General features: G+C 71.3%; 112 protein-coding genes and 1 pseudogene. 58 read left to right on the forward strand and 55 right to left on the reverse strand.

Annotated features, from left to right (window positions below; all coding sequences use genetic code 11):
• Positions 1 to 329, reverse strand: a 329-nt coding sequence (locus tag IEZ03_RS33195; protein WP_189241265.1) for a hypothetical protein, incomplete at its 3' end; no start/stop codon positions are given.
• Here IEZ03_RS33195 and IEZ03_RS33200 point away from each other — a divergent pair.
• Positions 318 to 1,280 (forward strand): hypothetical protein, encoded by a 963-nt coding sequence (locus IEZ03_RS33200; RefSeq protein WP_184881284.1) that lies wholly within the window; start codon positions 318 to 320, stop codon positions 1,278 to 1,280. The genes IEZ03_RS33195 and IEZ03_RS33200 overlap by 12 nt on opposite strands.
• On the opposite strand, the gene IEZ03_RS33205 is transcribed toward IEZ03_RS33200, so the two are convergent.
• From IEZ03_RS33205 to IEZ03_RS33225, 5 genes are read right to left on the reverse strand one after another with little or no spacing between them, the layout of a single operon-like run.
• Complete coding sequence (locus IEZ03_RS33205; protein WP_184881286.1) at positions 1,184 to 1,933, reverse strand: 4Fe-4S single cluster domain-containing protein; 750 nt, start codon at positions 1,931 to 1,933, stop codon at positions 1,184 to 1,186. The genes IEZ03_RS33200 and IEZ03_RS33205 overlap by 97 nt on opposite strands.
• Positions 1,930 to 3,849: an AAA family ATPase gene (locus IEZ03_RS33210; RefSeq protein WP_184881287.1), complete on the reverse strand. Its 1,920-nt coding sequence runs from the start codon at positions 3,847 to 3,849 to the stop codon at positions 1,930 to 1,932. Before IEZ03_RS33210 ends, IEZ03_RS33205 begins: the two co-directional genes overlap by 4 nt.
• A 26-nt stretch (positions 3,850 to 3,875) precedes the next feature.
• Positions 3,876 to 5,003, reverse strand: a complete 1,128-nt coding sequence (locus IEZ03_RS33215) for a response regulator receiver protein (protein ID WP_184881289.1) — start codon at positions 5,001 to 5,003, stop codon at positions 3,876 to 3,878.
• The gene (locus IEZ03_RS33220; RefSeq protein ID WP_229808732.1) at positions 5,000 to 7,369 is read right to left on the reverse strand and encodes a protein kinase domain-containing protein; all 2,370 of its coding nucleotides are present in this window, start codon (positions 7,367 to 7,369) and stop codon (positions 5,000 to 5,002) included. The genes IEZ03_RS33215 and IEZ03_RS33220 overlap by 4 nt, the downstream gene beginning before the upstream one ends.
• 12 nt (positions 7,370 to 7,381) lie before the next feature.
• Positions 7,382 to 7,876 (reverse strand): DUF4282 domain-containing protein, encoded by a 495-nt coding sequence (locus IEZ03_RS33225; RefSeq protein WP_184881291.1) that lies wholly within the window; start codon positions 7,874 to 7,876, stop codon positions 7,382 to 7,384.
• A gap of 584 nt (positions 7,877 to 8,460) precedes the next feature.
• Between IEZ03_RS33225 and IEZ03_RS33230 the strand changes: the two genes are divergently transcribed.
• The 13 genes from IEZ03_RS33230 to IEZ03_RS33290 all read left to right on the forward strand — a co-directional run bounded on the left by IEZ03_RS33230 (position 8,461) and on the right by IEZ03_RS33290 (position 22,623).
• Positions 8,461 to 9,939, forward strand: coding sequence for a hypothetical protein (locus tag IEZ03_RS33230; protein ID WP_184881293.1), 1,479 nt, complete (start codon positions 8,461 to 8,463; stop codon positions 9,937 to 9,939).
• Positions 9,940 to 10,014: 75 nt separating this feature from the next.
• Complete coding sequence (cpaB, locus tag IEZ03_RS33235) at positions 10,015 to 10,689, forward strand: Flp pilus assembly protein CpaB (protein WP_184881295.1); 675 nt, start codon at positions 10,015 to 10,017, stop codon at positions 10,687 to 10,689.
• Between the two features lie 7 nt (positions 10,690 to 10,696).
• Positions 10,697 to 12,274 carry a CpaE/TadZ family protein gene (locus IEZ03_RS33240; protein ID WP_221480583.1) on the forward strand — a complete coding sequence of 526 codons (1,578 nt, stop codon included), beginning with the start codon at positions 10,697 to 10,699 and terminating at the stop codon, positions 12,272 to 12,274.
• Between the two features lie 47 nt (positions 12,275 to 12,321).
• Positions 12,322 to 12,660 (forward strand): TadE/TadG family type IV pilus assembly protein, encoded by a 339-nt coding sequence (locus tag IEZ03_RS33245; protein WP_184881299.1) that lies wholly within the window; start codon positions 12,322 to 12,324, stop codon positions 12,658 to 12,660.
• Between the two features lie 3 nt (positions 12,661 to 12,663).
• Positions 12,664 to 14,028, forward strand: a complete 1,365-nt coding sequence (locus tag IEZ03_RS33250; RefSeq protein ID WP_184881301.1) for a TadA family conjugal transfer-associated ATPase — start codon at positions 12,664 to 12,666, stop codon at positions 14,026 to 14,028.
• A gap of 34 nt (positions 14,029 to 14,062) precedes the next feature.
• Entirely contained in the window at positions 14,063 to 14,992 is a 930-nt protein-coding gene (locus IEZ03_RS33255; protein WP_184881303.1) for a type II secretion system F family protein, read from the forward strand.
• A 1-nt stretch (position 14,993) separates the two neighbouring features.
• Entirely contained in the window at positions 14,994 to 15,890 is an 897-nt protein-coding gene (locus IEZ03_RS33260; RefSeq protein ID WP_229808733.1) for a type II secretion system F family protein, read from the forward strand.
• Positions 15,871 to 17,079: a sensor histidine kinase gene (locus IEZ03_RS33265; RefSeq protein WP_184881305.1), complete on the forward strand. Its 1,209-nt coding sequence runs from the start codon at positions 15,871 to 15,873 to the stop codon at positions 17,077 to 17,079. The genes IEZ03_RS33260 and IEZ03_RS33265 overlap by 20 nt, the downstream gene beginning before the upstream one ends.
• Before the next feature lies 1 nt (position 17,080).
• Positions 17,081 to 17,857: a response regulator gene (locus IEZ03_RS33270; RefSeq protein ID WP_184881307.1), complete on the forward strand. Its 777-nt coding sequence runs from the start codon at positions 17,081 to 17,083 to the stop codon at positions 17,855 to 17,857.
• Positions 17,858 to 18,040: 183 nt separating this feature from the next.
• The gene (locus IEZ03_RS33275) at positions 18,041 to 18,274 is read left to right on the forward strand and encodes a DUF4244 domain-containing protein (RefSeq protein ID WP_184881309.1); all 234 of its coding nucleotides are present in this window, start codon (positions 18,041 to 18,043) and stop codon (positions 18,272 to 18,274) included.
• Positions 18,275 to 18,398: 124 nt separating this feature from the next.
• Positions 18,399 to 19,958 carry an OmpA family protein gene (locus IEZ03_RS33280; RefSeq protein WP_184881311.1) on the forward strand — a complete coding sequence of 520 codons (1,560 nt, stop codon included), beginning with the start codon at positions 18,399 to 18,401 and terminating at the stop codon, positions 19,956 to 19,958.
• A 5-nt stretch (positions 19,959 to 19,963) separates the two neighbouring features.
• Positions 19,964 to 21,427: a hypothetical protein gene (locus IEZ03_RS33285; RefSeq protein ID WP_184881313.1), complete on the forward strand. Its 1,464-nt coding sequence runs from the start codon at positions 19,964 to 19,966 to the stop codon at positions 21,425 to 21,427.
• 62 nt (positions 21,428 to 21,489) lie between these two features.
• Entirely contained in the window at positions 21,490 to 22,623 is a 1,134-nt protein-coding gene (locus IEZ03_RS33290) for a glycosyltransferase 87 family protein (RefSeq protein WP_184881315.1), read from the forward strand.
• Here IEZ03_RS33290 and IEZ03_RS33295 read toward each other — a convergent pair.
• Complete coding sequence (locus IEZ03_RS33295) at positions 22,604 to 24,295, reverse strand: serine/threonine-protein kinase (RefSeq protein ID WP_184881317.1); 1,692 nt, start codon at positions 24,293 to 24,295, stop codon at positions 22,604 to 22,606. The genes IEZ03_RS33290 and IEZ03_RS33295 overlap by 20 nt on opposite strands.
• A 78-nt stretch (positions 24,296 to 24,373) precedes the next feature.
• On the opposite strand from IEZ03_RS33295, the gene IEZ03_RS33300 reads away from it, so the two are divergent.
• The 6 genes from IEZ03_RS33300 (at position 24,374) to IEZ03_RS33325 (ending at position 28,227) form a co-directional block, all read left to right on the forward strand.
• Complete coding sequence (locus tag IEZ03_RS33300; protein WP_184881319.1) at positions 24,374 to 24,808, forward strand: hypothetical protein; 435 nt, start codon at positions 24,374 to 24,376, stop codon at positions 24,806 to 24,808.
• 389 nt (positions 24,809 to 25,197) lie between these two features.
• Entirely contained in the window at positions 25,198 to 25,626 is a 429-nt protein-coding gene (locus IEZ03_RS33305; protein ID WP_184881321.1) for a hypothetical protein, read from the forward strand.
• Positions 25,574 to 25,861, forward strand: coding sequence for a hypothetical protein (locus IEZ03_RS33310; protein ID WP_184881323.1), 288 nt, complete (start codon positions 25,574 to 25,576; stop codon positions 25,859 to 25,861). Before IEZ03_RS33305 ends, IEZ03_RS33310 begins: the two co-directional genes overlap by 53 nt.
• A 13-nt stretch (positions 25,862 to 25,874) precedes the next feature.
• Positions 25,875 to 26,480 (forward strand): hypothetical protein, encoded by a 606-nt coding sequence (locus tag IEZ03_RS33315; protein ID WP_184881325.1) that lies wholly within the window; start codon positions 25,875 to 25,877, stop codon positions 26,478 to 26,480.
• Entirely contained in the window at positions 26,477 to 26,911 is a 435-nt protein-coding gene (locus IEZ03_RS33320; protein ID WP_184881327.1) for a hypothetical protein, read from the forward strand. Before IEZ03_RS33315 ends, IEZ03_RS33320 begins: the two co-directional genes overlap by 4 nt.
• Before the next feature lie 104 nt (positions 26,912 to 27,015).
• Positions 27,016 to 28,227, forward strand: coding sequence for an NlpC/P60 family protein (locus tag IEZ03_RS33325; RefSeq protein WP_184881329.1), 1,212 nt, complete (start codon positions 27,016 to 27,018; stop codon positions 28,225 to 28,227).
• A gap of 115 nt (positions 28,228 to 28,342) precedes the next feature.
• Here IEZ03_RS33325 and IEZ03_RS33330 read toward each other — a convergent pair whose 3' ends face one another.
• From IEZ03_RS33330 to IEZ03_RS33360, 7 genes are all read right to left on the reverse strand, one after another.
• Positions 28,343 to 28,759, reverse strand: a complete 417-nt coding sequence (locus tag IEZ03_RS33330; protein WP_184881332.1) for a hypothetical protein — start codon at positions 28,757 to 28,759, stop codon at positions 28,343 to 28,345.
• Positions 28,760 to 28,782: 23 nt separating this feature from the next.
• Positions 28,783 to 29,409 (reverse strand): hypothetical protein, encoded by a 627-nt coding sequence (locus IEZ03_RS33335; protein ID WP_184881334.1) that lies wholly within the window; start codon positions 29,407 to 29,409, stop codon positions 28,783 to 28,785.
• 64 nt (positions 29,410 to 29,473) lie between these two features.
• Positions 29,474 to 29,872: a DUF3592 domain-containing protein gene (locus IEZ03_RS33340; RefSeq protein ID WP_184881336.1), complete on the reverse strand. Its 399-nt coding sequence runs from the start codon at positions 29,870 to 29,872 to the stop codon at positions 29,474 to 29,476.
• 42 nt (positions 29,873 to 29,914) lie between these two features.
• Positions 29,915 to 31,333: a hypothetical protein gene (locus tag IEZ03_RS33345; RefSeq protein WP_184881338.1), complete on the reverse strand. Its 1,419-nt coding sequence runs from the start codon at positions 31,331 to 31,333 to the stop codon at positions 29,915 to 29,917.
• A gap of 315 nt (positions 31,334 to 31,648) precedes the next feature.
• The gene (locus IEZ03_RS33350) at positions 31,649 to 32,050 is read right to left on the reverse strand and encodes a phosphoribosyltransferase family protein (protein ID WP_184881340.1); all 402 of its coding nucleotides are present in this window, start codon (positions 32,048 to 32,050) and stop codon (positions 31,649 to 31,651) included.
• 12 nt (positions 32,051 to 32,062) lie between these two features.
• Positions 32,063 to 33,652: a hypothetical protein gene (locus IEZ03_RS33355; RefSeq protein WP_184881342.1), complete on the reverse strand. Its 1,590-nt coding sequence runs from the start codon at positions 33,650 to 33,652 to the stop codon at positions 32,063 to 32,065.
• A gap of 147 nt (positions 33,653 to 33,799) precedes the next feature.
• Positions 33,800 to 34,174: a hypothetical protein gene (locus tag IEZ03_RS33360; protein WP_184881344.1), complete on the reverse strand. Its 375-nt coding sequence runs from the start codon at positions 34,172 to 34,174 to the stop codon at positions 33,800 to 33,802.
• Between the two features lie 288 nt (positions 34,175 to 34,462).
• Here IEZ03_RS33360 and IEZ03_RS33365 point away from each other — a divergent pair, with 288 nt between their 5' ends.
• Entirely contained in the window at positions 34,463 to 35,071 is a 609-nt protein-coding gene (locus tag IEZ03_RS33365) for a prepilin peptidase (protein ID WP_229808734.1), read from the forward strand.
• A 60-nt stretch (positions 35,072 to 35,131) separates the two neighbouring features.
• Here IEZ03_RS33365 and IEZ03_RS39030 read toward each other — a convergent pair whose 3' ends face one another.
• Positions 35,132 to 37,303, reverse strand: coding sequence for an LCP family protein (locus IEZ03_RS39030; protein WP_506269207.1), 2,172 nt, complete (start codon positions 37,301 to 37,303; stop codon positions 35,132 to 35,134).
• A gap of 178 nt (positions 37,304 to 37,481) precedes the next feature.
• On the opposite strand from IEZ03_RS39030, the gene IEZ03_RS33375 reads away from it, so the two are divergent.
• Complete coding sequence (locus IEZ03_RS33375) at positions 37,482 to 38,333, forward strand: serine/threonine-protein kinase (RefSeq protein WP_184881350.1); 852 nt, start codon at positions 37,482 to 37,484, stop codon at positions 38,331 to 38,333.
• Here IEZ03_RS33375 and IEZ03_RS33380 read toward each other — a convergent pair.
• The 3 genes from IEZ03_RS33380 to IEZ03_RS33390 are packed head-to-tail and all read right to left on the reverse strand — an operon-like array spanning position 38,330 to position 40,633.
• Positions 38,330 to 39,475: an OmpA family protein gene (locus tag IEZ03_RS33380; RefSeq protein ID WP_184881352.1), complete on the reverse strand. Its 1,146-nt coding sequence runs from the start codon at positions 39,473 to 39,475 to the stop codon at positions 38,330 to 38,332. The two genes, IEZ03_RS33375 and IEZ03_RS33380, sit on opposite strands and share 4 nt — an antisense overlap.
• A gap of 7 nt (positions 39,476 to 39,482) precedes the next feature.
• Positions 39,483 to 40,049, reverse strand: a complete 567-nt coding sequence (locus tag IEZ03_RS33385; RefSeq protein WP_184881354.1) for an OmpA family protein — start codon at positions 40,047 to 40,049, stop codon at positions 39,483 to 39,485.
• Between the two features lie 5 nt (positions 40,050 to 40,054).
• On the reverse strand, positions 40,055 to 40,633 hold the full coding sequence (locus IEZ03_RS33390; protein WP_184881356.1) for a hypothetical protein: 579 nt from the start codon (positions 40,631 to 40,633) through the stop codon (positions 40,055 to 40,057).
• 131 nt (positions 40,634 to 40,764) lie between these two features.
• Here IEZ03_RS33390 and IEZ03_RS33395 point away from each other — a divergent pair, with 131 nt between their 5' ends.
• The 6 genes from IEZ03_RS33395 to IEZ03_RS33420 all read left to right on the forward strand — a co-directional run bounded on the left by IEZ03_RS33395 (position 40,765) and on the right by IEZ03_RS33420 (position 47,509).
• Positions 40,765 to 41,358, forward strand: a complete 594-nt coding sequence (locus tag IEZ03_RS33395) for a helix-turn-helix domain-containing protein (protein ID WP_184890390.1) — start codon at positions 40,765 to 40,767, stop codon at positions 41,356 to 41,358.
• A 433-nt stretch (positions 41,359 to 41,791) separates the two neighbouring features.
• Positions 41,792 to 42,622: a succinate dehydrogenase subunit SdhC gene (gene sdhC / locus IEZ03_RS33400; protein ID WP_184881358.1), complete on the forward strand. Its 831-nt coding sequence runs from the start codon at positions 41,792 to 41,794 to the stop codon at positions 42,620 to 42,622.
• A gap of 12 nt (positions 42,623 to 42,634) precedes the next feature.
• Entirely contained in the window at positions 42,635 to 44,665 is a 2,031-nt protein-coding gene (locus tag IEZ03_RS33405) for a fumarate reductase/succinate dehydrogenase flavoprotein subunit (RefSeq protein ID WP_184881360.1), read from the forward strand.
• A complete protein-coding gene (locus IEZ03_RS33410) occupies positions 44,662 to 45,432 on the forward strand; it encodes a succinate dehydrogenase/fumarate reductase iron-sulfur subunit (RefSeq protein WP_184881362.1) in 771 nt (256 codons plus the stop codon). Before IEZ03_RS33405 ends, IEZ03_RS33410 begins: the two co-directional genes overlap by 4 nt.
• Positions 45,433 to 45,763: 331 nt before the next feature.
• Positions 45,764 to 46,456, forward strand: coding sequence for a Crp/Fnr family transcriptional regulator (locus tag IEZ03_RS33415; RefSeq protein ID WP_184881364.1), 693 nt, complete (start codon positions 45,764 to 45,766; stop codon positions 46,454 to 46,456).
• A 51-nt stretch (positions 46,457 to 46,507) separates the two neighbouring features.
• Positions 46,508 to 47,509, forward strand: coding sequence for a LysR family transcriptional regulator (locus IEZ03_RS33420; protein ID WP_184881366.1), 1,002 nt, complete (start codon positions 46,508 to 46,510; stop codon positions 47,507 to 47,509).
• On the opposite strand, the gene IEZ03_RS33425 is transcribed toward IEZ03_RS33420, so the two are convergent.
• The 6 genes from IEZ03_RS33425 to IEZ03_RS33450 form a co-directional block, all read right to left on the reverse strand.
• The gene (locus IEZ03_RS33425; protein WP_184881368.1) at positions 47,462 to 48,916 is read right to left on the reverse strand and encodes a nucleotidyl cyclase domain-containing protein; all 1,455 of its coding nucleotides are present in this window, start codon (positions 48,914 to 48,916) and stop codon (positions 47,462 to 47,464) included. The genes IEZ03_RS33420 and IEZ03_RS33425 overlap by 48 nt on opposite strands.
• Positions 48,917 to 48,999: 83 nt before the next feature.
• Positions 49,000 to 49,758, reverse strand: a complete 759-nt coding sequence (locus IEZ03_RS33430; protein ID WP_184881370.1) for an arginase family protein — start codon at positions 49,756 to 49,758, stop codon at positions 49,000 to 49,002.
• 94 nt (positions 49,759 to 49,852) lie between these two features.
• Positions 49,853 to 50,605 (reverse strand): succinate dehydrogenase/fumarate reductase iron-sulfur subunit, encoded by a 753-nt coding sequence (locus tag IEZ03_RS33435; RefSeq protein ID WP_184890391.1) that lies wholly within the window; start codon positions 50,603 to 50,605, stop codon positions 49,853 to 49,855.
• 2 nt (positions 50,606 to 50,607) lie between these two features.
• Positions 50,608 to 52,548 carry a fumarate reductase/succinate dehydrogenase flavoprotein subunit gene (locus IEZ03_RS33440; protein ID WP_184890392.1) on the reverse strand — a complete coding sequence of 647 codons (1,941 nt, stop codon included), beginning with the start codon at positions 52,546 to 52,548 and terminating at the stop codon, positions 50,608 to 50,610.
• A gap of 2 nt (positions 52,549 to 52,550) precedes the next feature.
• Positions 52,551 to 53,240 carry a succinate dehydrogenase cytochrome b subunit gene (locus IEZ03_RS33445; RefSeq protein ID WP_184881372.1) on the reverse strand — a complete coding sequence of 230 codons (690 nt, stop codon included), beginning with the start codon at positions 53,238 to 53,240 and terminating at the stop codon, positions 52,551 to 52,553.
• A gap of 200 nt (positions 53,241 to 53,440) precedes the next feature.
• Positions 53,441 to 54,688 carry a PP2C family protein-serine/threonine phosphatase gene (locus IEZ03_RS33450; RefSeq protein WP_308428014.1) on the reverse strand — a complete coding sequence of 416 codons (1,248 nt, stop codon included), beginning with the start codon at positions 54,686 to 54,688 and terminating at the stop codon, positions 53,441 to 53,443.
• Between the two features lie 292 nt (positions 54,689 to 54,980).
• Here IEZ03_RS33450 and IEZ03_RS33455 point away from each other — a divergent pair, with 292 nt between their 5' ends.
• Both IEZ03_RS33455 and IEZ03_RS33460 read left to right on the forward strand, forming a co-directional pair.
• On the forward strand, positions 54,981 to 56,840 hold the full coding sequence (locus IEZ03_RS33455; RefSeq protein WP_229808735.1) for an ABC transporter transmembrane domain-containing protein: 1,860 nt from the start codon (positions 54,981 to 54,983) through the stop codon (positions 56,838 to 56,840).
• Entirely contained in the window at positions 56,837 to 58,552 is a 1,716-nt protein-coding gene (locus tag IEZ03_RS33460) for an ABC transporter ATP-binding protein (RefSeq protein ID WP_184881374.1), read from the forward strand. Before IEZ03_RS33455 ends, IEZ03_RS33460 begins: the two co-directional genes overlap by 4 nt.
• Here IEZ03_RS33460 and IEZ03_RS33465 read toward each other — a convergent pair.
• Positions 58,549 to 60,633: a S9 family peptidase gene (locus IEZ03_RS33465; protein ID WP_184881376.1), complete on the reverse strand. Its 2,085-nt coding sequence runs from the start codon at positions 60,631 to 60,633 to the stop codon at positions 58,549 to 58,551. The genes IEZ03_RS33460 and IEZ03_RS33465 overlap by 4 nt on opposite strands.
• A 179-nt stretch (positions 60,634 to 60,812) precedes the next feature.
• Here IEZ03_RS33465 and IEZ03_RS33470 point away from each other — a divergent pair, with 179 nt between their 5' ends.
• The 3 genes from IEZ03_RS33470 (at position 60,813) to IEZ03_RS33480 (ending at position 63,829) form a co-directional block, all read left to right on the forward strand.
• Positions 60,813 to 62,267 (forward strand): serine/threonine-protein kinase, encoded by a 1,455-nt coding sequence (locus IEZ03_RS33470; RefSeq protein WP_184881378.1) that lies wholly within the window; start codon positions 60,813 to 60,815, stop codon positions 62,265 to 62,267.
• A gap of 50 nt (positions 62,268 to 62,317) precedes the next feature.
• Complete coding sequence (mshB, locus tag IEZ03_RS33475) at positions 62,318 to 63,208, forward strand: N-acetyl-1-D-myo-inositol-2-amino-2-deoxy-alpha-D-glucopyranoside deacetylase (RefSeq protein WP_184881380.1); 891 nt, start codon at positions 62,318 to 62,320, stop codon at positions 63,206 to 63,208.
• Positions 63,209 to 63,280: 72 nt separating this feature from the next.
• Positions 63,281 to 63,829, forward strand: coding sequence for a DUF6113 family protein (locus tag IEZ03_RS33480; RefSeq protein WP_184881382.1), 549 nt, complete (start codon positions 63,281 to 63,283; stop codon positions 63,827 to 63,829).
• A 7-nt stretch (positions 63,830 to 63,836) separates the two neighbouring features.
• Here IEZ03_RS33480 and IEZ03_RS33485 read toward each other — a convergent pair whose 3' ends face one another.
• Both IEZ03_RS33485 and rocD read right to left on the reverse strand, forming a co-directional pair.
• Positions 63,837 to 64,805: an LCP family protein gene (locus IEZ03_RS33485; RefSeq protein WP_184881384.1), complete on the reverse strand. Its 969-nt coding sequence runs from the start codon at positions 64,803 to 64,805 to the stop codon at positions 63,837 to 63,839.
• Positions 64,806 to 64,953: 148 nt separating this feature from the next.
• On the reverse strand, positions 64,954 to 66,147 hold the full coding sequence (rocD, locus tag IEZ03_RS33490; RefSeq protein ID WP_184881386.1) for an ornithine--oxo-acid transaminase: 1,194 nt from the start codon (positions 66,145 to 66,147) through the stop codon (positions 64,954 to 64,956).
• 176 nt (positions 66,148 to 66,323) lie between these two features.
• Here rocD and IEZ03_RS33495 point away from each other — a divergent pair, with 176 nt between their 5' ends.
• From IEZ03_RS33495 to IEZ03_RS33510, 4 genes are all read left to right on the forward strand, one after another.
• Positions 66,324 to 66,797, forward strand: coding sequence for an Lrp/AsnC family transcriptional regulator (locus IEZ03_RS33495; RefSeq protein WP_184881388.1), 474 nt, complete (start codon positions 66,324 to 66,326; stop codon positions 66,795 to 66,797).
• Between the two features lie 10 nt (positions 66,798 to 66,807).
• Positions 66,808 to 67,290, forward strand: coding sequence for a ribonuclease E activity regulator RraA (gene rraA, locus IEZ03_RS33500; protein WP_184881390.1), 483 nt, complete (start codon positions 66,808 to 66,810; stop codon positions 67,288 to 67,290).
• 116 nt (positions 67,291 to 67,406) lie between these two features.
• Positions 67,407 to 69,470 carry a M6 family metalloprotease domain-containing protein gene (locus IEZ03_RS33505; RefSeq protein WP_229808736.1) on the forward strand — a complete coding sequence of 688 codons (2,064 nt, stop codon included), beginning with the start codon at positions 67,407 to 67,409 and terminating at the stop codon, positions 69,468 to 69,470.
• Positions 69,471 to 69,588: 118 nt separating this feature from the next.
• Positions 69,589 to 70,788 carry a hypothetical protein gene (locus IEZ03_RS33510; protein ID WP_184881392.1) on the forward strand — a complete coding sequence of 400 codons (1,200 nt, stop codon included), beginning with the start codon at positions 69,589 to 69,591 and terminating at the stop codon, positions 70,786 to 70,788.
• A 6-nt stretch (positions 70,789 to 70,794) separates the two neighbouring features.
• Here IEZ03_RS33510 and IEZ03_RS33515 read toward each other — a convergent pair whose 3' ends face one another.
• The 4 genes from IEZ03_RS33515 to IEZ03_RS33530 are packed head-to-tail and all read right to left on the reverse strand — an operon-like array spanning position 70,795 to position 78,899.
• Positions 70,795 to 75,876, reverse strand: coding sequence for an SAV_2336 N-terminal domain-related protein (locus IEZ03_RS33515; protein ID WP_184881394.1), 5,082 nt, complete (start codon positions 75,874 to 75,876; stop codon positions 70,795 to 70,797).
• The gene (locus IEZ03_RS33520) at positions 75,866 to 76,891 is read right to left on the reverse strand and encodes an AAA family ATPase (RefSeq protein WP_184881396.1); all 1,026 of its coding nucleotides are present in this window, start codon (positions 76,889 to 76,891) and stop codon (positions 75,866 to 75,868) included. Before IEZ03_RS33520 ends, IEZ03_RS33515 begins: the two co-directional genes overlap by 11 nt.
• Positions 76,892 to 78,553 (reverse strand): VMAP-C domain-containing protein, encoded by a 1,662-nt coding sequence (locus tag IEZ03_RS33525; RefSeq protein ID WP_184881398.1) that lies wholly within the window; start codon positions 78,551 to 78,553, stop codon positions 76,892 to 76,894.
• A gap of 7 nt (positions 78,554 to 78,560) precedes the next feature.
• Entirely contained in the window at positions 78,561 to 78,899 is a 339-nt protein-coding gene (locus tag IEZ03_RS33530) for a CU044_2847 family protein (RefSeq protein WP_184881400.1), read from the reverse strand.
• An 85-nt stretch (positions 78,900 to 78,984) separates the two neighbouring features.
• Between IEZ03_RS33530 and IEZ03_RS33535 the strand changes: the two genes are divergently transcribed.
• Positions 78,985 to 79,329 carry an MmcQ/YjbR family DNA-binding protein gene (locus IEZ03_RS33535; protein WP_184881402.1) on the forward strand — a complete coding sequence of 115 codons (345 nt, stop codon included), beginning with the start codon at positions 78,985 to 78,987 and terminating at the stop codon, positions 79,327 to 79,329.
• A 1-nt stretch (position 79,330) separates the two neighbouring features.
• Here the strand turns inward: IEZ03_RS33535 and IEZ03_RS33540 are convergent, their stop codons facing one another.
• The 4 genes from IEZ03_RS33540 to IEZ03_RS33555 form a co-directional block, all read right to left on the reverse strand.
• A complete protein-coding gene (locus IEZ03_RS33540; RefSeq protein ID WP_189241266.1) occupies positions 79,331 to 80,788 on the reverse strand; it encodes a hypothetical protein in 1,458 nt (485 codons plus the stop codon).
• A 256-nt stretch (positions 80,789 to 81,044) separates the two neighbouring features.
• Positions 81,045 to 81,197, reverse strand: a complete 153-nt coding sequence (locus IEZ03_RS33545) for a DUF397 domain-containing protein (RefSeq protein ID WP_184881406.1) — start codon at positions 81,195 to 81,197, stop codon at positions 81,045 to 81,047.
• A gap of 63 nt (positions 81,198 to 81,260) precedes the next feature.
• The gene (locus IEZ03_RS33550; protein WP_184881408.1) at positions 81,261 to 81,440 is read right to left on the reverse strand and encodes a DUF397 domain-containing protein; all 180 of its coding nucleotides are present in this window, start codon (positions 81,438 to 81,440) and stop codon (positions 81,261 to 81,263) included.
• Positions 81,428 to 82,210, reverse strand: coding sequence for a helix-turn-helix domain-containing protein (locus tag IEZ03_RS33555; RefSeq protein WP_184881410.1), 783 nt, complete (start codon positions 82,208 to 82,210; stop codon positions 81,428 to 81,430). Before IEZ03_RS33555 ends, IEZ03_RS33550 begins: the two co-directional genes overlap by 13 nt.
• Positions 82,211 to 82,350: 140 nt before the next feature.
• On the opposite strand from IEZ03_RS33555, the gene IEZ03_RS33560 reads away from it, so the two are divergent.
• The gene (locus IEZ03_RS33560) at positions 82,351 to 82,731 is read left to right on the forward strand and encodes an ATP-binding protein (protein ID WP_184881412.1); all 381 of its coding nucleotides are present in this window, start codon (positions 82,351 to 82,353) and stop codon (positions 82,729 to 82,731) included.
• 330 nt (positions 82,732 to 83,061) lie between these two features.
• On the opposite strand, the pseudogene IEZ03_RS33565 reads toward IEZ03_RS33560, so the two are convergent.
• The 3 genes and pseudogenes from IEZ03_RS33565 to IEZ03_RS33575 all read right to left on the reverse strand — a co-directional run.
• Positions 83,062 to 83,166, reverse strand: a pseudogene (locus IEZ03_RS33565) (protein kinase domain-containing protein); the annotation flags it as partial.
• A gap of 88 nt (positions 83,167 to 83,254) precedes the next feature.
• A complete protein-coding gene (locus tag IEZ03_RS33570) occupies positions 83,255 to 83,698 on the reverse strand; it encodes a hypothetical protein (protein WP_184881414.1) in 444 nt (147 codons plus the stop codon).
• A gap of 341 nt (positions 83,699 to 84,039) precedes the next feature.
• Complete coding sequence (locus IEZ03_RS33575) at positions 84,040 to 84,630, reverse strand: hypothetical protein (protein WP_229808737.1); 591 nt, start codon at positions 84,628 to 84,630, stop codon at positions 84,040 to 84,042.
• 157 nt (positions 84,631 to 84,787) lie between these two features.
• Between IEZ03_RS33575 and IEZ03_RS33580 the strand changes: the two genes are divergently transcribed.
• Positions 84,788 to 85,726 carry a zinc-binding dehydrogenase gene (locus IEZ03_RS33580; RefSeq protein WP_184881418.1) on the forward strand — a complete coding sequence of 313 codons (939 nt, stop codon included), beginning with the start codon at positions 84,788 to 84,790 and terminating at the stop codon, positions 85,724 to 85,726.
• Here the strand turns inward: IEZ03_RS33580 and IEZ03_RS33585 are convergent.
• The 3 genes from IEZ03_RS33585 to IEZ03_RS33595 all read right to left on the reverse strand — a co-directional run bounded on the left by IEZ03_RS33585 (position 85,723) and on the right by IEZ03_RS33595 (position 88,539).
• On the reverse strand, positions 85,723 to 86,811 hold the full coding sequence (locus tag IEZ03_RS33585; RefSeq protein WP_189241267.1) for an alpha/beta hydrolase family protein: 1,089 nt from the start codon (positions 86,809 to 86,811) through the stop codon (positions 85,723 to 85,725). The two genes, IEZ03_RS33580 and IEZ03_RS33585, sit on opposite strands and share 4 nt — an antisense overlap.
• A 219-nt stretch (positions 86,812 to 87,030) precedes the next feature.
• Positions 87,031 to 87,690, reverse strand: a complete 660-nt coding sequence (locus IEZ03_RS33590; protein WP_184881422.1) for a hypothetical protein — start codon at positions 87,688 to 87,690, stop codon at positions 87,031 to 87,033.
• 42 nt (positions 87,691 to 87,732) lie between these two features.
• On the reverse strand, positions 87,733 to 88,539 hold the full coding sequence (locus IEZ03_RS33595; protein ID WP_229808738.1) for a class I SAM-dependent methyltransferase: 807 nt from the start codon (positions 88,537 to 88,539) through the stop codon (positions 87,733 to 87,735).
• 27 nt (positions 88,540 to 88,566) lie between these two features.
• On the opposite strand from IEZ03_RS33595, the gene IEZ03_RS33600 reads away from it, so the two are divergent.
• The 3 genes from IEZ03_RS33600 to IEZ03_RS33610 all read left to right on the forward strand — a co-directional run bounded on the left by IEZ03_RS33600 (position 88,567) and on the right by IEZ03_RS33610 (position 90,876).
• Positions 88,567 to 88,926, forward strand: coding sequence for a hypothetical protein (locus IEZ03_RS33600; RefSeq protein WP_229808739.1), 360 nt, complete (start codon positions 88,567 to 88,569; stop codon positions 88,924 to 88,926).
• A gap of 58 nt (positions 88,927 to 88,984) precedes the next feature.
• Positions 88,985 to 89,857 (forward strand): crotonase/enoyl-CoA hydratase family protein, encoded by an 873-nt coding sequence (locus tag IEZ03_RS33605; protein WP_184881426.1) that lies wholly within the window; start codon positions 88,985 to 88,987, stop codon positions 89,855 to 89,857.
• Between the two features lie 200 nt (positions 89,858 to 90,057).
• Positions 90,058 to 90,876 (forward strand): polysaccharide deacetylase family protein, encoded by an 819-nt coding sequence (locus IEZ03_RS33610; RefSeq protein WP_184881428.1) that lies wholly within the window; start codon positions 90,058 to 90,060, stop codon positions 90,874 to 90,876.
• Between the two features lie 27 nt (positions 90,877 to 90,903).
• Here the strand turns inward: IEZ03_RS33610 and IEZ03_RS33615 are convergent, their stop codons facing one another.
• On the reverse strand, positions 90,904 to 91,155 hold the full coding sequence (locus IEZ03_RS33615) for a putative acetyltransferase (protein ID WP_184881430.1): 252 nt from the start codon (positions 91,153 to 91,155) through the stop codon (positions 90,904 to 90,906).
• Positions 91,156 to 91,266: 111 nt separating this feature from the next.
• Here IEZ03_RS33615 and fdxA point away from each other — a divergent pair, with 111 nt between their 5' ends.
• The 7 genes from fdxA to IEZ03_RS33650 all read left to right on the forward strand — a co-directional run bounded on the left by fdxA (position 91,267) and on the right by IEZ03_RS33650 (position 96,689).
• Positions 91,267 to 91,593 carry a ferredoxin gene (gene fdxA / locus IEZ03_RS33620; protein WP_184881432.1) on the forward strand — a complete coding sequence of 109 codons (327 nt, stop codon included), beginning with the start codon at positions 91,267 to 91,269 and terminating at the stop codon, positions 91,591 to 91,593.
• Between the two features lie 158 nt (positions 91,594 to 91,751).
• Positions 91,752 to 92,837, forward strand: coding sequence for a succinyldiaminopimelate transaminase (gene dapC, locus IEZ03_RS33625; RefSeq protein WP_184881434.1), 1,086 nt, complete (start codon positions 91,752 to 91,754; stop codon positions 92,835 to 92,837).
• Positions 92,838 to 93,027: 190 nt separating this feature from the next.
• The gene (locus tag IEZ03_RS33630) at positions 93,028 to 93,645 is read left to right on the forward strand and encodes a DUF4178 domain-containing protein (RefSeq protein WP_229808740.1); all 618 of its coding nucleotides are present in this window, start codon (positions 93,028 to 93,030) and stop codon (positions 93,643 to 93,645) included.
• Positions 93,646 to 93,647: 2 nt separating this feature from the next.
• Entirely contained in the window at positions 93,648 to 94,154 is a 507-nt protein-coding gene (locus IEZ03_RS33635; protein ID WP_184881436.1) for a DUF2617 family protein, read from the forward strand.
• On the forward strand, positions 94,151 to 94,585 hold the full coding sequence (locus tag IEZ03_RS33640) for a DUF4247 domain-containing protein (RefSeq protein WP_229808741.1): 435 nt from the start codon (positions 94,151 to 94,153) through the stop codon (positions 94,583 to 94,585). Before IEZ03_RS33635 ends, IEZ03_RS33640 begins: the two co-directional genes overlap by 4 nt.
• A gap of 10 nt (positions 94,586 to 94,595) precedes the next feature.
• Complete coding sequence (locus IEZ03_RS33645) at positions 94,596 to 95,036, forward strand: DUF350 domain-containing protein (protein WP_184881437.1); 441 nt, start codon at positions 94,596 to 94,598, stop codon at positions 95,034 to 95,036.
• Between the two features lie 45 nt (positions 95,037 to 95,081).
• On the forward strand, positions 95,082 to 96,689 hold the full coding sequence (locus tag IEZ03_RS33650) for a polyamine aminopropyltransferase (protein ID WP_184881439.1): 1,608 nt from the start codon (positions 95,082 to 95,084) through the stop codon (positions 96,687 to 96,689).
• Between the two features lie 17 nt (positions 96,690 to 96,706).
• On the opposite strand, the gene IEZ03_RS33655 is transcribed toward IEZ03_RS33650, so the two are convergent.
• The gene (locus IEZ03_RS33655) at positions 96,707 to 97,408 is read right to left on the reverse strand and encodes a MerR family transcriptional regulator (RefSeq protein WP_184881441.1); all 702 of its coding nucleotides are present in this window, start codon (positions 97,406 to 97,408) and stop codon (positions 96,707 to 96,709) included.
• 77 nt (positions 97,409 to 97,485) lie between these two features.
• Here IEZ03_RS33655 and IEZ03_RS33660 point away from each other — a divergent pair, with 77 nt between their 5' ends.
• Positions 97,486 to 98,628: an acyl-CoA dehydrogenase family protein gene (locus tag IEZ03_RS33660; protein ID WP_184881443.1), complete on the forward strand. Its 1,143-nt coding sequence runs from the start codon at positions 97,486 to 97,488 to the stop codon at positions 98,626 to 98,628.
• Between the two features lie 37 nt (positions 98,629 to 98,665).
• On the opposite strand, the gene IEZ03_RS33665 is transcribed toward IEZ03_RS33660, so the two are convergent.
• The 7 genes from IEZ03_RS33665 to IEZ03_RS33695 form a co-directional block, all read right to left on the reverse strand.
• Complete coding sequence (locus IEZ03_RS33665) at positions 98,666 to 99,055, reverse strand: type II toxin-antitoxin system death-on-curing family toxin (protein ID WP_184881445.1); 390 nt, start codon at positions 99,053 to 99,055, stop codon at positions 98,666 to 98,668.
• The gene (locus IEZ03_RS33670) at positions 99,052 to 99,255 is read right to left on the reverse strand and encodes a ribbon-helix-helix domain-containing protein (protein ID WP_132159120.1); all 204 of its coding nucleotides are present in this window, start codon (positions 99,253 to 99,255) and stop codon (positions 99,052 to 99,054) included. The genes IEZ03_RS33665 and IEZ03_RS33670 overlap by 4 nt, the downstream gene beginning before the upstream one ends.
• 100 nt (positions 99,256 to 99,355) lie before the next feature.
• A complete protein-coding gene (locus IEZ03_RS33675; protein ID WP_229808742.1) occupies positions 99,356 to 100,012 on the reverse strand; it encodes a potassium channel family protein in 657 nt (218 codons plus the stop codon).
• Entirely contained in the window at positions 100,005 to 101,339 is a 1,335-nt protein-coding gene (locus tag IEZ03_RS33680) for a TrkH family potassium uptake protein (RefSeq protein ID WP_184881447.1), read from the reverse strand. The genes IEZ03_RS33675 and IEZ03_RS33680 overlap by 8 nt, the downstream gene beginning before the upstream one ends.
• A 140-nt stretch (positions 101,340 to 101,479) precedes the next feature.
• The gene (locus tag IEZ03_RS33685; RefSeq protein ID WP_184881449.1) at positions 101,480 to 101,860 is read right to left on the reverse strand and encodes a VOC family protein; all 381 of its coding nucleotides are present in this window, start codon (positions 101,858 to 101,860) and stop codon (positions 101,480 to 101,482) included.
• A 96-nt stretch (positions 101,861 to 101,956) separates the two neighbouring features.
• A complete protein-coding gene (locus tag IEZ03_RS38340; protein ID WP_221480585.1) occupies positions 101,957 to 102,220 on the reverse strand; it encodes a hypothetical protein in 264 nt (87 codons plus the stop codon).
• Between the two features lie 599 nt (positions 102,221 to 102,819).
• A complete protein-coding gene (locus tag IEZ03_RS33695; protein ID WP_184881451.1) occupies positions 102,820 to 103,380 on the reverse strand; it encodes a dihydrofolate reductase family protein in 561 nt (186 codons plus the stop codon).
• A 108-nt stretch (positions 103,381 to 103,488) separates the two neighbouring features.
• Between IEZ03_RS33695 and IEZ03_RS33700 the strand changes: the two genes are divergently transcribed.
• The gene (locus IEZ03_RS33700) at positions 103,489 to 104,100 is read left to right on the forward strand and encodes a TetR/AcrR family transcriptional regulator (protein WP_184881453.1); all 612 of its coding nucleotides are present in this window, start codon (positions 103,489 to 103,491) and stop codon (positions 104,098 to 104,100) included.
• A 90-nt stretch (positions 104,101 to 104,190) separates the two neighbouring features.
• Here IEZ03_RS33700 and IEZ03_RS33705 read toward each other — a convergent pair whose 3' ends face one another.
• Both IEZ03_RS33705 and IEZ03_RS33710 read right to left on the reverse strand, forming a co-directional pair.
• Positions 104,191 to 105,456: a serine/threonine-protein kinase gene (locus IEZ03_RS33705; RefSeq protein ID WP_184881455.1), complete on the reverse strand. Its 1,266-nt coding sequence runs from the start codon at positions 105,454 to 105,456 to the stop codon at positions 104,191 to 104,193.
• Positions 105,457 to 105,636: 180 nt separating this feature from the next.
• Positions 105,637 to 105,822 (reverse strand): hypothetical protein, encoded by a 186-nt coding sequence (locus IEZ03_RS33710; protein WP_184881457.1) that lies wholly within the window; start codon positions 105,820 to 105,822, stop codon positions 105,637 to 105,639.
• 92 nt (positions 105,823 to 105,914) lie between these two features.
• Between IEZ03_RS33710 and IEZ03_RS38670 the strand changes: the two genes are divergently transcribed.
• A complete protein-coding gene (locus tag IEZ03_RS38670) occupies positions 105,915 to 106,049 on the forward strand; it encodes a hypothetical protein (RefSeq protein ID WP_268248585.1) in 135 nt (44 codons plus the stop codon).
• Between the two features lie 134 nt (positions 106,050 to 106,183).
• On the opposite strand, the gene IEZ03_RS33715 is transcribed toward IEZ03_RS38670, so the two are convergent.
• Positions 106,184 to 106,555, reverse strand: a complete 372-nt coding sequence (locus IEZ03_RS33715) for a peptidase inhibitor family I36 protein (RefSeq protein WP_184881459.1) — start codon at positions 106,553 to 106,555, stop codon at positions 106,184 to 106,186.
• Between the two features lie 442 nt (positions 106,556 to 106,997).
• Between IEZ03_RS33715 and IEZ03_RS33720 the strand changes: the two genes are divergently transcribed.
• The 4 genes from IEZ03_RS33720 to IEZ03_RS33735 all read left to right on the forward strand — a co-directional run bounded on the left by IEZ03_RS33720 (position 106,998) and on the right by IEZ03_RS33735 (position 109,118).
• Entirely contained in the window at positions 106,998 to 107,138 is a 141-nt protein-coding gene (locus IEZ03_RS33720; protein WP_229808743.1) for a hypothetical protein, read from the forward strand.
• A gap of 65 nt (positions 107,139 to 107,203) precedes the next feature.
• The gene (locus IEZ03_RS33725) at positions 107,204 to 107,800 is read left to right on the forward strand and encodes a DUF6879 family protein (RefSeq protein ID WP_184881463.1); all 597 of its coding nucleotides are present in this window, start codon (positions 107,204 to 107,206) and stop codon (positions 107,798 to 107,800) included.
• Entirely contained in the window at positions 107,773 to 108,606 is an 834-nt protein-coding gene (locus tag IEZ03_RS33730) for a phytanoyl-CoA dioxygenase family protein (RefSeq protein ID WP_184881465.1), read from the forward strand. Before IEZ03_RS33725 ends, IEZ03_RS33730 begins: the two co-directional genes overlap by 28 nt.
• Positions 108,603 to 109,118: a GNAT family N-acetyltransferase gene (locus IEZ03_RS33735; protein WP_229808744.1), complete on the forward strand. Its 516-nt coding sequence runs from the start codon at positions 108,603 to 108,605 to the stop codon at positions 109,116 to 109,118. The genes IEZ03_RS33730 and IEZ03_RS33735 overlap by 4 nt, the downstream gene beginning before the upstream one ends.
• Here the strand turns inward: IEZ03_RS33735 and IEZ03_RS33740 are convergent.
• Positions 109,109 to 111,505, reverse strand: coding sequence for an ATP-binding protein (locus tag IEZ03_RS33740; RefSeq protein WP_184881469.1), 2,397 nt, complete (start codon positions 111,503 to 111,505; stop codon positions 109,109 to 109,111). The genes IEZ03_RS33735 and IEZ03_RS33740 overlap by 10 nt on opposite strands.
• Before the next feature lie 374 nt (positions 111,506 to 111,879).
• Positions 111,880 to 112,218 (reverse strand): TraR/DksA family transcriptional regulator, encoded by a 339-nt coding sequence (locus tag IEZ03_RS33745; protein WP_184881470.1) that lies wholly within the window; start codon positions 112,216 to 112,218, stop codon positions 111,880 to 111,882.
• A 334-nt stretch (positions 112,219 to 112,552) separates the two neighbouring features.
• Between IEZ03_RS33745 and IEZ03_RS33750 the strand changes: the two genes are divergently transcribed.
• Positions 112,553 to 112,738 (forward strand): hypothetical protein (locus tag IEZ03_RS33750; RefSeq protein ID WP_189241268.1); only part of this gene is annotated, 186 nt, incomplete at its 3' end.

Genomic DNA, 112,738 nt, shown 5'->3' on the forward strand with positions numbered 1-112,738 from the left:
TCGAGCCACACCGTGGAGTGGCGCCGCGACACGTTGTCGTACTGCGTGAACGTCGACGCCACGGGGGACTGGCCCGCGTCGCGGCCCAGCACCAGGTGCTGCCCGACGGAGACCTTCAGCTCGCCCGTGGGGAACTGCACGCGCAGGATCGGCGTGCCCTTCCCCGGGAGCGGCCGCAGGCACGACTCGCACTGCGCGGCGCCCGGGTTGGACAGCACCGCCTCGCAGTAGGGGCACATGAACGCCGTGCCGCCCGGGTCCGCGCCGGGGCGCGGGCCCTGGTTCTGGTCGGGGGGCAGCAGGGTCGCCTCGCGCCCGTGCGGCGGCATCGGCGGCTGGCCGCCGCCGTGCTGCGGGGGCGGCGCCCCGAAGCCGTGGTCCGCCGGACCGGGCTGCGGCATGCCGAACTGGTCCTGGGGGGCGTACTGGTCCTGCGGCTGGTACTGCGGCTCGCGCTGCTGGTACTGGTCCTGCGGCGGCGGGAACTGCTGCTCCTGCGGCTGGCCGTACTGCTGCTCGGGCTGGCCGTACTGCTGCTGCGGCTGGGGTGCGCCCCACTGGTCCTGCTGGGGCTGCTGCTGGGGCATGCCCCACGGGTCCCCGCCCGGCTGCTGATGCTGCATGGGCGGCTGGCCGCCGCCGTGCTGCGGCTGCCCGCCCTGCTGGTTCGGGGGCTGGCCGTACTGGGGCTGACCGTGCTGGGGCTGACCGTGTTGAGGCTGGCCGTGCTGCGGTTGCCCGTGCTGGGGCTGGCCGTGTTGGGGCTGACCATGCTGGGGTTGCCCGTGCTGGGGTTGCCCGTGCTGGGGCTGGCCGTGCTGGTCGGGCATGGGCGGTGCGCCCCACGCGTCCGGCTGCGCTGGCTGCTGCTGCGGCGGGCCCCACGGGTCCTGCGGCTGGCCGGGCGGGCCCGGCTGGTGCGGAGCCTGGTGCTGCGGCGCCTGCTGCTGCTGGTAGGGGTCGTGCTGAGGTGCCGGCTGGTACGGCTGGCCGTGCTGCCCCGGGGTCCCGTACTGCTGGCCGCCCTGGGGGCCCTGCGGCGGGTATCCCTGCCGCTGCTGGTCGTCGTACCCGCCCGGCCCCTGCTGCCGGTGGGCGCCGCCGCCGGCGCGCGCCAGGTTGGCCCCGCAGCTCATGCAGAGCAGGTCGCCCGGCTGGAACGGCTCGTCACAGACAGGACAGTTCAAGGTCGCCATGACACATCCCCCGAGCGCACGCCGGCGCGGTCGAGCATCGACGTGAGCTGCTCCATGTCACCTCTTCGCGGGATCCCGATGTAGTACACCCGCCTTCCCTCCGGCCCTTCGTCCACGGACACCTGTACTCGGGGCCCTGTAGCCTTCTCAGTCTTCCCGATGCCGGCCAGTGCTCCGTACCGCTCGTGCCCCAGCGGGGACAACGGAACGACACGCTGGTTGGCCGACCCCCTCCAGAGTAGAGAGCCGTCCTGGGCGTGTCCCCCCTCGGGGTTGAGCCGGTCGACGTACGGCCCCGTGACCACGGCGTCGCACATGTCCAGGATCTCGCGCGTCTCACCGCTACGGGCGAGCCGCGAGTAGACATATCCGCTGTAGACCAATATGTCCAACGCAATCGTCTCACGGTCGCGGTTCTCTCGCCACGCGCGTATGCCCTTCAGCAGGGCCGCCAGCGCGGCCGGCTGCTGGAAGGGCTCGCCCCCCGAAACGGTCACCCCGTCCACGGGTCCCGGCAGGGAGTCCAGCCAGCCCAGGACCGCTTCGACGGGGACGGCCTTACCCGGATCCGCGTCCCACGTGTCCCGCGAGAGGCAGCCGTGGCAGTGCAGCGTGCAGCCCTGCGTCCAGATGCCGGCGCGGGTGCCGGGGCCGAGTGTGGTCACCGGGTAGTGCGCCTTGGCGAGCAGCAGCGTCCCGGCCGGGTCGCCGCCGCCCGTCCGGCCCTCCGGGGTCACGTGAGATCCAGATGGACGATGCCGCCCTCGCGGCGTATGCCGGTCACGGTGACCTTCTCGTCGGGGCCGAGGTCCCGGTCGAACAGCGCGCGCGCCAGCGGGTTGACGAAGTGCGACTCCAGCGCCATGCCGATCCCGCGGCCGCCCTTGTCCAGCTCCTCGGTGCACCACTCGCGGAGCGTCGCCAGCGGCTCGCTCTTCACGGTGAGGACGAGCCGGTGCTCGTCGGTGACCCGCCGGCAGATGTTCGCGAACTGCAGATCGAAGATCTTGTGCGCCGCCTCGGCGGAGATGAAGTCGAACACCACGATGTTGTCCCCGAACCGGTTGAGCAGCTCCGGCCGGTTGAGGACCTCGGTGAAGTGGTCGGCGACCGCGCTCTTGATGCGGTGCTGGACCTCCTCGTACGACATCCCCGGTGTGATGTTCTGCACCCTGGTGCCCATGCCGGGGTCGTGCGACGCGTCGCGGAGCGCGAGGTCCCGGCCGGGGACGAACATCCCGAGGTTCGAGGTGAAGATCAGGATCGACTCGGAGAAGTGCACGGTGTTGCCGCGCCCGTCGGTGAGCCGGCCGTCCTCCAGGATCTGGAGGAACTTGTCGAGGATCCGCGGATGCGCCTTCTCGATCTCGTCGAACAGGATCACCCGGAACGGGTCCTCGCGGACGGCGTTGGTCAGCTCCCCGCCCGCCTCGTGCCCCACGTACCCGGGCGGCGACCCGATCAGCCGGTCGCCGGAGCCCTCGCCGGAGAACTCGCTCATGTCGAAGCGCAGGTAGGCGGACTCGTCCCCGAAGACCAGCTCGGTGATCGCCTTGGCCAGCTCGGTCTTGCCGGTGCCGGTCGGCCCCGCGAAGAACAGCACGCCGCGCGGCCGGCTGCCGGACCGGGTCGCCTGCGCGCCCGACAGGCCGAGCACCGCCCGCTTCAGTATGTCGAGGGTCTTGGTGACGGCCTGCGGCTGCCCGATCACCCGCTCCGGGACGCGCCGCTCCCCCTCCAGCACGCGGCGCCGCAGGTGGCCGCGGCTCCACGGGTTGTCGAGCACGCCGAGCTTGTAGGTGCGGACCGCGTCCGGCAGATCGGCCAGGTCGACGTTGCGCTCCTTGGCCAGCCGGGTCACCTCGATCATCGACTGGAGGGTGAGCCCGTCGGCCTGCTCGGCGAACGCGTCGCACGCCGCGGCGGCGACCTCGTCCTCCCCGACGTCGCTGATCCCGAACGCGCGGGCCAGCAGCCGCGCGGTCTCCTGCCGGTCCCCGAGGTGCGGGCGCGGGATCGTGATCTCGCGGATGGTCTCGTTGTCGGTCGTCAGCCACGGCGGGAGGTCGCCGGGCCGCTCCACCAGCCACACGATCGGGTTGTACAGCGGCTTCGGCCGCGCCCCCGGCACCCGGACGGGACGGGCGCTGCGCGACAGCTTCGCGCAGACCCGGAAGAAGTCGCGCTCGGCGGGCTCCAGGTCGGTCGGGGTCCGGGCGATCCGCGACGCCGAGTCGATCACGAACGCGGCGCGGACGTTCTCCTTCGGCCGGGCCATCGCGGCCAGCAGCCGGGTCAGCGCCTCCAGCGACGGCTTGTCGTCCGGCTTGAGCTTGCCGAGCAGCCGCTCGGCGGCCTGCGCCGCCTCGTCCCCGCCCGGGTCGCCGGGGCCGGGGATGACCTGCAGCCCGTCCACCGGGTCGTAGACGGCCATGAACGACGCGCCGCTCGACCGCAGCGTCTCCCACAGCAGGGCGCGCAGCGGCAGCAGCTGCCCGTGCCCGCCGCCGTCCGCGGCCGGGGTCAGGAAGCTGTCGTACAGGTTGCCCGACAGGACGTACTGGGAGTGCACGGAAAGGGTCGCGTCCAGCTCCCGGATGAACGGCGGCCATCCCTGCAGCCGCCCACCGAGCGTGGGCGATTCAATGCTCATACCTGCTCCCCCGGCAATCCCGCACCTCAGTTGTGACGCTCGCGGTGGCGCTCGCGTTGGCTCGCACGGCCCCTAGTCTGCCCCGGCCGGGCCGCCACCGGCAGTTCGCGGACACCGGGCTCCAGCCGCCACGCCACGTCCGAGCGGATCCCCGCGTCGCGCAGCCGGTCGCGGGCGGCCTCGAACGCCTCGCACCACTCCCGCTCGCGCTCCACGTCGACGCGCCGGTCGTCCTCGCTCTCGGCGGGCCGCTCGCGCACCATCGATGCCCGGACGTGCGCGGCGTCGTCGACCTTCATCTTCACGCTGTGGTCGGGCCAGGCGCCCTTCGTCAGCGTCAGGGTGCCGTCGTCGGCGGTCAGCGTCTCGAACCCGGCCTGGACCTCGTACCCCATGTCCTCGAACGCCGCGGTGATCGAGTCGAGGACGTAGCGGCGCTCGGCCGCGGCCTGCTCGGCGGCGTCCCGCTCGGCCGCACGCCGCCGCTCCTCGGCGCGGCGCTCCTCGACGCGGCGGTTGGCGTCCTGGATCCGCAGCCGGACCTCCTGCAGGACGTCCTCGGCCTCCTCCGCGGTCCCGGTCCCGGCGAGCAGCCCGGCCGCCTCCGCGACCGCCCGCCGCTCCTCCTCGGCCGCGTCCGGCAGCAGCCGCGCCATGATCCGTTCGAGGTTCCGCCGGACGTCGTCCCCGGTGGGCGGCGGCGGTGCGCTCTTGCCCGTGTCGGCCGTGAGCCCTTCGGCGGGGGCCGTGAAGATCTGCGTGGCGACCTGGGCGGCGAGGTGTTCCGACAGGCGGCGCTCGGCCTCGTCCAGCAGGGGGTCGGTGGCGGCGCACCAGGCGGTCAGCTCCGCCGCTGACCGCTCGCCGGGCTGGAGCCGCTCGGGCAGCGCCGCCTCCGCGCCGATCTTCGCCGCGGTCTCGGCGAGCGCCGCGATGCGGGCGTTGCGCTCCACGACCTCCCGCAGGGCCCGCTCGTGCGTCTCGACCTCGGCCAGGGCCGCCGCCCGCGCCTCCGCGCGCCCCTCGGCGAGCGCGGCGAGCGCCTCCGCGCCCCGGCCCGCCAATCCCGCGCCGTGCCCCAGGACCCGGTTCATGCCCAGGCTGAGGACGACCGCGGCGTCCAGGACGACCTCCGCCTCGATCCCGCTGCTCACGAGCTTCCTCCGATCGTGCGCGCTTGGCGCCACTGGTGCAGCCTGACGCCCGCCCCCACGGCGTGGGATGCGGGACCCACAATGAGGAGGATCAGCCAGAGCATGCTTGCGATGGACGTCAGCGCCCCCACCAACAGCATGAGAATCAGCAGCGGGATCGTAATGGCGAGGAGCAGGAACCCGCAGCCGCGCCGCCCGGTGCTGCGCGCCGCGCCCGTCATCGTCTGCGACGCCTTCGACAGGCCGCGCCCGCTCGCCCCCAGGAAACCGGAGAGCATCGACCACGGCCCGTGCGGCAGGTAGTCCTTGCCCTGCGCGCGCGCCACGAACAGTTCGCTGCCGCAGTGCACCGCCCAGGCGAGCACGGAGAAGACGGCCAGGACGCCGAACGGGATGCCTGAGGACGACCTCTGCAGCCCGACCGAGGAGGTCCCGTCGCCGTCGCCGCCGCCGAACAGCGAGCCCACGACCCAGCTTCCGAGGAGCCAGAAGGCGAGGAAGGGCAGCGTCCAGAGCGCGGCCCGGGTCATCGCCGAACCGCGCCCGGCGAGCCGCTCCCGTTCCCGCTCGTCCCAGTGCGCGCGGAGCGCCTCGTCGCGCTGCCGCGCCGCCGCCTGTTCCCGCGCCCGCGCCTCGGTCTCCACGACGGCCTCGGGCGCGGCGAGCGTCACCGCGAGCAGCCGCAGCGGGTCGTCGCCCGCGCCGTCCGCCAGCCAGGTGAACCACGGCACCGGCTCGGTCGTCGCCGCGCGGGCCCGCGCGGCGCCCTCGGCGATCAGCCGATGGGTCTCGGCGGGACGCGCCGCCAGGGCGAGCAGCGTGAGCAGGACGGCGGGCGGGTCCTCGGCGCCCGCGTCGGGCAGCCGCCGCGAGAGACCCGGCGGCATGCCGTCCTGGCCGCGCAGCCAGCGCGCGAGGTCGTTCCAGGCGGCCACGTGGGCGCGCCACTGGTCGTCGATCCGGCCCAGGTCCTCGCCGGTGTCGAACCCCGCCAGGACGTGCAGCAGGTGCTGCTCCCAGAGCGCCCGCCCGATGAGGCACGCGGTCCGGTGGTCGGCGTGGCGGTGGTCGTCGGCGAGGACGGCGAGGCCGGGCAGGTCGCCGGACGCCAGCCGCCGGCCGAGGAAGTGCGGGGGGAGCGCCGGGTCCAGCCAGCGGACCAGGTGCAGCAGCTTCACGTCGGGGGGCAGCGCCGTGGTGAGGTAGCCGTCGACGAGGCCGATGCGGCTGTCGTCCGGTATGCCGGCGAGCCATTCGCGCAGGCTCCGCCACGCCTCGCCCGTCTCCCCGCGCCCGAAGAAGTACCGCGCGGCGTGGTCCCAGTTCTCGACGAGCGCGCGCGCCAGTTCGTCCCGGCGGGTGTAGCGGTGCCCCCTGAACGGGAGTCCGGCGCCCGTCTCGGGCTCGGCGCTCTCCTCCGCGACGGCCGGGGAACCGCCGTCCAGCCACTCGGCGACCTGCTCGCCCGCCCACCTCTTCCGGGGGTCGCGGGCCAGCAGCCCACGGCACAGCAGCCGCAGCCGCGGGTCGGGGACGTCGTCCGCGCTCACCGGGCGCGTCGCCAGGTGGTCGACCACGACGGTCTCGCTCAGTCCCTCGAACGGCGGCCGGCCCGTGGCCAGCTCCCGGACGATCATGCCGAGCGACCACCAGTCGCGGGCGGGCGACACCTGGCCGGACAGCGACTCCGGCGCCGCGTAGGCCAGCGTCCGCGAGGACGACGCGAACACCACGCTCTGGTCGAGGACCTTGCTCAGCCCGAAGTCGGCGATCGCCAGCCGGACCGGGTCGGTGCCCCGCACCAGCACGTTCTCCGGCTTGAGGTCGCGGTGGACGATGCCCGCGCGGTGCAGGGCCGTCAGCCCGGCCGCGAGCTGCGCCGCGATCTCGCCCGCCGTCTCCGCGGGCAGCGGGCCGCCGTCCATCAGCGTGCGGAGGTTGCCGTCCGGCGCGTACGCGGCGACCTCGTAGTCGCGGCCGTCCGCGTGCCCGGTCTCCAGGATGCGCAGGACGTGCGGGGAGTCCAGCGCGGGCAGCTTCGCCCAGACCTCCCGGTCCGCGCGGTACCCGCGGCGGAAGATCTTGGCGACGTACTCGTCGCCGTGCGCGTCCCGCACGAGCAGCAGGTCGGACTCGGCGCCCTGCACGGGCAGCTCCGCCACCGCCCGGTACCGCTCGCCGAGCACCGCGGGGAGCCGCATCAGCGGGTCGGCGGCCGCCTCCCCGTCCCGCCGCGTCTCGGACGCCGGACGCGGCCCCGGGACGCGGTCGTCGCGCCTCGTCGCCCCGGCTTCGGACTCCGTGTCGCGCCGCGTGTCCCGTGGTTGGGGACCGGCACCGGGCCCGGTCCCGTCGAACTCGCCCACCGGCTGCTCCGCCTAGTCCTTGTCCTTGATGACCCGCAGGTACTCGCTGATCTTGAACTGGTTGATCACGAACTCCATGAGGACCCGGACCGCCAGCATCTGGAAGAGCCACAGGAACGGTGCGGTGACGAGCAGCAGGAGACCGAAGAACGTCGCGTCCCGGGCGAGCCAGTCGAGCCCGTACCCCACCATCAGCAGCGCCAGCAGCGTGATCGGGACCAGCGAGATCACGTAGATGAGCTTGACCAGGCGCACGGTGATCATGTGGTCGAAGTTCATGTCGAACAGCGCACCGAGGATGCCCTTGCCCGCCGGATCGCGCGGTGGCGGCGTCCAGCCCTGCTGCTGGTCCTGCGGACCGTACGCCGGGCCGGGTGGGCGGGGGCCGGGGACCGCGCCCGGTTGCGGGATCTGCGGGTGCTGCCGGGGCGGCGGGCCGTACGGACCTCCCGGCGGTCCGGGCGCCGGCGGGTGCTGAGGGTGACCGGGGTCCGAAGGGTTCGTCATCGCCGTCGTCTCCAGTTCGGGGCCGCCTACAGGAAGACTCTAGAGCCTGTGTCCGGCGGCCGTCTCACCTGGCACATTAAATAGTCCACTATTCAAGTAATCGTGCTTGGGGCGGGCGGCGCAATCGTGTCCAGGGCCCTGGGGCCCAATTTGTGGCCGGATGTGGACTCCGGCTTGATCGTTGATCATCTGCGCGCCTTCCGGGAGAATGGCGTGGGGCTGTGTCCTCTCCGGGAGGCCGAGTGAGCGTTCTGCATCTGCCGCGGGGATCGGCGAGGGCACATGATACGCCCGGCACCTGCGCGGACACTTTTCAGTACGGATTTTTCCCCGGCAGACGGCCGTGTCGACCTCCGGAACATGATCGCCCGGCGGATGGAACCGCGGCAATGCCGTCGGCATCGAAGAATGCGGCACCACGGTTCAATTACAGTTCTTCCGTTGCATGGGTAAATCGCCCGGTTGTGACGATCGTGGTGACCGACGCCGGCGCACCCGCTGCCGGACGAGAACGATGATCGATCGTCCGCCGTGGAGAACAGGAGGGGCGGCCCAGTGAGGCCCGACGACGAGCCGAGGCGCCCGTGACAGCGGTCGTACTCGCGGGTGACTTCCCCAGCACGGGCATCCTCCAGGCCACCCTGGCTTACCGGGTCGGCCTGGACGGGGGCGACGAGGCGTGCGCCGCCTTCATCGACCACGTGGCGTACGCCCTCGGTCAGCGCGGCGCCGTGCTGGTGGTCTACCCGTCGTGGAAGGGCGAGCGGGCCCGCAGGATGGTCCGGCTGGCCCGGTCCGCCCTGCTCACCGACCGCGTCGCCGGCGTGCCGCTCGACGTGCCGCCGCTCGCGCTGTCGCTGATCGCCGACCAGCTGGCCTTCGCGTCCGGCTACGCGCGGCCCGGGGTCCTCGCGAGCCTCGCCGGGCGGCTGTCCGAGAGCGTCTACGCCGGGGCCTGGGTGAACAGCGTCGCCCGTATGGAGCACATCAAGACCGGCCTCGGTGCGCACGTGTCGTCCTACCTCCCGGGCAACGCCTTCTCGGTGTCGGCGGGACCGCGGCCCGCGGTGCACCGCATCACCGCGTCGAAGCCCGTCCCGGAGCCGGCCGTGCGCCCGGCCGATCCCGTGCTGATGCTGTTCGGGCACGAGAACGGCGACGTCGAGTGGCTGCAGCACAGGCTGCGGCCGGTGATCGGGGCCGTCTCGGTGACCGCGGTCGCCGCCCAGCCGATGAGCGCCCAGTACTGGGGCACCAGGAAGTATGCGGAGTTCGTCGCGTTCAGCGGGCACCCGCAGGCGCTGCAGAGCCTGCTCGCCGGTTCCCCCTACCGGCCCTGCGGCTGGTGCGGCGAGCCGACGGCGCTCCCCGAATGCCCGTTCTGCCTGATGGTCCAGCCGGGTCCCGAGGCGGCGCCCGCTCCAGGCCCGCCGGCGGGACCGAGCCGCCCGCCCGCCCCCCGGCCCGGACAAGCCGGGCCCGTCCAGGCGGAGCCCGCCCGGCCGCCGTCCGCCCAGCCGCCGCCGTCCGGGCCTGCGCACCAGGATCTCGAAGCCCCGCCGACGCGCCCGCAGCCGTCCCCGCCTGCCGGAGAGCGGAGTCCCCAGTGGCCACGCGCACTGGACCGGCGCGATCCGCATGCGGCCACACCCGTCCAGGCCGAGGAGGAACTGGCCGCGCCGACGCGCAGGGAACCGGTCCTCGCGGCGCCCGTCGGGCCTCCCCACGGCGCTGAGGGCGACGGCTCCGGCCGGCGGGACGACCGGACGCGCGTGCAGAACCCGCCGAGCTCCTGGGGCAAGGCCGCCCCGCCCGATGCCCGCCCGGCCGATGCGGCGGTTCCGGCCGCCGAACCCGCCGATGCCCCCGAACCCGCCGATGCCGAGACTGACGCCGCGGAGCCGCCGCCGTCCGAGCCGCCGCCGTCCGAGGGCACGTCGTCCATCGGGCACATCCTCAACGGTGGCGCGGAGCCGCCGGCCGGACCTCCCAGGCGCACGGCGCCGGACGACGACTGGCCGCGCGCCGGCACCGTCGGCTTCCGCCCGCGCCAACCTCGCTGAAGCTCCCGACCCTCCGACCCCCCGACTGAGAAACGGAGTCCCATGAACCCGCGCCAGCGACGTGGAGTTCTGCTGATGATCCTGGCTGCGCTCGGCGCCGTTGCCGTCTTCGTCAGCATCATCGGATACGTCGGCTCCGTCCGGGCCGAGGTGGGCGTGAAGACCGACGTGCTCAAGCTCAACCGGCCGATCAAGGCGTTCACCCCGATCACCGCGGACGACCTCGAACGTATCCGGGTGCCGCAGAAGTGGTCCCCGGACACGATGGTGACCGACATCGCCCAGCTGGAGGGCAAGGTCGCCGCGGCCGACCTCCCGGCGGGCTCCCATCTCCAGACGGGCATGCTCGTCCCCGGCCCCTCCCTGGAGCCCGGCCAACGCGAGATCGCCATCATGGTCGACGCGGAGACGGGCGTGGCGGGCAAGGTCCACGAGGGCATGACCGTCGACATCTACGCCACGTACCAGCGGCAGCAGGGCGAGCGGCAGCAGTCCTGCGCGGCGCGGATCGTCAGCGCGGCCCGGGTCATCCAGATCGGCCAGGAGACCGAGGTCAAGGACGAGCGGAACTCCTCGGTGACCGAGTCGCAGGTGCCGATCACCTTCGCGCTCAACGCGGCGGACAGCCTGAAGCTCACCCGCGAGGAGAGCTTCGCCAACAAGATCAGGCTCGCGCTCATCGGCGGGTCGGGGGCGGGCGTCGACGGCGTCAAGCTCCCGCCCGTCTGCGAGACGGTCCCGGCGAGGTGATCCGGTGATGAGCATCCAGATCCTGCTCGGCATCGAGGACCGCGACCTCGCCGCCTCGCTGACCGGCCAGTTCCGCGAACTGCCCGACATCAAGGTCGTCGCGGTGGAGACGTCGTCCAACCATGTGGCGGGCACGGTCGCGACCCTGCCGCAGCTGGACGTGGTGCTCGTGCACCAGGCGCTCGGGCCGCTGCCCGCGCTCGACCTGATCCGCGAGCTGGTGGTCCGCCGCCCGCAGCTCGCCGTCATCCTGATCGCCGACGAGGCGACCGCGGAGACGCTGTCGGCGGCGATGGCGGCCGGCGCCCGCGGGGTCATCTCGAACGAGCCGACGCTGTCGGAGCTGCAGAACCGCGTCCAGCAGGCGTCGGAGTGGTCGCGGACCATGCGGCGCCACTTCACCTCCGTCGAGGCGCCGGGGCACCCGGGCCGGCTGGCCCGGCTGGTGACGCTGTGCGGCGCCAAGGGCGGCGTCGGCACCACCACGCTGGCGATCCACCTCGCGATCGCGGCGTCGTCCGCGGGCCGGACGGTCTGCCTGGTCGACATGGACCTGCAGAACGGCGACATCCCGGGCTACCTGGACGTCCAGCACCGGCACAGCATCGCCGACCTCGCCGCGGCGGCCGGCGACCTGGACGGGGCCGTGGTCGCCGAGGCCCTGTTCGTGCACCCGTCGGGGCCGCACCTGCTGCTGGCGCCGGGGCAGGGCGAGGACGCGGAGGAGGTCTCGGCGCGGGCCGTCCGGCAGATCCTCACCGTCGTCCGGTCCCGGTACGACGTGGTGATCGTCGACGGCGGGACGCACATCGCCGACGCCAACGCGATGGCCGTGGAGCTGGCGGACGAGGCCGTCATCGTCACGACCCCGGACGTGCCGGCGCTGCGGTCCGCGCGGCGGCTGGCGCGTATGTTCGCGCGGCTCGCGATCCGCCGGGAGGAGGACGTGAGCGTCCTGCTCACCCGGCAGGACCGGCGCAACGAGATCCAGCCCGACCTGGCGCGCAAGATGGTCGGCTCCCCGCTGCGCGGCGTCACGGTGCCGGCGGTGTTCCGGGCGCTGGAGGAGGCCGCGAACACCGGCTCCCCGGGGGCGGTGAAGAACGCCGACTTCCGCAAGGCGGTCGGCCGGGCCGCCGCCGACCTCGGCCTGCTCGGCGCCGCGCCGGAGCAGGAGACCGTCCCGCCGTCCCGGCGGAAGCAGGGCGATGCGGGCGCGGTGGCGGTGGAGTTCGCCGGGATCCTCCCGCTCATCGTGCTCGTCTTCCTCCTGGTGTGGCAGGTCGTCCTGATCGGGCTGACCTCCACCTACTCCAGCCACGCGGCGAACGAGGCGGCCCGCGCGGTGGCGGTGCTCGGCTACGACAAGGGCAACACCGAGCAGGCCAGGGCCAACCGCGAGGAGGTCCGGCGCCGCGCGGTCGAACGCGTCAAGGGCGACTGGAAGGACCGCGAGCACCTCACCATCAACGTCGTGGACGGCTACGCCGTCGTCACGATCGACACCCCGATCCTCATCCCGGGGCTGCGCAGCTCTTGGGGGATCGAGACCCGGACGAAGATCGTCGACGAGGGGGAGGGGTGAGGGGCATGGCGGCGCGCCGGTCCCGGCGCCGGGGCGACAGGGGTGCCGTGGCATTGGAGTTCGCGGGCTCGGTGCCCATCGCGTTCTTCGTGATCTTCCTCTCCTTCCAGGCGTACATCTCGTTCACGACGGTGTCCCGCGTGGAGAACATCGCCCGGACCGGGGCACGGGAGGCCAGTCAGCGCTACGACCCGCGGCTGTGCGTCGAGTACGCGAGGAGCGTCCGGCCCGCGTGGCTGAACGACTACAGGATCGAGGGCGGAGCCACCACGGTGGACGGCGAGGACGCCGTCTACTGCCGGGTGGAGGCGAAGCTGCCGATCATCTTCAAGGGCGTGCCCTTGGACTACACCGTGAAGCGCACCGTCACCATGCCGCTGGGGTGAGCGATGGCACTCAAGGATCGCCTCGAAGACGACCGGTCGGCCGGCGACCGGACCAGCAAGAGCACCGTCCAGCATTGGCGGCAGCGGCTGCTGGAGGAGATCAACCTCGACGAGCTGGCGCGGCTGACGATGACGCAGCGGCGGGCCCGGCTGGAGAAGGTCGTCGGGCTGCTGGTGACGCGGGAGGGCCCCGTCCTCGCCGCCGGGGAGCGCGCCAACCTGATCCGCCGGGTGGTGGACGAGGCGCTCGGCCTCGGCGTGCTGGAACCGCTGCTCGCCGACCCGAGCGTCACCGAGATCATGGTGAACGGTCCCGACTCGATCTTCGTGGAGCGGGCCGGGCGGGTGTACCGGCTGGACAACGGGTTCGCCAGCGAGGAGCAGCTCTACCAGACCATCGACCGGATCGTCGCGCAGGTCAACCGGCGCGTGGACGAGTCGAGCCCGATGGTGGACGCGCGCCTGCCCACCGGCGAGCGGGTCAACGTGATCGTGCCGCCGCTGTCGCTGGTCGGGCCGATCCTGACGATCCGGCGTTTCCCCCGGTCGTACTCCGTCGAGGAACTCGTCGGCATGGGGTCGATGGACCCTGCCACCGGCATGCTGCTGGCCGCGTTCGTCCGGGCCCGCTTGAATCTGGTCATCTCGGGCGGTACCGGCACGGGGAAGACGACGATGCTGAACGCGCTGTCGGCGTTCGTCCCGGAGCACGAGCGCATCATCACGATCGAGGACTCCGCCGAGCTCCAGCTGAGACAGGAACATGTCATCCCGCTGGAGTCGCGTCCGGCCAACATCGAGGGCAAGGGCGCGATCACGATCCGCGACCTGGTCCGCAACGCGCTGCGCATGCGCCCGGACCGGATCATCGTCGGTGAGGTACGCGGCGGCGAGACGCTCGACATGCTCCAGGCGATGAACACCGGCCATGACGGTTCGCTGGTGACGGTGCACGCCAATTCGACCGAGGACACCGTGCACCGCCTCCAGACGCTGGCCAGCATGAGCGACGTCAAGCTGCCGTTCGAGGCGATCCGCGACCAGATCGCCAGCGCCGTCGACGCGGTCGTCCAGCTGAGCCGCGGCCCGGACGGGTCCCGCCGGATCACCGAGGTGGCGGTGGTGGACCCGGCCCGGCGCGACGCGTCCGCGCTCCGGCCCGCCGTGCGGTTCGAGTTCGATCCGATCGGCCCGGACCGCGAGGTCCGCGGCGCGTTCCGGCCGATGCAGCTGCCGGAGGCGCTGCTCACCCGGCTGTTCCACGCGGGCGAGACCGTCCCGCCGGTGTTCTCCACCGGCGCCCGCGGACCCGGCGGCCCCCCGGTGGGCGGCGGGACGAACGGCCACGGACCGCAGGGGGGCCGATGAACCGCACCGGTGAGGAGATGAGGGGGTGTCCGCCGTGAGCCTGCCACTGCCGGTGATCCTGCTGATCCTGGTGGCGACCCTGGCGCTGGCCGTCTGGGGCGTCGGCGACCTGGTGACCGGCTGGGCGCAGCGCAACCGCCTGGTCGCCCGCTCCGCGCTGGTCTCCGACCAGGAGATGACCGGCCTGATGTGGCGCTTGGACGTCGCGATCCGCCGCACCTCCGCGGGCAGGACGCTCGCCCGGCGGCTCGCGGCGTCGGGGATGCGGATCCGGGTGTCGACGTTCCTCGCGATGATGACGGTGACCGCCGTCGTGGCGATCTTCCTGATCGGGCGGTGGATGGCCCCCGTCTTCGGGATCGCCGCCGCGGTCGGAGTCGGCTTCGCGTTCCTGCACTACGTCCGGCGCAGGGAGGAGCGGCGCCGGGAGGAGTTCATCGCCCAGCTGCCCGAACTCGCCCGTGTCCTGTCCAACGCCACCCATGCCGGCCTCGTCATGCGCACCGCCATCGAGATCGCGGCGGACGAGCTGGCGGACCCGGCCGGGGAGGAACTGCGCCGCACCGCGGACGCGCTGCGCCTCGGCCAGCCGGTGGACGACGCGCTCCGCGACCTCGGCGAGCGGCTGCCGTCCCGGGAGCTGGGCGTGCTGATCAGCACGCTGGTGGTCTCCGCGAGGGCGGGCGGCTCGCTGGTCACCGCGCTGCGCACGATCGCGACGACGCTGGAGGAGCGCAAGGAGATCCGCCGCGAGGTCAAGACGATCATGGGCGAGGCCGTCGTCACCAACTGGGCGATCGGCCTGCTCGGCATCGCGGGGCTGGCGATGGTCAACGTGATCATGCCGGGCGCGCTGCGCGTGATGAGCGGCAAGCCGGCGGGCCAGCTCATCCTCGCCGTCGCCGGGGGCCTGTTCATCGCCAGCCTGTTGATCATCCGCAGGATGACCCGGATCGACGTGTGAGGTGAGCGTGGTCGTCTACGCCATGGGAGCCGGTGGGGCCCTGTGCGTTCTCCTGGGCGTCGTCGGGCTGGCCCAGCTCACCGCCGGGGAGCGGGTCGCCACCTCCGCGGTGCCGCTGGCCAAGAAGCCGGAAAAGGAGGAGAAGTTCGTCCTGGACGCCATCGCCGACCTCCTGGGCAGCCCGTTCGCCCGGATGGCGATGGAGCTTCTCGGCCCGTGGCGGACGAAGATCCGCAAGCGGATCGACGCGGCGGGCCGTCCCGGCGGGATGACGGTGGAGACCTACGCCCGCCGGACCGCGGGCTACACGGTGCTGTTCGGGTTGCTCGCCCTGGGGCTCATCGCCAACGGCCAGGCCCTGTACGGGATCCTCACCCTCCTCGGCTCCCTGCAGACCGAGCTGATCCTCTACAGCAAGCGGGTGGCCCGGCAGGAGGCCATCCAGCGGTCGATGCCGGATTTCCTGGACGTGCTGGCGGTGACGGTCAGCGCCGGGCTGAGCTTCCGCCTGGCGCTGGCGCGCGTCGCCGAGAGCATGCCGGGCCCGCTGGCGGAGGAGTTCATGGTGGCGCTGCGGCAGATGGAACTCGGCACACCGCGGCGGGAGGCGTTCGAGGATCTGCGCGACCGCAACAGCTCCGAGGCGGTGAACCTGTTCGTCACGGCGATCCTGCAGGCGGAGGAACTCGGCGCGCCGCTCGGGACGGCGCTGGTCGACATCGGCGGCGACATGCGGCGCGAGGCCGCCCAGTGGGCCAAGCGCAAGGCGCAGCGGACGACGCCGAAGATCACCGCGATCACGATGTCGATGACGCTCCCGGCGCTGATGCTGGTCGTGCTCGGCGCCCTTTTCATCGGGTCGGACCTGGGTGGTGCCGGTGGAATCCTCGGCGGGTAAGGGCGCGGCGGTCTTCCCGGAGCGCGTCGGGGCGGCCTTCCGGATGCTCATGGAGATCCGGATGCTGATCACGGCGCTCAGCATGCTGCTGCTGCCGCGCGAGCACCTGACGGCCGGCGTGTTCGCGCTCATGTTCTCGATGGTGCTGCTGTCCTGGGGAACGGCGCGGAAATGGCGGGTCGTGGCTCCGCGCGTCGCCGCCCACCCGTCCCTCTACACGCTCGACATGTTCCTATCCTTCGCGGTGCTGAGCGTGGGCGGCATCGCGGGCCCGTACTTCCTGTCCACCGTCGCGACCGCCACCATCGCCGGGCTCCTCTACCGGTGGCAGGGGATGCTGGCCGTGGCGGGCCTGCAGATTCTCGTCTACTACCTCACCTACGCGCTGTCCGCGCCCCGGGCGGGAGAGATCACCTTCCAGGTGCTGCTGGGCCAGCCGCTCTACTACCCGCTCGCGGGATTCGCGGGGGTCGCGCTGCGCCGTCTGCTGGACGACTACGCGGCCAAGGAGGCGGCGCTCCGCCAGGCGCAGGTCCTCGCGGCGGCGGCGCAGGAGAGGGCCCGGCTCGCCCGGGAGATGCACGACTCGCTGGCGAAGACGCTCCGGGGGATCGCGCTCGCGGCGTCCGCGCTGCCGCTGTGGGCGTCCCGGGACGCGAAGCGCGCCGCGCTGGAGGCGGAGCAGATCGCGATCGCCGCGGCGGTCGCCTCCCACGAGGCGCGCGACCTGCTCACGGAGCTGCGGGACGACGCCGTCACGCGCTCTCTGCACGAGGCCCTGCGGGAGGTCGCGGACCGATGGGCGGAGGGGACCGGGATCGCCGTGACCTGCGACCTCGACGCCCGGGTCGAGCCGGAGCTGCGGATGCGCCACGAGGCGGTGGCGATCCTCCGCGAGGTCCTGACCAACGTCGAGCGGCACGCCAAGGCGAATGCGGTGAAGGTGAGGCTCGTGAAGGAAGAGAACGACCTGGTACTGACCATCGCCGACGACGGCGGGGGCTTCCGGCCCCGGCAGCTGACGGACCTGGCGCGGGAGGGGCACTACGGTCTGATCGGCCTGCACGAACGCGCCCAGCGCGTGGGCGGCACGGTGACGATCTCGTCCCGGCCGGGGGACGGCACCACGGTCTCCGTCCGGCTCCCCGCGGACGTGTCCGGCGACGTACCGCTCGCGGAGGTGAGCTGACATGGTCGCACCGCGCGTGGTGGTGGTCGACGACAACGTCGTGGTCCGCTCGGGTCTGGTCTCGCTGGTGGAGGCGTCCGGCGCCGAGGTCGTCGGCGAGGCGGGCGACGGGCGCACGGCCATCGAACTCGTCGACCGGCTGAATCCGGACCTGGTCCTGCTGGACGTGCAGATGCCCCTGCTGGACGGGGTGGCCGCGGCGGAGGTGCTCAGCGCCAAGACGCGGGTCATCATGCTCACCTACACCGACGACCCGAAGGTGGTCAGGGCGGCCATCGGGAAGGGTGCCGTCGGTTACCTGGTCCACGGTACGTTCACGCCGGAGGAACTGACGGCCGCGGTCCACGGCGTGGTGGACGGCTCGAACCCGCTTTCCCCGGCCGCGGTCTCGGCGCTGGTCGGCGCGGTCCGCGGCGACTCGCAGAGCGCCCGTGATCCGGAGGGGGCCCGCGATCCCCGGGAGCCCCGCGAATCTCGGAGCGCGCCGGAATCTGGCGGTGACGACGGCCCCCGGGCGGTCCGGGAGAAGCCGGCCGGGCGCGACCGGTACGTCCCGGCGACGAGGAGGGACGGCGATTTCGGGCTGTCCGCACGCGAGGCCGATGTCATGGCTCTCATCGCGCGAGGACGTTCCAACGGCCAGATCGCCCAGCAGTTGTTCCTTGCCGAGAAGACCGTCAAGAACCATGTGAACCGCATTTATGCCAAGCTCGGCGTCACCTCGCGGGCCGCGGCGATCGCCCAATGGATAGGAACGTCGGAGGAGGGCGACGGATGATGCGGGCCTCCCCGTGCTCCGGCGGCACGGCCGAAATGGACCCGTCCCATTGGGTCCGTGGACCCCATCGTTCTTGGGTCCTATGGGCGGCGCCGATTGGGCCGCTGGGCCCTGGGGAGAGTGTTCTGAAATCCCTACTGTTGTCTGTGCCAGGGCGAGACAGAAACAGCCGGGAGGCGCCAGATGAACTCGTTGATCCCTCTCTACGTCACTCTCCAGACCTTCGTCCAGGACCGCGCCGAGCGGCTCAAGGAGCGAAGCGACCGCGGTGTCAGCGCGCTGGAGTACGGCGCTCTGATCGTGGTCGCCGCGCTGGTCGTCGGTATTCTCTACAGCCTGATCAACGGCTCGGTGCGGACCTCGGTCTCCAACGCGATCACCAAGCTGTTCAACCCCGGCGGGGGCGGCTCCAGCTGATTCCGGACGAGTCCGCGGGGCCGGGCCGGCTTGAAGTGCTCCGTCAGCGCCCGATGGGGGAACCGGATCTAATGCGGTTCCCCCATCGGGCGCTGACGGCTGTCCACGTCCTGGGAGAAGAATCATGATGCATCGCATGACTGTGAGAAGGCGCGCCGTCCGTTATGCGGTGGGGCCCCTCGCCCTCATACTCGCCCTCTCCGGATGTGCCGGTGACGATAAGCCGAAATCCGGAGGGACGCCGTCGAAATCGGCGAATACCGCGCAGGGTGGCGAACTCCGGCCGATCATGTCGGTACCGATGAACCACAAGGACGCTCCGGCGCACGTCGATCTGCTCGCGTTGAGCCGGACCGCGGCCGACACGGTCACCGCGCGCTTCAAGATCGTCAACGACGGTGAGCACCCGATCGACCTGGCGGAGAGCCTCGGGGAACCGGGTGACGCGACCGACCCCGGACTGGGTGACCCGCTCGCCGCCAGCGGGATCGGCCTGCTCGACGCGAAGAGCGAAAAACTGCACTACCCCCTGCAGAAGAAGACCGAGGATCTGGACAACTGCCTGTGCACCAGGCTCTTCAACAATCCCGTGCAGCCCGGCGGCCACATCGATGTCTACGCGACCTTCCCCACGCCGCCCGCCGGCGTGCAGAAGGCCACGATCGTGTTTCCGCTCGCCGTGCCTTTCCAGGACGTCCCGATCACCGGTGACCCGGTGAAGCCTCTCGAGAACCAGCTCGATCCGGCCCGGCTCCAGTTGGAGCAGCCCAGGGTCGTCGGTGTGCGGACCCTCACCGAGGGGACCGAGCAGACGGTGGACGACGACCCGAACGACCGGTCGGTGCGGTTGTCCGCCGACGTTCTCTTCGCCATCGACAAGGCCGATCTGACCCCGCGCGCCGAACGCCTCCTGCAGCAGGTTGCCAAGCAGATCGAGGCGTCGAAGGGGAAGACGGTCCAGGTCGACGGCCATGCGGACAAGACCGGGAACGACGCGATCAACGAGCCGCTGTCGGAGCGGCGCGCGAAGGCCGTCGCCGACCGGCTGAGGAGCCTGGTGACCCGGAAGGACGTGTCCTACAAAGCCGAGGGGCACGGCTCGAGGGAGCCGGTCGCTACCAATGAGACCGAGGAGGGGCGCCGCAAGAACCGGCGGGTCAGCGTGACGTTCGCCCGCCCGCCCGCGCCGGCCCCGCCGCCCGTGAACGGCGAACCCTACAAGCGCGGCTCCTCGACCGTGCTGGGCTCCGGGACGTTCCAGGCGGCCGCGGCGCAGGGGCTCAAGGTCGAGGTGAACAGCCTGCATCGCGACTCTTCGGGACTGACGATCCTGGTCTGGACACTGCGCAACACCGGGCAGGGGACCCCGGACTTCGGGCAGAAACTCGAGAAGTCCGCCTACGTGCACGGGGCCGACCCCCAGCCGATGAGGCTGGGCACCACCGGCGGCGTAATGCTCTTCGATTCCGCCAATCAGGTCCGGTACAACCCGATGAGCCTTGAAGGCGGCCCGTGCGTGTGCAGCCGGGTCGATGCCGGCGGCGCGAAGAAGACGGTCGGGCCCGGCGAGAGCGTCGTTCTCTGGGAGGCGTACAACCCGCAGGCAAATGCGGCGAACCTCGAAATGCAGGTCCCGTGGGAAAGGGGTGCCGACGCCGTGGTCAAGGGCCTCACGATCAGGTAGCCGCCATGACCGCCGTGGAGGATGCGAAGCACGACGTGCGCGACGCCGGCCGGGGTTCACGCCGTTCACGTGTGCGGATGCCGTCCGCGGCCACCCGCTCGTCGGTGATCTGGGCGGCGCTGGGTTTCTGCAGCGGGCTGGACCCGCTCGACGACAATTCCTTTCTCACCCATCTGCGGACAGGACACTGGATCCTGGGCCACGGAATACCCAGGGAGGATATGTACTCCTACACCGCACCCGGTATGCCGTGGATCGCCCAGTCGTGGCTGGCCGAGTCGCTCTATGCGGTCTTGGACGAGTTCACGGGCCCGAAGGGCATCCTGGTGATGAACGGCATCGTCGGCGCGGCCATCGCGTTCCTGGCGTTCCGGCTGGCCGATCGGTTGCGGAACGGCGGGCGGACCGTTCACATCGTGCTGCCGGCCCTCGCGGTGTCGTTGCATTTCTGGGTCGAGCGTCCGCTGCTCTTCGGCGTCCTGGCATTCCTGGTCCTGCTGTGGATCGTCGAGGTTCCGGACTCCCGGGCGGGTCGGCGTCCGCTGGCGACCGTTCCGGTATTGATGTGCCTCTGGGCGAACGTGCACGGGTCCTTCGCGCTCGGATTCCTCTACATCGCGCTGCATCTGGCCGGGCGCCGGCTCGATGGAGCGGCGCTGTGGCAGGGAAGGGAACGCCGACTGGTCTGGGCCGCGGCACTGGGCTTCGCGGCGTGTCTCATCAACCCCTACGGGTATCGGCTGCTGCTTTTCCCGCTGACCCTGCTGTCGAAGGGCGAGGTTCTCCGGCACGTCCAGGAATGGCAGTCACCGGACTTCCGGTCCACGCTCGGTGTCACTTTCGCCGTCTGGATCGCGGTGTTCGCAGCGGTGCTGGCGCGGGCGCCCCGCAGGGCCTCCCGCCGCGACCTGGTCGTGGCCGTGGCCTTCCTGCTGCTCGGCTTCTGGGCGCTGCGCAATCTCGCCATCGCCTCGCTCGTCGGCCTGCCGATCGCGGCACGCCTGCTCGCGACGCCCGAGAAGGGCCGGGAACGGCGCTCGCCGGCCGACCTGGGCGTCATCGTGGTGATGACGGCGACCGTGGCGCTGGTATCGGGAACGATCTTGTCGAGGCCGGTCTTCGCCTTCGACGAATATCCCGTCCGGGCCATGCGGGTGATCGAGCAGAAAGGTCTTCTGGGACAGCGGCTCTTCACGACGCACACCTGGAACGCCTACGTGATCCACGCCTACTGGCCGCGCCAGAAAGTATTCATGGACGATCGCTATGACATGTATCCGGTGGCCTTCACCAGGGAGTACATGAAGGTTCGCAACGGAGGTCCAGAGTGGCGGGGAATGCTCGACCGGTACCGGGTTCAGGTAGTGATGTGGGAGACGGGCGCGCCGCTCACCCAGCTGGTCGCCACGGACCGGGCGTGGCGGCAGATCTACCGCGATCGTCAGGCGACCGTCTTCGTCAGGCGCTGACCCGGATCGGCGGAGCGACCCGGCGCGAGGTCACGGCCGTCTGGGCGCTCACGCGCGTTCTCATGTTCGCGATCCTGCTGCTTCCCGGGTATCCCATCGAAGCGATCATCGGCGACACCGGGCTGTACCGGGAATGGGCGGAGCAGATCGTCACGGGGCGGTTCCCGAGCGGCGACGACCGGTGGCAGTATCCGCCGCTGGCGGCACTGATGATCGTCCCGCCGCATCTGCCGGGGACCGTTTACGGACTCTGGTTCATGCTCGCCGCGCTCCTGCTCGACCTGCTGGTGCTCCGGCTCCTGCTCCGCTTCTCCGGGCAGGCCGCGGGCGCCTGGTGCTGGGTCGCCGGGCTCCTTCTCCTCGGCCCGGTCTCCTACCTCCGCATCGACCTGCTGGTGACGGCGGTCGCGGTGTGCGCCCTGCTGGTGATGTCGCGCTCCCGGGCGTTCGGCGCCCTGGTCGCCGCCGGGACGTTGATCAAGGCGTGGCCCGCCGTCCTGCTGCTGTCGCTCCCGCGCGGCAGGGCGTCCGTCCGTGCGGTGACGGCGTCCGTCCTGACGGGCGCTGGGATCGCGGGCCTGGTGTCCCTGCTCATGGACGATCCGTGGTCCTTCGTCGGCGGGCAGGGGGGCCGGGGGATCGAGATCGAGGCCGTGGCGGCCATGCCGTTTCACGTCGCGCGGCATTTCGGCTGGCCGGGATCGGTCGAGTACAGGTACGGGTCCTGGGAACTGCTGGGCCCGGGCGTCCAGGTGGCCGGACGGCTGAGCATGGTTCTGACCGCGGCCGGGCTGGCGCTGGTCGGCGGCATCGCATGGCGTCGTCGTCCTGCCGCGTGGGATCCGGCCTTCGGCGCCGAGGTGGCACTCGCCGCGACGTTGCTCGTGGTGATCACCAGCCGCGTCCTGTCCCCCCAGTACATGATCTGGGTCATCGGCGTGACCGCGGTCTGCCTTGTGCATCGGGGCGCCCGGCAGGGGCCGGTGGCGCTGCTGGTGCTGGTCGCGGCCGGATTGACCCATCTGGAGTTCCCAGTGGCGTGGGGCGCGGTCCGGGACGGCGATCCGATCGCCTTGGGGGTCGTCGCGGTGCGGAACCTCCTGCTGGCCGGTGCGGCGGCAGTCGTGGTCCGCGGACTGTGGGCGGGCAGGGGAAGCGGCGGCGAGGACGCGAAGGTCAGGCCGGGTCGAGGCTGAAATCATCGAAGGTCACCAGGGTGCCCGGGTCGGTTGCCAGGCGTCCTTCCCGCCCCGCGATGATTCCGGCCGTTCCGCCGGTCAAGTGGCCGATCGTGTCGGTGGCTTGGGCGACCTCTCTCCCGTCGACCAGAGCCTTGATCGTGACGCCTTCTCCAGTGTCGACGCAGATCGCGCCGACCTGTGCTCCGGCCAGGGCGTCACCGGTGGACGGCAGTGCCGACGTGGCCAGCTCGCTGCCCGAGATGGGGCCGCCCTTCCTGATCCTGGCTTGACCGTTGCGCTTCATCAGCACGGCATACTGCGCCTCGCCGGAATTCCGGCAGTAGACGCCCGCCTCATCCTCGGGATTCGCCGACTGAATACGTACCGTGACCGCGACCTTCACGTTCTTGGGCGGATCCTGCACGGGGGCCTGCTGCAACTGGTAAAAGCCCGTGCCGTATTGGGATATCGCGAAGACCCCGTCCTTGTACTCTTCGTACTCCATGTTCGCCCGGCCGGTCCGCCAACCCGATTCCGGGTCGGAGAAGTCGTCTTTCAGCAGGGCCCCGGAACTGCCGCCGCCCTGGTCCGGCCGGAGGAGGACGACCAGGCCGCCCGCGATGGCGAGCGCCGCGATGACCCCGAGGACGAGGGCCACTCGGTGGCGGAATGTGCGCCTGTCCGAGAAATAGCGGGTGCGGCCGTCCGACGCGGGGGGAAGGGATGTGCCGGCCGGGAGTTCCGGGACCGTCGGGCCGACCATTCCCACGGACCGCGCCGCTCGCTCGGTGTCGCTCTGGCCGGTCAGCTCCTGCAGCAGTTGCGCCGAAGTGGGGCGCGACGCCGGGTCCTTCGCCAGGGCCCGGACGACGAGATCGCGCAGGGGCGACTTCAGCCCGTCCAGGCGCGGTTCGCCATAGACGGTCTTGTAGAGCACCTCGCCGACGTTCTCGCCGTGGAACGGGAGCCTGCCGGTTCCCGCGTAGGCCATGACGCTGCCCCAGGAGAACACGTCCGCCGCGGCCGTGATCGGTGCGTCGATCAGCCCTTCGGGCGCCATGAAGGCGGGCGTGCCCATGCTCTGGCCGGCGCGGGTGAGGCGGTGGTCGGTGCCCAGTCTCCGCGCGATCCCGAAATCGATGACGCGCGGGCCGAACGGGGACAGCAGGATGTTCTCCGGCTTGAGGTCGCGGTGGACGACGCCCGCGCTGTGGATGGCGGCGAGTGCGGTGGCCACACCGACGGCCAGCCCGTCCAGATCCGATCCACCGAGGGGGCCGTGGGAGTGGACGACCCGTTCGAGGGTGGGGCCCTGGATGTACTCCGTCACCACGTAGAACGGCTCGCCGTCCAGCTTCGCGTCGAGGACGGGAGCGGTGCAGAACGGGCGGACCTGGCGCGCCGCGGTCACTTCCCGGCGAAAGCGCTCACGGAAATCCGCGGTGCCCGTCATCTCCCGGTTAATGATCTTGATGGCCACCCGGCGGCCGTCCGGGGCCTCGGCGAGATGGACCGTCCCCATTCCGCCGCGGCCCAGTTCGCGCACCAGCCGGTACGGGCCGACCCGGCGGCCGGGGATTGCGGCATCGTCCGTTTCCGCCGAAGTCATGCCGACGACGTTAGCCAGGGCTCGCGGGACACGGCAAGTGACGTCCGAATTAGGTCCCAAGGCCCAGAAGTCCCACATCTCGCCTGCTGAGAATACGGGTCGGCCGGGGCCCGGGGACCCTGGGTTATTCCGGACGCAGAACCTACCGTGCGGGCCATGCGCGCTGTGTTCTCCGCCTGGCTGACGTCGGGCATCCTCGCCGTCATGGCCCTGCTCGCACTCAAGGCGCTGGCGCCGGCGGCCGGGGAGGGCGGCCCGGTGGACGAGTACGCCCAGGTCCTGCGGGTCCATCTGCCCTGGCTGCTGTCCTGCGTCCTCATGGCCGTCGCCGCGGGGAGCTATGTCCGGGACCGGGTCACTGGATTCGGGCGCGCCCTCGCCGCGCTTCCCGCCCCCGTACTCGGCGCCCTCGCCGCGGCCTTCATCGGCGTCCCGTGGTCCGGCACGCCGGTGGGCCTGACCCTCCACCTGATCGAGGCGGTGCTCGGCGTCATCCTCGGGCTGGCCCTTTCCACAGCGCTGTCCCGGCGGGAGGAAACGGGCGGTGCCCACACCCGGGAACATGGCCAATGGCGGAGGGACCGCCGATGATCGATCGTCCGTGCCGAGCGCCGCGGCCCGGATCCGCCGGGACCGTGCGGGCGGCCTGGAATACGGTGGTCCCGTCGTGGTCCCAGCCCTTGCCGCGGAGGTCACGACCGCGTGTGGAAGGAGTCGGTTGTGCAGGAGGCACTGGCGTTCCTCATCGCGGCGGCGTTCATCGTCGCCTGGGTCGGCAGCCTGGTGGGGCTCGTCCGGATGTGGCCCACGCGCGGCTGACCGGTGGTGATGTGCACGGCCGTGGAGATCAGGGAGGACGCGCGCTACGACGTCGGCCGGCGCTACACGGTCTACTCCCCGGTCATCGAATTCACGACCCGTGACGGGTGACGCATCTGCGACGTTCTCGGTGACTGGTCGACGGGCCCCGGAACAACGGTATGCGGATCTTCAACCAGAAGTTCACGCTTGACGCCAACGGGAGGATCCAGGGCTGCGTCGATCTCAAGCGGATGCTCCCCCGCGAGTGGGAGGGCGGGCCCAAGCTCGCCGCGGAGGGCGGTGCGGGCATCGCCGGGACACAGACGGTGATCTTCGATCGGAACGGCGATCCGGTGCGCTTCACGATCCAGCTCGACAGGGAATGGAAGGCCGGGATGTCCGGGACGCTGGGAGCCAACCGGAAGGCGAACCAGGGCGGAAAGGTGAAGGACAAGGAAGTGGACGGTCACAAGACCAGCACCCTGTACAGCCTGGACCTCACCCAGCCGCAGAACCGGGCGGCCTTCCGACCGCCTCTACATGACGGTCGGCGGGATGGTGGCGGTGCCGAGGCCGCAGAGTCCGGAGAACCTCCGCAACGCCTTTGACCAGTACGGCCGGACGTTCGCAGCGCATGGCCAGATCGCGCAGTTCGAGTACGACACGAGCGGCAACACCATCGAGGGCTCAGGGGCGAACGACGAGACCGGATTCAAGCGCAAAGGGTTCGGCGTCGGCATGACCGATGAGAAGACCTGGGCGAAATACCGCTCCGGAAGGTATCGCGACAATCAGGCGCCCCGGCTGGGCTGGCAGACGCTCGCGAAATGTCCCCGAGGCTGACCGAGAGGCTGAGATGACTTCCATCGCCGTGTCCAGGGTCCGGTCGACGCTCGTCCCGGTCCTCCTGGCGGCATCTCTGATGGCCGCGGGCTGCGGGGGAGACGGCAAGCTGGACGCGGAGGGGGCCGGAGGCGGGACTCCCGCCTCGCAGGGGCCGAGCCGGGCGGGGGCGGTGACCGTCGAGACCCTGTCGTTCGTCCCGCCCGACGGCATGGCGCGCATCGAGCCGAGCCAGGACGGGGTCGTGCTGGAGATGTCCGCCGGAGGGGCGACGGAGAACCCGGGACAGAGCGTCCCGCCCCCCGGCGTTCAGGTGTTCCAGGGCGGACGCGATCTCGCCAACGTGAGCGTCCGGACCGGGCTCATCGAGGGCAGGATCAAGGCCGACTCGCCCGACGCCCAGGTCACCACGCGCATGGTCGAGATCGAAGGAGCGGCCGAGGCCGCGGTGATGGAGACGGTCTACCCGAGCGTCTCCGCCAGGCAGCTCGACGTCGTCATCGGAACGGCCGCCGGGCCCCAGTACGACATTCGCTACGGCGGGCTGCAGTCCGCCTACGACCAGGCGGGCGCGCAGCGGGTCATCACGTCCGCGAGGATTTCCGGGGCCGGTTCGTGATTCCGCGGAAAGCGATTCTCGCCGGGGTCGCGGTGATCTTTCTGGGCACCGTCCTGCTGGTCGCCGTCTTCGGGTTCGTCCAGGACCCGGAAACCGAGCCGGGTGCGGCAGCCACCGCGTTCTCGTGGGTTCTCGGAACGATCGTGCGGGCGACGGGCGGTTATGTCGCGGGACGGCTGAGCGTCCGGACGGGCGGCAAAGGCCGGGTCGCCGGTGCGGGGGCGATCGCCGGTGCGGTGGCATACACGCTGTTCCTGACGTTAATGGTCGCGCTCGCCGTGCTCGGCGGCGACCCCGGATTCAGCATCGGTGACGTTGCGGGATTGCTCGTCTGGACAGCGCAGGCCGCGCTCGGCGGCGGTCTCGCGGCAGTGCTGCATCGGAAACGCATCGCGTCGGAGCTGCAGACCTCCGCGTGGGCCTACGGTTGACGGCGCCATTGTTCAATTGGGTCTCAGGGCCCTGTCGCGCGATTCCCGTGATCTTTACGATCCTATTTCGGGCAACTTCTCGATCTCGTGACGGTGGGGCGCAGATGCTGCGACGTATCAGGTCCGCCGGCCGGTACGGCGGCGACGCGGGGGTCGCGACGTCCGTCCTGGTCATGGGCATGGCCGTGGTGCTGGCGGCGGGCTTCCTGGCGTTCGGCCGGATCGCCCAGGCCGGCGACATGCGCAACCGGGCCCAGATCGGCGCGGACGCGGCGGCGCTCGGCACCCTCGCCCCCCTGCGGGACCAGGCGGTCAACCTGGCGCTGACCGGCATCGACCCGTCGGCAGCCGGTTACTGGGCGGTGGGCGCCTCTCCCGAGGCGGCCGCGGCGAAGTTCGCCGACGAGAACGACGTGCGCGTCACCAAGGCCCGGCTGAGCGGCATGGCCGGTGACACGGCGATGGTGCAGGTCGCCACGAAATGGTGCCAGCTCAAGAACGATGACGAGCTGACCGACAAGGAGCGGGAGGACCTCCGCAACCGCCGCAACCTGTGCACGGACAGCACCGGCAAGAAGGGCATCGGCCGGTCGGGGACGGCGACGGCCGTCGCGAAGCTGTTCATTCCGGAGTGCTCGTTCTTCCACGAGCAGGCCGGTGAGGAGGAGACCGGTCTCGGCCGCCTCACGCGGGTCAGCTGCGAACGCGACGGGCAACGCGTCGACGTCTTCCCGAACGGCGACCGGCAGCGCGTCACCCGGCTGTTCAAGATCCGGCTGGTCGACGACGAGGACCCGGTCGCCTACAACGGGGCGCCGAGCGGCCTCGGGTCCGCGGGCAGCGGCTCGGTCGTCAACCACTGCGCGACGGACGAGAGCAAGACCCCGGCGGAGGACCTGAGCTTCGGCGCCGCGGTGGTGGCCTGGTCGCTGTGCTGGCTCGGCACCCCCTACGCGTGGGGCGGCGGCAACTACAGCGGGCCCACGCGGGGGATCTGCTGCTCGCCGGGCGGCTATGACGGCCGCAACTACTTCGGCTTCGACTGCAGCGGCCTGACCCTGTACGCCGTCTACCAGGCGTCCAGAGGGCGGATCGCGCTCGGCCACTACACCGGCAACCAGATCGCCGACCCGCGCGGCACGCCCGTTCCGACGAACCAGCTCCAGCCGGGAGACCTGCTGTTCTTCGGCACGCCGACACCGCACCATGTCGCCATTTACTACGGCGACAACAAGATGGTCGAGGCCCCGCAGACCGGCAAGAACGTGAGTATCACTCCGCTGCGGTCGGTGGACGCCGCCCGAAGGTTCGGGTGAGTGCGCGTGCACGGTGCCGGGATACGCGAGTGACCTCGCGGGGAAGGCGGCACGACATCGGCGGTGGCACGCTCGCCGTGTCGTCCGGCGGCTGGGCTTCCGGATTCTTGAAGGGTCAGTAGCCGGTGTAAGCGCCCGTGGAGGAGCGGCGAGCGCGCCGGCGAGCGAGCAGCCACCAGGTCGGTATCGCGCCCAGGAGGCCCGCGACCGCACTGGCCGCTGCGGTCTGGGCGGGGGAGCCCTGGACGACGCCCAGCACGATGCCGAGGAGCGTCGCCAGGCCGGGCACGAGCAGCATGGCCAGAGCGTGCCGGCCGGTGTCGTCCCGCTGCGGGGAGGGGTGCGCCGCGGCGCCGGCGAGGGCCATCAGCGCGAACACGATGAAGGTCGGGAACGCCGTCCACAGGAGCATGCCCGTGACCGACTCCAGATCGTCCTCGGAGACGGCCGCGCTGATGGCGATGCCGGCGGTGGCGATGCTTCCGGCGACGAAGACCAGGATGGCCGCCGTCCACGCTCTCACAAGATCCACGTTCGCCTCCGCCGTCCAGGGTGTCAGGGCTTGACCGCGATGCCGCGCACTATCCGATCCACCAGCGCCGGGGTGAGCCTGCTCGGCAGCCCGGTGAGCCGCACGACGGCCGACTGGCGGTCGCCGATGATCAGGCCGATGTCGACGGCCTTGAGCTGCGCACCGGCCGCGGCCCCGGCGCGGGCCTGGGGATTGGGGTAGGAGTAGTCGACGCGGAACGCCTCGTCGGCGCCCGGGACGTCGATCTCCCGGTTCGGGCCGCGCCGCACCTCGCCCAGGTTGAGCTGGACGACGGTGATCGCCGACTCGGTGACCAGCTTGGCGTTCGGGATCTGGGGCACGTCGGTGATCACGCCGATCCGGGCCTCGACCTCGCCCCCGCCGGTGAGGTCGGCCAGGAAGGACCAGCCCTCCGGCGGCTCGGCCGGCTTCCAGTCGGACGGATGGACGATCCGGACCGGACCCGCGGCCGCCGGGGTGAATCCGGCGGGTACCTGCGGCTGCGCGGTCCCCGCGGACCCCGGGCGTTTCCCGGTGCCCTCCGGCTCGTCGCCCGCGCACCCGGTGGCGACGGCCGCCGCGAGCAGGACCGGCAGCACGGCGACCGGCCACCACCGCCGGCCGGATCCCCGCCCAGGCCACGAGTCCATCCCTCTTCGCCTCCTCATGGGCGTCTCCCGGCGACCGGGTCCCTGCCATCGGGGACCCTGATCGTCACAGAGCGGCGGCGTTGACCGCCACCACGGCGGCGCCGACCGCCATGAGCAGCGGCCCCACCGCGAGCAGTTGCAGGTAGTGCACGCCGAGGCGCTCGGCGGTCTCCTCGGGGCCGGCGGGGTCGTAGACGACCGTCACGGGCCTCCCCGGTTTGGGGCCGGGAAAGGAGTAGAGCGAACTGGCCGCCTCGACCTGCCGCCCCTGCGGGGTGGTGAACCGGAACCGCCCCACGCGGCTCGTGGTGCTCGGGCCGCCGGGGCCCATGACCTCGTCCCGTCCGACGAAGACGCCGGTGGCGCGGAGCATCCGCCGCTGCAGGCGCAGCCGCTTCACCATTTCGTAGACGCCGCCGCAGAACACCGCGGCTCCGAGGAGGACGCCGATCAGATTGCCCATCGTTCTCTCCTGCCCGTGGGGTTCGGCGAGCGGCCGCGCGCGTCAGTGGCACTCCTCGAAATCCTTCCACTCTCTGGTGCCTCCAGGGCCCACGGCGCCCAGATACTCGGCATCGGTGACCTGCCGGCCGGAGTTGGAGACGGCGTAGTTGGCGCCGAGCTTGAGACCCAGCTTGACGTTCGCCCCGTACGAGGCGTCGGACTGGTCGTAGTCGTAAGTCACCCTGGAGGTCTTGCCTTTTTGGTACAGCAGGTGCTGCAGCGGGTGGGCGTCCGCTCCGGGCGGCTCCGTCGGGGCCATGTCGTCCCAGGTGAGGCTGAGCACCTGTCCGCCCGGGCCGCCGGTGTTGAACGGGTTGAGCAGGTACTCGGTCAGGGTCGCGCGCTCGGCGTCGGTGGTGATCGGCAGAGTGGTGGTGACCGTGGTGGCCTTGCCGTTCACGATGTGGACCTGGGTGAACGACGCGCTCTTGATGTTCCCGTTCTTGTCCTTCGTGATGGTCATCGAGCCGGTGGCGTTCGCCCTGCCCTGCGCGCCGGGGACCAGGTGGTTCTCGCCGTAGTTCACCTCGCCCGCCAGCATGAAGGTCATCGAGGTGTCGCCGGTCTTCTTGTCGTCCTCGTAGATGACCTTCTCGGTGCCGCTGATGCCGACGTAGGCGTTCAGGTTGGGGGTGATGCCGTTGCTGCCGCGGGAGTCGGGGACCTTGTCCTGCCAGGTCTCCTTGCGATGCCTGCCCTGGTACTCCGGCTTGTCCCGGGGGCCGATGCCGAGGCCGGCGGTGAGCGAGCCGGTGACGTCGAGTTGGCCCTCGTAACGCTGGATGTCCGGCTCGGGGATGTCCGGTCCGGCGAACGCGTCGTAGATGTTCCCGCCGATCGACCCCAGGAGACCGCCGTTCTCCTTCACGGCGTCGATCGAGTACTGCTCCCTGATGTCGTCCATGAACGCGTTGGCGTCGTCCTCGGCGTTCGGCCCCTGGAACACCCAGCCGTCGCCCGCGCCGACGCGGAGCGTGGCGTCCGCGCTGGCGTCCGCCCCGAGATTGAAGATCTTCCCGGCGTTGATGCCGACGCCGATACCGGTGCCCACGCCGCCGCTGACGCCCTTGATCGCCATGACCTTGACCGTCTTCTTGCCGTCGGGGCCGATCGTGGTGAACTTCAGGAACCCGTAGTCGCGGCCGACCGAGAAGATCGCCACCTCGACGGAGCCGCCGTAGGTGTCGCTGGTCAGGCCGGCGAGGCAGGTGGGCTTGAGTGCCCTGTCATGCCGCGACTCGCACTGGCTGTCGTCCGCGGCGAACAGCTTGCAGAGCGCGTACTCGACATCGGCCCCGAACGTGCCGGGCGTGACGAAACTGAAAAGTACGCCGAGCATCAACGCCGCGACGACGATGAGCGCGGCGTACTCCTTGGCGCTCGCACCGGCGTCAGAACGTCGCTCGCCCGGGACTTCCACCGCGGCCACCCTTCACCCGAGAATTCAGCCGAGAAGGTGCGAGATTACGATGCGGACGGGTGGCGGGGACAGGGCACAGAGACCCAAATCAAAGGCCCAGTCATTCCGGAGCGAAACCCCGGGCCGCCCCGAAAGCGAGTGCCTCGGGCGGCCTCGGTAGGTCGCCTCATTGGGCCCAGGGGCCCAACCGCCGGAGGGCGTGCGCAGGATCCGGGCCGTTCGTAGGTCTCGCGAGGATGTGCGTTCGCCGATTGGTGCCGGGCCGCCCTCGGACTCGCCGTTCCGGGCCCGGCGCGGGGTGGAGCGGTCAGGCAGTCACCCGCCTCTGAAAGGCAGCTTGCCCTCCGGGTATTCGCGCAGTTCCGCGACGCTGTGCAGCCCGCCGTGATCGTCATCGACGATCAGCGGCCAGCGCCCCGCCGCGGCCTCGATGACCTCCATGGCGAGGGCGTCGGCCCGGGCGCCCCCCGACAGCCGCAGTTCGACCACCCCGTGCGGCGTGACGCCCAGCTTCTCCTCGTGCTCCAGCCAGTGCTCGACCTCGATCTCGGGAACCGAATCGGGATCCACGGTCACCCAGATGTGCGCCTCGCCCCGGCGAACATGCCCGTTGACCCACTCGCTGGGACGCCGTTCCCCGCCGAGTTCCTCGATCAGGTCGAGGAACGCCTCGGGGTCGGGCCGCTCGGCGGAAATCAGCAGGATCTTGGAGCTCACGCGGTCACCGTATCAAATGTTCTCACCGTGATCCCGCAGATACTTCTTGAGTTCGTGCTCGGAGCGGACGACCGTTATTCCTTGATCCGCGTACACCTTGACCTGGCGCAGCGACCATTTCGGCGCGAATACGATAATCGGCTTTCCTGACGGGTTGACCTTTGGGTTCCCGAGGTTTCCCTTGACCTGGGACACCTTGCCGGCATTCCGTCCGTTGGACACTTCGATGACGAACTTGTTCGTCTCGATGTCGATCTGGCCATGGCTGCCGTTGGGCCCGTACTTGCGGTCGACGTCGCGCACGATGCCGCGGATCGACCTCGCCGTGGTCGCCTCCAGTTTGTCGTCGGCATTGGGCGACCTCATCTTGTTGTCGATCTTGGCGTCGACGGCCTTGGCGCGCAGCGCGTCCACGTCCTTCTGCGCCCGGTTCGCGGCGTCCTTGTTGGCCGCGGTCGGGTTCTTCTGCGCCGCGGCGCGGGCCGCGTCGGCATTGGCCTGTGCCTTGTCGATGAGGTTGTCGGCGTCCTCGAACCTGCCGTTCGCCAGGGCGTCGTCGATGTCCTTCTTGAGCTGTGCCCGCTCGACGACGCGGTCGGCGCGCTCGCGTGCCTGCTGCGCCTCGGACGCGTTCTGGCAGGGGTTCTTGGGGGCGGCGGCGAGGACGGGCCCGGCCAGACGGCCGAAGGAGATGTACCGTCCCGCGCCCGGTGGCCCGAGGGAGACCGACTTGCAGCCGGCGTCCTTCGCCTCCTTGCGGGCCTGCTCGGCCTTTCGCCGCGCCTCGTCGGCCGCCTTGCGCGCCCCCGGGATGTCGCCGCGCTCGGCCAGTTCCCGGGCGCGCTCCGCCGCGGAGCCGGCCCCCCTCGCGAGGCCGGCGATTTCGTCCGCCTTGGCGGCCTTGCTCGCGAGCTTCCCGAACTTGCCGATCTTGCTGACGGCCTTGCCGATGTCATAACCGGGGATGAACCAGGACCCGACATTCCAGATGCCGCGGAAGACGGCCTTCGTTTTACTCCCGTTCTCCCACTCGTCGCGGGACTTGTCGTCCCAGACGAGGTGGGGAAGGGCCTCCGTGGGGTTCGTGATCGCCCACCAGATGCCCTTGGCGGAGTCGATCGGGTGGGCGACCAGGTCCTTCAGCCCGACCAGGTCGTCCCAGATGCCGCCGCCCAGCCCCGAGAGGGCGTCGCCGAAGAAATTCCCGACTCCGCCGAAGAAGCCGGTGACCTGGTTCCCGAAGGCCCGCCACGCGGCGCCCGTCGAGCTCATCCCGGTGTAGGTCTGACTCCATTGCGGACCCCACCCGCCCGGCGTGCCGGGGCCGCCTGGTGTGCCGGGGCCGCCCGGATTCCCCGCCTCCACGGAGCCGCCGTTTCCGGAGGTGCGAGACGTCCCGTCGCCCGTCGGAACGGATCCTCCGGACGGGTCGCAACCCTCCTGGAACAGTTGGCAGATCGCGGATTTCGTCCGCACCGGAACCGTGTTCGTCGTCGCCGCGACAAGGGCGCCGATGACGACGACCGAGACCAGCAGCAGCCCGGCGTATTCGAGGCCGCTCGCTCCGGTGTCACGCGGCCGATGCCGCCGCCCCCACTCCACCCGGTGAACGCCTCCCCGCCGATGCCCCCGCTCGCTCCAGCGAACCTATTGGAGCCGCGGGGAAGTCCACGTGGGCCCGGGGACCCATTTGCGGGGCCCAAATCCAAAGGAGCTGACTTCCGGTGACCGTGATGCAACAGAAAGGAGTCAGAAGTACGATCCGGGCACGGGCGCCCGCCCGGTGAAGTGAGCCTTTGCGTCCGGGCGGAACAGCAGGACGAGGATCACGGCGGGGAGGACGAGGTTGGTCACACCGCGCGGGTCGTCCTGCCCGATCGCGGAAAGCGCCAATAGCACGTAGAAGACTTCAAGAGCGATGATTCCGCGCCTGAGCGCCGTCCCGCCGCGAGGAATCCGCAGCGCGAGCACGACGCTGAGCGCGCCGGGCAGGGCGAACCAGATGGCGGCGCCGATGGCCGCGGCGGTCACCCCCACCGTGACAAAGAACGCCAGCGTCATGAGGAACGTGAGTCCGGCGACCACGAACATCAGCACCCGGACGGCCTTCACCTGTTTTGGCATGGCATAACCATTGCGTGACGGGAACGGCGCGCACAACTCCCCGGCGGGCCCGCCTCGGCTCGACGTGAATTCGGATTTGGGCCCCAGGGCCCTGGCCACGGCTCGTAGTGATCGTTAACGTCCGCGAAACGGAGGTCGTGCGGCGGGATCGTTCTCCGGTGCGCCGTGGGACGGCCGACAGCCGGAGGCGGGAGCGCGGAGCCGGGGTCTCCGCCGTGGACGATCGCCGATTATGGTGCCGGGGGCGAGTTCAGCGCCGGATCGGGGCGGGGATCGATGGTCGGGTTGGTGTTGGTCCCGGTGGGGCTGGTGGTCGGCCTGCTCGCCGCGCCGCTTGCGGTGCCGTTCACCGGCGAGGTGCCGCGCCGCCGCCGGATCCTGATGGGCCTGGTCACGGCCGCTGTCTTCGGGATCCTCGGATGGCGCGTCGGGCCGGAGCCCATCCTGCCGGCGCTGCTCTACCTCGCCGCGGCCGGTACGCTCCTCGCCTTCATCGACGTCGCGGTCAAACGGCTGCCCGACCGTTTCACGCTGCCGTCCTACGGCATCGGGGCGGCGCTCCTGGCGGTCGCGGCGCCCTTCACCGAAGAGGGCATGCAGCGATTCCAGCACGCCCTCATCGGCATGGTGGTGCTGTTCGTCCTCTACTTCGTCCAGGCGTTCCTCGCACCCTCGGGCATCGGAATGGGGGACGTGAAGCTCTCCGGCGTCCTCGGCCTCTACCTCGGCTGGTTCGGCCAGGACGCGTGGATGGCCGGCGTCCTGGCCACCTATTTCATCGGCGGCCTGGTCGGCGTCGGCCTCATGATCGTCCGGCGTACCCGGAAGGGCGAGTTCCCGTTCGGCCCCTACATGTTCGTCGGCACGCTCATCGCCGTCCTGGCGTTCGCCGGCTAGCGCGGCCACCCACCGCGGTCCACCGGCTTGCCGACCCGGTGAACGTCCGTGGCCACCGGACTAGCCGCAGAGCTTCTTGCCCGCCCGGACCCCTCCGCCGATCTTGCTGAGGGGTGGCGGGGCGAGCCGCAGGCCGTTCTTCCCGATGACGAGCCGCACACCGTCCCGGACGGCGGAGTCGACCGTGAGGAGCACGTCGGGGACGTCCCGCGCGAGCGCCGACGCCTGCGCCTCCGCGGACTCCGCGTACAGGAGGCGGCTCTCGGGCTGCTCGGCGGCCTTCTCCACCTTCCGCGCCACCCGGTAGCCGCGCTTCCCGAGCTGCTTCACGACTCGCCCGACCAGGGCGTCCTTGCCGCCCGCGTCGACGACGGTGACCTTCACGTCCTTCGGGCGGAGCGGTGCCTGCCCGCTCCCGACCGGCTTGGCGGGCTCCGCCGGCAGGTCGTTGTCGTGCCGGATCGCCTCGAACAGCGGCTGGGCCAGCTCCTCGTTCCACTGGACGCGGTTGGGGTCCGGCGCGTACCGCTCGACCGGCACGGTCACGAACCGCACCTGCCCGGCGCTCATCCCCTTGAGCCCGTCGGCCAGTTTCCGCATCGCCGACAGGCTCAGGTCGTCGTCCGTCGTCATCGACTTCGTCGCGGCCTTGAGGAACTTGTACGTCTTCGCCGGGTCGCTGAGCACCGAGTCGGTGGCCTTCTCCGCGACCGCCGCCATGAACTTCTGCTGCCGCTCGATCCGCTCCAGGTCGGACCCGTTCCCGAGCGAATACCTCGCCCGCACGTACCCGAGCGCCTGGTCGCCCTTGACGGTCTGCTTCCCGGCCTTCAGGTACAGCTCGGCCCTCGGGTCGCGCACGGGCTTGTCGACGCAGATCTCGACGCCTCCCAGCGCGTCCACCATCCGCTTGAACCCGGAGAAGTCGACCTGCACGAAGTGGTCGATGTGGATCCCGGTGAGCGACTCCAGCATCTTCCACGTGCACGTGGGCCCCGCGAACGCGAACGCGGTGTTCAGCATCCCGAACCGCGCCGGAACGGACCCGCCCCCGTCCTTCTTGCACGCGGGGATCTTCACCATCGAGTCCCGCGGAAAGCTGATCCCGACGGCCTGGTCCCGGTTCGGCGACAGGTGCAGCAGGATCGCGGTGTCCGACCGCGCCCCCGCCATCCCCGGAACGGCGTACTCGGCGTTGTCGCCCTCCCGGGTGTCCGACCCGATCAGCAGCACGTTGAGCGACTTGTTCAGCTTCTTCGGCCGATCGTCCCCAAGCTGACCCCCGACGTCCTTCTGCTGAATCCCCCCGACCAGATCCCGATAAAGCCACCCGGCCCCGCCCCCACCAACGAGGAGAACGAGAACGACCCCGAACGCAACCCGCCGCACAACCTTCCGCCGCCGCTTCCCCCGCCCACCCCCAGAACCCCCCGCCGCACCCCCACCACTAGCCACCTCTCCCGCGGCCTCCTGCCCCCCAGCCCCCTCGTCCCCAGACTCCTCACCCCGGGACTCTTCGCCCTCGGTCTCCTCCCTGGCCTCAGCTCCGCCCGGAGCCTCCTGATAGGCCCACCGCAACACCGGCCCATCACTCGGACCGCCGCCGCTCGACTCCCCGTCCACGGGCTCTCCGCCCTCAGACGGAGCTTCCCGATAAGCCCACCGCAGCACCGGCCTGTCCTCACCGCCACTGCTCACCTCCCCACCCGCGGACTCCTCGCCCTCGGGTTCCGGCTCGGACGGACCTTCCCGGTAGACCGACCGCAGCACCGGCCCATCACTCTCACTGCCACCGCTCGGCTCCTTGCCCGTGGGCTCTTCGCCCTCGGGTTTCGGCTGGGATGGAGCCTCCCGGTAGGCCGACCGAGGCGCCGGCGCCTCACTCTGACTGCCGCTGCTCAGCTTCTCGCCCGTGGACTCCTCGCCTGTGGCTTCGGCCCCGGGCTCCGGTCCGGACGGGGTCTCCCGGTGGGGCAACCGAGGTGCCCCTTCGTCTTCAGCGGTCGCTGACGTACGCGCCTGCGTCTCAGGCGAGTCACCTTGCGGTGCCGTAGGTGTGCTCGCCGATGGGGCATCGGTTTCGGCTGAGGATGTGCTTTGGGGGGCGGCGGGGGCGAGGTCTTCGCGGGGGGCCGGTCGTTCGCCTTCGGCGGCGGCGGAGGTGGGCTGAGGGGTGGTGTGGGCGGCGTTCTCCCCCGCGAGATCGTCGCGGTCGGGGGTCTTGTCGCTCATCGGTCCCGTTTCGGCGCGCGGGCCCCTGGTGGGGGGACGTGGGTTGTTACTGGGTCGTCAGTTTAGGGAGCGGGGTTCGAAGCCCCATCTGTTGGACACCTGACGTGCCCGGTTTGTTGACATGAGGGCGGAAAGTCGCGGTCGGTGGGCGGGGGACGGGTTCCGTACGATCGGTGGCGTGAACGCGGGGTGGGTGATCGGCGGCCGGTTCCGCATGCTCGACCGGATCGGGGCGGGGGGAGCCGGGCGGGTGTGGCGGGCGTACGACCACGGGGACGGGCGGTACTGCGCCGCCAAGCTCGTCCGGCAGCGGGGGCCCACGTCGGTGCTGCGGGTCGTGCGGGAAAGGGCGCTGCGGCTGGCGCATCCGCATGTGCTGACCCCGTACGCGTCGTGCTCCGCCGATGACGACGTTCTCCTGGCGATGGATCTCGTCAGCGGGGGTTCCCTGGAGACGCTCCTCGGCGACTATGGCAGGCTGCCGCCGGCGTACGCGGCCGAGGTCCTGGACCAGTTGCTCGCCGCGCTGAGCCACATCCACGGGGCCGGGGTGGTGCACCGGGACGTGAAGCCCGCGAACATGCTGCTGGAGCCGAGTCCGGTGGGGGCGCCGCACGTCCGGCTGGCGGACTTCGGGATCGCGCTGGGCGACGACGGGATGCGGTTCACCACGACCGGCTTCACCGTGGGCACCCCGGGATACCTGGCCCCCGAGGTGCTCGACTGGAACCGCCCGGGGCCGCGGCAGGACCTGTACGCGGCGGGCATGGTCGGCTGGCGGATGCTGACCGGTGCGGGCGATCCCGAACCGCGGCAGCGGGTGGGGGAGCCGCCCGCGGGGGTGCCGCCGCGGTTGTGGGCGGTGGTCGCGTGGCTGTGCGCCGCCGACCCGGCGCGGCGCCCGGACGGGGCCCACGCCGCGCGGCGGGCGCTGGCCGTGTGCGGTCTCGAGCTGCGGTTCCCCGTCCGGACGCTGGACGGGGAACCCCTGCAGATCTTCGACCAGCTCGGTCCGCCGCCCCGGGCCTAGGAACGGGCGGCCGAGATCACCACGCGGCGGTTCTTCGCGCGAGCCCGCGGATCGTCGGAGCCGTCCGGCCGGGTGTTGGGCGCGGCCGGTTTCGTCTCGCCGTAGCCGGTGGCCTTCAGCCGGGCCCGGTCGAGGCCGCCCTTGGTGGCGAGCCAGTCGACGATGGCCTGCGCGCGGCGTTCGGAGAGCGCCTTGTTGGACGCAGGGTCGCCCTTGGCGTCGGTGTGGCCGTCGACCTGGATGGGCGCGCCGGACGGGACCTCCTTGCGGATCGACTCGGCCAGCTCGGCGAGGGACTTCGCGGCCGCCGGCTTGATGTCGGCCTTGCCGAAGTCGAACAGGACGTCCGCCTCGATGTTGTAGGCGATCTGGTCGTCCCCCTTGATGACCTGGCCCGGACCGGCGACGTACGACTTGAGGGAAGCCGACGGAACGCTCACCGAGGGGACGCTGACCGAGGGGACCGTCACCGAGGGGACGTTGACCGGCGGGACGCACTCCCCCTGGTCGTTGCAGGCACGCGGCCGGTAGAGCGAGGGCCGGTACAGGGACGGGCGGTAGAGCGAAGGCCGGTAGACGGACGGCCGGTACACGGAGGCGACGTACTGTCCCTCCTCGGACGGCTTGCTCTGGCAGACCTCCGCGACCGAGACCGCGGACTGGTCGATCGCCTTCTGCGACTTCGCGGGCTCCTCGACCGGGGCGGCGCTGGCGCCGCCCGCCTGGACGCCGGGGATGCGGACCCCCGGGATCGCCGTGCCGGGGATCGACGTCCCGGGGACGGCGACCGCGCCCAGGCAGGCGCCCGGGGCGGGCTTCTCCTCGACGCACTGCGCCGGGACGCGCTGGGCCGGGATGTCCACGCCGGGGATCGTCACCGCCGGGACCTTCTCCCCGCCGATCGTCGCCTCCGGGATGTGCACGGGGTCGGCGTGCACGGCGGGGATCTCCACGGCCTTGATCAGTTGACCGTGCGGGCACTCCGTCGGTTCGGGGCCGGAGGGAGACGGCGTCGCGCCGCCCGGCGTGGCGGGGGCGGTGGCGGCCCTATCGGGAGCTTCGTCGCTGCCCAGCGCGCCGCACGCGGTCAGCGCCAGGCCGGCGGTGACGGCGAGGACGACGGCTCGCAGTGCGTGCGGCATCGTGCGCTCAGCCCTTCTCATAGGTGATGTCGACGCGGCGGTTCTTGGCGCGGCCCTCGGGGTCGTCCTGGCCGCCCTTCTCGTTCGGGACGACGGGCTCGGTCTCGCCGTAGCCCTTGGCCTCGATGCGCAGGGACGCCCCCTGCAGGGAGCGCTGCAGTTCGGCCTTGACCGCCTCGGCGCGCCGCTTCGAGAGGTCCAGGTTGTAGGCGTCGGTTCCGACGGAGTCGGTGTGGCCGGACACCTCGACGGTGCCGCGGACATCGCGCAGCCGCTTGGCGAGTTCGGCGATGCGCCGCTCGGCGGCGTCGGTGAGCGTCGCCTCGCCGAAGTCGAACAGGACGTCGGCCGAGATGCGCACGGTGACCTGCTCGCCGTCGTCTTCCTCGGTCTCGAGCGGGATGACCGCCTCGGACAGGTCGATGCCGCGCACGGACGGGGTCGTTTCGATGCCGCGCACGGATTCGGCGATGTTGGCCTCGGGGACGTCCGGGAGGTCCGGCGTGGCCCCGGCCACCGCCGGGACGGCCAGGACCGCGCCCAGGACGGCCGTCAGGAGCAGGACTCGCCGCATGCCCGTCACCGCTCGACCGGGATGTTGCGGAACGTGGGCCACGAGCCGATCTGCACGTCCACCGCCTTCACGTTCTCCGGCGGGGCGGCGAACGTGAAGGAGAAGTTGCCGGTCTGGTTGTTGGCGATGTGCGTGAAGATGTCGTGCGTCTCCAACTCCTTGCCGCTGGAGTCCTTGACGACGACGTACCGCTTGAGGTTGACCGGGTCGATCAGCGAGGTCCCGAGGCCGTTCCTGCCGTTCAGCTCGTAGGGGTTGGGGTTGTCCTCGCCGCCCGGGGGGATGCGCGGGGTGAACTGCGTGAGGAGGGTGGCGAGCCTGCCCCGCACCTTGAGGCCCATGATCGCGATGTCGACCTTGGCCCCCGGCGCGATGGGGGAGTCGAACGTGCCCTTCGTCACCGGCTCGCCGGTGTTGTCGAAGCCGGGCTCGCCCTCCGCGACGGCCTCGCCCGCCGAGCCGCCGGACCGCGCCCCGGCGGACGAGGACTCCCCGCCCAGCGGCGAGCAGCCGGTCAGCGCGCCGGTGGCGAGCAGCAGCGCGGCCGTGGCGGCGGCGGTGGCCAGCCGAGTTGACAGGCGCATGGTCGATCCTTCCAAGTTCGTCGCATATGCAAACGCCGCGGTACGTGGCACCATGGCGATGGACGCCATGGCAGCGTGTGCGTCCGCGAATATAGCGTTTGCATTTGCGAATCGTCAAGGGGTTGGTTCGGTTGGCCGTCGCCGAGGACACGGTGGTCCGGAATCGCGCGCTGCAGGCCGAGTGGTACGGCGAACCGCTCGGCGACCGCGTCCGCCCGCTCCTCGACCGGCTCGGGCTCTCGCAGTCCGGGCTGGCCGGCGTGCTCGGCCTGTCCGCGCCGATGCTGTCGCAGCTCATGTCCGGCCAGCGGGCGAAGATCAGCAATCCGGCCGTCCTGCACCGGCTGATGGCGGTCGAGGAGCTCGTCGCCGGGCCCGCGTTCGACGCGATGACCGCCGCCGAGATCAAGGAGCGCCTGGCCGAGATCAGGGCCGAGACGGCGACCACCACCTCGAACGTGCGCATCGCCGAGCGCGCCCCGGGGGCGGACGGCAAGGACCGGGACGGCGCGCCCGCCGGCCGGGGGCCCGCCGAGTCGGCCCGCCTCGTCCAGACCGTCCTGCGCGAGGTCGCCTCCGCCTCGGAGATCGAGGCCGCCGCCGCGCTCCTCGCCGACCGCTTCCCCGACCTCGCGGAGGTCCTGCGCGTGTACGGCAACGGCCGTGCGAGCGAGGCCGAGGCCCATTTCATCCGCAAGATCCTCGGCCACGCACGATCCCGGTAGGAAATTAGGCCTTCATTCAACCGTCACGTTCCGTCACCAGGTGCGGACCCGCCCGGCTCGCGCGCCGGGCGACCGAACGGTCATGCCCGGGTGCACTCGTCTCGATTCCGCTGAGCCATAACAACTGGTTATGGATGGCGGGCGGTGCCAAGGCGCCTTCCTGCAGCTAAAGTCTGTGGTCAGACTCACATGCGGGTCGGGCTGTTGTGTATGTCACAGCTCCCGGCAAGTGGCGTAGGGTCGCTTCGCTAGAAGCGCACACGAGGCGTCACCGCCCGCATGCGACACGGCATCCGGCCGCCATGCGGCCCGGCCGGGACGCATGGCCGACGGCCCGGACGCACGGACCGGAGGCCGGGGCGCGGCGGCCGCACGGGTGCGCTCAGACCGTGGTACCGGGGACACGACGACCCGAGCTCAGGAGAGCCGAACGATGAGCACTGTGGAGGCGCCCGCGAAATCGCGCGCCCAGATCAAGGAACGCACGCTCCGGAAGGACAACTGGCGCCTGTATCCGGTGTCGATCTTCGTGATCTTCACCCTCTGGGTGGCGTACGCGACCGTACGGGCCTTCTGGGGCGCCGCTTTCTACGTGCCGCAGTTCCACTACCTGACGCCGTTCTACTCGCCGTGCTTCAACGACATCTGCAACGACGTCACGGTGAACGGCCACACCGGCAGCGCGGCGCTGTTCGGGACGTTCCTGCCGGAGGGCACCCGCGGCTGGATCCCGTTCGCGGCGATCTCGCTGCCGTTCCTGCTGCTGTTCCGGCTGACCTGCTACTACTACCGCAAGGCGTACTACCGCTCCTTCTGGCAGTCGCCGTCCGCGTGCGCGGTGCGCGAGCCCCACAAGAAGTACACCGGGGAGCGGCGCTTCCCGCTGATCGGGCAGAACCTGCACCGCTACTTCTTCATCGCGGCCGTGCTGATCTCCCTCATCAACACCTACGACGCGATTCTCGCCTTCCACGGCAAGGACGGGGGCTTCGGCATCGGGCTGGGCACCGTCATCCTGGTCGGGAACGTGGTCCTGCTCTGGCTGTACACCCTCTCGTGCCACTCCTGCCGGCACATCGTCGGCGGACGGCTGAAGAACTTCTCCAAGAACCCCGTCCGGTACCGGATGTGGGGCTGGGTGTCCAAGATCAACCAGCGGCACGGCACGTACGCGCTGATCACGCTGGGCTCGCTGGTGGTGGCCGACTTCTACATCATGCTGGTCGCCAGCGAGACCATCTCCGACCTGCGTTTCTTCAACTGAGGCCAAGGAATCATGACTGAGATCGAGAGGCACTCGTACGACGTCGTGGTGATCGGCGCCGGCGGTGCCGGGCTGCGCGCGGCGATCGAGGCGCGCCTCCAGGGCAAGAAGACCGCGATCATCTCCAAGTCGCTGTTCGGCAAGGCGCACACGGTGATGGCGGAGGGCGGGGCCGCCGCCGCGATGGGCAACGTCAACGCCAAGGACAACTGGCAGGTCCACTTCCGCGACACCATGCGCGGCGGCAAGTTCATGAACAGCTGGCGGATGGCGGAGCTGCACGCCAAGGAGTCCCCGGACCGCATCTGGGAGCTCGAGCTGTGGGGCGCGCTGTTCGACCGCACCAAGGACGGCAAGATCAGCCAGCGCAACTTCGGCGGGCACGAGTACCCGCGGCTGGCGCACGTCGGCGACCGGACGGGCCTGGAGCTGATCCGCACCGCGCAGCAGAAGGTCGTCGCCCTCCAGCAGGAGGACCACGCCGAGCACGGCGACTACGAGGCCAGGCTGAAGGTCTGGGCCGAGACGACGGTGACCCGGCTGCTCAAGGACGACGACGGCAAGATCTGCGGCGCGTTCGGCTACGTCCGGGAGACCGGCAAGTTCGTGGTGTTCGAGGCGCCCGCGGTGGTGCTCGCGACCGGCGGCATCGGCAAGGCGTTCAAGGTCACGTCGAACTCCTGGGAGTACACCGGGGACGGCCACGCGCTGGCGATGCTCGCCGGCGGCACGCTGCTGAACATGGAGTTCGTGCAGTTCCACCCGACCGGCATGGTCTGGCCGCCGTCCGTCAAGGGCATCCTCGTGACCGAGTCGGTGCGCGGCGACCGCGGCGTCCTGCGGAACTCCGAGGGCAAGCGGTTCATGTTCGACTACATCCCCGAGGTGTTCAAGGAGCAGTACGCCACCTCGGAGGAGGAGGCGGACCGCTGGTACGACGACCCGGAGAACAACCGGCGCCCCCCTGAGCTGCTGCCGCGCGACGAGGTGGCCCGCGCGATCAACTCCGAGGTCAAGGCCGGGCGGGGGTCGCCGCACGGCGGGGTCTTCCTCACCGTCGTCGACCGGATGCCCGGCGGGGCCGCCGAGATCGTCAAGCGGCTCCCGTCGATGTACCACCAGTTCAAGGAGCTGGCGGACGTCGACATCACCAAGGAGGCCATGGAGGTCGGGCCCACCTGCCACTACGTGATGGGCGGGGTGGAGGTCGACCCGGACACCGGCGCCGCGAAGGTCCCCGGGCTGTTCGCCGCGGGCGAGGTCTCCGGCGGCATGCACGGCTCGAACCGGCTCGGCGGCAACTCGCTGTCGGACCTGCTGGTCTTCGGCCGCCGGGCGGGGCTCGGCGCGGCGGAGTACATCGACGCGCTGGCCGCCCGTCCCGCCGTCCCCGAGGCGGAGGTCACGGCGGCGGCGACCGAGGCGCTAGCGCCGTTCGAGCGGAAGGACGGCGAGAACCCCTACGCCGTCCACGCCGAGCTGCAGCAGACGATGAACGAACTGGTCGGCATCATCCGCAAGGAAGAGGAGCTGCAGCAGGCCCTGGCGTCGCTCGCCAAGCTACGGGAGCGGGTCGCGAACGTCAGCGTCGACCCCGTCGCGGTGGGCGACGAGGGGCGCGGCTACCACCCGGGCTGGCACCTCGCGCTCGACCTGCGCAACATGATGCTGGTGTCGGAGGCCGTCGCCAAGGCGGCGCTGGAGCGGCAGGAGAGCCGCGGCGGCCACACCCGCGACGACTACCCGCAGATGTCGGCGGAGTGGCGGAAGGTCAACCTGGTCTGCGCGCTGGCCGGCGACCCGTCCGACCCGCACGTCGAGCTGACGCGGCAGCCGATGCGGCCCATGCGGGACGACCTGCTGGAGCTGTTCGAGAACGACGAGCTGAAGAAGTACCTGACCGCCGAGGAGCTGCCGGCCGCCCTGGCCGAGGAGGTCGAGTCGGGGGAGGCGGCGACCGGTGCGACCGCCGCGTCCGCCGCTGAGGGCCCCGCTGCCGAGGGCCCCGCTGCCGAGGGCAAGGACGAGGAGGGCGACCGATGAGCTACAAGGCCAAGTTCAAGGTCTGGCGCGGCGACGACGGCGACGGCGAGCTCGTCGACTACACCGTCGAGGTGAACGAGGGCGAGGTCGTCCTCGACATCATCCACCGGCTGCAGGCCACGCAGGCGCCCGACCTCGCCGTCCGGTGGAACTGCAAGGCGGGCAAGTGCGGGTCGTGCTCCGCGGAGATCAACGGCATGCCGCGGCTGCTGTGCATGACGCGGATGTCGACGTTCGACCCGGACGAGACGGTGACGGTCACGCCGGTCAACACGTTCCCCGTGATCCGCGACCTGGTCACGGACGTGTCGTTCAACTACCAGAAGGCGCGGGAGGTCCCATCGTTCGATCCGGGCGACGCGAAGCCCGGCGAGCTGCGGATGCAGCAGGTGGACGTCGAGCGCTCGCAGGAGTTCCGCAAGTGCATCGAGTGCTTCCTGTGCCAGGACGTCTGCCACGTCATCCGTGACCACGACGAGAACAAGGAGAACTTCGCCGGCCCGCGCTTCCTGATGCGGATCGGCGAGCTGGAGATGCACCCGGCGGACCAGGCCGACCGGCGCAACATCGCGCAGGACGACCACGGTCTCGGCTTCTGCAACATCACGAAGTGCTGCACCGAGGTCTGCCCCGAGCACATCAAGATCACCGATAACGCGCTGATTCCGATGAAGGAGCGGGTCGTCGGCCGCAAGTACGACCCGGTGGTGTGGCTCGGCACCAAGCTCGGCATCGTCAAGAAGGGGCAGGACACCCCGTCCGCCTGACGTCTCGGCCCCTTCCGGGCCGGGCTTTTTCGCGAACGTCCCCCGCCGCCCCGCGCGACGGGGGGCGTTCGCGTTTCCCGCCCCGGAAGCGTCGCCCTGGCATGCGGCGCTCCCGCAACGCGGCGGGCGGCGTGCCCCCGGGCCGCCGCCCGCCGTAAACGCCGTTCCCCATGAACGCCGTGGACGCTGGACGGCCTGCCAACCGCACACGCCGCGATCAACACTGGCGCACCCCCGGCCATTCGAGTAGGGATTTGTGCACACAACGCGTTGTGATTTCGTGATTCTCTTCCGGGGCCCCGGAAAGCCCGGGGCCAATTAGCGTGGGGGCATGAGCGCCCTCGAACCGGGCTCGTTCTTCGCCGAACTCACCGCGGCGGAACGCGAGGACCTGGAGTCACGTGGCCGCGTCCGCGACTTCGCACGGGGGGACACGCTCTTCACCGAGGGCGAGGATCCCGGCTGGGTCGCCGTCCTGCTGCGGGGCCGCGTGAAGGCGTTCTCCTACCGTGAGCAGGGCGGGGAGGCCCTGCTCGCCGTGCGCGGCCCGGGGGCGCTCCTCGGCGAGGTCGCCGCGATCGACGGGCAGCCGCGGTCGGCGTCGGTCGCCGCGCTGGAGCCGGTGCGGGCCCTCGCGGTCTCGGCCGACGAGTTCATGGCGTTCCTGCAGGCGCACGGCCGAGTCTCGATCATCATCATGCGGGTGCTGTGCCAGCGCTGGCGCGACGCCGACCGCAAGCGCGCCGAGTTCGGCATGTTCGACGCGACCGGACGCGTCGCGCAGCGCCTCGTCGAGCTGGCCGAGCGGTTCGGCGTCCCGTACCGGGCGGGCCCGGAGGGGGAGGGGCAGAGCGTCCGCATCACGCTGAACCTGTCGCAGGAGGAGCTGGCGGGCTGGGTCGGCGCGTCCCGCGAGGCGGTCAGCAAGGCGCTGCGGACGCTGCGCGCGCACGGCTGGATCGAGACGGGCCGGCGCCGCCTCATCGTCCATGACCTGCAGGCACTCCGCCGGCACGCCCGCTGACCCGCGGGCCGCGTGCGGGCGCGCCGGGACGCGACCCGTACCCTGTGCAGGGTGCAATTGCAGCAGCTCGCCTATTTCGTCGCGGTCGCGGAGGTGCGCCACTTCACGCAGGCCGCCGAGATCCTGCGGGTGGCGCAGCCGTCGCTGTCGAAGCAGATCCGCGCGCTGGAGTCCGAGCTGAGCGTCTCCCTGTTCAGCCGTGCCCGGGGGAACATCACCCTGACGCCCGCGGGCGAGGCCCTGCTGCCGCTGGCCAAACGCATACTCGCCGACGTCGAGACGGCCCGCCTTGAGGTGCAGGAACTCGCCGGCCTCAAACGCGGCCGGGTACGGCTCGGCGCCACACCGTCCCTGTGCGCGGGCCTACTGGCGGACGTTCTGCGCCGCTTCCACGACGCCTACCCGGGGATCCAGCTCCTGGTGGAGGAGGGCGGCTCCCGCGACCTCGTCCGGGAACTGACCCGCGGCTCCCTGGACATGGCCCTGGTCATCCTCCCGCTCCAGGGCGACCCGCCCCTGGACACCACCCCCATCCTGCGCGAGTTCCTGGTGGTGGCGTCCCCGACCGGTGCCGAGACGGGACTGCCCGAGCGCTCCCTGAAGGCGGCCCAGCTGCCCCGCCGCTCGTACCTGCGCATCGAGGACCTCCGGAACCGTCCGCTCGTGATGTTCCGTCCGGGCTACGACCTGCGCGAGGCGACGATCAGCGCGTGCCGCGCCGCGGGCTTCGAGCCCCGGTTCGCGGTCGAGGGGGGCGAGATGGACGCCGTCCTGCGGTTCGTGGAGGTCGGCCTGGGCGTGGCGGTCGTCCCCAGCATGGTCCTCGCCGGACGGCCCGGCCTGCGCGGCACTCCGCTCGTCCTGCCCGACGAGGAGGCTCGCCGGGGCCGCCAAGGCCCCGGCCTGCTCCGCACCATCGCGCTCGCCCACCGCAAGGACGTCGAACTCACCCACGCCGCACGCGCCTTCCAGGACACCCTGCAGACGTTCCTCGTCGAAGCGGGCCTAGCCGGAAGCCTCCCGCCAGGCGTCGAAACCCTTCTCACCGACTGATCCCACGGAGCCCCAACATCCATCCTTGGAGGTAGAGGGCATGAAGCTCAGCGGCATGGGCTCGGGGACAGGGACGGCGGTCTCGCGGAACCGCTGCATTCGGCGGCGGGCGTAGTGCAGTCCGTGCAGGGCCCAGGTCTCGCCGCGCCGGTCGCCGATCCGGGCGAAGACGTCGCGGGACGCGGCGAAGAAGCCGGCCGCGTCGGCGAAGTTCGAGCGGTGCTGGCTGGCGTGCCCGAGTCCCGCGAGGGCGTAGGCGATGCCGCGGTCGTCGCGGGCGTGCTCGGCGGACGCGAGGCCGGTGCCGAGGGCGCCGATCCAGTCGATCCAGTCGGTCCACGGGCTGCGGAGGAAGTAGAACGTCCACAGCGCGAGCGGCAGCCGCCACGCGATGTCGTGCTGGCCCTCGTCGGCGGCGGCGCGGGCGGCGGCGATGAGGTTGAGGCGTTCGGACTCGCACCACCGGTGCGCCTCGTCCGGCGAGGCGAAGGCGAGGGGGCGGCACGGGGCGTCCGGCAGGGTGAGCACGGGGATGACGCGGTCGGGGCACAGGACGCGGCGGGCGTTGTCGGCGGTGCCCAGGTACCACGCGAGGACGCGGCGCAGGACCGCGATGCGTTCGGCCTCCCCGAACCCGTGGTCGAGGACGGGGACGCGGAAGCGGCCCACGGGAGTCTCGTCCAGGCCGAGGCCGCCGAGCAGCTCGCGGGTCTCGCCGGCGGGAGCCTGGATGAGTGCGGCCGCGGCCGGAACGGAGATCTCCGTCCCGGGGTGCACCGACAACAGCCGGAGGATCCGGGCGCCTTCGCCGCGGACGTCAGGGAGGCGCACCCATCCGCGCGTGTTCGTCTCCTTCACCGACACGCGGACGGAGCGGTACGACGCGGCGTCGCAGGTCGGGCACTGCTGGACGACCTCTTCGTAGAACCGGTCGGACGTGATGAGGGCGACGGCGCCGGGAGAGGCGCGCAGGGCGTCCTTCAGCGGCTCCGCGTCCAGGAGCCGGGACGCCGCGACGATCGCGCTGCCCGCCACGCCGTGGGCGTCGTAGATCACCTCCCCCGCGTGCACGGCGACGCGGACCTTGATGCGCGCCCCCGGCGGCGCGCCGCTGTTGTGCCGTTCGAGGGAGGCCGCCAGCTTCAGCGGGAAGGGGCCGGCCAGCCGCTCCTTCGGCACGTCCGGCTGGACGAGGACGAGCGCGCCGTCCCCGCGGTCCTCGAACCGCAGCGACCTCGGGGGCACGCCGGAGTCGGCCAGCGCCTCGGGCAGGACCTTGAACAGGACGCTGCGCACGGCGAGCTGGTCCCAGTTCGTCCGGCGGCCGTAGCCCTGGACGTCCACGCACAGGATCGACCGGTGCACCGCGTGCGATGGGTCGGCGATACCGTGCAACGGGTCATGCATATGCACAGTCTTCTGCACGTGCAGCACGGTACTGCAAGATCGCGACCTGGGCAGGGACCTTTGCGCATGTGCATGTGGCCGGATCAGGCGCCCTGGATCTCGTCCAGGATCTCGGCCAGCAGGCGGGTTCGGATGGCGGTGTCGTCGCCCTCGGGCAGATGCCAGGGGCAGGCGAGGTCCAGCGCGGCGACGCGGCCGGTGGCCATGACGCGGCGGTAGGACGCGAGCACCGCGTCCCGCGACGGGCCGCCGCCGACCGGGAACCGCAGGCCGGGCAGGTCGCCCTTGTCGATCACGTCCAGGTCGATGTGCAGGACGAGCGGCCCGTCGGGCAGGACGACGTCGTCCACCGGGCAGCGCCGGATCTTCGAGGTCGCGAGGAACTCCGCTTCGGCCGGGTCGAGGTCGCGGGCGTCCACCAGGACGGCGCGCTCCTCCGGCAGCGGGCGCAGCCCCAGCGGGCCGGTGAGCAGCTCGGGATGGTCGCCGATGATCTGCCGCAGCGGCATCCCGCCGATGTAGCCGGACGTGGAGCTCTCCAGGGAGTGGATGTCGCCGTGCCCGTCGAACCAGACGACCGAGGCGTCCACGCCCGCCCGCTGCACGCCCGCGAGGACCGCCGTGGAGACCAGGCAGTCGCCCGACACCACGGTCGGCCGCGTCCCGCCGGCGACCTGGTCGGCGACCTCGGCGGAGACGAGCTCGTACAGCGCGCCGAGGCGCGCCCAGACGTCGCCTTCGGGCAGCTCCCGCGTCACCGGGATGAAACCGGCGGCGGGCAGGGGGAAGGACGAGTCGGGGAGCCGTTCGTCCAGGTGGTAGGGCACCAGCGTGATCGTCATGGGTCCACAGTAAGGGGCGCGCTCGCCAGGGCTTGGAAATGAATGACCCCGCCCGGTACTCCGGGCGGGGTCCGTCCATGGGGCGCCGTGCGGGTCAGCGCTTCTTTCCGCCCGCGGTGGCCTTCAGGTAGTCGTGGTTCAGCCGGCCGATGACGTCCAGGGGGATGCCCTTGGGGCAGGCGGCGGTGCACTCACCGGTGTTGGTGCAGCCGCCGAAGCCCTCCTCGTCGTGGGTCTCCAGCATGGACACGACCCGGTCCCAGCGCTCCGGCTGGCCCTGCGGCATCAGCCCGAGGTGGGTGACCTTGGCGCCGAGGAACAGGGCGGCCGAGCCGTTCGGGCAGGCCGCGACGCAGGCGCCGCAGCCGATGCACTCGGCGGCCTCGAACGCCTGGTCGGCGTCGGGCTTCGGGACGGGCACGGCGTGCGCCTCGGGCGCGGTGCCGGTCGGCGCGGTGATGTAGCCGCCCGCCTGGATCATCCGGTCGAACGCGGAGCGGTCGACCACCAGGTCCTTGACGACCGGGAACGCCGCCGCCCGCCACGGCTCGATGTCGATGACCTCGCCGTCCTTGAACTTGCGCATGTGGAGCTGGCACGTGGTGGTGGCGCGCTCCGGGCCGTGCGGGGTGCCGTTGATGACGAGCGAGCACATGCCGCAGATGCCCTCGCGGCAGTCGTGGTCGAACGCGACCGGCTCCTCGCCCTCGGCGATGAGCCGCTCGTTGAGGACGTCGAGCATCTCCAGGAACGAGGCGTCGGGGGAGACGTCGTCGAGCTTGTACTCGACCATCCTCCCCTTGTCCTCGGGGCCGCTCTGGCGCCAGACGCGCAGTGTGAGCTTCATCGTCACTTGTAAGACCTCTGGGTCGGCTTGACGTATTCGAAGTTCAGGGCCTCCTTGTGGAGGATCGGCTGCTCGCCCTCACCGGCCCATTCCCAGGCGGCGACGTAGGAGAAGTCGGCGTCGTCGCGCTTGGCCTCGCCGTCCTCGTCCTGGCTCTCGGCCCGGAAGTGGCCGCCGCAGGACTCGGTGCGGTGCAGCGCGTCGACGACCATCAGCTCGGCCAGCTCGAAGAAGTCGGCGACGCGGCCGGCCTTCTCCAGCTGCTGGTTGAGCTCCTCGCCCTTCCCGGTGACCCGGACGCGCTCCCAGAACTCCTGCCGCAGCGCCGGGATGAGGTCGAGCGCCTTTCGCAGGCCCTCCTCGGTGCGCTCCATCCCGCAGTACTCCCACATGATGTGGCCGAGCTCGCGGTGGAAGGAGTCGACGGAGCGGTCCCCGTCGACCGACAGCAGCCGGTCGATCTGCGACTTCACGCGCTCCTCGGCCTCGGTGACCGCGCTCTCGCCGACCGGTCCGAGGCCGTCGTTGCGGGCGATGTAGTCGCCGATGGTGTTCGGCAGGACGAAGTAGCCGTCCGCGAGCCCCTGCATCAGCGCGGACGCGCCGAGGCGGTTCGCGCCGTGGTCGGAGAAGTTCGCCTCGCCGATGACGAACAGGCCCGGGATGGTGGACTCCAGGTCGTAGTCCACCCACAGGCCGCCCATCGTGTAGTGGACGGCGGGGTAGATGCGCATCGGCGTGTCGTACGGGTTCTCGCCGGTGATGCGCTCGTACATCTCGAAGAGGTTGCCGTACTTGGCCTCGACCTTGTCGCGGCCCAGCCGCCCGATGGCGTCGGCGAAGTCGAGGTAGACGCCGAGGCCGCCGGGGCCGACGCCGCGTCCCTCGTCGCAGACGTTCTTCGCGGCGCGGGACGCGATGTCGCGCGGGACGAGGTTGCCGAAGGACGGGTAGATGCGCTCCAGGTAGTAGTCGCGCTCGTCCTCGGGGATGTCGGCGGGCCGGCGCGTGTCGCCGCCCTTCTTCGGCACCCACACCCGCCCGTCGTTGCGCAGCGACTCCGACATCAGGGTCAGCTTGGACTGGTGGTCGCCGCTGACCGGGATGCACGTCGGGTGGATCTGCGTGAAGCACGGGTTGGCGAACAGGGCGCCGTGCCTGTGGGCGCGCCAGGACGCGGTGACGTTCGAGCCCATCGCGTTCGTGGACAGGAAGTACACGTTGCCGTAGCCGCCGGACGCCAGCACGACCGCGTCCGCCGTGTAGTGCTTGATCTCGCCGTTGATCAGGTCGCGGACGACGACGCCGCGCGCCCGCCCGTCCTCCATGATCAGGTCGAGCATCTCGTGCCGCGGGTACAGCTCGACGTTGCCCGCGTCGACCTGCCGCATCAGCGCCTGGTAGGCGCCGAGCAGGAGCTGCTGGCCCGTCTGCCCGCGCGCGTAGAAGGTGCGGGAGACCTGCGTCCCGCCGAACGAGCGGTTGTCGAGCAGGCCGCCGTACTCGCGGGCGAACGGGACGCCCTGCGCGACGCACTGGTCGATGATGTTCCGGGAGATGTCGGCGAGCCGGTGCACGTTCGACTCGCGGGAGCGGAAGTCGCCGCCCTTCACCGTCTCGTAGAACAGCCGGTGCACGCTGTCGCCGTCGTTGCGGTAGTTCTTGGCCGCGTTGATGCCGCCCTGCGCGGCGATCGAGTGGGCGCGGCGCGGCGAGTCCTGGAAGCAGAACTGCTGGACGTGGTAGCCGGCCTCGCCGAGGGTGGCGCCCGCCGAGCCGCCCGCCAGCCCGGTGCCGATGATGATGATCTTCTTCTTGCGCTTGTTGGCGGGGTTGACCTGCTTGGCCTGGAACTTGCGGGTCGTCCAGCGCTCCTCGATGGGACCCGCGGGCGCCTTGGTGTCGGCGATCGGCTCGCCGGACTTGTAGAAGCCGTCGATCATGGTCAGCTCACCCATCCGAACGTGATGGAGACGGGGACGGCGACGAAACCGAGCGTCACGACCGCCGCGATGGTTCCGGACAGCCCGCGGAGCAGCCGCTCCGTGCGCGGGGTCCGCAGCCCGAGGGTCTGGCACGCGCTCCAGATGCCGTGGTGGAGGTGCGCGCCGACGAGCAGGACCGCGACGACGTACCAGACGGTGATGTACCAGCGGGACGGGTCGAAGTCGGCGATCATCCGCTGGTAGGGCGTGGCGTCGCCGCCGAGCGGGTTCACGACGAAGAACGTCAGGTCCAGCAGGTGCCAGACGACGTAGAACGCGATGATGACGCCGCCGTACCGCATCGTGCGGGCGGCGTAGCCCTGCGCGTGCGACTTCTTCTTGGCCTGGTACTTCACCGGCCGCGCGGCCGACGCGCGCCGGGCGAGCGACACCGCCGACCACATGTGCAGGACGATCGCCACCACCAGGCCGGCCTCCAGGAGCGTGAGGACGGTCCGGTACGGCACGGCGGGCTCGCCGAGCGTGCGCAGCCAGTGCGCGTAGTCGTTGAAGCTCTCCGCCCCGAAGAAGATCTTCAGGTTCCCGATCATGTGCGTGATCAGGAAGAGCACGAGGACGGCGCCGGTCACCGCCATGACGGCCTTCTTGCCGACGGTCGACCGGTAGATCGCAGGTATCGCTACAGCCACGTCCTCGAAGCTATGCCGACCTGGGCTGAGAGTTCCAAGTCATCAGCGCACTGGTTTCGATAGCCTCAGGCTATGAAGCCAAGCAGAACGGACGTTGTGCCCGTTTCGTGATAGACCACGCGGTGAGTGACTTCACAGGACGATCCGGAACTCACCGGGCGGGTGATCGAGAAGACGTTGACGAGGTCGGCGGCGGTGTGTCAGGACCGCGCGAGACGTGCCGCTCCGCCGTCGTCATGCTGCCGCGACAGCAGCAGCACGGCGAGGTCGTCGGTCAGGGCGTCGCCGTTGAGGCGCTCGACGTCGGTGACGAGCACGTCGATGAGGGACCGTCCCGTGGCGCCCCCGGCGCGGGCGCGGTGCGCCAGCTCGACGAGCCCCTCGGTGCCGAGCCGCTCGGACCCCGCGCCGACCTTCCCCTCGATGAGGCCGTCGGTGTAGAGCATCAGCGCCCACGACTCGCCGAGGTCGATCTCGGTGGTCGGCCACTCGGCGCCGGGCACCAGGCCGAGCGCCGGGCCGTGCGCGTAGTCCGGCAGCGCCGACACCTCGAACCCGCCGTCCCCGGGGATCCCGCGGAACAGCAGCGGGGCGGGGTGCCCGGCCAGGTGCATCCGCGCCGTCCGCCGCGACGGCGCGATCGTGATCATGCAGAGCGTGGTGAAGATCTCCTCGCTGCGCCGCTCGTGGCCGAGGACGCTGTCGAGGGTGCCGAGGAGTTGCTCGCCGGTGTGGCCGGCGAGCACGAGCGTCCGCCACGCCATCCGGAGCTGGACGCCTAGCGCGGCCTCGTCGGGCCCGTGCCCGCACACGTCGCCGATGACGAGGTGGACTGCGCCGCCCTCGGTCTGCACGGTGTCGTAGAAGTCGCCGCCGAGCAGGGCCCGCCGCCGGCCGGGCCGGTAGCGGGTGTGGTGCCGCAGCGAGGGGTCGTCGATCAGCGGGACGGGCAGCAGGCCGCGCTCCAGCCGGGCGTTCTCCCGGCCGACGATGCGGGCCTCGACCAGCCGCCGCTCGGTCTCCTCCGAGCGCTTGCGCTCGATGGCGTAGCGGATGGCGCGGGCCAGCAGCGGCGCGTCCACCTGCTGCTTGACCAGGTAGTCCTCGGCGCCGGCGGCGACCGCCCGCACGCCGAGGTGGGCGTCGTCGATGCCGGTCAGGACCACGACGGCGGCGGACCCGGACAGGGCGAGGACCTGCCGCAGCCCGTCGAGCCGGTCGATGCCGGGGGTGGACAGGTCGACGATGATGCACTGGGTGCGCCGCGTCAGGGCCCGCCCGGCGGCGGCGAGGTCGCCGACGACGTTGATCTCGACGTCCATGCCGCTCTCGGCGAGCATCTTCTCGACCATGAGGACGTCGCCGGGGTCGTCGTCGATGAGGAGCAGGTCGACCCTGTCCCCGGCTCCCGGCATGAGGGGATACGTCTGGTGACTGATGGTGCTCACAAGGGCTTCCGAAAAGTCGGGCTGGCGACTGGCAGCGGTCACGGCGTCCCGCGCGTTCCCCGCGGCACGGGGAGCGGTGCGCGCCGCGCCGGGGGAGCGGCATTGGCCTAGCCGCCGGGATCCCGGCTCAAGGAGCGGAGTAAGCATCGCTCCGTTGATCAGACCCTAGCGTGTCCTGACCTCGCGCGGCACCCCTGGACATCATCGGGCAGGGTTTCGGACGAGCCGTAACCCGCGCCGACCACCGGAAAACCAGTCGAACTTTCGCACGTCCGCTGCATAACCTTCGTCCGTGAAGCCGTTGCCGGAAAAAGATCCTGGCACGCCCGGCCATGCCGTTCGAGGGGGGACGGGCCCCCGCGCGTCCCGCGGCGGCTCCGGCGCCGTTCACATCTCACCGGCGCGCTACCTGCTGTGGCTGCTGCGCCTCCAGTGGCGCAGCTGCGCGGCGGGCGCCGCCCTCGGCGTGGTCTGGATGCTCAGCCAGGCGCTCATGCCCGCCGCGATCGGCCGCGCCCTCGGCGACGGCGTCGCGGCACGGGACGAGCGCGCCCTGCTGACCTGGGCCGGGGTCCTGCTCGCGCTCGGCGTCCTCCAGGCGGTGGCCAGCGCCTTCCGGCACCGGCTCGCGGTGTTCAACTGGCTCGCGGCCTCGTACCGGACGGTCCAGCTCGTCACCCGGCAGGCGACCCGGCTCGGCGGGACGCTGCCGAAGCGGCTGAGCACGGGCGAGATGATGAGCATCGGCCTGTCGGACGTCGTCCACATCGGCGGCGCGCTGGACATCATCTCCCGGGGGACCGGCGCCGTCGTGGCCATCATCGCCGTCGCGGGCATCCTGCTGGCGACCTCGCCCACGCTCGGCCTCATCGTGCTGGTGGGCGTACCGGTCATCCTGGCGGTGGCCGCGCCGCTGCTGCGGCCCTACCGCGACCGGGAGCGGGAGCACCGGGAGCTGGTCGGCGAGCTGAGCACGCACGCCGCCGACCTGGTCGCCGGCCTGCGGGTGCTGCGCGGCATCGGCGGCGAGGCGATGTTCTCCGGCCGCTACCGCGCCGAGTCCCAGCGGGTGCGGCGGGCGGGGGTCGCGGTCGCGCGGGCCGAGACGCGGCTGAGCGGCGCCGAGGTGCTGCTGCCCGGACTGCTGGTCGCGCTGGTGACCTGGGCCGGTGCCCGGTTCGCCGTGCAGGGGTCGATCGGCGTGGGCGAGCTGGTCACGTGCTACGGCTACGCGGTGTTCCTGATCATCCCGCTGAAGACCGTCGGGGAGGCCGCGGGACGTATCACCCAGGCGCTGGTCGCGGCGGGCCGTGTCACGGCCCTGCTGGCCATGGAGCCGGAGTTGCGGCACGCCGGGACCGCGCGTCCGGAGGGGCCCCTCCATGTCACCGACGTCGCGTCGGGACTGGTCGTGCGCGACGGCCGGGTCACCGCGGTCGCGGCGGCGGACCCGCGCGACGCGCAGGCCGTCGCCGACCGGCTCGGCCGGTACGTGCCGGGCGTGGTCGACTTCGGCGGCGTTCCGCTGCACACCGTCGCGGACGTCCGGCGCCGGGTCCTCGTCGCGGTCAACGAGGACCGCCTGTTCTCCGGCCCACTCGCCGAGAGCCTCGCCCCGGACGGTGATGAAGACGGCGATGAAGACGGCGATGGAGCGGCGCTGCGCGCGGCCGTCCATGCGGCCTGCGCCGAGGACGTCGTCGACTCCGTCGGCCTGGACGCGCATGTGGTCGAGGCGGGGCGGGAGTTCTCGGGCGGGCAGCAGCAGCGCCTCCGCCTAGCACGGGCGCTCGTCGCCGACCCGGACCTCCTTGTCCTGGTGGAACCGACCAGTGCGGTGGACGCGCACACTGAGGCGCGCATTGCCGACCGGCTCGGCCCAGCGCGCGCGGGACGCACCACCGTGGTGTGCACCACGAGCCCACTGATGCTGGACCGGGCCGACCACGTGGCCTTCGTCCTGGACGGCCAGGTCGTCGCGGAAGGAACCCACCGCGACCTCCTGGACACCGAACCGCGCTACGCGGCCACGGTGACCAGGGAAGAGGCCACGGCCCCGGTGCAGACCGAGAAACTCGAACAGACCGAGAAACCCGAGCAGCTTGACCCCGACCAGAGCATGGACAAGACCGCTGAGAGGGCGGGGACGTGAGCGCCGAGACACTGCCGGTGGCGACACCGGCGCAGGTGCGCGCGTACGCGCGGCGCCTCGTCGTGAGGTATCCCCGCGACCTCGCCGTCGTCCTCGCCCTGCACGGGCTGGCGGCCGTGACGGGCCTGGTGACGCCGCGCCTGCTCGGCGCCCTGGTCGAGGGCGTCCGCGACGGCCGGGCCGACGTCGACACGACCGGCCTGGCCATCGCCGGGTTCGTCATCGTCCAGGGCATCCTGACCCGCTACGCCTACTTCGCGTCCGCGAAGCTCGGCGAGCGGGTGCTGGCCGGGCTGCGCGAGGAGTTCGTCGACCGCGTCCTGGCGCTGCCGCTGTCGCGGGTCGAGCGGGCGGGCACCGGCGACCTGGTCACCCGCGCGTCCCGGGACGTGGACACGCTGAGCACGTCCGTCCGCTACGCGATGCCGGAGACGCTCGTCGCCGTCGTCGTCTGCGCGCTGACGGCCGGCGCGCTGCTGCTGAACGGCCCTCTGGTCGCGCTGCCCGCCCTGGTCGGCGTGCCGCTGCTGTGGACGGTGATGCGCTGGTACCTGCCCCGCGCCCACGGCGGGTACCTGCGGGAGAACGCCGCCTGGTCGCGGATCGCCGACGGGCTGACCGAGACGGTCCAGGGTGCCCGGACGGTCGAGGCGCTCGGGCTGGAGGACCGCCGGCACGCACGCGTCGACGCCGACATCGCGGCGTCCTACCGGGCCGAGCGGTACACCCTGCGCCTGCGCATGATCCTGTTCCCGGTCGCGGAACTCGGCTTCATGCTGCCCGTCGCGGCGACGCTGCTCGTCGGCGGCCTCCTCTACATCAACGGCATGGCGTCCCTCGCGCAGGTCACCGCCGCGACCCTGTACGCGCAGCAGCTCATCGCCCCGGTGGACACGATGCTCTCCTGGCTGGACGAACTCCAGCTCGGCGGCGCGTCCATGGCCCGCCTGCTCGGCGTGGGGAACATCCCGCCCGACCGCTCGCCGAACGGCAGCCGGCCGTCCGGCGAGCGGCTCACGGCACGCGACGTCCGCTACTCCTACCGCTCCGGCACGGACGTGCTGCACGGCGTGGACCTCGACCTGAGGCCCGGTGAGCGCCTCGCCGTGGTCGGGCCCAGCGGCGCGGGCAAGTCGACCCTCGGCCGCCTGCTCGCGGGGGTCGACGGCCCGCGCTCCGGCTCCGTCACGATCGGCGGCGTACCGCTGGTGGAGCTGCCGCTGGACGAGCTGCGCGGCCACGTCGCCCTGGTCACCCAGGAGCACCACGTGTTCCGCGGCACGATCCGCGAGAACCTCGTGATGGCCCGCCCGGACGCGTCCGACGCCGAGCTGGAGCGGGTCCTCGCGGCGGTCGACTGGGACGGCCCCGGCCTGGCCGCGAGCACCGGCTCCGGCGGCGAGACCCTGACGCCCGCGCAGGCGCAGCAGCTCGCGCTGGCCCGGCTCGTCCTCGCCGACCCGCACACCCTCGTGCTGGACGAGGCGACCTCCCTCCTCGACCCGCGCGCCGCCCGCCGCCTGGAGCGCTCGCTCGCCGCCGTCCTGGACGGCCGGACCGTCGTGGCGATCGCGCACCGCCTCCACACCGCCCACGACGCCGACCGCGTGGCGGTGGTGGAGGACGGCCGCATCACCGAACTCGGCGCCCACGACGAACTCGTCGCCGCCGACGGCCCCTACGCCGCCCTGTGGCGCAGCTGGAGGTCCTAGTGGCGGTTCAGGGACTGCTTCAGGTAGTCCACCTGGAGGTGGAGGAGGTTCTCCGCCACGACCTCCTGCGGGGTCATGTGCGTCACGCCTGACAACGGCAGGACGGTGTGCGGCCGGCCCGCGGCGAGCAGGGCCGACGACAGGCGGAGCGTGTGGGCCGCCACGACGTTGTCGTCCGCGAGGCCGTGGATGATCATGAGCGGGCGCTTCAGCTCGCCCGCCATCTCGATGAGGGAGTTGGCGGCGTAGTTCTCCGGCTCCTCGTCGGGGTGGCCCAGGTAGCGCTCGGTGTAGTGGGTGTCGTACAGGCGCCAGTCGGTGACCGGGGCCCCCGCGATGCCCGCGTGGAACACGTCCGGGCGGCGCAGCACCGCCAGGCCCGCGAGCCAGCCGCCGAACGACCAGCCGCGGATGCCGACCCGGTCGAGGTCGAACGCGTCGCGGTGCCGCCGCGCCGCCTCGATCAGCGCGGTGATCTGGTCCTCCAGGACCGGCTCGGCGAAGTCGCCGCGGACGGCGCGCTCCCACGCCGGGCCGCGGGCCGGCGTGCCGCGGCCGTCGGCGATCACCACGGCGAAGCCCTGGTCGGCGAGCCACTGCGGCTCGCAGTACGCCCGCTGGACGGCGAGGACGCGCTGCGCGTGCGGGCCGCCGTAGGGGTCCATCAGGACGGGCAGCCGGCCGTCGCCGGGCTTCCAGCCGGTGGGCAGCAGCACGGCGGTGCGGATCTCCCGGTCGCCGGAGCGCAGCAGCTCGACGTTCGGCGTGATCACCGGCGTCTCGGCCAGCGAGGCCACAGGGTGGGTGCCGGACGGCGCGTGCACCTCGACCTCCACGCCGGGCCGGTCCGCCCGCGAGCCGGTGACCACGGTGATCCCGCCGGACCGGGTGCCGCCGAAGACGCCGCGCCCCTCCGTGATCTTCGTCACGCCGGTCTCGTCGCGCGAGTACAGGTGGACCTCGGTCGGCTCCTCCGACGCGGTGAACAGGATCGCGTCGCCGTCCACCCCGAGCACCGACCGGATCTGCAGCCCCGGGGGCGTCACGGGCGTGCCGGCGACGGTGAGCCGGCGCGTGTCGGTCTCGCGGTCCTCGGTGGCCCAGACGAGGTCGCCGCCGCCCGTCCGGACGGGCAGCCCGGGGACGATCTCCGTCCAGACCGGGTCGTGCTCGTTGTGCAGCAGGGACGTCTCCCCGTTGGACGGGTCGACCCGCAGCACCCGCGTCACCCGCTGGTCGCGCGGCTGGACGACGATCAGCAGGCCGTGCCGGTCCCACGACGCCGTGACGACGTAGGGGAACATGCCGCGGTCCCAGGCGACGTCGACCCGGCCGCCGTCGACCTTGAGCAGCACCAGCGACACCATCGCGTTGGGCGTGCCCGCCGCCGGGTAGGCGATCTCCGCCGGCGCCGCGTCCGGGTTGGCGGGGTCGGCGATGTGCCAGCGCTGCACCGGCGTCTCGTCGACCCGCGCGGCCAGCAGCGTCCCGCCGTCCGGCGACCACCAGTGGCCGCGCATCCGGCCCATCTCCTCGGCCGCGACGAACTCGGCGAGCCCGTAGGAGATCTGGTCCGACTCCGGCTGCACCAGCGCCCGGTCGTCGGTGCCGTCGATCTCGATGAGCCGCAGCGTCCGGTCCGAGACGTAGGCCACCCGCCGCCCGGCCGGGTCGGGGCGCGGGTCGAAGACGGGCGCCCGCGCGGGCAGCTCCCGGACGAGCGCGGTGTCGAGGTCGGCGACGTAGAGCCGCCCGGCGAGGGTGAAGACCGCCTGCCGCATCGACCGGTCGGTGGCGTACCCGACGATGCCGCCCGCCTGCTCGCGGGCGCGCTCGCGCCGGGCCCGCTCCTCGGCGGGCAGGTTCTCCTCGCCCGGGACGTCCAGCGCCGCGGGGTCGGCCACGCAGCGCTCCTCGCCGGTGCCGGTGTCGAGCGTCCACAGGCAGGTCACCGGGTCGTCGCCCGCCCTCGTGCGCAGGAACGCGACGCGGGACTCGTCCGGCGCGATCTGGAAGGCGCGCGGGACGCCGAGGCTGAACCTTCGCGTGCGGGCGCTCTGCCGCGGATAGCTGATGCTCATGGCATCCGAGTCTGCCAGTACGGAATCGCTGGCGAAGTCGCGCATGGCGGCCTCCCGGGGCCTATGATCGCGGGCGTCGCATGGGCGGACGGGGAAAGGCCCCTGCCCGGGTCCGCGCTCGCGTAAGCTCAAGGCTTCCCCAAACACTGTTTTTTTCGTCGCGGGCTGAGGAGTGGTCAATGCCGGAGCTGCAGCCGGGAGATCCCCGGCGGCTTGGCTCGTACGAGATCGTCGACCGGCTCGGCGAGGGCGGCCAGGGCGTCGTCTACGCGGGCATCGACGCCTCCGGGAACAAGGCCGCCATCAAACTGCTCCGCGCGGACCTCGCCGGCGACACCATGGCGCGCAACCGGTTCGTCCGGGAGGCGCAGGCGGCCAAGCAGGTGGCGCGGTTCTGCACCGCGCAGGTGCTGGAGGCCGACGTCGCGGGCGACCAGCCCTACATCGCCAGCGAGTACGTGCCCGGCCCGTCGCTGTACAAGCAGATCACCGAGACCGGCCCGATCACCGGCGCGGCGCTGGACCGGCTCGCGATCGGCACCGCGACCGCGCTCGTCGCGATCCACCAGGCCGGGATCGTGCACCGCGACTTCAAGCCGCACAACGTCATCATGGCGCCGGACGGGCCCCGGGTGATCGACTTCGGCATCGCGCGCGCCCTGGACACCGGGCAGACCGCCGCGACCAAGGCGATCGGCACCCCGTCCTACATGGCGCCCGAGCAGGTGGCGGGCGCCACGCTGACCGAGGCCGTCGACGTGTGGGCGTGGGCCACGACGATGGTGTTCGCCGCGACCGGGCGGCCGCCGTTCGGCGACGACACCGTCGTCGCGGTGATCAACCGGGTGATGCACGAGCAGCCGTCGCTGCAGGGCGTCCCGGAGAACCTGCTCGGGCTGATCTCGGCGTGCCTGGTCAAGGAGCCGGAGCGGCGGCCGACCGCCCAGCAGATCATGATGGCGCTGATCGGCACCGGGCCGGGCGGCGCCGCGCAGACCCGCATGGACGATCCCGCGCAGGCGACCACGATGCTCGCCGAGGGCTCGACGCTCGCCGCGGGCGGCGCCGCCGCCGGGATGATGGCGGGCGCGCCGGGCGGCGCGACCCGCCGGGTGTCGCCCGCCCAGTACACCGGGGACCTCCCGCCCGCGCGGCCCCCGTACGGCGGCGGGCCCGGCGCCGGGCGCAGCGGCTACGACGACTGGGAGCCCGAGCGCAAGTCCAAGTGGCCGGTCTTCGCGGCCGTCGCGGCGATCGCCGCGCTGGCGCTGGTCGTCGGCATCTTCATGGCGACCCGGGGGAACGACTCCCCGAACTCGCCCGTCACCCCCTCGGTGACCGACTCCTCCTCGGTCGAGGAGACGCCCACCGAGGAGGAGGACGACGAGCCGACCCAGGCCCCCACCCGGACGCGCGAGAACACGCCGCCCCCGCGGACGCAGCTCCCGACGCGGGTCCCGCCGACCACGGACCTCCCGACGGAGGAGCCGCCGACCACCAGCACGCCCACCGACCCGCCGACCGGCGGGGACGACGACGATGACGGCGGCACCGGTGGCGGCGGCACGGGCGGCGGTACCGGAGGCGGCGGCGCCGGCGGTGGCGGCGGCCCCGGCACCGGCGGAGGCGGCTGAGCCAGGGCGGTCATCGCCGCGGTGCCGTGCGCTGAGTAGGCTCGTTATCTATGAAGGAGCCGCGGATCCTGTTCGTCCATGCCCATCCGGACGACGAGTCCATCGGGACCGGGGCGACCATGGCCAAGTACACCGCCGAGGGCGCCCACGTCTGTCTCGTCACCTGCACCCTGGGTGAGGAGGGCGAGGTCATCCCCGAGGACCTGCGCCACCTGGCGTCCGACAAGGAGGACCGCCTGGGCGAGTACCGGATCGGGGAGCTGGCGGAGGCGTGCGCGGCGCTCGGCGTCCGCGACCACCGCTTCCTCGGCGGCGCCGGCCGCTGGCGCGACTCGGGCATGATGGGCGCGGCCACCAACGACCATCCGGGCTGCTTCTGGCGGGCCGACGTCGACACGGCGGCGCTGGACCTCGTGCCGGTGATCCGGGAGGTCCGCCCGCACGTGGTCGTCACCTACGACGAGCGCGGCAACTACGGGCACCCCGACCACATCCAGGCGCACCGCGTCACATGGCGGGCGTACGAGCTGGCGGCCGACCCCGCGCACGAGGACGGCGCCGAGCCGTGGCGGGTCCCCAAGGTCTACGCCTACGCCACCCCGCGCACCGTGCTGGCCCGCGCGATCGCGGTGATGCGGGAGGCGAAGCTGCCGTTCGCCCGCGTCGCCGGGCTGGACGAGCTGGGCTCCGGCGTCCCGGACGGCCAGGTCACCTCGGCGGTGGACGCCCGCGCCCACCTGCCCGCCAAGATCGCCGCGCTGCGCGCCCACCGCACGCAGATCGTCGTGGCGCCCGACGAGGTCGGGCCGTTCTTCGCGCTGTCGAACAACCTGGGGCAGCAGGCGTTCGGCACCGAGTACTTCATCCTGCAGGCGGGCGAGCTGGGGCCGCTCGGCCCCGGCCGCCGCGAGCGGGACCTGTTCGCCGGCCTCACCGGCTGAGCCGCCGCGTCCTCCGCGGGGGAACGGTCCCGAAACGTCCCGGGGCCCGGCGCCCCCGGTACCCTGGCGGGCGTGGACGAGGACGACGAGACCCGGGTGAGCCTGGCGAAGGACGGCCGCCCCGGCGCTCTCGCGGGAGCGCACGGCGCGCCCTTCCCCGAGCAGGGCCCGGCGGGCGGCGCCACGGCCCTGCCCGCGCCGGAGCGCCCCGACGGCGAGACGCCGCTCGACGCGGTCGTGGCCGGTGCCGCGTACGCCGTCCTCGCGCTGCTCGGCGCCTTGTTCGGGGTGTTCGGCTCGTTCGTCCAGAACTGGACCTTCGGCCCCGTCCCGGTCGCGGCGATCGCGCTGGTGGTGCTCGTCTTCTGCATCGTCCGGCTGGCCGGCCTCGGGATGGGCGGGCGGCTCGGCGCGGCCGTCCCCGCCGTCATGTGGGGCGTGATGGCGTTCGTGATGTCGCTGCGCCGCGCCGAGGGCGACCTCGCCGTCCCCGGGACGACCGCCGGGTACGTCTACATCATCGGCGGCATGGTGGCCGCCGTGGCCGGGGTGATGCTGGTGCCCGCGGCGCGCCCGCAGGGCGAGTGGCTGCTGGGCAGGGCGGCGCGCCCCCGCGGGTAGCGGCGGCTCAGCGGACGGCGTCCACCGAGTTCGCGGCGCCGTTGCGCACCATGTAGTCGCCGAGGCGGTCCTCCCGGACGGCGGTGAACAGCTCCCGCATCCCGGCGTCGTCGAGCAGCACGACGCTCTGGTCGCCCCGCGCGGCCGTCCCCTTCACCGGGGTGGTGACGTACTCCAGCGTCGACGTCTCCAGCAGGCGCCGCGCCAGCCCGCGCAGCGTGCCGGACGTCACGGTCCCGTCCACGGTCACCGAGCGGGACGCGGCCCGGATGAACCGGTCGATCTTGATGGGGTTGCGGGTGTCCAGCGCCTTGTCCGCGAGGGCCTGCAGGAACGCCTGCTGCCGCTTGATCCGGTCGAGGTCGCCGGCGGGCAGGTTCCAGCGCTGCCGGACGAAGTCCAGCGCCTCCAGCCCGTCCAGGTGGTGGTGCCCCGCCTCCCAGGTGCGGTCGTGCATCGGGTCGTGGGTGCGCTTGGTGATGGTGACGTCCACGCCGCCGAGCGCGTCGGTCATCTCCACGAACCCGCCGAAGTCGAGCGCGGCGTAGTGGTCGACCCGCACCTTCGTGAGCTGCTCGACGGTGCGGATGAGCAGCGACGGCCCGCCGTGCGCGAACGCGGCGTTGATCTTCGTCGTGCCGTGCCCGGGGACCGGGACCCAGCCGTCCCGGGGGATCGCGATCACCGAGACCCGCTCGCCGTCCCCGGACAGGTGCACCACCATGATCGCGTCGGCGCGGGCGCCCATCCACGGCATGTCCGCGCGCCGGTCCGAGCCGATCAGCAGCCAGTTCTCGCCGCGCCCGGTGGCCCTCGGCCGCCCCGCCTCGGCGGGCAGCGCGCCGGAGAGCCGGTTGACCTCGTCGTCGTACGTCCGTTGCAGCAGGTACAGGCCGACCCCGGCGAGCAGCAGGACGCCGAGCGCCAGCCCCCCGCAGCCCATGACCACCCGGCGCCTACCGAATCTCCGCAGCATGCCCCCACCTTCCCCGCGAGGGCCCGCCCGCCGCCCGCGCCATGCGGGCTCCTGGCCGGCTCTTGGCCGAGTCCGGAGTTTGCGATGGCGAAAAACGAGGGCGCCGCCGGGCTCCATTGACCGACGACGCCCTCAGGGGATGAAGAACTCAGCTCTTGAGGGCGGCTTCCAGTTGGTCGAGGGCCCAGTCGAGGTCTTCGCGCTCGATGGTCAGTGGCGGGGCGAGGCGGAGGGTGGTGTCGTGGGTCTCCTTGGCGAGGACGCCGAGGTCCATGAGCCGCTCGCTGACCGGGCGGGCCTTGCCGTGCAGTTCGACGCCCGCCCACAGGCCGCGGCCGCGGACCTCGCGGACGAGGTCGCCCGGCAGCGCGCCGAGGCGCTCGTGCAGGTGGGCGCCGAGCGTCCGGGACCGCTCCTGGTACTCGCCGGTCTTCAGCATCGCGACGACCTCCCGGCCGATCGCGCAGGCCAGCGGGTTGCCGCCGAACGTCGAGCCGTGCTGGCCCGGCTTGAACACGCCCAGGATGTCCGCGTCGGCGACGACCGCGGAGACGGGCATGATGCCGCCGCCGAGGGCCTTGCCGAGGACGTAGACGTCGGGCACGACGCCCTCGTGCTCGCATGCGAACGTGGTGCCGGTGCGGCCGAGGCCGGACTGGATCTCGTCCGCGATCATCAGCGTGCCGTTCGCGGTGCACAGGTCCCGCACCGTGCGCAGGAACCCGCTCGGCGGGACGTTGACGCCGGCCTCGCCCTGGATCGGTTCGATCAGCACGCCGACCGTGGCGCCGTCCATCGCGGCCTTCAGCGCCTCGGCGTCCCCGTACGGGACGGTACGGAAGCCCGGCGTGTAGGGGCCGTAGGAGTCCTTGGCGTCCGGGTCGGTGGAGAAGCTGACGATCGTGGTGGTGCGGCCGTGGAAGTTGCCCTCGAACGTGATGATGTTCGCCTGGCCGGCCGGCACGCCCTTGACCTCGTAGCCCCACTTGCGGGCGGTCTTCAGGGCGGTCTCGACGGCCTCGGCGCCGCTGTTCATCGGCAGGACCATGTCCTTGCCGCACAGCTCGGCCAGCTCGGCGGCGAACGGGCCGAAGCTGTCGTGGTCGAAGGCGCGGCTGACCAGCGTGACGCGGTCCATCTGCCGCTTGGCGACCGCGGTGAGGCGCGGGTTGCGGTGCCCGAAGTTGACCGCGGAGTAGGCCGCCAGCATGTCCAGGTACCGGCGTCCCTCGACGTCGGTCAGCCAGACGCCGTCGGCCTCGGCGACGACGATCGGGAGCGGGTGGTAGTTGTGCGCGCTGTGCCTGTCGGACAGTGCCCTCAGCTGGTCGGTCGGCCTCACGACGCTCCTTCAACTCGGCCCGGTCGTCCTTGACCGGGCACAGCCGTGCCACCGGATGGTGTCCGGTGCCGTGGGGGAGGGCCGGGCGGGTCAGGTGGCCGCCGGTCCACATCCCAGCGTATGTTCGGGATCGACCGTCTCCCAATGGCGGAAACCGACTTCAGAGGTGTTATTTGTTGCGTCTTGATGAGCTTGACCGTCGAATCGTTGCGCAGCTCCTGGAGGACGGCCGCGCCTCGTACGCGCAGATCGGCGACCGGGTCGGGCTGTCGGCCCCGGCGGTGAAGCGGCGCGTCGACCGGCTGCGCTCGGACGGCGTCATTAACGGCTTCGCGGCCGTCGTCGACCCGGCGGCGCTCGGCTGGACGACCGAGGCGTTCATCGAGATCTTCTGCACGGGCGCGACGTCGCCCGACGAGATCCATTCGAGCGTCCGCGGCCATCCGGAGGTCGTCGCCGCGTACACGATCAGCGGCGACGCCAGCGCGCTGGTCCACGTGCGGGCCCGCGACATCCAGCATCTTGAGCAGGTCCTTGAGCGGCTGCGGCGCGAGGACAACATCACCGCGACCAAGACGTCGATCGTGCTGTCCCGGCTGATCGGCCGTCCCATCGACGCGCCCGTGCCCACCCGGGTTACCGCCCAGTAGGCTGCCGGGCATGGACTTCGCGACCGCTGACCTCATCGACGACTTCGGGGACGAGCTGCGCAGCTGCGAGACGCAGTTCCGCCGCTACGGCGGGCGCGCGTCGTTCGCCGGGCCGGTCTCGACCGTGCGCTGCCACCGGGACAACGGGCTGGTGAAGCGGCTGCTGAACACGCCCGGCGAGGGCCGCGTGCTGGTCGTGGACGGCGGCGGCTCGCTGGCGTCCGCGCTGATGGGCGACATGATCGCGGCGGCGGCGGTCGCCAACGGCTGGGCCGGGGTCGTGATCAACGGCGCGGTGCGGGACGTGGCGGCCCTGCGCGAGCTGGACCTCGGCGCGAAGGCGCTGGGCTCGAACCCGCGCAAGAGCGCCAAGGACGGTACCGGCGAGGTGGACGTGCCGGTCACGTTCGGGGGCGTGGAGTTCCGTCCGGGCGACTGGCTCTACAGCGACGAGGACGGCATCGTCGTCGCGGGACGGGAGCTTCCGGCTTGACCTGGGCGCACTGTCCGACATGCCAGGGCAAACCACGCAAGCTCGGCTAACTCGGCCGTAGCCGGGTCGAATCCCCTGCCTTACGTTCTGCGCAACCCACCAGAGGCAGGGGAAAGATGCGCGTCAAGAACATGCTGCTGGTGCCCGCGGCGGCCCTCGGGCTGGTCGCGGGACTCGCGGTCGTCCCGGCCGCCGCGCAGCCGAGCCCTCCCATCCCGGAACCCACCGCCAACCCGTGGCAGATGCGCCACTGGCCGCGGACGCAGCCGTGGCAGCTCGACCAGCCGGACGCCCGCACGTTCGCGGCGGGCGCCCCGCGTCCCGTCGACCCGCAGAACTACGAACTCCCCGACACCATGACCTGGGACGACTACAGGGCCGTGCCCGGCACGTCGTGGGCCGACCCGTCCCGCAAGGGATCGGAGAAGAACTTCAACGGCGCGATCGTCCTGGTCGACTACCCCAACCAGCCGTTCGAGGTGACGCAGCCGCACAACTCCAGCATCTTCGGCAACCCCGTCGGCGTCAGCGACGTCCCCCGCACGGAGGTCGCCCGGTTCTACCAGGACTTCCTCAACAAGCCGCAGAAGCTCAACCACGGCCACACCCTGCACGAGTACTGGATGGAGGACTCCGGCGGCCGGTACGGGGTGAACCTCACCGCGTTCGGGGCGTACGAGATGCCCGCCAAGGACCACGAGTACGGCGTGGAGAGCCGGATGCAGGGCGGGATGGGCTGCCCCGGGGGCGACACCTGCGACCGCGACCTGCGCCAGGACGCCCGTGCCGCGTGGATCGCCGACGTCGGCGAGGAGAAGGCCGCCGAGTTCGACTTCGTGTTCTTCCTCAGCGCGGGGCAGGACGAGTCGAGCACCTGGCAGGAATTCGGGGAGATGAAGTTCGCCTCGAAGGAGGACGTGCCGCCCGAGTGGGGGCCCGGTGACCCGAACCTGCCGAACTGGGTGGACACCCGGTACGTCGACTGGACGTCGTGGCAGGCCGGTTCCACGCTGTGGCCGAACGCCGTGTCCGGCAGCTCCACCCAGGCGGAGAGCTCCGGCATGTCGGTGTTCGCCCACGAGTTCAGCCACATCCTGGGCATCGGTGACAACTACAACAACCCGTACGGCGAGCCGCCGCGCCGCGCGTTCAGCGGCCCGTGGGACATGCTCAGCCGCGGCACGTTCAACGGCCCCGGCGGCCCGCACAGCCGGTGGACGATCCCCGCCACCGGCGGCGCCTCCATGGGCGCGCAGCACATGCTGCGCAACAAGCTGAAGCTCGGCATCGTCGACCCGGGCAAGGTGCTCCGACTCGACCGGGAGACGCTCGCGTCGTCCGGCACGGTCGTCGCCCGGGTGACGGCCCGCGCCGCCGAGCCCGGCCGGGGCGGCCTCGCGGGCATCAACCTGGTGCTCGGCGACGGCGGCGACCGGAGCCCGGCCTGCGACACCGCCACCGACCCGCTCTGCGACGGCGGCGGCTACGACAACTACACGATCGAGGTCGTGGACCGGATGGGCACCGACTCGTTCACCCCGGACTCCGGCGTCCTGCTCGCGAAGACGAAGGACCAGGACCGGGCGCCGTTCATCTGGGTCAAGGACGCCAACCCGCAGGACATCGACAAGGTCGACTTCGTCCTGCCGGACGGCACCCCCAAGATGATGACGATCGGCGACTACCGGCAGCTCTCGGACGCGCTGTTCCACGCCGGAACGAACTCCGGCAGCGAGTACGAGTACGTCGACGAGGCCAACCGCCTGCACTTCTACGTCCTCGACGTGCACCGCGACCGGAAGGGCGTCCTGTCGTACACGGTCGCGATCCGCTCCCTGGACGGCGCCGGGCCGCAGCGGCGCGGCGTGCGGGTCGGCAACGGGCACGCCCGGCCGACCGGCGCCGGCTGGGCGAGGTGCACGGTGACGCTCCACAACAGGGGACGGGGCGGCGGCGGCCACCACGGCTCGGACGTGTTCCGGCTCAGCGCCGGCGCGCCCGGCGGCTGGACGGCGTGGCTGCCGAACGAACTCGCCACCGCCGAGGCCGGAGGCCGCACTGAGGCCGAGGTGTGGGCGAAGGCGGGGCCGGGCGCCGACCGCCGGGCGGACCTGCGGCTGACCGCCACGTCGGAGAGCGACCCGTCGAAGTCCGACACTGGGACGTGCCGCCTGCGCTGACCCCGGGCGCTCATGGACGGCCCCCGCTCCCCGGGGGGCCGTCCATGACCCGCACCGCCCCGGCGATGCGATGCCGAATGCGCGTTTCGGGATGTCGAGCCGGGATACGTCACCGAACGTGACGATCTTGAACGTTCCGTGGTGGAGGCGGATCGCGGGTCTGGCGGCGGGCGTCGCCCTGGCGGCGACGGGAACGGTCCTCGCGGGGTCCGGGCAGGCGGCCGCCGCCGCGCCACCGGCTCTCCGCGAGTTCGACCTGCGCCGCGGCCCCGACCGGGGCGCGCCGATCCGGGCGCTCGACGGGAGGCTCCACCGCGTCGGCGCCGACGCGGTGCTCGGCTCGTCCGGCGGGAAGAGGCTGCGCGGCGGCTGCGGCAAGGCGGCCCGTGTGCCCGCCCAGTCGCTCGTGTACTGCTTCGACAAGGCCGACTCCGCCACCGGCCAGTGGGTCCCGCAGGGCGTCACGACCATCTCGGACGCCAAGGCGGCCGAACGCTTGGCCGGCGGGTCCCGGCCGCTCCTCGTGTCCTGGCACGGCGGCGGACGCGTCAAGGTCACGTTCGTCGACGCCGACAGGCGCACCTATCGCCACGTGCTGCTCGTCTACCCGACCATGAAGGGCAAGAAGCCCACCTTCACCGACGTCGACATCCACGCGGGCGGCATCGCCTGGTACGGGGACAAGCTCTACGTGGCCGACACCCACCACGGCCTCCGCGAGTTCGACACGCGCCTCATCTTCGACCTGCGCAGGAGCAAAGAGGGCTCGACGCGCGACTCAGGCCACGTGGGTCTCCACGGAAGGAAGTACCACGGCCACGGCTACCGCTACGTGATGCCCCAGACGGGAAGCTGGAAATTCGCTCAAGGCTGGACCGGCGGCAAGTGTCGAGGCAGCGGCCCGTTGCGGATGTCCTGGGTCGCCATCGACCGCACCACCTGGCACCACGTCCTCATCGCCGGCGAGTGGTGCCGCCCCAAGGGGCCGAGGGGACGTGTTGTCACCTGGCCTGTGCAGGCACTGAACGGCACCCGCACCGTCCGCGCCGACTGGTCCGCGCCCCTTCCCTACGACCGGCTCCAGGGCGCGGTCAGGACGAACGGCCACTGGTGGTTCACGCAGGGCCTCGGCAAGAAACGCGGACGGCTCTTCATGGCGCGGCGCGAGTGGTGGGGCTGGGCCGGCGTCACGTACCGCACCATCTCCTACGGCCCCGAGGACCTGTCCTGCTACCGCGGCCAGCACCGCATCTGGACCGTCGCCGAATACGCTCACAAGCGGGCCTTGTGGAGCTTCCCCGCCGCCCCCTGCCGCTGACCGCCCTCAGGCGAAAGGCGACGCGTGGGCGACCTGAAGAACGTGCCGTCGCCCCCCGCGGACCAGCACTCCACGTCCGGCCACTCCGGATCCGCTGGGCGGCTCAGCCTCGTACAACCGGTTCTCCTCGCCGAACCGGGACCCCAGGAGCAGAGCCGGTGCCCCCATCTCGTGCAGCGTGGAGACCAGGGGATCGACGGGCTGGTCGAGGACGGTGAGCAGCCGCGCCAGCACGAGGTGGATCAGGTTGCCCTTCGAGGCCAGGACGTCGTGGGGGAAATTGCGCAGCGGATCGTCTTCGAGGTCGCGGTCGATGACAAAGAGGAAGACCTCGGCGTCCGGTGGCCGCCGCACGAGCCCGGCCACGGTCTCGCGGAACTCCTCGGCCGAATCGGTGTACCCGACACCGGGACCCGCGGCTTCGGTGAGGCCGAACTCCTCGGCGAGCGACAGCAGAATCTCGTGCGCGTCGAAGACGTGGATCTCGGCCTTCGGACGGCCTTGCCGTGCCCAGATGCCGTCGATGAGCAGTTGGAGGGCGTTCGCGCGTCCCGATCCGGGCGGCCCGGCGACCAGCAGATGCGGGTCGGCGTCGAAGTCCACGTACACCGGTTCGCGCGTACCGTCGGCGACCCCGATCGGTATCCGCCGGTCGGTGACCGCGGGCAGTTCCCCCGCGTAGACCAGCTCCGGCAGGTCCGGTGGCGGCCCCGGCGGTTCGTCGGGTCGCGAGTCCGCGTCCTTGATCCCCGGGAACTCCAGCAACCTGCGGTAGCGGGTGGCGAAGTGGGGGTCGAACCTGCGGAGGCCGATCATCTGCCCGTCGTCGGCGCAGACGATCACGACCGGGTCCTCGCCGTACTCCTCGACCAGCGAGCGGAGCTGCTCGGGGAAGATCCCCTCGGACGAGGCGTCGCCGGGGTCGGCCTGCTCCCGGGACATCTGGAGGAGCAGGACGCCGCCGCGGCTCTCCCTGAAGACGTCGGCCATGGTCCTGCCCGGCTCGCGGACGAGGTAGCCCAGCCAGTCGGCGTGGGCGATCCGCACGTTGCCGTGCGCCAGCGCACCGCGTTCGGCGAGCATCCCGCCGTACTCCGCCGCCAGCCTGGCGATCCGCAGCGTGTCCGTCCCCGCGTACACGATGTGGCGGGACCGGCGCTCGTCCGGCCCGGCCTGCGTCTCGGATCTGCGGAGTTGCCGGAGGATCTCGGTGACGGCCGGATCCTCGTCGGGCTCCGACCGGGTGCCCGCCTCCAGCGCGGTGACCCACTGGAAGCGCTCGCCGAACCCGGGGACGGCGCCGAGCAGCTCGCGGAACCGGTCCGCGTCGCCGCAGAGGACCACCAGCGCGTCCTCGGGCTCCTCCGTTAGCGCGGTGATCAGATTCCTGATCATCTCCGGGCGGAGGTAGGTGTCCTCCGGGAGGATGCCGGGGGCGTCATGGACGAGGACGACACTGCCCTGGGCGGCGCGGTAGATGCGGGCGATGGAGGCGTCGCGGTGCTGGTCCCAGTGCGACCGGCCGTGGGAGAGGGTGATGAGGTTCCCCTGCGCCAGCAGACCGCGTTCACCGAGGATCTCCCCGTACAACCGCGCGACCGTGGTCATCTCCAGCGCGTACGGGGCCGGGAGGATCAGATGCCGGAGCCTGGGCGGGCGGCCCGCGCGCGTCTCCCCGACCTGGCCGAGCAGGATCTCCCGCAAGGCGGCCCGCACCTGGACGGTGTCGATCACCTCGTAATCGCCGTCCTGGTTGGCCTCCACGTGGGGAACCGAGTCGTGGAGGCCCTCGATGAGCACGTCGATGAGCTCTGCGTCGAGGCTCGGCCGGGCGGCCTGCTCGGCGAGGACCCTGCGTTGGCGGAAGGCTCGCCCGGCGAACTCGGCGATCGCGGGCCCCGGCGGTTCGGGGGCCAGGGTGAACTCGCGCGGGCCGTCGTTGCCGGCGCGGAGGTGGGCGGTGTCGACGCGGGGGAAGGGGAGGCGGGCCCGCCCCATGACGCGCTGTGAGACGTCCGGCGGCAAGGGGCTCACGGCGAGGCGCCAGCCGAGCAGGGGCAGCAGCCGGTTCCACGCCGGGGTGTCCTCGACGGTGGACGCGCCGACCAGGAGCTGCATCCCGCCGGTGCGGCCGCGCTGGGCGATCGACTGCAGGGCCCCGGCCACCTGCTTCCTGCCGCCGGGAAGCGTCAGCGACAGGTCAGCGAACACGACGAGCCCCGGGGCGTCGCCCAGAGCCCCGTGCACCCTCGCTTCCAGCTCGGCCGTGATGTAGTCGATGAAATTCTGGAGCCGCTGCGGCCGGCCGAGGAGTTCCTCTTCGGAGAAGACGGTGTGCGGCAGGCTGAGCCGTTCGCCGAGCGGGTGCTCGCCCAGCCCGGCGAAGGCGAAGGTGAGGTCCCCGGGGGCGTAGGACGCCGCGAGCGCGAGGGCGATGTCGCGGAGGGCGTGCTGCCGGGCCTCGGGCTCGCCCACGATCAGGCCGTGCGGAGTGCCCGCCGAGATGTCGAGCGGATAGAGCGTGACGACGTTGCCGTCCAGGTCGTATCCGATCGCGGGATCGCGGGCTTCGAGAGCGGACCGCGCCCACGTCTCCTCGAACATCCCGCTGGTCCCGCCGCCGTTCAGCTTGAGCACGTCGAACCGCGGGACGGCCGGAGGCGGCGCCGCGGTCCCGATGGGGGACGGCTCGGCCGCCACCGGCTCGGCGGGGGCCAGTTCGGCCGCTGCCGGCTGGGCCGGCGCCGGAGGCGGCGCGGCATCGTCGGGCCACGGGAACCCGCGCACTCGCCGGGCGCGCTCCTTCATGCGCTCCACGATGGGATCGGCGGCATCCGGGGATATGGATGCGGGTCGAAAGCTCGGAACGCTGACCTCCCCCGGGACGTGCAGGAAGGCCGAGCCCGGACCCGCAGCACCGGGAGTCCCCATCTGCCATGACACGTAGGCGCCGAGTACCGGCGGCAGGCCCACGTCGTCCGGTGTGCAGAAGACGAACCGGATGCCCAGGGCCGAACCGTCCGCATTGAGCGCGACGATGGATTCCAGAAGGGTGGGTTGGGCGGCCAGCAGCGCGCCCGCGTCATCGATGACCACGAGCATGGCGGGCAGCGGTTCGAGCGAGTCGCCCTCGGCGGCGTCCGCCCGGTAGTCGTCCCACCGCGCTGTCCCGGAATTCCGTAGGACGGCCTTGCGGCGCTCCCGCTCCGCTTCAAGCAAGCCCCGGAGCCGGCTGATCAGTAGCGAGTCCGCCGAGCCGGCGTGGAGATCGTTCACCACGTGGGGAAGGTTCTCCAGCCCGGCGAGGGGCGCGCCTCCGGAAATGTCGGCGAACGTGAATGAAACCACGTTGGGGGAGTGCCTGAGCGCGAGCCCGAACAGGAGTGTCCGCAGCAGCGCGTGGCGAAGGGGAGCCGGACCGGTGATCAAGCCGTGCGGCCCGTACTCGCTGTCGTTCAGCACGTCGACCTGCACGATGGCCTGGCCGTGGTCCACGCCGATGGGAACGCGACCGGGCGGGCGGTCCCAGTTCTCGCCGATCAGTTCATCGACCGTCGCGTCCTGGATGTCCAGGAGGCTCGGCATCGCGCTGGGCGCCTGCGCCGGCCGGGTGAGGTGGGTGCGGGTCTCGGGGGTGACAAGGGCGAAGTGGGCGGTGTCCGTGGTGAGGGTCAGCGGGCCGCCTTCGGCGGGAAGGAGGGCGCGGAAGGTCTCGGCGGACGTGCCGGCGCGGCGTTCGATCTCGGCGGAGACAGCTTTCAGGACGTGCCGGGTGTGCTGCGCCTCGGGGCGCGGGAGGGTGTCGAGGAGGGCCTCGCGGGCGCCGGGGACGAACTCGTAGCGCACCCCGCCGGCCGGGCGCAGGAGGCCGCTCAGCAGGACCTCGGCGAGCTGCCCCGGACCGGAGCGGCCGAGGATCCGGTGCTGGATGAGCCGCATCACCGGCAGGGACGGCACGGACACGGCCACGTGCGCGGCGAGTTCGGCGGCGTCCGGGGACGCGGTGGCGAGGAAGCGGCGGACGCGTTCGGCGACGGGCAGTTCGCGTTCGCGGGCGGGCGGCGCCGTCCCGGGCGGGCGTGCCGGCAGCGTCGCGATCGCGGCGGGCTGCGGGTCCGAGCCGGAGAGGAGGCGGGCCCACGCGCCGAACCAGCGGGGCGCCACCTCCAGGACGGGGACGTGCACGCCTGGCGTCGCGGCGCCGTCGTACGGGCTGAAGCGCAGATCGGTGTTCGGCGCGCCGGGGCGGGGCAGCAGCGCCAGGCCGGGGGAGGCGGGGGCGGCGGTGCGGCGCCAGAGGTGCTCGGGGAGGGGCTGGAGGATCGCGGTCGGCCCGGCCCGCGCCCAGCGCCGGACGGCCTGCGCGGCGCGGCCGTCCCACCAGTGCGGGCCGGAGCAGTCGCTGAGGACCAGCACGGCGTGGCGGCCCGACGCGTCCAGGAGCGTCGCGGGGTCCTGCGATGGCGCGCCGGGGGCGGAGGTCACGCGGCCCGTCGCGCCGAGGTAGCTGACGTGGAGGTCCTGGAATGCGCCCTGCCGCAGCAGCGCCTCGGCCAGCTCGCGGGCGAGGGGGCGCCAGAGCCGCATGGTCGGCCCGGTGTCGACGACCAGGGTGAGGCTCAGCCAGCGTTCCGGTGACGGGACGAGGACGGGCGTCCACCGGCGGGTGTCCGCGATGCGCGCGGCGGTCGCCTCCTCGTCCACCTCGGTGCGGTGCCGGGACGGGACGCGGCGTTTCAGCGGCCGCAGCGCCCGCTGCACGCCGAGCGGGTCCGCGAGCATCGGCGCGGTCGGGACGAGGACCTCGGCCGCCGCACCGCCCGCCGGTTCGGGTGCGGGGCCGGGCGGGGGATGCAGCGCGGTCAGCGGCACCGGCGGCACCGGCACCGGCCCGTCCGGACGCGGAGTCGTGAACCCCGGAGGGCCGGGCGGCGCCGAAACCGGCCGCTGCGGACGCACCGGGGCGGGCGGTGCGGTCTCCTCCGGGCCCGAGATGTGGCAGGCGAGCCACAGCAGTTCGCTCAGTTCCCGTGCGTCCGGCGGCGGCCCCACCGCCCCCAGCACCTCGCGGAACCGGTCAATCGTCATCGATGGGCCCGGACAGGTACGGCATGATCCGGTCGGCGAGGCTCCGGCGGTCCTCGGCGTCGGCGTGCCGGCACAGGTAGACGGCGTTGAGGAGCTGGTCGGTGGCGAGCGTCCCGGCCGAGGAGCGTTCGAAGAACCGGCGGACGAGGTCGTCGCTCTGGTCGGCGAGCGGCCCGAGGTGCTCGCGGACGATCGCCGCCAGCTCCGCCTCGCCCGCGGGCTGCCGCAGCTCGACGGTGACGCAGCGCCGCAGGAACGCGGGCGGGAACTCCCGCTCGCCGTTGCTGGTCATCACGACCAGGGGGAACGCGTTGCAGCGGACGGTCCCGGCGGTGACGGTGACCCGGGCGCCGGGCCAGTCGAGCGGAGCTCGTCCTCTGGATGGCGGTGGGTGGGGGCTGGGGGACGGTCCGTCCGCGGTCATGACCTCGGCGGACGGGTCGGCGCGGCGGGTCAGCTCCGCGATCTCGTACTCGCCCTTCTCGAAGATGGTCAGCAGGTCGTTGGGCAGGTCGATGTCGCTCTTGTCGATCTCGTCGATCAGCAGGACGCGGGGACGGCCGTAGGGGAGCAGCGCGGTGCCGAGGGGACCGAGCCGGATGTAGCGGCCGATGTCCTCCTCGGAGGGCGCGCCCTCGCGTCCGGCCGCGTAGAGGCGAGTCAGCGGGTCGTACTGGTAGAGACCGTCGCGCAGAGTGGTCCGGCTGGTGATGGGCCAGTGCAGGACGGGCCCGAGCCCGAGTTCGTGGGCCACCGCGTAGGCCAGAGTCGATTTCCCCGTACCGGGCGGTCCCGTCACCAGCAGCGGGCGACGCAGGTACAGGGCGGCGTTGACCTGCTGCACGGCGTCGTCCGACGGCCGGTACGTCGTCGCCTGGTGCTCGTTGCCCGAACCCCCTTCCGGGGTACGCAGCACAGGCTCACCGTCGAAAGCGCGCCAAGGCGGGGGTGGAGGCAGCCGGTCGATGCCGTCATGCGGGTGACGGCTCCCGGTGTAGAGCAGCCAGTCGGGCACCTATACCTCCATGGCGAGCGGGGGGTCGGGCAGCCGGGACGGGTCGTCCCACAGCAGAGTTAGGTCGCGTCCACAGTGCGGCTCGTTCTCAGGCGCGATCAACGCCTTCTTGCGGAGCGCCAGCGCAACCTGGGGAAGTTCGTCGGGATGCTTGTCGCCAATGGCGGCGGTCAGTTCGTCGAGGACGCGGTGCCCTCGGCAGTCTTTGTGCGATGGGGCGTCGCAGGGGGTGCGTGTCCAGAGCATGACGGGGATGCCGTTGTTGAGCGCCGCCGTCAGCCAACTCTTCACCGGACGCGACCCGTACACGAGGACGCAGAACTCCACATGCGCCTCCAACAAGTGCTGGAACGCCTTGCCAGTCCGTGGCGTATCGCATGCGATCGGCCGCGGGTCGCTGCGGCCACGCTCGGCCAGCAGCCGCCATCGGTGGTGCGCCTGGTCGCGGCGGATCGAGCCGGGCCGCAGCCGCTCCACGTCCCGCACCACCACCGGGTACTGGCGCATCAAGATCTTCTTCCGGGGATCGACGTACCACTGCTCGAACGGCTTGCCGAGCCAGCCCTCCGGCACCGCAAACTCGATCATCCATTCGCGTCCGACGAGTGCAGCCGCGAGCTCTGCAACCCCGGCCTCGACGGTCGCCTTGACCCGCTTCTCGGGGACGCGCTCGGTCGGGCGGGACGGCCCCGCCGCGCCGTCGATCCACGTGTGCACGGTGACGTCGACGGCCTTGTCGAACGTCAGCGGCTCTAGCCGCACGATCACCGACGCGGGACCGGTGCGCGGCCCGGCCGCCGGCGCCGCACCGCCCAGATGCCGCGCCGACCACGCCGCGAACCGCCCCGGCTCCGGCAGGTGCTGCGCGACCGCCATGAGGTAACGGACGAGCCGCTCCTCCGGCCAGCCCTCCGCGACATACCGGACCGAACCCCATGCGGACCGGAACTCTTCGAGTACCGGCCGCCCGGTGACGCGTCGGAGGTCCGCGGCCAGCGGATCGGTGAACCGGACCCCGGCCAGCAGCCCGCGAAGCTCCCGCCGTGCCTCGGCCGTCAGCCACCGCAGCGGCAGCAGGTCGTCCAGTTCCTCCCAATGCCTGCGGATGCTGTCGAGGGGGAGCATCCATCCCAGGTCGGCGCGGTCCCCGTACAGCTCGGCGTTGGTGACCATGCCGATGACCTCGCCGGTCGCCGTGTCGTACACCGGCGACCCGCTGTACCCCTCTTCCAGCGCGTCGGAGCCCTTCGTCCGCAGCTCCCACCACTCGCGTTCGCGGCCCCAACGCGGGCTGGTCGTAACGGTCGCGTGCCGCTCACCGCCGTCGGAACGCCTCGGGAACCCCCAGATGCCGAACTCGCCGTCGCCCGCCGTGACATGCACATCCTCCGGCGCGGCGAGTCTCGCGGGGGCCAGCGGCACGGGCTCGTCCAGTTCGAGGACGGCGACGTCCCCGGTGTCGCCCGCCCGCCGCCAGTCACCGCGATGGACGACCGTGGCCGGCAGGTCCTCCAGGAGCCCGGGGAAGCCGACGTGGACCTCGTCCATGCCATGGACGGTGTGCGCGCAGGTCAGCAGCCGGGTGTCGGTGACGAGGAACGCGGCGCCGTGCCTACCGCCCGCCGGACGGCCGACCCAGGCGCGCCACTGCCAGTCGTCCACGGTGCGGCTACGCTCCCTCCGGCTCCTGGGGCAGGGGACGTCCCCAGGTCATCTTGACCTTGAGGTGCCCCTCGACGGAGGTCTTGGCGATGACGGCCCCGGCCGCCGCGTTGAGCTTGACGCCGAACTCCAGCTCGACCGCGTCCGGGTTTAGCTTCCCGCCGCGCAGCGACGCGAGCGCCGCCTCCGCCGCGTCCCGGACGTTCTGGAACGCGTCCTCGAACCTGCCCGCCGCGTCATGGATCATCTCGCCCGTACGGGACACCGACTGGAACCCCGGTTCCCGGTCGTCGGTCTCCACGATCACGGTCCCGTGCTCGGTCTCCCAGCGCACCAGCTCGTTCAACACCGCCCCCTTCGCGTAGAAAAACCTATCAAGATCACGTCATTCGGGATGTTGACTGGGAGATACGCGACCACAGGAGGACATGGTGATCACGGTCGAGCAGGTCCGATCGCTCACGCGGACGCTGCCGCGTACGTCCGAGCACCTCATCAGGGACCAGGTGAAGTTCCGCGTCGGCTCTATCGTCTACGTCGCGTTCTCCCGGGACGAGACCGTGATGGGCTTCGCATTCCCCAAAGAGGAACGTGCAGCGCTGATCGAGTCCGAGCCCGAGAAGTTCCACTTGCCGCGCGAATCCGACATGCGCTTCAACTGGGTGCACGCCTGGACGGCCGCCCTCGACGAGCCCGAAATGCGGGAACTGGTGATGGACGCGTGGCGGATGGTCGTCCCGAAAAAGGTAGCGACCGCCCGCTTGGGCACGCCCTGATTCACGCGCGGGCGGGCTCCGGCTCCCGCTCGTCCGCCACCTTCTTCTTCGGCGCGGCTTCCCCTGGGACGCGGCGCCCCCACGCCATCGCCGCCGCGAAACAGGCCAACGGCATGGCGGGCAGGATGTAGCGGTAGTCGAAGTCCACCGTGACCGGCGGAATGGCCAGCAGCGTCACAGCGGACATCCAGAACAGCGCGGTCCGCGCCCGCGCACGCCTCCACACGATCCCCGCCGCGCCCACGAGGAGCACGATCCCGAGCACCGTGCCGGGCACGCGCACGCGCTCCTGGTAGGTGCGCATGTACTCCGCGTACGGCTCCACGATGTGCAGGGGCGCGGGGCCGTGCACGTACTCGTCCACCACAGAGCGCCGGTCACCGGCCCCCAGCACGGGCAGATCGGGGTTCCGCGCCGTGGGTTTCGTCGGGAAGTGATACCTGGCCTCGGTGCCGATCGTCGGGTACTGGCTCCGGTTCCAGGAGAACGTCCGGACGAAGAAGTCGTATGCCACGACCTGCAGATAATCGCCCGGCTGGTTCCGGATGGCCCACAACGCGAACCGCTGCGCGTCCCGGTTTGTCTGCTCGTCGAACGCCTCACCGTTGGTCCACCCGAGCGGCGAGTCCTCGTGCCAGATCTGGTGGGACGACGCGAGCCGCTCGCCCTTCCGCCCGTGCGGGCAGAGCCGCGCGATGTCCGGCGGCGGCGTGAACGCCTCACAATCCGCGAACGCCGCCGTGCGCCCCCACAGGAACACACCGTCCGTGCCGCTCATGGCGAACCGCCCGTGCTCCTGCTGGTACCACGTCGCGTAAGCCCCGACGGGCAGGAGGAACGCCAGGGAGAGCGCCAAGTACACCGGCCACCGCGTCCGCCGCACCAGCAGATACAGCAGGACGATCAGGAACAGCGGCGCCCCAACCGTCCGAGTGACGGCCGCGAGCCCGAGCAGCAACCCCACCATCGCCGCCCGCCGCCACCCGGTGGCACCGGGCTTCGCCACCAAGAGCATGGCCCCGAACAACAGAACGGTGAACAAGGTGTCGGACAACAGCAGATGCTCAAGCTCGATCTGGAACGAGTCCAGCAACAGCGGCACGACCGCCAGCGCCGCCCACCCTCGCCGCACGTCGAAGTCACGGACGAGCATCCGATAACCGACGACCGCCACCCCGACGACCGCCACATGATGCAACGCCGTGACCAGCGCAACACTGTGAAACGGCTTCAGCATCCACAGAAACAGTCCGTAACCGGACGGCCTCAGCGGATGCGGAAACGGATCATTAGCGATCGCGAGGAAGTCATAGCTGTCGTTGAACCACAACGTCCCCCGGAACCCGAGCACCGCCCCGACCCGGAGCACGACCCCGGCGACCAGCACCCCCGCGAACACCCAGTGCCGCCGCAGCACGGCCCCGACCCACGAAAGCCGGCCGACCAGGGGGGAAAGCAACACCGAACCCTAACTGTGGACGAACAGCGACCAGCGGCGCATCACACCGGTCCAGGGGCAGTGGGCGCGTCACTCCAACCGCCTACCCACGACCCGCGATCCTACCAGCGGCCCGATCACCCCCTCCGCCGTCAACCCCTCCCTCATCGGCGGCCTCCCCCGTGAGGACCCCGCCTGCTTCCTCCGAGGGAACGGCCACCCCGGCCCGGGGCGTTCAGGCGATGTGCACTCTCGACCCGGACCGACCGACGTGCGGTCAAAGCGCCAAAGTGCGCCGCAGTGCCCGGCCGACCCCGTCCGGGTCTTTCGAGTCCCGCACGCCAACCCCCTCCGCGAGCGATGCCAACTCCACGCAGTTGCCACCAAGATTGTCGCTGTGGCGCGACGTACGCCAGGTCACACCGTCCATCACTCATCGCCTTCCGCGAACCTGCGGGCGTCACTGACCATCCGACGCAGTCGAGAGTGCCGGTCAGCGCTGCTTGAGATCGGTCAGAAATGCCCGGAACGCGGCCGGGGCGAGGTGGAGCTTCGGTCCGTCCGGGTCCCGGGAGTCCCGGACGCCCACACCCTCCGAGAGAGCGGCAAGTTCCACACAGGCTCCGCCCTGGTCGTTGCTTCGCCGTGATTTACGCCAGGTCACATCGTCCATCGGTCCATCGCCTTTCCTATGAAGTCGCGAGAGTCGCCGACACTCATGGCATTTGCCTGCAACTCGGCGAACGCTCCGATCACGTGCAAGATATCTCCTGGATCGTCAGATGTGACACCTCCGGGTGAAGTCTCCAGGTAGACGAGTTCCTCCCGTGTGGGCTGCGTGGCGATGTTAAACGACCCGGAGACGCCGCGGTGGTAGGCGATCGGGGCTATTTGTATCGTGATGTTCTCCTGTTCCGACATTCTCAGCACGTGCGCACACTGCTCCCGCATCACCTCTCGATTGCCGACCTCTCGCATGAGCACGGTCTCATCCATGACGACGACGAGCCGAGGTGGTGCGTCGCGGGTGAGGATCTGTTGCCGGTGTAGACGCCCATCGAGATCGGGCTCGGATGGAAGTAGGACGCGGGCGTACTCCATCGTCTGCAGGAGGCCGACCACGAAGGTCGCCTCATAGGCGCGCAGCAGTTCGGCCGATGCTTCGGCTTCCGTGTAGTCGGCGAAGAACTTGGGGTAGCTCGCTGAGCGGAGATGCTTCGTCCATGCCTGCGTGAGCTGGTCGCCCATATCTAAGGCCTGGTCCAGGCGCTGGGCGAAGTCCTTGCGGCAGCGGGTGTTGCCGCTCTCGGTCTGAGAGATGTACGAGGGCGTGACCGCCACCCGGTTCGCGAGTTCCGTTCGGGTGATGCCCACGTCTTCTCGTAGACGCCGGACCTCGGCGCCGAAAGCCTTGAGTGCCGGGGACGGCTTGCGCTTGGCCATGGCGGGGGGACCTCCAGCAGTTCTGGACTGTTCTTAAGTGGTCTTAAGCCCTCGGTGTGCGTCTCGCTGCTTGCATGGTCACATTGCGCCTTGGAGTGTATTCTGTGCGGGGAGTCACGAAAGTTCGGAGGTGATCGTTCATGGAAGGCCCCGCGGAGATCGTCGTCCCGGTTCACGCCGAGTCGATCAAGGTGGTTAGGGACTGGGTGGGGGAGGTGCTCGCGCGGCTTGGGCAGGACGCTTATGTCGCGAAGGTCGTGGTGTCGGAACTCGTGACGAACGTCCTGCGGCACACCGCGAGCACTGCCGCGACCGTTCGCATCGTCCAGGCCGACAAGGGGACGGTCATCGAGGTCTTCGACTCCTGCGACGTGCTGCCCGTCGCGGAGTCGGCGGACCTGCTGAGCGAGGGCGGACGCGGGCTGGCGATGATGGGCGCGCTGGTCAAGGAGTGGGGCGCCCAGCCACTCGGAGGCGGCGGCAAAGCAGTGTGGGCCCTGCTCCCAGATTGCCCCGCGTGAACGAAACCGATCTGCTCGCCGAGTTGCGGCAGCGATATCCCGACTGGGCGATATCCAGTGACCGAGACACGTGGCGAGCCATGGGTCCCCTCCTCATCTGGGCATCGTCGCCGGAAGTACTTGAAGCGGCGCTGAACGGCGAACCGCCGTCCCTGGACGACCGCGCAGCACGAAGGGTCCGAGTCCGGGCACACCACGGCGTCAAGTGGGCATGACCGCCGAGGGAGCACGCGGGACCAGAGCAGGCTTCGGCAGCCGTCATCTCAGTCCGTGGGCACATCCGCCAAGGAGTGCCGTGCCGATGAGGTTCGGGGTCGCAGGCGGTCGTCACGCGACTCCGAAGTCGATGAGTTTGCTCTGCCCGTCGTCCTGGACGAGGACGTTCGCCGGTTTGTAGTCGCGGTGGACGACTCCGACCGCGTGTGCGGCTGCGAGCCCGAGGAGAGAGCCCTTCCCTCGCCCTGGGCGCCGCTCCCTAACTCCGCCAGCTCGGTGAACCCCGGGAGCCGGTGTTCGCGTGCCGTCACTGGCCGGTGTTGGTCTGGATCTCGCTCACGACGAGCGGGGTGGGCGCCGACGGGATCGAGTTGACGCCGAGGCTGCCTCCAGCCTCATCGCAGTCGGCGCCCTCACACGTCCATCTGACGTCCCACGTAATCGTCGCGGTGATTTGGTAGGCGCCGCCCGACCGTGACGCGGACGACCGCTGGTAGGCGTAGTTGCAGGTCTTGCCGTCCTTGCTTCCGGCGTCGTCACAGACGATCGTCTTCTCGCCCAGGTTCCACGTCACGGACTTAGGGGTCGCCACGAGTTGGACCGTCTGAGCGCCGACCGTGATCGGCTGTGTCTGAACGTTGTCGAAGCCCTCGATCCATAGCGACGTCCGCACGCGCACGTAGGTCTTCCCATCCGGGGCCGTGTGCACCGTGGGCGTCGGGTACTCGGTCGACGCCTGTGCGGCGGCCACCAGGTCGGCCGTGGCGGGAGCGGCGGGTTGCGGGGCGGGCCCTCCGGGTACCGGCGCGACGTCGTTCGCCTGGTCGGGAGTAAGGCCCTCCGGCGGAGGAGGCAGGACCGGGCCGCTGCCTCCACGGCCTCCTGTGCCGCCTCCACCTCCGCCGGCTCCGGGCACACGGATGTCCAGGTTGCAATTGCCCCGCTTCTTGTCCAGTTGCGAGCAAGGGGCTGCGTGGGCAGGGACCGGGACGAACAGAGGCGCGGCAAGAACCGCTGCCATGAGAGCGGCGGTACCCGTACGGCGCCTGCGGGGATTGGTGGAAGACATCGAGTGTCCTTCCCTATGGGCCGTCAGCATGAGCTGTCCCGGACATTGGCGGCAACCTTCCAGGTGCCAGAGTCGTACTGGACGGTGGCCCGGTAGACGTACGCGCCGTCCGGCACGCCGCCGAGGCGCTTACCTGTCTCGGCGGAGTAGCGGTAGGCGGCGAGGGTGCGTACGCAGTCGATGACGTAGACCTTGGAGCTGTCCTTCGAGCGGGCGTAAACGCGCGGGTTGAACGTGTTGGTGAAGCGCCAGATCTCGCCCTTCGCCTTGGTGGCCTCTACGTCCTCGCTGACCTGGCTGAGGAGGGGGTCCATGGCGACGGTGTTGAGTTCGGACGGGTCGTTCTTCTCGTACGCCTTCTTGTAGGCGGCCTGGTATTCGCGGTAGCGGTCCAGGACCGTCTTGAAGAGTTGCGCCGTGGGGATCGCGGACGGCGCGGCGGCGGCCCGGGACGGGGCCGCGCCGCTCTCGAAGGCGCCGTTGGGGGCCAGTTCGCCGCTGGACGCCGGGTCCGACGAACCGCATCCGGCGACCGCGCAGACCGCGAGAAGGATGGGCAGAGCGGCGGCGCGAGTCAAGCTCTGCGGGGAGGAACGTACCAACCGGGCGCGCATCGCCATCCCTGAGCGGCAGCCGACAACGGGGCGAGATACGCGCGAAAGCTTACAGAGGTGCGTGTGGCGAGAAAAGAGATTCGTTGCGAACCGATTTGACCTCGACCATGCCTGAGGTTGCAGGCTTCGGGTGAGCGACGTGATCGGAGGGGTTCGCATGCGTGCGGTGTGGTTGAGGGAGTTCGGCGGGCCGGAGAAGCTCGTGCCGGGGGACGCGCCTGATCCGGTGCCGGGGGAGGGGGAGGCGCTGATCGGGGTCGAGTTCGTCAACATCACTTTCGTGGAGACGCAGATGCGGGCGGGGGCGTCGCCGTTCCCGATGAAGGAGCCGCCGGTCATCCTCGGCAACGGGGTCGGGGGAGTGGTGAAGGCGGTCGGGCCGGGTGCCGACGCGGGGCTGGTCGGGCGCCGGGTCGTGAGCGGCACCGGCGGCTCCGGTGCGTACGCGGAGCTGGTCGCGGTGGACGCCGCGGGCATGCTGGACGTCCCCGACCACCTGCCGCTCGACGAGGCCGTGGCGTTGCTTGCGGACGGGCGCACCGCGGTGATGATGCTCCAGGCCGTGGAGCCGAGGCCGGGCGAGCGGGTTCTCGTGGAGGCGGCGGCGGGCGGGGTCGGGACGCTGCTCGTCCAGCTGGCGAAGGCGGCCGGGGCGACGGTCGTGGCGGCGGCCGGGGGCGCCCGCAAGGTGGAGGTGGCGTTGCGGCAGGGCGCGGACGAGGCCGTCGACTATCGCGAACCGGGCTGGGCGAACAAGGTCGACGGGGTGGACGTCGTCCTCGACGGCGTCGGCGGTGACGTTGCGCGCGAAGCCTTCACGCTCCTCGGCGACGGCGGGCGCATGGTCAGTTTCGGCCTGGCGAGCGGCGAGTGGGCGGACATCCCGGAGGACGAGGCGGCGAAGCGCGGGGTCAAACTCGTCCGGGCGACCGCGACGCCGGAGCAGCTGCGGGAGTTCACGCGCACGGCGCTCACGGGGAATCTGAAGCCGGTGATCGGGCAGCGGTTCCCCCTCGAACGCGCGGCCGACGCGCACGCGGCGATCGAGGCGCGGGAGACCGTCGGGAAGACGCTCCTGGAGGTCCGGCCCGCCTAGCGCACCTTTTCCAGGAACGCGCCGAGCGCGCGTTCGTAGACGACGGGATTGACGTTCCACGACTCGGTGTGGTCGCCCGGCGTGGTGATGTGGGTGACCATGCCGGGCGGGGCCGTCGCGGCGAAGGTGTGGGCGGGGCCGTTGGCGACGGTCGCGTCGTCGGCGGCGGTGAACAGCAGGACGGGTGTCCGCAGCTGCGGCGCGTACCGGCGGTGGTCGAAGTCGGTCAGGTCGATGCCGATGCGCCATTCCAGGACGCGTTTCGCCACACCGGTGATGAAGCCGGGCAGGTTGCGGGCGTCGCCCTGCTTGTCCAGGGTGGCGCTCCAGTCGAGCACAGGGGAGTCGAGCACGACCCCACGCACGAACGATGGATCCCTACGCAAGGTCGTCATCGCCATGGCCCCGCCCATGGACCAGCCGTACAGGATGACGCCCGTCGCCCCATGCGCGCGTGCGTATCCCATGGCGGAGACGACGTCCTCCCATTCGGTGTTGCCGAGATGGTTCTTGCCGTCGCTGGACGAGGGCGCCCCCACATCGTTCCGGTAAGCGATGGACATCATCGGCAGGCCCGCCTCATGGACGGTGCGCATGACCCGGAACGTCTCCGCCTTGTCCGAGTTCCGTCCATGGACGCCGATGACCCACGTGCTCTTGGGCGTCTTCCCCGGCAGCAGCCACGCGGGCATGGGGCCGATCCTGGACGGATACGTCACGTCCTGAAACGGCAGCCCGAGCGCCTTCCCGGGGTCGCCGTCGTACATCCAGTGGTCGATGGCCGCGGCGGCGCCCTTCGCCAGGGTGCCCTCGACGACGGACGCGACCTCCCGCACGACCCGCCGCTCGTCCCCGCCGACGACGGGTCCGAGCAGGGCGCGCCCGCCCGCCCAGACCAGCGCCCAGGATCCCGCGCGCTCGGTGGTCGCCGTCCGGGGCAGGGTGACGGTGTCGTTCCCGGCGTCCATGACGACCAGCGGGTACTCGGCCGTGCGGTCGACCTCGATGGCGACGCCCGCGAAGTACCAGCCGATTCCGCCGACGGCCGCGAACAGCAGCACGGTGACCGCGGTGGCCGTCGCCATCAGCGCGCGGACACGGCGGCGCGGCCGCCCGGGCGTCGGCCGCGCGGGGACGGCAGGGGTCGGCGACTCTGGGGCGGACTCTGCTGCGGATGTCGGCACGGCATGAGAAGTTAACCCTCCCGGGCGAGGGTCGCCAACGCGCGGGTCACCGCGCAATATGTAGATCCGTGCGGTTAATCTGCCGGAAAGGTGCCATCGGCGCGGCGCCGGGCCGGCCGGTCAGGCGCTGCCGATCGCGGCGACGAGCCCGACCGCCAGCAGCATGTCGAGGTGGATGAACGTCTCCAGCTTCGCGCCCGGCGGTACGTCCGCGTCGTAGGCGAGCCGGTCCAGGACGGCGAGGGCGCCGGGGCTGCCGAGGTCGTCGGCCAGCGCGGCCTCCGCCTCCGCGGCGTGCTCGCGGCTCATCGGGCGGCCCGGGGCGTTCGCCCACTCCGCGACGGCGGAGCGCCACCGGTCCAGCCGGTCGGCGGCCCGCGCCACGGTCTCCCCGGACAGGTGCAGCGGCTCCCGGTACGGGACTTCCAGCATCGCCAGGCGCACGGCCAGCGGGTCCGCCGACGCCCATTCCCCGGTCTCGGGCGGCACGGTCAGCGTGAGCCCATCCGCGCCGGAGCCGCCGGAGATGTGGACGTCGGCGTTCGGCAGCGGCGCGTCGAGCACCTCGAACGGCGCGACGTTGTAGTCCGAGCAGTCACCGGGAAGGGCCGAGGTGGTCGCGACCCTGACGCGCTTCCCGGCGCGCTGCGCGACGCGGCGGAGCAGGTCGGCGACGACCAGCACGCGCCGCCCCCCGCCGTCCAGGATCTGGACGCGGAGGCCGGGGCCGTCGGGCAGCGGCTCGGCCCGCCCGGTGCGATGGTCGTACAGCCGGAGCATGCCTCAACCCTAGGACGGGGCGCCCCGTCCCAGAGCGGCGGGTCACAGCTGGGGGTCGGCGGCGAACGGCCCGAAGGGAAGCGGGGTGGCGCTGTCGGCCTTGCGGACCGCCGCGAACCGCAGCCGCACGTAGTCGGCGACCCAGCCGGACTCGCGGCGCAGCGCCGGCGCCGCCAGGTCGTTGACCCGCTTGAGCAGCGGATCGACGATCTCCGGCGGGACGTCGGCGAGGGCGCGGGCCGCGTAGGCGCGGACCCAGTCGGCGGCTCCGTTGGGCCCCTCGGTCATCCGGGTGGGGCGGTCGGCGTGCTCCAGCAGCCGCAGCGTGAACCCGGCCTCCTCCAGCCGCGCCGCGTACTCGGCGGGCGTTGGGAAGTACCAGGGCAGCTCGGGCTCGCCGAGGCCGAACACGCGCCACGCGGTCTGCATCGCCACGATCAGCTCGGCGCAGTTGCCCGCGCCGCCCAGCTCGCCGACGAACCGCCCGCCGGGGCGCAGCGCCGCGTACACGCGCCCGATCACGGCGTCGGGGTCGCGGTTCATCCAGTGCAGCGCCGCGTTCGAGGCCACCGCGTCGAACGACTCCCCGACGGTGAAGTCGTGGGCGTCGCCGACGATGAACGAGAGCCCTGGGTACGCGGCGGCCGCCTGGGCGACCATCTCGGGGCTGCCGTCGATGCCCAGCACCTCGGCGCCCCGCTCTGCGATCTCCGCGCTGAACGTCCCCGTCCCGCACCCGAGATCGATGACCCGTTCACCGGGCTGCGGATCGAGCAGGTCGACCAGGGGTGCGCCGTGCGCGGAGACGTACCCGAAAGCGGAGTCGTACGTCGTCACGGCCCAATTCACTGTCATAATTTATCGGACAAACCCGAGGTGGAGGCGGCGTTTGGGATGGCGGACGTCACGTCCGAGGTGCGGATCATCGGCTCCGAGGGGCCGGACGGCCTCACGCTGCGCACGTCGGGGCTGTCCGCCGGGAATCTCCCGGAGCTCCGCGTGGCCGGGCTTCCGCCCTACCTGGGCCAAGGCTGGGCGCGCGTCCTCGCCGCCCTGGCGCGGCGGCTGGCGGCGTCCGGCCAGGTCCCCGCGCGCATCACGCTGGGCGCGGATGTTGAGATCAGTCTCACACCCGCGGATGACGGCGCTCTGGCTCCGGGGCCGCCGCCGGGCGACGACGCCGACGGCTGGCACCGGGACGTGCTGCTGCGCCTGTTCCCGGAGGCCCGCACCTGACCGGCGCACCTGTTCCTAGAATCGGATTCTGTCCAGCAGGCCGCAGAAGGGATCGCAGGTGCCGTACACAGAGATCGAGTACGAGGTTCGGGACGGGATCGCGACGGTCACGCTGAACCGGCCGCACAAGATGAACGCGTTCACGTTCACCATGCGCGACGAGATGATCGACGCCTTCGACCGGATCGACGCCGACGACGACGTCCGCGCGGTGGTGGTGACCGGCGCGGGACGCGCGTTCTGCGCGGGCGCCGACCTGAGCGGCGGCGGCGACACCTTCGACAAGGACAAGGCCGAGGCGGTGCTGCCCGGCGAGATCGACAGGCTGGACGACGGCACCCCGCGCGACGGCGGCGGCATGGTCGCGCTCCGCGTCGCCCGCTGCCTCAAGCCGGTCATCGGCGCGTTCAACGGCGCGGCGGTCGGCGTCGGCGTCACGATGACGCTCCCGATGGACGTGCGGCTCGCCAGTGAGAAGGCCAGGTTCGGGTTCGTGTTCGCGCGGCGCGGCATCGTCACCGAGGCGGCGTCCAGCTGGTTCCTGCCCCGGCTCGTCGGCATCGCCCAGGCCATGGAGTGGGCCGCGACCGGCCGCGTCTTCGACGCGCGGGAGGCGCTTGAGGGCCGGCTCGTGTCGCGCGTCCTCCCGCCGGACGAGCTGCTCCCCGCCGCCTACGCGCTGGCCCGGGAGATCGCCGACAACACCTCCGCGGTCTCCGTCGCGACCATCCGCCGCCTCATGTGGTCGGGCCTGTCGTCCCCGTCCCCGTGGGACGCGCACGCCGCCGACTCGCGCCTCATGGCCGCGCTCGGCGGCGGCGCCGACGCGATCGAGGGCGTCTCGTCCTTCCTGGAGAAGCGCGACGCGGCGTTCCCGATGCGCGTCAGCAAGGACCTCCCGCCCGAGGTCCCCGACTGGCCCGTCCGGTGAGCTCTCCGCCCTACCCCGGTGCGTCTCCGGGGTAGGGCGGTCCTGCATGATGGTCATGAGTGATCATCCGGTCAAGGATGATCTTCACATTACGCACCGTTACTCCCTGTGTGGTCCGCGTGACGGGGGTATTAACCCGCCCGAGGCAACACGTTCGGGGGCTCGTGGTGCGATATTGGCATGTTCTTATTCTTGGCGGGATGTTGCTGGCCGCCACCGGGTGCGCGGGCGGCAACGAGACGCAGGCGCGGGCGGCCGGAGGGCAGGCCGCCGCGGCCGGGGAGCCGCGGCAGGAGACAGGGCAGGAGATGCGGCCTCCCTCGCCGAGCCCGCCGCCGCCCCGGGACATCGACTGCGACCAGGTGAAGTGCGTTTCCCTGACGTTCGACGACGGGCCCGGGGAGCACACCGGCCGGCTGCTCGACACGCTCAAGGCGGCCGGTGTCCGCGCCACGTTCTTCATGCTGGGCCAGATGGTCCGGGAGCATCCGGACCTCGTGCGGCGCATGGTGCTGGAGGGCCACGAGGTCGCCAACCACACCTGGTCGCACCGGGACCTCACCGGGTTGTCGGCGGCGGGCGTCCGGTCGCAGATCGAGCGGACGCAGGAGGCCGTCAAGGACGTGACGGGCGTCGAGCCCGCCCTCATGCGGCCCCCGTACGGGGCGACGGACGAGAAGGTCGCGCGCGCCGTAGGGATGCCCCAGATCCTGTGGAGCGTGGACACCATGGACTGGCGGCACCGCAGCCTCGTCCGCAACACCGAGGTGGGCATCCAGGAGCCGGTCCACGGTGACATCGTCCTGTACCACGACATCCACAAGCCGACCGTCGACTCCATCCCGAAGGTGATCGAGGGCCTGAAGGAGCGAGGGTTCACCCTCGTCACGGTGACGGAGATGTTCCAGGGCGAGAAGCTCACGCCGGGAGAGACCTATACCGGACGCATCGAGGAGGCCGCGCAGGTCGCGGCGGACCCGCCGCCGTCCGGCTCACCGGCCGGCCCGCCGGCCCGCTGACTTGCGGCGTTCCCGGGGGCGCGGGGCTCAGGTGCGCGGTCTGCGGCGCGGCGGGGGGTTCCGCGGGACGACCTTGGCCGCGACCATGGTGTTCTCCGGAATCTCGACCAGTTCACCATCGCGGCGGCGCACGGTGAGCGTATCCCCGGACCAGGATTCGAGAACGCCGATGACGTCGCTGTACTCTCCCGTTGGCAGACGGCGGCGCAGCGAGATCCGCTGCCCCACGTCCGCGCTGCTGATGGACACCACCAAGCGCGCGACGAAGCGGCCTGACATGGAGGACCCCCGTGTCGAATCGACGGCGCCGTGGTGGCCATACTATTCACAGCGAGCTTGCGGTGAGCCGTGCCGTGCGGCGGGGCCGGAAACCCGAGAGGAGTCACTGACGTGACCTACGTCATCGCGCAGCCCTGCGTGGACCTGCTCGACAAGGCATGCATCGAGGAGTGCCCGGTCGACTGCATCTACGAGGGCAAGCGCATGCTCTACATCCACCCGGATGAGTGCGTCGACTGTGGTGCGTGCGAGCCTGTTTGCCCGGTTGAGGCGATCTATTACGAGGACGACACGCCTGACCAGTGGAAGGACTTCTACAAGGCCAACGTGGAGTTCTTCGACGACCTCGGGTCGCCGGGCGGGGCGTCCAAGGTCGGGAAGATCGACAAGGATCACCCGATCGTCGCCGCGCTGCCCCCGCAGGAGCACGACGACTGACGGGAGGCCGGCCTGGCGCCGGGAGAGCGCCCCCAGGGGCGCGCTTCCCAGGGGCGCCTGCGTCGATTTCCGGGCCGTGGCCTCCACTTCCGGTGGAGGGCCACGGCCTCGCGGGTTCTGGAGTGACCCGTGGTTTTCCAGGTATTAGGGGGTGGAACGTGTTCACGCTGCCGGACTTTCCGTGGGATCGGCTCGCGCCGTACAAGGAGCGGGCCCTCGCCCACCCCGGCGGCATCGCCGACCTGTCGGTCGGGACGCCCGTGGACCCCACCCCCGAGCCGATCCGGGCGGCGCTGGCCGGCGCCGCCGACGCGCCCGGGTACCCGCAGACCTACGGGACGCCGCGGCTGCGCGAGGCGGCGGCCGGGTGGCTGCGCCGCCGCGCCGGCGTGTCGGGCGCCGACCCGGACGCGGTGCTCCCCGTCATCGGCACCAAGGAACTGGTGGCCTGGCTGCCGACGCTGCTCGGCGCGGGCCCCGGCGACCGGGTCGTCTTCCCCGAGCTGGCCTACCCGACCTATGACGTGGGCGCCCGGCTGGCCGGGGCGACGCCCGTCGCGTCGGACGGCCTGCTCTCCCTCGGCCCGGTCCGGCCGAAGATCGTCTGGGTGAACTCGCCGTCGAACCCGACGGGGAAGGTGCTGCCCGCCGAGCACCTGCGCAAGGTCGTCGCGTGGGCGCGCGGCCGCGGCGCGGTCGTCGTCAGCGACGAGTGCTACCTGGAGTTCGGCTGGGACGATGCCAGTCCGCCGGTGTCGATCCTGCACCCGGACGTGTGCGAGGGGTCCCACGAGGGGCTGCTCGCCGTCAACTCCCTCTCCAAGCGCTCCAACATGGCCGGCTACCGCGCCGGCTTCGTCACGGGCGACATCGCGCTCGTCAAGCGGCTTCTCGAGGTCCGCAAGCACGCCGGGATGATCGTCCCCGCCCCGGTGCAGGCGGCGATGGCGGTCGCGTTCGACGACGACGCGCACGTGGACGAGCAGCGGGCGCGCTACGCCCGCCGCCGCGCCGCGCTGCGCGCCGCGTTCGAGCGGCACGGCTTCCGCATCGACCATTCCGAGGCGTCGCTGTACCTGTGGGCCACGCGGGACGAGCCGTGCTGGGAGACCGTCGCCCACCTGGCGTCCCTGGGCATCCTCGTCGGTCCCGGCGAGTTCTACGGCCCGGCCGGCGCGCGGCACATCCGGATCGCGTTCACCGCCACCGACGAGCGCGTCGCCGCCGCCGCCGACCGTCTCTGACCTTCTCTGCGGACTCTCCGCCCCAGGCCATCGCTTGTTCCGGCTCGGATTCGTTTTCGTGCCGATTGATCTGTTTCCGTGTGAAACCGGCCGTCCCTTTGGTACGTCTGACGCGGTATGGGCACGGCGGTTCGCAATCGGTAGGATCCGCGGGTCCGTCCAGGAACGGTGACGAAAGATGGAGGTGTCCGTGAGCGGAACGGCGATAGTGATCCTGCTCGTGCTGATCCTGATCGCCTTGATCGTGTTGATCGTCGTCCTGCTCGGGCGCCGCCGGACACCGGCCCCGGCGCCGGCCGCCCAGGTCCCGCGGGACCCGTTCGCGCCCGGCGACCAGGTCGCGGGGGACCCGCGGACGCTGAAGGCGGGGGACATGGTCGAGTACCTCGGCGTCCGCTACTTCGTGCGGGGGTCGGTGCGGCTGCGCGAGGGCGGCTTCACCTGGAGCGAGCACCTGCTCGACGCCGACACCATCGAGGGCACCAAGGTGTGGATCTCCGTCGAGGAGGATCCCGACCTGGAGGTCGTCTGGTGGACGGAGCACGAGATCGGCGACCTGACCCCCAGCGCGCGGACGGTCGTCGTGGACGGCGTGGAGTACCGCCGCGAGGAGCACGGCACCGCCGACTACACCAGTGAGGGCACGACGGGCCTCGGCGTCCAGGGACGCGTCGAGTACGTCGACTACGAGGGCCCGCGCGGCAAGTACCTGTCGTTCGAGCAGTACGGCGGCGGCCGCTGGGAGGCCGGCCTCGGCGAACGCGTGCCGACCGGGTCGATGACCATCTACCCGGGCGGCGGTGCCTGATCTTGCGGGCCACCCTCGACACCGCCTACGCGGACGCCCGCGCCGACGCGCTCTCCTTCGCCCTCGGGCTGCCCCGCCTGGAGGCCCTCGCCGTGCTGCCCCTGGAACGGGCCGGCCTGACCGTGGAGCTGCGGCTGCTCGGCGCGTCCCACCAGGTCATCGCCGGGCCGCTCAGCGAGACGGTGGCGTGCCTGCCCGGCGACGCCGAACCGCTGCCGGGGCGCGCGACCACCAGCGTCCCCGGCTGGACCTACGATTTCGCCGCGACGACGGCCACCCACAGCGACGGCACCGCGTTCGCCCGCGCCGTCGAGGCGGTCTGCGCGCGGCTGGCCGACCGCGGTGACGCGCTGACCGGGGACTTCCCCGGCTCACGCCACGCCGTCACCGCCCTCGCACTGGAGACCCCCGCACCGGACGACATCGGGCTGGGCTGGCGGACGTGGCACGCCTACCCGCAGACCCGGGAGATAGTGATGACGCGGAGCCGGCTGGTGAAACCATCGTGAACAGCAGAAGAAGGATGCTCGGCGGCGTGCTCGCCGCGGTTCTGGTCGTCCCGGCCCTCGGGGCCTGCGGCACCTCGAACCGGGACTGGATCGCCGACAAGTACGCCAGGGCCGGGCACGACACGTACCGGTCCCCGAAGGCTCCGCAGGCGGTCGCCTCGGAGATATCGCGCAAGTTCAAGCCGATCGGCCGGGTGGACGACATGGCGACCCGGGGCGCGGCGGGCGGGATCTTCCTGCAGTACCCCAAGCTGGTCGTCGGCGTCCTGCCGGACGGGGCGGGCAGCCGCATCACCGTCGACAACCCCCGGCGCGGCTACGACCGCTACCACTCGCACATCGGCGGGGTCTGGCTGCGGCCGGGAAGCAACGGATGGACCACCGGCGGCGCGGCGTCGTTCCGCGGCGGCGGGCCAGGGTCGGGCAAATGAGGAGCGAAGGATGAACGACGGCATGCTCAACGAGATCGGCGCGACCTTCGCCTACGGCGCGGTCGGCATCGCCCTCATGGCGGTCGGCTACCTGGCCGTGGAGCTGATGACGCCCGGCAAGCTGGGCAAGCAGATCTGGACCGACGGCAACAAGGGCGCCGCGCTGCTGCTCGCGGTGAAGCTGTTCAGCGTCGGCATCATCGTCACCACGGCGATCATCACCAGCGACGACGACCTGGGCGCCGGCCTCATCGACACGGCGGTGTTCGGCGGCATCGGCATCGTGCTGATGGTCATCGCGTTCCTGCTCCTGGACGTGACGACGCCCGGCAAGCTCGGCGGGACGCTCGTGGACGCGGGCGGCGCGGGAACGAAGATCCACCCGGCGGGCTGGGTCGTCGCCGCCGCCGACCTGGGGCTCGCCGCGATCGTCGCCGGGGCGGTCTCCTGACCGCCCCGGCGCGAAGGGGGCGATGACGCTGCGGAGCAACGGCTGATGGCCGAGGACACGGCCGTGCGGGCGGAGCCGGGCGAGGCCGTCGAGGAGGGCCGGGCGTCGCTCGGCATCCCGGCGCGGGTCGCGCGTGCGCTGGTGCTGGCGGCCGTGTTCACCTGCGCCGCCTGCGGCCTGGTGTACGAGCTGGCGCTGGTCGCCCTGGGCAGCTACCTGATGGGCAACTCGGTCACCCAGGCGTCGATCGTGCTGTCGGTCATGGTCTTCGCGATGGGCGTCGGCTCGCTGCTCGCCAAGCCGCTGCGGCGCTGGCCGGTCCCGGCGTTCGCGATCGTGGAGGCCCTGCTGGCGCTGGTCGGCGGGCTGTCGGTGCTGGCGCTGTACGCGGCGTTCGCGTGGCTCAGCCTGTACAACCCCGTCCTGATCGTGGTGGCGTTCCTCGTCGGGGCGCTGATCGGCGCGGAGCTGCCGCTGCTGATGACGCTGCTGCAGCGGATACGGCGGCAGGAGGCGGGCGCCGCGGTCGCCGACCTGTTCGCCGCCGACTACGTGGGCGCGCTGCTCGGCGGGCTGGCGTTCCCGTTCCTGCTGCTGCCGGTCTTCGGGCACATCAGGGGCGCGCTGCTGGTCGGCGCGGTCAACGTGGTGGCGGGGATCGCGGTGGTGCTGTGGCTGTTCCGGCGGGAGGTCGGCCGCGGTGTCCAGGCCGCGCTCTGGTCGACGATGGTGGCGGTGCTGGTCGTCCTCGGCGGAACGTACGTCATGGCCGACGAGTTCGAGGTCTCGGCCCGGCAGGTCCTCTACCGGGACCCGATCGTGCTGTCCAAGCAGACCCCGTACCAGGAGATCGTCATCACCCGGCAGGTCGCGCTGTCGGGCCGGCCGGACCTGCGGCTGTTCCTGAACGGGGACCTCCAGTTCTCCTCCGTGGACGAGTACCGGTACCACGAGTCGCTCGTCCATCCGATCATGTCGGGGCCGCACGGCAAGGTGCTCGTCCTCGGCGGCGGGGACGGTCTGGCGCTGCGCGAGGTGCTGCGGTACGAGAGCGTCCGGAGCGCGACGCTGGTCGAGCTGGACCCGGAGATGCTGCGCCTGGCGCGCGAGTACGGGCCGCTCGCGGCCCTCAACGACCGCGCGTTCGAGGATCCGCGCGCCAGGACCGTCGAGGCGGACGCGTTCACCTGGCTGCGCGGCCTGAACGAGCAGTTCGACACGGTCATCGTGGACATGCCCGACCCCGACGACGTCGCGACCGCCAAGCTGTACTCGGTCGAGTTCTACGGCATGGTGAAGCGGGTGCTCGCGCCCGGCGGCCGGATGGTCGTCCAGTCGGGGTCGCCGTACTTCGCCCCGAAGTCGTTCTGGAGCATCGAGAAGTCGATCGCCGCCGCGGGGCTGGCGACCGTCCCGTACCACGTGGACGTGCCGAGCTTCGGTGACTGGGGGTACGTCCTGGCCGCGCCGACCGAGAAGCCGCCGGCGCTCAGGCTCGCGTCCGGCGTCCCCGGCCTCCGCTTCATGGACGAGCAGCTTCTCCAGGCGTCGACGGTCTTCCCCAAGGACCGCAGGGCCCGCGACGTTGAGACCAACACACTCGCCCACCCGCACTTGGTCAAGTACCAAGAGCAGGAGTGGAAGGGCGCCTAACGGCCGCGGTCGTTCTGTCAGTCGGGGACGGATTGCCGGATCGTCTTGTCGACCGCCCGCTGGAACGACGTCACCAGCGACTGGATCATCAGGGGCTTCAGCTTCCCGGCCATGTCCATGAGCCGCTCCCGCTCCTCGGGGGCCCGGCCGCCCTCCCGGTACGGCCGGACGACGGTGTCCTGGAAGACCCGCTGCAGCTCGGCGGCCAGCGCGGTCGTGTGCCGGTCGACGGCCTCGTGCGAGGCGATCAGCGTGTCCAGCGGCATCGGCAGCGCGGCCAGCTCGGCGCTGATGCCGAGCAGCGCGGGGCTGACCACCCGGATGACGTCGTCCGAGACGAACTCGACGACGCCCAGGGCCTCCAGCCGTTTCAGCAGGTCGTCGTCCAGGTGCCGCCCGGCGCGCCGGTCCAGTTCGTGCCGGTCGAGGTCCTCGGGGCGCTCCGGGGCCCACGGCGACAGCAGGGCGCGCTGCAGCGCGAGGTCCTCGGCGGGCGCGTCCAGCGGGATCTTCTGCAGGTGCTTCTCGATGGAGGCGAGCGTGAGCCCGAGCGACTGGAGTTCGCGGACGAGTTCCAGCCGCGCGAGGTGCGCGGGGCCGTACAGGCCGGTCCGGCCGCGCAGCTTCGGGGGCGGGAGCAGGCCGCGCCCGGCGTAGAACCGCACGGTCCGGACGGTGACCCCGGCGCGGGAGGCCAGCTCGTCCACGGTCAGTTCCATCCCGCCTCCCTGTATGTGACAGTGCCAGTGTTACATTAATCGTGTATCAGCGAGCACTTACCGAGGGAGACCGCCGGATGGGACGGGATATCTACACCGACGAGCACGAGGCGTTCCGCGACATGGTGCGGTCCTTCATCGAGAAGGAGATCGCCCCCCACCACGAGCAGTGGGAGAAGGACGGGATCGTCTCGCGCGAGGTGTGGCTCGCGGCCGGGCGCGCGGGCCTGCTCGGCATCGACATGCCGGAGGAGTACGGGGGCGGCGGCAACGCCGACTACCGCTACTACGTGATCTTCAACGAGGAGCTGGCGCGGGCGAGCGTCCACGGCCCCGGCTTCGCCGTCCACAACGACATCAACGGCGGCTACCTGCGTCAACTGTGCAACGACGAGCAGAAGGCCCGCTGGTTCCCCGGCTACTGCTCCGGTGAGCTCATCACCGCGATCGCGATGACCGAGCCCGCCGCCGGCTCCGACCTGCAGGGCATCAAGACCACCGCGGTCAAGGACGGCGACGACTACGTCCTGAACGGCTCGAAGACCTTCATCTCCAACGGCATCCTCGCCGACCTGGTCATCGTCGTCGCGAAGACCGACCCGTCGGCCGGGGCCAGGGGCGTCAGCCTCCTGATGGTCGAGCGCGACATGGCGGGCTTCGAGCGCGGCCGGAACCTCGACAAGGTCGGCATGCACGCGCAGGACACCGCCGAGCTGTTCTTCGACAACGTCCGCGTCCCCAAGGAGAACCTCCTCGGCGAGGAGGGCATGGGGTTCATCTACCTGATGCAGAACCTCGCCCGCGAGCGCCTGTCCATCGGCGCGACGGCCCTGGCCGGCGCGGAGGTCGCGTTCGAGCAGACCCTGGAGTACTGCAAGACCCGCGAGGCATTCGGCCGTCCCATCGGCAAGTTCCAGCACAACCGCTTCACCCTCGCGGAGATGAAGACGGAGCTGACCGTCACCCGCGCCTTCACCGACGACTGCATCGTCAAGGAGGGCGAGGGCGAGCTGTCCGCCGAAGAGGCGGCGATGCTCAAGTACTGGAACACCGAGCTGCTCAAGCGGGTCGTGGACCGCTGCGTCCAGCTCCACGGCGGCTACGGCTACATGACCGAGTACCCGATCGCCAAGGCCTACCAGGACGTCCGCATCCAGACGATCTTCGGCGGCACCACCGAGATCATGAAGGAGATCGTCGGCCGCTCCCTCGGCGTCTGACCCGCGCCCGGCCGGGGCGCCTCCACCGCGCCCCGGCTCAGCGCCCGGCCTGAACGAGCGCCTCGATCCGCTTGGCGATGGCCGGAACGTCGTCGAGGACGTGCGTCGCGACGTCGAGGACGGTCGCGAACAGCTCCTCCTCGGCCGCGGGGTCGAACCGTGCTCCGTTGAGTTTGAGAAAGACATCGGTCGCGGCGAAGGCCACGCGCTTGTTCCCGTCGGTGAACGGATGCGACGTGGTGAGGGAATGCAGGAGTGCGGCGGCCTTTTCCAGCAGCGTGGGATAGGGGTCCGTGCCGAATGCCGTCGTCGAGGGCCTCGCGGCGGCGGACGCGACGAGCCCGAAGTCGCGGACGATGAGATTCCCGTCCACGATCCGGCCGCCGATGGCGACGCTCTCCTCGGCCGTCAGATAGCGGACGCTCACGCGTCGCCCAGGCGGTCCAGGAGACTCCGGTGATCTTCGCCGGTCTCGTCGGCGAGCCGCAGGACGTGGGCGAGTTCGCGGCGCTGCCGGTACTCCTCCAGGGCGGTGATCAGAATCGCGTTCTTCGACTGGTGTTCCGCCGAGGCCACCTCGTCCAGCCAGGCGTCCAGATCGGCGGGAAGGCGTGCTGCGAAGGCCACTCGGACACTCCTTCACGTGGTTCGGCAGGTGGTATCAGAGACGATACCAAGGGCTTGCCGAGGCTGACGGCTCTGCGGCCTGACGCCGTGGGGCAGGCGTTCAGGTGCGGTCGGCGAGGCGTTCGACCTTGGCGATGGGGCCGGCGACCAGGATGACGTCCCCGTACTGCAGGACGGTGTCGGCGGTGGCGTAGGTGAACGGCTCGTCGACCGACTTCACGCTCACCACCGTCACGCCGTACTTGGAGCGCAGGCGCGTCTCGCCCAGGGGAATGCCGACGATCTCCTTGGGCGGACGGGTCTTGATCAGGGCGAAATCCTCGTCCACCTCGATGTAGTCGAGCATCCGGCCGCTGACCAGGTGGGCGACGCGCTCGCCCATGTCGTGCTCGGGCAGCACGATGTGGCTGGCGCCGATCCGTTCCAGGATGCGCTTGTGCTGGTGGGTGACGGCCTTGGCCCAGATGTCCTCGACCTCCAGCTCCGCCAGCAGCGAGGTCGTCAGGATGCTGGCCTCCAGGTCGCCGCCGATGGCGACCACGGCCCGGTAGAACTCCTCGACGCCGAGTTCGCGAAGCGCGTCGATGTCGGTGGCGTCGGCGGTGATGACGTGGGTGAGCCGTCCCGACAGCGCCTGGACGATCTTCGGGCGGTTGTCGATGGCGAGCACCTCGGTGCCGCGCCGCGCCAGTTCCAGGGCCAGCGCCGAACCGAACCGGCCCATGCCGATCACCACGACGGGAAGATTCTCAGCCAACGATCGGCCTTTCCACGGGGAGTTCGTAGCGGCGGGTGCGTTCCCGCAGGGCGAGCGCGGTGGCGAAGGTGAGGGGGCCGATGCGCCCGACGAACATCAGCACGACCAGCACCAGCTTCCCGGCGGACGGCAGCTCGGCGGTGATCCCGGTGGACAGGCCCACGGTCCCGAACGCCGAGACGACCTCGAACAGTATGCGGTCCAGCGTATGGGACGTCATAGCGAGCAGCGTGAACGTCCCGGCGGTGACCATGGCGATGCCCAGCAGCACGATCGCGATCGCCTGCCGCTGCGTGCCGTCGGGCAGCCGGCGGTGCCCCACGTTGACGTGCGCCTCGCCGCGCATCTCCGCCCACAGCACGAATGCCAGCAGCCCGAACGTGGTGACCTTGATGCCCCCGGCGGTCCCGGCGCTGCCGCCGCCGATGAACATCAGCACGTCGGTGACCAGCCAGCTCTCGGTGCGCATCTGGGCGACGTCCACGGCGTTGAGCCCGCCGCTGCGCGGCATCACCGCCATCATGAAGCCCCCCGGCAGCCGGTCGGACTCGGGCAGCGCGCCCAGGGTGCCCGGATTGTTCCACTCGGCGGCCGACAGCACCAGCGTCCCGCCCGCCAGCAGCACGACCGTCGCGGCCACGGTGACGCGCGTGAGGATCGACCAGCCCCCCGGCCGGCGCCAGTCCCGGGCCAGTTCGAACACCACCGGGAAGCCGAGCCCGCCGACGATGACCGCCGTGCAGACGGTCAGGATGATCCACGGGTCGCCCGCGAACCGCGTGAGGCTGTCCGGCCACAGCGCGAACCCGGCGTTGTTGAACGCCGACACCGCGTGGAACCCGCCCAGGTACGCGGCGCGGCCGGGGGACTCGCCGTAGCCGATGAGGAACCGTCCGGTGAGCACCGCCGCGACGACGGTCTCGGACACCAGGCTGAAGACCACCACGCGGCGGACGACCCGCCGCACGTCGGTCATCCGCAGGGTCTTGGTCTCCACCTGGGCGGCGAGCCGGGCCCGGAGCCCCACCCGGCGCGACAGCAGGATGGCGAACAGGGTCGCCAGGGTCATCAGCCCCAGCCCGCCCACCTGGACGAGCGCGAGGATGACGAGGTTGCCGAACATCGTCCAGTGCGTGCCGGTGTCGACGACGACCAGCCCGGTGACGCACACCGCCGAAGTGGCGGTGAACAGCGCGTCCACCACCGAGGCCGAGCCGGGCTCGGACTGGGCCACCGGCAGCGACAGCAGCAGGGTCCCCGTGAGGATCGTGACCAGGAACCCGGTGGCCACGACCTGCGCCGGATGCTGGAACCGTTCGAGGAACAACGTCCCCCACGGCCGCGACCTACGCCCCCCGACCAGCACGCACCCCCCGAGTCCAGAACTGCCTTGGACATACCACCACACCTCGGCCCCTACCGGGGTACGGGCTTCGGGAACTCCTCAGTGGTGCGCCGGGGACCGTCCTAGGTCCATCCCCCATAGGGGACGGTGAGGACCTCCATGGCGTGCCCGCCGGGGTCGGTGAAGTAGACGCCGCGTCCCCCGTCCCGCGTGTTGATCTGGCCCGCGCCGGAGCCGTCCGGGTGGGCGTAGTAGCGGGCGCCGGACTCCTTGATCCTGGTGAAGATGGCGTCGAACTCCTCGTCCGGCACCAGGAACGCGCAGTGCTGGGAACGGAAGTCGTCGGAGTCCATGAAGTCGAGCGTGACCCCGTTCCCGGTCGTCACCGGGATGAACGGCCCCGTCTGATCCCCCGCCTCAAGCCCGAGAATCCGCGCCAGGAAGTCGGCGGAAGTCTTCTTGTCCCTCGCCGGGACGATGATGTGGTCGAGCCGGATGGACATGCACCCTCCCCGTGAACGCGACCCGGCCGCTCCGGGCCTCTCCCCACGAGCGTGCTCCCTCAACCCCACTTGAGGTCAACCGCGCCGCCGCCCGCGTCAGGTGCTCCGCCTGAGCTGCTCCAGCCCGCGCACCGCGTCGCCGAAGACGCGGTGCAGGACGTCATCGCCGCGCTGGTCGTCGGCGCCCGCGGCGATGATCGTCTGCACGGCCGGGTAGCCGCGCAGCCCGACCTCGGTCGGCCGTCCCGCGGAGATGATCGTGTAGATCTCGCGGACCGGATAGGTGTGCACGGCCCTGACCTGCCCGGCGAGCCCGCCGGCGCCACCGGCAAGGAACGGGTTCGTTGATCCGGTCGACAAGCGTCCTGCCCCTGGCCGAAGGAGACATCTGGGCGCCGATACGGCCGATGAAGTGGTGCGCGTCATCAGGGATGGTCTCCCTCGGCAGCGGATCGCCGCCGAACGCGACCAGGTCCGCTTCGGACAGGAAGAGCCCGTGCGGCATGCCCTGGGGTTGAGCCGTCTCCGGCGCGTCGAACGAGATGCCCGGGACCTCCGGCCAGAGACCGGGACGGTTGGCCGCGAGGCGCAGCTGCCGGTACTGCCACAGCCCCGGGGCACGGGCGAACATGATCCCGTGCACGTCGCGCCAGTAGTCGAGGACGGGGAAGAGCGCGCCCGCACCACGAGGGGTGAATGCTTACTACGAGCGCCAGGAGGACGAGCTCGCAGGCGAGGGCCGCTCCGTAAGTCAGGAGGCACCGCGCGATAAACCGCCGCGAAGTGGGTGAAAGCGGCCATCGCGGACGCCAGTTCCTCCTCCAGCACCTCCGGCTCAAGGCGCTCCGCCACCGGACCCACCCCAAGATCGACAAGCGAGAACTCACCGCTCAACCTGCAGAAACAGGATCACGCGGAGGCGACTCTCACACCACTCCACTGGACGTGACCGTCGACGCTCAGTGTCGGCCGTTGATGTCATAGGTGTTGAGCAGGGCGCCTGAGGTGAATCTTCGCGTGTCGGTGAGCCGGAGGTCCTGCTGCGGGTACGTCCCGTTGAACAGTGGCGTGCCGCCGCCCAGGAGGGCGGGATTGATCAGAAGCCGCAGCTCGTCCAGGACGCCGAGGCGGATGGCGGCGGTGGCGGCCTGGCCGCCCGCGAAGAGGGCGAGGCCGCGGCCGTCCCGGCGCTTGAGGTCCTTCAAGGCCGTCGCCGGGTCGTCGCCGAGCGGGTGGGAGTTGTGCCATTCGGTGTCGCGGAGGGTGCGGGACATGACGTACTTCGGCAGCTCGTGCATCCGGCGCCGCTGCGTGGACGAGACCTCCTCGCCGGCCGTCGGCCAGTAGGCGGCGAGCTGCTCGAAGGATGTCCGGCCGAAGACCATCCCGTCGATCGACTCCAGCACTCCGTCCATGTGGGTCTGGAACTCCTCGTCGGCGAACCGCCAGTCGATATCGCCCGCCGGGTCGGTGATGTAACCGTCGATCGACACGTTGATGTGCAGGAACAGACGCCTCACGAGGGCTCCTCTAGTTGGAGGGATGACTTTTTGAACGACTGACCAAGAACTAGTACCGGCAAGCTGTCACTTTTTGAACGACATGTCAAGAAGTCGTACGATGCCGTCATGTCACGCACCGGACGGCCGCGCTCCTTCGATGACGACCAGGTCGTCGGGAGCGCCCTCGATCTCTTCTGGCGGCGCGGTTACGCGGCCGCGTCGCTCCGCGACCTCAAGGAGGATCTCGGCGTGCTGCCGGGCAGCGTGTACGCCGCATACGGCAGCAAGCACGCCCTGTTCCTCCGTGCGCTGGGGCGTTACGTGGACGCGGCCCGGGAGCAGGCCGACGACATGGCCGCCGAGGGCGCCGTCCTGCCGCGCATCCGGGCGCTGCTCCTCGACGTCCTCCAAGCCGCGCAGGCGACCCCCGGACGCGGCTGCATGCTGGGCAACACAGCCGCCGAACTGCTCCCTGAGGACGAGGCCGCCGGGCGGCTGGTGCACGGGGGTTTCGCCGCGCTGGAGGACGGCCTGAAGCAGGCCCTCCAGGCCGCGCAGCGATCCGGCGAGGTCCGCGCCGGCGTCGACTGCGGAGCCCAGGCCCGCCTCCTGCTCGGCCTCATGCAGGGCCTCCACGTCCTCGCCCGTGCCGAACCCGACCCGCTCCGCCTGTCCGATGCCGTCGACGCCGCCCTCGTCGCGCTGACCGACCACTCCGGGACCGGCCAGAAGTCCTAGCGGCTTCGGCCTCCGGGGCGGCGGCGGGCCAGGCCAACGTCGATCACGCGGGCCGCGGCGTCCGGCCGCGGCACTCCGGTCCGCTGCGGGTCACTCGTCGGGGACGATGCACAGGGTGGCCGTTCCCTTGCCCTTCTTCGCGGGCAGCACGAGCGTCCGCGTGAACGTGGAGCAGGACGTGCGCTCGTCGTAGCGGTAGACGACGCGGTAGTTCTCCGTCCACGGGGGACCGAGCGCGCAGGGATGCCTCCGCCAGGTTCCCCAGCCGTCGATGTCCAGGCCGCCGGAGTGGACGCAGTCGCCCGCCTTGGCGAGATGCGCGGTGGACGCGAACGTCACCATCGTCCCCATGAAAGCCACGGCGACCGCCACGCAGGTCCCGACCGCGAGCATTCCCCGGCTGATGCGGGGGCGTGACGCGCGCCTCCGGGTCTCGTTCAGGCGTCGGGTCCACGAGGTCGGCCGAGAGACCGGGGGTTTTTGAGGGGCGGGGCGTTGCCGGGAGAGCAGGTGGGAGGTGGGCTTGTCGTCCGGATCTCGCGGGCCGTCGATCAGGTCCAGGGCTTCGGCGGCGGTCGGGCGGGTGTCCGGGTCCTTGTCGAGCAATCTGGTCATCAGGTGCGCGAGCCTCCCGGCCCGCTTCGGCGGCGGAGGCTCGTCCCGCAGCAGCGCCGTGACGGTCTCGGCGACGGTGTCGCGGCGGAACGGGGACACACCCTCAACGCACCGGTAGAGGGTGACGCCGAGGGAGAACAGGTCACCGGCGGTGCCGTTGTTCTTGCCGCTCAGCCGCTCCGGCGCGAGGTACTCCATCGAGCCGATGACCGCGCCGGACGCCGTCAGCGCCGTGTCCGCCTGGTGGACCGCGATGCCGAAGTCGGCGAGCAGCGCCTCCCCGGACCCCGCCAGCATGACGTTCGCCGGTTTGATGTCGCGGTGCACGACCCCGGCGGTGTGCGCCGCGTCCAGTGCCTTCAGCAGCACCTCGGCGATCTTCGTGGCCTCCTCGGCGGAGATCGTCCCCGCCCTCTTGAGCCGGTCCTCCAGGGAGTGGCCGTCGACGAGGCGCATGACGATCCAGGGGACGTCGTCCACGATCACCACGTCATGGACGGGGATGATGCCGGGATGGTCCCGCAGCCGCGCGGCGTTGCGGGCCTCCCGCCTGGCGCGGGTGAGGAACTCCGCCCGCTCCGCGTCGGAGGCGGTCGGCGGCACCCGCACCTCCTTGACCGCGACGTCCACGCCGAGGGTCTCGTCATGGGCCTTCCAGACCCGTCCGAAGCCACCCGATCCCAGCTCCGCCACGAGCCGGTACCGTCCGCCGATCCGGTCCAGGTGCGCCTCCTGGGTCACGCGCGTCCTCCACTGGCCGGTATCGCCTCGAACGGAAGTTGATTATGTCCCAGGCGGATGGTGAACGACGGATCATGCCGTGCTGTGCCTGGACGACCGGCGGCCATCGGGCGGGTGCTCGCGGAGTCCGGTTGGGTGCGGCCGGGACAAGAAATCGACTGGACATCTGAGGCCGCCGCGCTAGAGGTCGGCGGCGGCTGGGAACTGGAACTCGGCACCCCACCGCCCCAGCCCGCCTGGTTCGTGGTGCTGCCGTTCGTCTTGCTGTGGCCGCCGGTCGACGCGGAGGAGCACGACGACGAGGAGGAGGACGACCTCGACGAGGAGTACCCGGACGTCTGGGAGCGGCTGCCGGACGCGGGGCACACCGAGTTCGAGGCCGAGTTCCTGCGGGTCCGCGCCATGGTCGAGAAGCTGATCGGGCCGCCGGGAGTGTCCACGGCGACCTTTCGCTGGGCGTGCGCTGGGACGTCTGGGAGCGCGGGAAGACGGTGTTGGCCCTGTACGCCCAGGACGACATCCCCACGTACGCGCACTACGACCGGCTCGCGCTGGGTGTCTGGCACGCCGACGAGTGGAGCCCGCCCGAGTAGCGTGCTTTCCGCGACAGGCGTGTGGGACGCGGGAGGTCAGGCGGCGGCGCAGATGATTCAGGTGCGGGCGGTGGGGCGGGACTTAGGGCGTGCCGGGGCGATCGGGCCTCCGCAGAGACGCACCCGGCCTCAGGTCACCACACGGACCAGACGCTGAGGCCGTCGGCGGGGAGGGTCGGCAGCGACTGCCCACCCCTCACCGAGCCGAGCAGCCTGCCGGTGCATTGCTTGTCCGAATAGACGAGCAAGGCGACCGGGATGCCCGTGCCGCCCCGGTGCGTGTTGGCGACGGATCGCAACGGGAACGGCGCGTCGAGGCATCCGGCGCCCGGCCGGAACGTCGTGACCAGGCCGACGAACCCGGCCCCCGACCAACCGCACAGCGACTCGGCCGGACAGTCCCAGGGGTCCGGCGCCGGTGCCGCAGACGCGGACGACACCGGCAGTACCGCCGCGGCCGCCGCCACCGCCGTGACCAGCGAGGCACGAGTCAAGGTCCGCCACATGGGCGCACTCCCTCCGTAGGCGCTCTGGCCACACAGGTTCGCCCAGGATTCCGATGCGGTCCAGTGGCCCGTGAAAGATTTCACGGGCCGGCTGATCGGGTCCCGGGCGCCGGTGCGTATGAATGGTCAAGAAACCCCGGTCCTCCGTATGGCAGGGCTGGCGGAGAAGCGCGTGACCGAATCCGGCCAGAGTATGCGTAGAGTGACAAGTAAGTGCCGGTATTTCAGCTCTGGGTCGTGTGAGCTGCGATTGTTCTCGTTATGGACCGATAGAATCTGAAATGAGGTCATCGTCACGCACGGTGTTTATGGGAGTACGGTTGACGCTCCTCCGTGGTCGATATATATAAGGCGTGAAGAGTAATATCGGCAAGGCGAGGACCGTGCCATGACACTCAGGTTGATCGGCGGTTCGGGCTGCGGTAATGGTCCGTGTCCTGCGGTGTACGAGACGGAGAACAAGACGATCGTCGTCCAGGGCTTCGTCGTCGATCCGGAGCGGACGGGCCTCGCGCTGCCGCCCGGCGAGGGCGCCGTCGAGATCCCGCGCTACATCCTCGAGCGGGCGCTCGCCGCCGACTGACCGCGCAGGCCGGCACCGCTTGAGGCACCGGCCCGTCACACGGGAGAATTGCCATCATTCTCAACATGGAAGAGTTCGGCCGGCTCTTCTCGGAGTTCAGGTCGTCAGCGACGCGCATCGAGACGCTCGACGTCTATTCGGTGCCGGAGGAACGCGACAACCTCGACCTCTACCGTTCCGGAGCGCCGCTGCCGCCGGACCGGAACGAGGAATGGGCGCGCAGCATCCGGGAGTGCGTCGCGGCCGGCAAGTACATGGGCAGGGTGCACATCATCGACCACGTCCTGACGCCATATCTCCAATTCGAGATCGACTGGTATTACGCGGTCAACGGCGCGGCGGGCGAGGACATCCGGTTCATCTTCCGTGACGATGTGCCCGACATCCCTTATACGGACACGTGGCTCTTCGACGACGAGATCGTCGTGGATCTGAGCTACGACCGCTCCGGCGAACTGCTGTACATCAACAGGAACGACGATCCCGAGCGGCGGGAACAGGCGCGGACCGCCTGGCGGGAGTTCTACGTCCGGTCCTTCCCACTGGCCGATCTCCTGGCCAAGGTCCGCGGCGCCGAGCTGGAAGTGCCGCGCTCGCCGCTCGGCCTCCGGCCCGCATGGGCGAAGGAGCACGCATGCGCGTCGAAGGCCGGCCGCACCTGAGCACCGACTTCGTCCTCAGCGACCAGGCGGCCGGCTACCCGCGCCGGACGGTCACCACCACGGCGAGACCGGACGACCTCGACGCGGTCGTCCGGTCCGGCTACCTCGTCCGGCGGGGGCTGCTGGACGGTGCGACGGCCGCCCTCCTCGCGGACGCCGTCCTGCGGCTCGCCAAGGCCGAAGACGGCCGTCCGGAAGCCGAGAGCCTCCCCGGCCAGAGCATCTACCTCCGGTCGCTGCTCGACAAGGACCCGGTGTTCCACCCGCTTCTCCGACTGGAGCCGGCACTGTCGATCGCGCGGACGCTGCTCGGCCCGCAGGTCTGGATCGATCTGGAGGCCCGGCTGAACCACGCGGGCCGGGCCGGGGTCGGGGTGCCCTGGCACGCCCACCTGCCCGTCATCCCCGACCCGCTCCCGGCCCTGTTCAGCTACCCCCACCAGGTCCACTGCCTCGTCTACCTGGACCGGATCACCGAGAAGGAAGGAGCCCTCTGCCTGCTGCCCGGCTCGCACCGCCGCGGCGACCTGCGCATACCGCTCGGTGACCAGAGCGACCGCGACGGGCAGGTCGAGCTGTTCTTCGAGCCCGGCGACGCGGTCCTCATCCACGCCGGGCTCTGGCACCGGACCGTTCCGTCCAGCGCCGTCGCCGGATACCGCCGGCTGCTCCTGCTCGGCTTCGTCCCCTCCTGGCAGCGGCCCAGCACCGCGTGCGGCGTTCCCCCGGAACGCGCGCTCACGGAGGACCTCGCCCGCGGAGGGGACGCCGAGACCCGCGAGCTCCTCGGCGAGTTCCGGTGGTGACCGTCCGGCTGCGCCCGCTGGAGGAGGCCGACCTCCCCGTCTTCGAACACGCCTACTCCACCCGGGACGGCGCCGGGGAACACCAGTGGTTCGGGTTCAGCCCGCCCGGCCGCGGCCTCGCCGAGATGGGGGCGCTCGGACCGCACGGCGGACGGCTGACCGTCACCGCCGACGACCGAGCCGCCGGAAGCGCGTTCTGGTTCCGCCGGGAATGGGGCCCGGCCGAGACGTCCTGGTGCTGGGAGGTGGCCCTGCACATCCTCGCGGAGCAGCGGCGCCGCGGCCTCGGCACCCAGGCGTTGAGCCTGCTCACCCGGTACCTGTTCGACCACACCCTCGCCTGGCGCGTCCAGGCCGTCGCCGACGCCGCCAACACCGCCTCCCAACGGATGATCATCCGGGCCGGCTTCACCCGGGAGGGCGTCCTGCGCGCCGCCCAGTGGCGTGAGGGGCGCCGCCACGACCAAGTGCTCTACTCGCTGCTGCGCGACGACCTGCCGCCTCAGCCCTGATCCTCGTAGATCACGAGAGCCTCCGACCGGAGCTCGACGGACCGCGGATCGTCGTAGCGGGCGAGGACCGTCAGCGCCTCGGTCACGTGCAGCTCGCCCATGTCGTGATCCCCGGCCGCCGTCAGGGCGTCGCCGAGACGCAGGAGGCTCTTCCCGCGTTTCCACTCGTCGCCCACCATTCCGTGCACCGCGGCGGCGCGGCGGTGGAAGTCCACGGCCTCCGGCAGCCTGTCCAGCGCCCGGTACGCGCGGCCGGTGCCGTCCAGGGCCATCGCCTCCCGGCTCGGGTCGCCCTCGCGGCGGAACGTCACGGCGGCCTGCTGGGTCGAGACGAGCGCCTCGTCGGGCAGCCCGGCGGCCAGCTGCGCCTTGCCCAGGTACAGCAGCGCCGTCCCCTCCCACAGCGGGTTGTCCATGTGGCGGGCGATCGACACGGCCTCGTCCGCCGCCGCGAGGGCCTGCGCCGCGTCACCGCGCCGGCGTGCGAGCAGGCTGAACGCCGTCAGCACCATCGACTCGTAGAGCCGGTCGCGCATGTCCCGGAACGCGGTCAGCGACCCGGTGAGCTCCTCCTCCGCGTCGTCGTGCCGTCCCAGCTGGCAAAGGGCATAGCCGAGGCTGTAGCGGACGGTCGCGGTCCAGTACGGGTCATCGAGGTCGCGGACGATCGTCAGCGCCTGCCCCAGCACCGAGCGCGCGTCCTCCGGCTCGTGCGCGAACAGGTGGACCCAGCCGAGCCCGTTGAGGGTCTTGGCCATGCTCAGCGGGTCGTCCAGCTCGCGGTGGATGCCCAACGCCTCGCGGTGGTACTGCTCGGCGTCGTCGAGCTGCAACGTCATCCGGGAGAGGCGGCCGAGGCTCTCGCACAGTGCCGCCTCGCCCTCCCGGAAGCCGAGGGTCCGCGCGGCGGACAGCCCCGTCAGGGCCGTCTCGCGCCAGTCATGGACGTGGTTGTAGGTCGCGTAGATCCGTTCGAGGACGATCGAGAGCCGCCACGCCAGTTGCAACTGCCCGGTGTCCGCCGCCGCCTGGACGGCCCCCGCGAGGTTCTGCTTCTCCTGCGCGTACCACTCGGCGGCCTGCTTGCGGCCGGTGAACCTCACCCGAGGCGCGTCCGCGGGCGGATCGACGGTGAACAGGAGGGTCGTGTCATGGGCGATGGACAGCGCGCACTCGTAAGCGCCGTGCAGGTACCAGGCGCACACGCGCCGCACCGCGTCGAGCTGCTCGCCCTGGGGGATCTCGTACCTGGCCCTGTCGACCGCGTAGGCGCGCAGCAGGTCGTGGAACCCGTAGCGGCCGGATCCCCGGTTCTCCAGCAGGTAGGCGCCCGCCAGTACGTCGAGCGGGCCGCGCACCCGGTCGCCGGGCCCGGACAGGACCGCCGCCACCGCCTCGCTGAACTCCCCGCCGGGATGCAGCCCGAGGAGGCAGAACAGGCGGGCGGCGGCCGGCGGAAGGGCGCGGTACGACCAGGCGAAGACGGTCCGGACCGCCTCGGCCTCCTCCTCGTCGCCGGTGGACAGCGCGTCCCACAGCGACGACTCGTCCCGCAGGTCCGCGATCAGCTCGCCGAGCGGCATGCCGGGGCGGCTCGCCGCGCGCTCGGCGGCGATGCGCAGCGCCAGCGGCAGGTGGGCGCACAGCCGAGCCAGTTCGGCGAGCTCCTCCGGGTCGTCACCGGACCGGTAGTCCGCCGTCGTCTCGGTGAGCAGCGCGACCGACTCCTCTTCCGAGAGCGTGCCGAGGATCGTCCGCTTCGCGGGGGCGCGGATCAGGAGCCCCGACATGCTGCCGCGGCTCGTCACGATCGCCAGGCTATGCCCCATTCCCGGAATGAGGGGCCGGACCTGTGCGGCCGTCCCCGCATTGTCGAGAATGACCAGCATGTGGCGGTCAGAGAGAATTGTTCGGTACAGGCTGGACTTGGCCGCCACGTCGTTCGGGACGGCGGACGCGGGAACGCCGAGCGCGAGCAGGAAACCCTCAAGCGCCTGATCCGGCGTGACCGGAATGCCGGGGTCGTAACCCCGGAGATCGACATAGAGCTGGCCGTCCGGAAACTCGTCGCGCACCCGGTGCGCCCAGTGCAGCGCCAGCGATGTCTTCCCGACCCCGGCCGTCCCCGCGATCACATAGGCGACGACGCCGCCGTCCGCGCCCTCCCGCCGGGCGGTGAGCAGGTCGTCCAGGCGCCCGAGGTCGGCCCGGCGGTTGACGAAGACCCGGACGCCGCGCGGTAATTGCCGCGGTGCGGTGTGGGTGCCGCGGCCGTAGTGGAAGTGGATCCCGCCGCTGATATCGCGGGCTTGCACGACATCGCTCGCGCTGCCCGACATGGTGGAACGAGTACCGGGCTCGGCGGGATCATGATGGCTGTCCGACATGCGACCACCCGTCACTCAGCGGCGTTTCCAGACTACGGTGCCCGACCCCGCCGGCGAATACGGCCCCGAGGCCAGCTAAGGACACCTGGCCGTGCGAACTTCGAGGCTTCGCGGGGCCTTTACAAAAGGCAGACCCTCGGCAACGGCGTCGGCCCCACCTCCGAAGTGCACGCGCTCGCGTGCGTCCTGTGCGACGTGCTCAACGGACGTCCCGGAGGAGATCGAGTCGCCACCGCCCGGACGGCGCGGCAGAGATGCTCGCCGACCTCGACGCCTACCTCGCCCGCCTTTCCCCGCCTGCTCGACGTAGGACGATGACCGCGGTGTTTCAGGTGACCCCGGGTTTCAGGTGACCGTTTTGTGACTTTGGTGTTTCAGGTGGCGGCGCAGGTGATGCAGGTGCGGGCGGTTGGGCGGGCCTCCAGGCGTCCTGGTGCGATCGGGCCGCCGCAGCGTTCGCAGGTGCCGTAGGTGCCGCCGCGGATGCGGCGCAGCGCGTCCTCGATATCGGCCAGACGCTCGCGGGCTCGGCTCAGCGACGCCTCGACCCGGGCGCGTTCGAAGGCGATGGTGGCGCCTTCCGGGTCGTGCTCGTCGTCCGCGTTGGCGTGTGCCGACGCCTCGACGACGCCGTCCCAGTCGCCGCTCAGCGACGCCATGAGCTTGAGCGTGTCGGCGCGGTCCGCGATCAGCCGATCTTCCGCCGTGGTCATCTCACCTCCAACGTCTCCGTGCCGCAGCCCATTCCGGACCAGGCCGTTCGGCGCGATGCCGTCCGGCGGTGCCACGGAAGACCGAGTGAGTTCGCTGTGGCCGGATCTGCCGTCCCCCACTTTCGGGGGGGCGGCTTGACGGATGCCGGGTCGGCATGCGATTCTGGCTGCGGGATCAAGGTTGACGGTTAATGTAACGTGTGGACATTTGTCTGCCGCTTGGCCTATGCTGCCTCTTCGCGCTCGCCTTGGTCATCCCGCTCCTCCGTGATGGTCGTGATGCCGTCTGGCGTGCGTGTCTTCAGTCCGCCGCGATCCCTCGGAAGGACATTTGTTGGCAGTGTCGCGCAACACCTCCGCCGTGCCCGCCGGTCCCCGCCGCGCGTCTTTCGCGCGCATCAAGGAGCCGCTTGAGGTTCCCGACCTCCTTGCTCTGCAGACCGACTCCTTTGACTGGCTGCTGGGCAACGAGAGGTGGAAGGCCCGGGTCGAGGCGGCCCAGAAGGCCGGAAGTAAGAGC

This window comes from Actinomadura livida (assembly GCF_014648675.1).
Lineage (GTDB): Bacteria > Actinomycetota > Actinomycetes > Streptosporangiales > Streptosporangiaceae > Spirillospora > Spirillospora livida.

Coding starts and splice junctions, on each gene's coding strand:
- IEZ03_RS33340 (WP_184881336.1), bottom strand. CDS start 29,872: ATGGGCAATCTGATCGGCGTCCTCCTCGGAGCCGCGGTGTTCTGCGGC.
- IEZ03_RS33580 (WP_184881418.1), top strand. CDS start 84,788: ATGCGTGCGGTGTGGTTGAGGGAGTTCGGCGGGCCGGAGAAGCTCGTG.
- IEZ03_RS33585 (WP_189241267.1), bottom strand. CDS start 86,811: ATGGCGACGGCCACCGCGGTCACCGTGCTGCTGTTCGCGGCCGTCGGC.
- IEZ03_RS33700 (WP_184881453.1), top strand. CDS start 103,489: ATGTCACGCACCGGACGGCCGCGCTCCTTCGATGACGACCAGGTCGTC.
- IEZ03_RS33300 (WP_184881319.1), top strand. CDS start 24,374: ATGCGCGCTGTGTTCTCCGCCTGGCTGACGTCGGGCATCCTCGCCGTC.
- IEZ03_RS33655 (WP_184881441.1), bottom strand. CDS start 97,408: ATGGAACTGACCGTGGACGAGCTGGCCTCCCGCGCCGGGGTCACCGTC.
- IEZ03_RS33285 (WP_184881313.1), top strand. CDS start 19,964: ATGACCGCCGTGGAGGATGCGAAGCACGACGTGCGCGACGCCGGCCGG.
- IEZ03_RS33410 (WP_184881362.1), top strand. CDS start 44,662: ATGAGCTACAAGGCCAAGTTCAAGGTCTGGCGCGGCGACGACGGCGAC.
- IEZ03_RS33730 (WP_184881465.1), top strand. CDS start 107,773: ATGCGCGTCGAAGGCCGGCCGCACCTGAGCACCGACTTCGTCCTCAGC.
- IEZ03_RS33440 (WP_184890392.1), bottom strand. CDS start 52,548: ATGATCGACGGCTTCTACAAGTCCGGCGAGCCGATCGCCGACACCAAG.
- IEZ03_RS33465 (WP_184881376.1), bottom strand. CDS start 60,633: ATGAGCATCAGCTATCCGCGGCAGAGCGCCCGCACGCGAAGGTTCAGC.
- rraA (WP_184881390.1), top strand. CDS start 66,808: ATGGACTTCGCGACCGCTGACCTCATCGACGACTTCGGGGACGAGCTG.
- IEZ03_RS33425 (WP_184881368.1), bottom strand. CDS start 48,916: ATGCATGACCCGTTGCACGGTATCGCCGACCCATCGCACGCGGTGCAC.
- IEZ03_RS33505 (WP_229808736.1), top strand. CDS start 67,407: ATGCGCGTCAAGAACATGCTGCTGGTGCCCGCGGCGGCCCTCGGGCTG.
- IEZ03_RS33280 (WP_184881311.1), top strand. CDS start 18,399: ATGATGCATCGCATGACTGTGAGAAGGCGCGCCGTCCGTTATGCGGTG.
- IEZ03_RS33210 (WP_184881287.1), bottom strand. CDS start 3,849: ATGAGCATTGAATCGCCCACGCTCGGTGGGCGGCTGCAGGGATGGCCG.
- IEZ03_RS33435 (WP_184890391.1), bottom strand. CDS start 50,605: ATGAAGCTCACACTGCGCGTCTGGCGCCAGAGCGGCCCCGAGGACAAG.
- IEZ03_RS33685 (WP_184881449.1), bottom strand. CDS start 101,860: ATGTCCATCCGGCTCGACCACATCATCGTCCCGGCGAGGGACAAGAAG.
- IEZ03_RS33545 (WP_184881406.1), bottom strand. CDS start 81,197: ATGGACGGTGTGACCTGGCGTACGTCGCGCCACAGCGACAATCTTGGT.
- IEZ03_RS33470 (WP_184881378.1), top strand. CDS start 60,813: ATGCCGGAGCTGCAGCCGGGAGATCCCCGGCGGCTTGGCTCGTACGAG.
- IEZ03_RS33560 (WP_184881412.1), top strand. CDS start 82,351: ATGGAAGGCCCCGCGGAGATCGTCGTCCCGGTTCACGCCGAGTCGATC.
- IEZ03_RS33650 (WP_184881439.1), top strand. CDS start 95,082: ATGGCCGAGGACACGGCCGTGCGGGCGGAGCCGGGCGAGGCCGTCGAG.
- IEZ03_RS33310 (WP_184881323.1), top strand. CDS start 25,574: ATGGTGGCGGTGCCGAGGCCGCAGAGTCCGGAGAACCTCCGCAACGCC.
- IEZ03_RS33225 (WP_184881291.1), bottom strand. CDS start 7,876: ATGACGAACCCTTCGGACCCCGGTCACCCTCAGCACCCGCCGGCGCCC.
- IEZ03_RS33740 (WP_184881469.1), bottom strand. CDS start 111,505: ATGTCGGACAGCCATCATGATCCCGCCGAGCCCGGTACTCGTTCCACC.
- cpaB (WP_184881295.1), top strand. CDS start 10,015: ATGATCCTGGCTGCGCTCGGCGCCGTTGCCGTCTTCGTCAGCATCATC.
- mshB (WP_184881380.1), top strand. CDS start 62,318: ATGAAGGAGCCGCGGATCCTGTTCGTCCATGCCCATCCGGACGACGAG.
- IEZ03_RS33615 (WP_184881430.1), bottom strand. CDS start 91,155: ATGTCAGGCCGCTTCGTCGCGCGCTTGGTGGTGTCCATCAGCAGCGCG.
- IEZ03_RS33610 (WP_184881428.1), top strand. CDS start 90,058: ATGTTGCTGGCCGCCACCGGGTGCGCGGGCGGCAACGAGACGCAGGCG.
- IEZ03_RS33240 (WP_221480583.1), top strand. CDS start 10,697: ATGAGCATCCAGATCCTGCTCGGCATCGAGGACCGCGACCTCGCCGCC.
- IEZ03_RS33315 (WP_184881325.1), top strand. CDS start 25,875: ATGACTTCCATCGCCGTGTCCAGGGTCCGGTCGACGCTCGTCCCGGTC.
- IEZ03_RS33385 (WP_184881354.1), bottom strand. CDS start 40,049: ATGCGGCGAGTCCTGCTCCTGACGGCCGTCCTGGGCGCGGTCCTGGCC.
- IEZ03_RS33725 (WP_184881463.1), top strand. CDS start 107,204: ATGGAAGAGTTCGGCCGGCTCTTCTCGGAGTTCAGGTCGTCAGCGACG.
- IEZ03_RS33430 (WP_184881370.1), bottom strand. CDS start 49,758: ATGACGATCACGCTGGTGCCCTACCACCTGGACGAACGGCTCCCCGAC.
- IEZ03_RS33290 (WP_184881315.1), top strand. CDS start 21,490: ATGTTCGCGATCCTGCTGCTTCCCGGGTATCCCATCGAAGCGATCATC.
- IEZ03_RS33270 (WP_184881307.1), top strand. CDS start 17,081: ATGGTCGCACCGCGCGTGGTGGTGGTCGACGACAACGTCGTGGTCCGC.
- IEZ03_RS39030 (WP_506269207.1), bottom strand. CDS start 37,303: ATGAGCGACAAGACCCCCGACCGCGACGATCTCGCGGGGGAGAACGCC.
- IEZ03_RS33295 (WP_184881317.1), bottom strand. CDS start 24,295: ATGTGGGACTTCTGGGCCTTGGGACCTAATTCGGACGTCACTTGCCGT.
- IEZ03_RS33575 (WP_229808737.1), bottom strand. CDS start 84,630: ATGCGCGCCCGGTTGGTACGTTCCTCCCCGCAGAGCTTGACTCGCGCC.
- IEZ03_RS33325 (WP_184881329.1), top strand. CDS start 27,016: ATGCTGCGACGTATCAGGTCCGCCGGCCGGTACGGCGGCGACGCGGGG.
- IEZ03_RS33660 (WP_184881443.1), top strand. CDS start 97,486: ATGGGACGGGATATCTACACCGACGAGCACGAGGCGTTCCGCGACATG.
- IEZ03_RS33405 (WP_184881360.1), top strand. CDS start 42,635: ATGACTGAGATCGAGAGGCACTCGTACGACGTCGTGGTGATCGGCGCC.
- IEZ03_RS33415 (WP_184881364.1), top strand. CDS start 45,764: ATGAGCGCCCTCGAACCGGGCTCGTTCTTCGCCGAACTCACCGCGGCG.
- IEZ03_RS33745 (WP_184881470.1), bottom strand. CDS start 112,218: ATGACCACGGCGGAAGATCGGCTGATCGCGGACCGCGCCGACACGCTC.
- IEZ03_RS33380 (WP_184881352.1), bottom strand. CDS start 39,475: ATGCCGCACGCACTGCGAGCCGTCGTCCTCGCCGTCACCGCCGGCCTG.
- IEZ03_RS33390 (WP_184881356.1), bottom strand. CDS start 40,633: ATGCGCCTGTCAACTCGGCTGGCCACCGCCGCCGCCACGGCCGCGCTG.
- IEZ03_RS33485 (WP_184881384.1), bottom strand. CDS start 64,805: ATGCTGCGGAGATTCGGTAGGCGCCGGGTGGTCATGGGCTGCGGGGGG.
- IEZ03_RS33590 (WP_184881422.1), bottom strand. CDS start 87,690: ATGCTCCGGCTGTACGACCATCGCACCGGGCGGGCCGAGCCGCTGCCC.
- IEZ03_RS33335 (WP_184881334.1), bottom strand. CDS start 29,409: ATGGACTCGTGGCCTGGGCGGGGATCCGGCCGGCGGTGGTGGCCGGTC.
- IEZ03_RS33555 (WP_184881410.1), bottom strand. CDS start 82,210: ATGGCCAAGCGCAAGCCGTCCCCGGCACTCAAGGCTTTCGGCGCCGAG.
- IEZ03_RS33515 (WP_184881394.1), bottom strand. CDS start 75,876: ATGACGATTGACCGGTTCCGCGAGGTGCTGGGGGCGGTGGGGCCGCCG.
- IEZ03_RS33275 (WP_184881309.1), top strand. CDS start 18,041: ATGAACTCGTTGATCCCTCTCTACGTCACTCTCCAGACCTTCGTCCAG.
- IEZ03_RS33715 (WP_184881459.1), bottom strand. CDS start 106,555: ATGTGGCGGACCTTGACTCGTGCCTCGCTGGTCACGGCGGTGGCGGCG.
- IEZ03_RS33360 (WP_184881344.1), bottom strand. CDS start 34,174: ATGCCAAAACAGGTGAAGGCCGTCCGGGTGCTGATGTTCGTGGTCGCC.
- IEZ03_RS33250 (WP_184881301.1), top strand. CDS start 12,664: ATGGCACTCAAGGATCGCCTCGAAGACGACCGGTCGGCCGGCGACCGG.
- IEZ03_RS33550 (WP_184881408.1), bottom strand. CDS start 81,440: ATGGACGATGTGACCTGGCGTAAATCACGGCGAAGCAACGACCAGGGC.
- IEZ03_RS33305 (WP_184881321.1), top strand. CDS start 25,198: ATGCGGATCTTCAACCAGAAGTTCACGCTTGACGCCAACGGGAGGATC.
- sdhC (WP_184881358.1), top strand. CDS start 41,792: ATGAGCACTGTGGAGGCGCCCGCGAAATCGCGCGCCCAGATCAAGGAA.
- IEZ03_RS33645 (WP_184881437.1), top strand. CDS start 94,596: ATGAACGACGGCATGCTCAACGAGATCGGCGCGACCTTCGCCTACGGC.